Raw genomic sequence first — 114,313 nt, forward strand, 5'->3', positions numbered from 1 at the left:
CCGAGCTTTCCGACTCGATGCTCTATGTCACCAACGAAGACAAGCCAGGCCACATCGGTCGTCTGGGCACACTCCTCGGCACGCTGGGTATCAACATCGCCAACTTCAATCTCGGCCGTGCCGACATTGGCGGCGACGCGATTGCTCTGGTCTCCATCGACGGCACACTGACCGAAGAACAGCTCGCTCAGATCGCCGCTTTGGAAGGCGTCAAGCAGGCCAAGGCCCTTCGCTTCTAATCAAGCCACATTCAACGACAACGAAACGGCGCTCTTCGGAGCGCCGTTTTTGTTTAGGCTCTGGTTTTGCGCGCAGCGACTTCAGCCAGGATAATCCCGCCGACAATAATGAGCGCAGCAATGACATGGTAAAGCTGTAGCGCCTCACCCAAGAGGAGCAGCGAGCCCAAAGCCCCAAAAACTGGAATGAGATTGTGGCTTGGCGCCGCGCGGTTTGCCCCTACCAGTTCCACCCCACGGGCGTAGGCCACCTGCGAGAACATCGATGGGAAAATCGCCACATAAGCGATCACCAGCCACACGGCGCCAGACATGTCGGCAAGCTTGGCGACCTGCCCGAGACCGCCCCCGAAAAGCGCCAACATCACCACGCCAGTGATCGCCGCTCCCGTAAACGTCACAGCCATAAAGCTCATGATGTCCATTTTCGGCCGATATTTTAGCGCGAGGGTGTAGGCGGTGTAGGCGAGGCAAGCGAGGATCACAAAGCCGTCACCGGGGTTCACGTTCAACGTCAGCAAACGACTAATGTCGCCATGTGTGGCGGTATAGACGACGCCGAGAATGGCGAGAACCACACCCAATACCTGTAGGGGCCGGACACGCACCCGGAACACGAAGAAATTTGCCGCCAGAATGAGCATTGGCAGTGCTGCCTGCACAATCGCGGCATTCACCCCTGTCGTGGTTTGAAGACCCAAATACAGCAGCACGTTAAAGAGCGCGTAGCCCACAGCGCCAAAGGCCATGAGCACAGGCCAATACTTCCGGACAACCGACCAATCTCGTTTCAACGCCGTCCATGCAAACGGCAGAATGAACAAGGTCGCCAAAACACACCGACTCGCCAGCAGCAAAAATGGGTCTATTTCATCGGCTACCAATTTGGCTGCGACGACGTTTCCGCCCCAAAAAAGAGGAGCCAATACAAGCAGAAGATAGGGCTGATTGAGAATCTGGGACGATAAGGCGCTGTTTTGGTGTTCTTGCGGCTTTGTCATTGACGCCATGTGATGTAAGGACATTCCGACTTAGAGTTATCCGTCGGTATATGAACTGACAATATCGCGCGGATGGGTAAGTCCTGATCTGGTAGCTCGACACAGCAGCGTCGGGTTTTTGACGTGTCCGACACCCGGACGCGCATTCTAGAGGAAGACTGATTATGGCGAATGTGGTTGTCGTCGGCTCTCAGTGGGGCGACGAGGGCAAGGGCAAGATTGTGGACTGGCTAGCGGACCGCGCCGACGTTGTCGTGCGCTTCCACGGTGGTCACAACGCCGGCCACACGCTGGTCATCGACGGCGTCAGCTATAAGCTGGCTCTGCTGCCGTCTGGCCTCGTGCAGGGCAAGCTTTCGGTTATCGGCAACGGCGTCGTCGTCGACCCTCACCACTTTGTTCAGGAAATGAGCAAGCTGCGTGCCCAGGGCGTTAAAATCACCCCCGAAATCCTGCGTATCGCGGACAATGCTCCGCTGATCCTTTCGGTCCATCGTGAACTCGACGGCATCCGTGAAGACGCCAATTCCGGTCTCAAGATCGGCACGACCCGCCGTGGTATCGGCCCTGCTTATGAAGACAAGGTCGGCCGCCGCGCGATCCGCCTCATCGATCTGAGCGAGCCAGAAACTCTCATGCCAAAGATCGAGCGTCTGCTCGGTCACCACAACGTTCTGCGTCGCGGTCTCGGCCTCACCGAAATCAGCGCTGACGCAATCTACGAAGAATTGACCTCGGTCGCCGCAGAGATCCTGCCGTTCATGGATCGCGTCTGGGAAATCCTCGACACGAAGCGTCGCGCTGGCGCACGCATACTGTTCGAAGGGGCACAGGGCGCTCTGCTCGACAATGACCACGGCACCTATCCGTTCGTGACCTCGTCGAACACTGTTGCTGGTCAGGCTGCTGCCGGTTCGGGCCTTGGCCCAACCGCTATCGACTACGTGCTCGGCATTACCAAGGCCTACACCACTCGCGTGGGTGAAGGTCCATTCCCCTGCGAGCTCAACGACGACGTCGGCCATCACTTGGCCACCGTTGGTCGCGAAGTCGGCGTGAACACCGGCCGTCCACGTCGTTGCGGTTGGTTCGATGCGGTTCTCGTACGCCAGACCGTCAAGACCTCCGGCATCACCGGTATTGCCCTGACCAAGCTCGACGTTCTTGATGGCCTCAAGGAAATCAAGGTTTGCGTCGGCTACGAACTCGACGGCGAACGCATTGATTACTTGCCTGCCTCAATGGGAGCACAAGCGCGCGTTAAGCCGATCTACGAGACCCTCGAAGGTTGGACTGACACGACTGCAGGTGCTCGCAGCTGGGCAGAATTGCCAGCGCAGGCCGTCAAGTATGTTCGCTACATCGAAGAGCTCATTGGTGCACCGGTCGCTTTGTTGTCGACCAGCCCCGAACGTGCCGATACGATCCTTGTAGTAGACCCATTCCAAGACTAAGTTTTTTTGCTACAAGTCTTCGCAGCAATAGTGAGTACCAAGTAACCTATGGCGGATTACAAGGAGCTGCTCCGTCGAGCTATCTCGGCGCTTCCGGAGAACAATGGGGCTGCGCGACGCGCAGTCTATGAGAAGGCACGTTCAGCGCTCGTAGCTCAGCTACGGGCCATCGAGCCCCCATTGCCAGCAAGGGAAATCACCCAGCACCGACTGCAGTTGGAAGACTGCATTCGGCAGGTGGAACAGGAAGCGAGCGAGGCTGTCATCAGCCTTGGTCGCGATACCGTATTCTCTCGCCCGGCCCCCCCGACGCCACGTCCAACTCCTGCCCCCGCCCCCGTGGCGCCGGCTCCCGAGCCGACGCCGCCAAAAACCGAATCAACGCCTCCACCAGCGCCCGAAAAGCTGCCGGAGCCTGAGCCGCAACCCGAGCCACAATTCGTACCGCGCCAGGTTGAAGCCTCTTCTCCAGCGGTGCCGGAAGAACCTCCGTCTGCGCCTGCGCCGACTGTAGTGAGCGAACCTAATCCGCTTGCACCTGCCCCGGCACCCGTTGCCTCCATCGAAGAAATCATCGCTGAAGCGGCCAGCACCACGGGTGTTGCAGTCGTCCAAGATGCGCAGACCGATAAGGCCGACGCTCCAGTGGCGGCGCCAGCCTTCATTGCGCCGATTGAGCGTCCGCAGCCCAAGCCGTTCTTCTTTGCTCCCCGCAAATCTGCTGAGGACACCGCTCCGCCGGTTATGACCAGCACGGCGCTCGGCAATCAGCCTGAGACCGCTCCGGTCATCATCGAGCCGCCGCTCCCTGTTGAGCCTGCTCTGTCGAGCGTGAGCGAAGTCGAGCTTGAGGGCGACACTAAAGAAGCTGAAGGCGCTATCGAACGCGCCATCGAGACTTTGGATCGTGAAGCCCGTGGTGAGACCACCGAGCCGCTGCCGGATCGAGATGCGTCGCTCAAGGCCGCCATTGGCCACACAGAAGACGACCCTAATTTTGTACCAATCCGTACTGAAACGCACTCCGGCACTGGCCTGACAATTTTCCTGATTGTCTTTGCCATGTTGCTTGTTGGCGCTGGCGGGGCTGGTTTCTGGGCGTGGCGCGAAGGCTACGTCAATCTCGACCAGATGTTCGGCCGCACCGAAGTTGCTGCGGTTCAAACCCCAACGCCCGAACCAACTCCGGGGCCAAGCCTCGATACCACCGTGTCGGACCCAGTGGTCAGCGAAGACGAAGCCAATACCGGTCCTGGGAACACCGCGACAACGGCTCCCTCTGAGCCAACGAGTAGTCTCGAAGGCACCGCCGAAGATCGTCTGGCCGCCACTCCATCTGCGCCCACAGCGCTTCCTTCTCTCAACGGCGAAGGAAAAATCGAGGAGCGCCTGACCGGTCTCGACACCCAAATTTCGGGCACGAGCGACCCTTCAGCAACGGTTGATCCTTCGGTACTCGCGGGCAATCAGTCTCTCTTGCTTGAAGCTTCCGCCACTGGTCAATCCGGTGCAGTTCCCTATTCGGGATCGGTGGAATGGACCGAGAGCGTTGATGAACTTGGCATGCCTACTCTGGTCGGCACGGCCAGCATCCCGGCCCGAAACCTTGGTGTGAACCTGATCATCCGCCGCAACACAGACCCTGTGCTGCCAGCGAGTCACTTGATGGAAATCACCTTCAACGTCCCAGACACTTTTGCAGGTGGCAATATAGCGACCCTTGCAGCTGTCCTGCTCAAGGATAGTGAGCTCGTTCCGGGCACCGCTCTGGTCGGCGCTGGCGCACGCGTATTGGGGAACACATTCCTCTTTGCCCTCAGCGCCTCACCAGCTGACGTTGAGTCCAATATCGATCTCCTCCAGAACCGTCGTTGGCTCGACCTTGCCATGGTCTATGGCTCAGGGCGCAATGCCATCCTGACACTGGAAAAAGACGACGAAGCGCAAGCGGTCTTTGATCGCGTCATGGCAGAATGGGCTGAATAAAATTGGAGCGCTAAATGCGCTCCAATTTCTTTTCAACGATCTGATAGTGGCGGCTTGCGAGCGCAGCGATATCATCGCTGTGATGGCTCACCAAAACAGTGTGCCAGCCGTGTTTCTTGGTCAAGGAAGCAACAAGGTCCCGGACGGACGCGCGCGTTGTATCGTCGAGCGCCGAAAACGGCTCATCGAGCAGAAGCACCGGCCGAGCGCGCAGAAGAGTCCGCGCGAGAGCAACGCGCTGCTTTTGCCCGCCTGACAGCGTCGATGTAATTTGCTCATCCATCCCACCAAGGCCAACCTCAGCCAAAGCCTGCGCCACCAGCTGAGTGCGCTCTGCCTTGTCGCGGCCTTTAGGAATGCCCAGAACAGCATTCTCCGCCGCGCTCAGGTGGTCAAAGAGATTATCCGCCTGCAACAGCAGGGATATTGGGCGCGTCTCGGGCGGCAGATGCAAAAGCGGTTCACCATAGACCGTGAGCGAGCCGTATACCGGGGTCAGAAATCCTGACAAGAGATCAAGCAGCGTCGATTTCCCCGACCCGCTTGCCCCCGAAACGGCCGTCACCTCCCCCGCTTCGGCCTCGAGCGAGAAGCGATAGGGCTCGGTCTGACCGGGATAGCTAAAAACCAGATCAGTGGCGATGAGCATGAGCGATTCTTTCCAAGGCGCGCGGAAGCACGATAAAGGCTAGGATTGTCCCAATGAGCAAGAGCGCAGCGATAGCTGCGGCATCATTGGACCGGTAAGCCCCAAGGGCACGGAACATCATTAGGGGCAGAGTTTCAAAGTCCTGCGTGCCAAACAGGGCGATAACGCCGAGGTCGCCCAGCGAAAAGCAGAAGGCGAGCGCGAGCATTAAGCCGATATCCCGACCTAAAAGGGGGTATTCGACCGCAGCAAACTGCCTCCACCCGCCCATTCCGAGCGACCGGATCAGCTTCCCACGATTGCGGACAATGCCGTCGAGTGGCGGCCCTAGTGTCGCCATGGCAAACGGCAGCGCCAAAAGACTGTTGGCGACGACGACAACGATGGGCGCCGCAAAATTGATACCCATCCCCAGCGTCCGCACGATCAAGAAGAACCCCAGCGATAGAACCACCGCAGGCACAGCCAGATAAGCATAGGCTGGTGCGCCCAAGATTGTCCGCCAAATCGGATTGGCGACGGCTGCACGCCCCAAAGCAATGATCAGAGCGAACACCAAGGTGAGCACGGCCGAGGCCGCACCAATAATGAGGCTGGTCGCACTCGCCTGCCAAAACTTTGGCTGTTCCAAAACGCGCGGCAATCCAGTCGCCAAACCGTCCCAAAGCACCGACACCAGCGGCAATGCAAAGCCGATGGCAGCGGTCAACAGTATGGCCCACTGCACCACCCTAACGCAGATACTATCCTGCCAGCGGGGCTGCACGGATAGTCCCAGTGCTGCCGGGACTGGGGCAAATGCCGACGCGAGGAGGATGATCACCGCGCAAACACCAATCTGCGTCATCGCCAGCCATACCGCCCCAACCAGATCAAAATTCAGTCGCACCGCAGAATAGATCGCGACTTCCAACGTCTGATTGGCCGGTCCACCGCCGAGCAACAACACAATCGGAAAGCTGGTAAAGGCGAGCAAGAAAATGATCGCCCCCAAGCCCGGCAAACTCCCCTTGAGCGCTGGCCAGTCGATCAAACGAAACCGCGTCCAGGCCGAAAGACCCAAGGACTGCCCGACTTTAAGCCGTGTAGCAGGCACAGCATCGAGCCGCGCGAGCAGAATACGAGCGGCAAACGCGCCATCAAGAATGACATGGGCGAGCAAAATCCCCGAAAGCCCGTAGGCAGGACTATCAATCGTAAAACCGAAAAGGGATTGAAGCGTCTGGTTGATCCAGCCGTTCCGTCCCCAAATCGAGAGAATACCAAAGGCCACCACCATGCCGGGCGTCACAATGGCCGAGGCAAAAAGCGCCACAACGAGATTCCGCCCGACAAAGCGCAGGCGATTGAGCGACCAGGCCACAGCCACGCCGACCGTTAGCGACAGCACCGTTGTCAGACCGGCCTGCACGCTGGTCATCCGCACCAAATGCCAGATGTCGACACGGCTGGTGCCACCAGCATCATCGGCAGCAGCAGCAATGGCGAGCAGAACGGAAACGATCAGTCCCGCCACTGCCAACGCCAAGAGCGCTGCCCCCGCGATGCGATAAGGGCGAAAGGGAAGAGAATTCACCACCTAATCCTTAGCCAAAGCCCACGCAGGCGCTGCGCCCGCGCGGGTCCAAAGCACAATCGCTATTGCAATGCCCCGAGCATCTCATCGATCCACGCGGGCGAATTGGCGATCACCTCGGCTTCCGGCAGCGTCAGCGTCTTGGTTGGCTGCGGCAGGTCCTTAAAGGAGGCATCGAGCGCGTCACCCAAATCCACCACCGGGAACATCCAATTGGTCGTTGGAATGACAGCCTGCCCCTCAGGCGAGGTCAGATACGCAAGGAACGACTTTGCCAAGTCCTGATGTGGCGACGATTTCAAAACGCCCGCCACTTCGATCTGTGGGAAGTGGCCTTCGTCAAACAAAGCCGCCTTGATGGTGTGATCACCTTCGTCAAAAATATGGTAGGCGGGCGACGTGGTGTAGGAGAGCACCATGTCTGCTTCCCCATCGAGGAACAGCGCATAGGCTTCCGACCAGTCCCGCGTGATGGTCAAAATCTTGGGCTTCAGCCCCTGCCAAATCTCAGCCGCGCGATCCCCATAAGCCGCCTTGACCCAGAGCATAACGCCCATGCCCGGCGTCGACGACCGTGGATCCTGAATGACAATCTTGGTGTCATCGGGCAGTGCGATCATCTCCTCAAACGAGGCGGGAGGCGTTGTGGTTTTGTCGGTGTCGTACATAAACGCGAAGTGCGAATAGTCGAACGGCGCAAATTGCGCATCGACCCAAGGCTCTGGCGTATCGAGGCCGGACAGGTCCAGACCATGGTCGGCAAACAAGCCCGTCGCCCGCGCTTCCCCGGCAATGGCTGTATCAAGCCCGAGGATAATATCGGCTTCCGTACTCGTCCCCTCAAGCTGCGCACGACGGAGCGCGCCAATCGAGCTATCGGCCGCGACAAAATTGATGGTGCAGCCGCAGGTCTTCTCGAAACCCTCTTTAAGAGGCACACCCGGGCCCCATTCACTGGCAAAACCGTCATAGGTATAAACGGTCAAAGAGGGCTTATCTTGAGCGATCACAGTGCCGGAAACTCCGGCAAGTAGGACCGCAAGCGCAATGGAGGTGAACTTGACCATATTGGTCATCCCTTCAATCAGTTGCGGCCATGTGTGAAGGGGTGTCAATGGTGAGGATGTCCGTAGAGGCACCCTTGCCATCTCGAACTTCCTCCGCCAGCATGACCTGGTTCAGGTTCAATGGGTAACTCTCAGCTCCGGCAGCAACCGGAACACCCCAGCGAGACGTCGTGGACCATATTGAGAGTGAGCCAAGAGTGCAATCCCCCGGTTTGACTGAAACGACCACCCCGCTTGTCTTCGATCAACCCATCGCAATAGTTGGTGGCGGCACCACTGATCCTGCTCTTCTGCGCGATCTTGCCAAGCGCGGTGTGCCATTGATTGGCGCCGACGGCGGCGCGGATATCATCGGCGCGGCCGGGATCATTCCCGATGCCATTATCGGAGATCTTGATTCTGTTTCGGACCGCGCGGCTTGGGAGCAAAAGACCCGCGTGATCCACATTCCTGAGCAAATCACCACAGATTTTCAGAAGACGCTGTATTCCACGCAAGCACCCGTCACCTTGGCGCTGGGCATGACCGGCGGCCGTCTCGACCACACGCTCGCGGCCCTTAGCGCCGTGCTTCAAGTCGCGCGCAACCGCCATGTTCTCTTGGTCGACGAGGTCGACGTTGCCTTGGCCGTATCGGGCCCCTTTAGCTTTACGGCAACAAAAGCCGAGCGCGTCTCCATCCACCCCCTGCTGCCCATCACCTTTACCCATTCCGATGGGCTATTTTATCCGCTCAACGGCCTCACGCTTGAACCGACCGGGCTTCTCGGCACGTCCAATGCCGCCCTCGGCGGGCCGGTACAGATCGTTCCTGAAACGCTAACGCCGTGGCTCCTCCTCCTTCCGCGCGAGCGTCTTTGGGACTTGGTTGCCGCCTGCACAGCGGGTCACTAGGCCAAACATAACGGCGCACAAAAAAGCCGCCGAGATTGCTCTCGACGGCTCACATTTGCTTTTGGCTGGAAGTCTTACAGCCCTGCGTCATCGCTCCGGAACTGCAACGCCGCCAGATCGGCATAGCGCCCACCGGCCGCGACCAGCTCGTCATGCGTACCCGCATCGACAACCTTGCCAGCTTCCATAACCAGAATGCGATCCGCATCCCGAATAGTGGCCAAGCGGTGCGCGATCACCAAGGTTGTGCGCCCGTTCATCAGATGCTCAAGAGCCATCTGCACGAAGCGCTCGCTTTGCGCGTCCAGCGCCGAGGTCGCCTCATCGAGAAGCAGAATCGGTGCGTCCTTCAAAATAGCGCGCGCTATCGCCAACCGCTGCTTCTGCCCGCCCGAGAGCATCACCCCGCGTTCGCCGACAATTGTCTGATAGCCCAGCGGCAGGTCGGCAACGAAGTCATCAACCAGAGCGGCCTTAGCCGCTTCAACGACATCAGCATCACTCGCCCCCGGCTTGCCGAAGCGGATATTGTCCGCAATCGTGCCCGCAAAAATGGTCGGCTCCTGCTCGACATAGGCGAAACGCTGACGCAGATCGGACGTCTTCACATCACGAATATCGACGCCATCGACGCTGATCGCGCCGCCGGTCACATCATAGAACCGCTGCAGCAAAGAGAGCGTTGTCGACTTGCCCGAGCCCGAGGGACCCACCAGCGCAACAGTCTGCCCCTTACCCACCTCAAAGCTGAGATTGGAGATCACCGGCTCTTCAGAACCGTAGGTAAAGGTCACATTGTTGAAGGCCACAGTGCCCAGCGACGGCACAGGCAGGGCCTTAGGCGCGACTGGATCGATGATCTGCGGCTCAGTATCGAGAATTTCAATTATCCGCTCGGTCGACCCTGCAACGTTCTGCAGCGATCCCATCACCTCAGCGAAATTGGTCAGAGCCCCCGACGCCATCAAAGCATACACGAGGAATTGCGCCAGCTGGCCTGCTGATACCGAACCTTCAAAGACGGAACGCGCGCCCCACCACACAAGGCCAACAAGAGCCGCAGTGCCGAGGAAAATCACCATACCGACGAGGAAAGCGCGCGCCCCAAGACGGCGCACTTCAGCGTCATAAGACTCAGCATTGCGAGCGCGATAAATCTTGTCCTGAATGCCTTCCTGTGTGAAGGCCTTCACGGTGCGGTTCGAGCCCAACATTTCGGTCGCCATTGCCGAAAGCTCAGCCATCGCATCCTGCGTTGTGCGGCTCATTTTCCGCAGTCGCTTGGAGAAGGCCAGAACAGGCAGCACGATAGCGGGAATCGCTACAACGACAGCCACGGTCAGGACCGGGCTGGTCAGGATCATCATAATCAGCGCGCCGACAATCGTCACCATCGAACGCAGCGCCAGCGAGAAACTCGAGCCAATAGCGCCGCGAATAATCGACGTGTCGGTGTTGAGGCGGCTCGTGAGCTCACCCACACGATTGGTATCGAAATAGCGTGTTTCGAGCTTGAGCAGGTGGTTGAATAAATCACCGCGCAGATCGGCGACGACGCGCTCGCCTATAACGGAGATAAAATAGAAGCGCGCGCCGCTGGCAAAAGCCATAATCGCCGCAACCCCTAGGATCAGCCAGCCATAGCGCCCCACCATATCGAGGTTCTGCGCGATAAAGCCTTCGTCAATGGCGCCACCCAACAGAGCGGGAATCGCCAGAGACGTCACTGCAGACGTAAGCAGAAACAGAACCGTCAGCAGAAGACGCAGCGGATAGCGCAGCAAAAAGGGCAAAAGCCGCTTGAGGGGCTGCAGACGCTTAGGTGCCGAGGTAACCTGGTCAGTAAGCTTCTGCGGATCGGTCTCAGCCGAGACGGCCTGATCTGTCATGGAAAGAATACGCCGTCTATATTGCGGAAGTATATCGTCCATATAGGCGCTGGCCGTTTCGCTCGCAACAACCACTTCTCAGCCCAATTGCCGCGCTTTTGACGCTGAGAACCGCCCTCCATGCCCTTGCAGAAGCTAAGTTCATGTTGTAGGAAGCGGCCCAAGAACCAATTCCTGCTCTCCGGGCGCTTCTGCGCCCGTTTGATTTGAGGCCAACATGAAGACCGATATCCACCCGGATTACCACACCATCAACGTCGTCATGACCGACGGCACGACCTACCAGACCCGCTCGACTTGGGGCAAGGATGGCGACACGATGCAGCTCGACATCGACCCGCTGTCCCATCCAGCTTGGACTGGTACTCAGGGCCAGCTGATGGACCGTGGTGGTCGCGTTTCCCGCTTTAAGGAACGCTTCAAGGGCCTGGGCATCTAAGCTCATTCCTACAGGAATTTTGAAAGCCCGGCCTTGTGTCGGGCTTTTGTTTATCTGGAGCTTGAAATTATGGGCTTTGCCATATTTTTCGGCGCGGCCGTTTTTGAGATTGCTGGCTGCTATCTCGTTTGGCAGGCGCTACGCACAGGCCAGCTCTGGCTCTGGGCCCCAGCTCTTGTCGCACTCGCGCTCTTTGCTTGGATATTGACGCTCACCGGCACAGCCAGCGCCGGTCGGGCCTTTGCGATCTATGGCGGCATCTACATTCTCGCCTCCCTCATCTTCATGGGAAGCGTCGAAGGCGTTCGCCTTGATCATTGGGACATACTGGGAGCCGGTCTCGCCCTTGCAGGCGCCGCCGTCATCTATTTTGCCCCGAGAGGCGCGTGACGGTTAGCGCTTAAAGGCGGACTGCAGGCGCGTCATCTGATCGACAATCCCATTGCTGTGGATTTCGAGAGCGTCCGGCACTGCGCCCCGCTCCAGCAGGTCCAGCTGCATCACGCGATCAAACAGCCGATCACCCTTATCGATAAAGTCACGCAAGGCGGCTGGAAGGTCGTCATAGCCGGGGCCACCGCGCTCTGAAGGGGTGGCCGAAAACTTCACCTTCTCTTTTTCAGAGCGTGCGTTTTCTCGGCTAATTTCACCTTCGTTGACTGCGCGCTGGAGCAAGAGCCACGAGGCCAACTGCATCAAGCGCGTGGTCAGGCGCATCGATTCTGTGGCGTACATAAAGCTCGCTTCCCGTGACAGGATGCGGCTTTCAATGCGCCCATCTGTGTCGAGATAGGCAGCGACCTGTTCGATCAGTGTCATCCCTTCACGATAGAGCACGTCAAATCCAGCGGACGCGACGATACGCGGGCCAATGGAAACGGCAGATCGATCATTAAGGGATTCGGACACGAGGACTCCTAAGCGCTGAGCACTTATTTAATGTCTCACGCGCGCATGTGTCATCACAAGCTGAACGATATGCTTAAAATCCGGTCGATAGCGTTAGGATTTTGGACGCCCGGCAGAAAAAAAGAGCCGTATGAAAACGGCTCTCGAAGTTAACAGGGAGGCGTCAAACAGAGAGAAAATTCGCTCTGCAGAATCCAGAAGAACTCTGAATAACCAGACCTTAACGAGCAAAGATTAATTGCCACTTAACAGGTTGAAATTGCTTAACCTTGCTCGTTGGTAAAGGGTTAAACTTGGCGCCATTAGCCGCCTAAACACCTGCTAGAAATCAAAGTTTGAAGGCCGCTTCTGCAGCCGCGCGACTGTCCCCTTTGGCTAGGATTGCCGCTTTTAGCCGCCCGATCTCACCTTCGAGCAAACGAATGCGCTCCTCCAGCTCGCTCACAGAGAGGCTATCAAGCACCATTCCGAGCTCGTGTGTCTTGGCCTTTTTGGCAAATTCCTCATCCATCATGTCGACACCCTTTCGCCTTGCCTATCGAGCCTAACTCAGCCCATCACGAGAGAAAACCGTTAACCCGCTTGCTCCCGCACGCACTGCGGTCGCTAACTCTATGCACAAGCGCCACTTTCACTCCCAAACGCCCGCACAACAGCTTCGACCAGAACCAGATCATTCCCGACAGAGTAGTTAAGGATTGCGGATTAGCGTCCTGCGCATTATATTGCGCTCCAGTTCCCCCTCAGATTTGTCCGTGAGGCGGAGCGGCCCGGAGGAATACCGGCCGCGCCAACAGGAGAAGTTTATCATGTCCCAGCCCCTTTTGATGCCGAAGGCAACTGCCGTCTGGCTCGTGGACAATACTGCTCTGTCGTTCGAACAGATCGCCGCTTTCTGCACGCTGCACCCGCTTGAAGTGCAAGGCATTGCCGATGGCGACGTCGCCGGCGGCATTATGGGCGTCAACCCAGTTCAGAATGGCCAGCTCGAGCGTTCGGAAATTGAAAAGGCTGAGGCCGATTCGAACTACCGTATGAAGGTAAGCGATCCAAAGGTTCGCGTTGCTGCACCAAAGCGTAAGGGTCCACGTTACACCCCGATCTCGCGTCGTAACGAACGCCCGAACGCCATCAAGTGGCTCGTGCGTAACCACCCTGAGCTCAAGGACGCACAGATCATGCGTCTGGTTGGCACCACCAAGACCACAATTGAATCCGTTCGTGACAACAATCACTGGAACGCAGCGAACCTCACAGCGATGGACCCGGTTACTCTGGGTCTCTGCAGCCAGATCGATCTCGATATGGAAGTGAAGCGCGCCTCCAAGGATGCTCCAACCGAGCGTGAATACAGTGAAGGCACCACCCTTCTCACCGCTGAAGAAGCTCTTGCCCGTGCGCAGAGCCGCGCTCAAATCGGTACTATCGATTTGGGTCTGAGCTTTGGCGCTGAAGACATGGGCGGCGCACCCGCTCCAGTGGTCGAAGACGAAATCGACGCTGATTCTGTTTTCGCTAAGCTCAAGAGCCTCAAGTCGACAGCAGACGACGAAGAATAAGCTTTCAATCCCCGCTCCGGCGGGGATTTTTTTATCCTGCCTTTTCTCCTTCCCGCGCCCTATCGGTTCCCGAGATGATTGACCCCGTGTTCTTCGCTGTGGCGTCGCTCGCCATGCTCATCGTTGGCCTGTCAAAGGCCGGGCTTCTCGGTGGATTGGGCGTTATTGGGGTTCCCCTGCTTACCCTCTACATGCCTGCGCGAGACGCGGCGGGCATGATGTTGCCCATCCTCTTGTGCATGGATGCCGTTGCTGTCTGGATGTACCGCAAGGAGTTCAGCCGCGACCTCCTCAAGATCATGATACCCGGTGCCATGGTCGGGACCCTGCTTGGCTGGGTGCTCTGGGCCTTCGTCAGTGATGCTGTGGTCATCCTCATCGTTGGTGTCGTAACGCTGCTCTTCGTCCTCGACGCCCTTTTGCCCCTACGTAAAAAGCTTGAGGGCCTTCCGCCCTCGACCGGCTGGGGGCGTTTTTGGGGCGTGATCGCTGGCTTTACCAGCTTCATCTCCCACACGGGTGGCCCCCCTTTCCAAATCTACGCGCTGCCACAAAAGCTCACACCGGCGATTTATGCGGGTACCAGCGCGGTGTTCTTCGCCATCGTCAACACCTCCAAGCTGATCCCTTATTTCTTCCTCGGTCAGCTCAATGTGAGCAATCTGCAATTGGCGGCGCTCTTTGCCCCCATTGGCATGCTCGGCGTTCTCATCGGCGTCATTCTGGTGCGCAAGATTTCCGCAAAACTCTTCTACACCATCGCCTATTGGCTGGTGTTCCTGCTGTCCTTCAAACTCATCTGGGATGGTGTGACCGGCATTCTGGCAGGCAGTTAACCGCATCAAAGCTGCTCTTGCTTGGCCTAATCGACTTCACACTTTGCGAGCCGCTGGCTAAGGTCCGCCGCAAAGAAAACGATCAGGAGTCGAATTCGACCATGAGCGCCGCCCCACAATCGAGCCACAACCAGTTTGGTACCCTTCCCGTCTGGGATCTCAATGATCTCTACCCCGGCAAGGACAGCCCAGAGTTCAAGACAGCGCTCGATCAATTGCGCACGCTTTCTGACGCATTCGAAGCCAAATACAAAGGTAAGCTGGTTGAGCTGACCAAGGCCGGCAAGCTCATTGAGGCCATCAAAGACAGCGAGACCCTGTCGGACATCGGCGGTCGCGTTGGCTCCTTCGCGTTTCTGCAATATGCGCAGAATACCGTTGATCAGGATCGCGCCAAGTTCATGGGCGACATCAACGAAGTTCTCACTCAGCTCTCCATCAAAACCCTCTTCTTCGAGCTCGAGCTGAACCGCATCGAAGACGCTGATCTCGACGCCGCCCTCGCGCAAAGCGAAGAGCTGGCACGCTACAAGGTCTGGTTCGCCGAACTGCGCAAAGCCAAGCCACACCAGCTCGATGACAAGCTCGAAGAGCTGTTCAACGAAAAGTCCGTCACCGGCTTTTCCGCATGGAATCGTCTCTATGACGAAACCCTCTCCAGCCTCGAATTCACCGTCGCTGGCGAAACGCTCGGCCTTGAAGCAACGCTAAACCTGCTGTCCGACAAAGACCCAGCCAAGCGCGAAGCAGGCTTTAAGGCACTGGCCGAGACCTTCAAAAAGAACACCCGTCTTTTCACCCACATCACCAATGTGCTGGCGAAAGATAAAGAAATCTCCGATCGCTGGCGCGGCTATGGCGACATTGCCGACAGCCGTCACATGTCCAATTCGGTCGAGCGCGAAGTCGTCGACGCGTTGCAAACCGCTGTTCAGGCCGCCTATCCGCGCCTGTCCCACCGCTACTACAAGCTCAAGGCCAAGTGGTTCGGTCAGGAAAAGCTCAACGCCTGGGATCGTAACGCGCCTCTACCAACCAGCGATGAACGCATTTGGGACTGGGATAGCGCTGTCGACACCGTTCTAGACGCCTATGGCCGTTTCTCGCCAGAACTGGCCGAGTGGGCCAAGCCATTCTTTAATTCGGGTTGGATCGATGCCCCAGCGGGCAATGGCAAGCGTTCGGGCGCCTTTGCGCACCCAACCGTGCCAAGCGCACATCCCTATTTGATGCTCAACTTCCTCGGTCGCACGCGCGATATCATGACCTTGGCGCACGAGCTGGGTCATGGCGTTCACCAGCGCATGGCCGCCGCTCAGGGCCCGATCCTCTCGAACACCCCGCTCACGCTGGCAGAAACGGCTTCCGTCTTTGGCGAAATGCTCACCTTCCGTGCGCTTCTGGCCAAAACCACCGATCCGAAACAGCGTTTTGCGCTTTTGTCTTCCAAGGTCGAAGACATGCTCAACACCGTCGTGCGGCAAATCGCCTTCTACACTTTCGAGCGCAAGGTTCACACTGCCCGCCGTCAGGGCGAGCTGCGCACCGAAGAAATCAACGCTATGTGGCTTGAAGTCCAAGCGGAATCTCTAGGCGACGCCATCATTTCCAACGATGGCTACGAGGTGTTCTGGACCTATATCCCACATTTCATCCACTCCCCCTTCTATGTCTATGCCTATGCCTTCGGCGACTGTCTTGTGAACTCGCTTTACGCGCAGTATGAGAAGTCCAACGAAGGCTTTGCGGAGCGCTACTTTGAGCTCCTTAAGGCCGGGGGAAGTAAGCACCACTCCGAGCTGCTCGCGCCGTTTGGTCTGGATGCCAAAGATCCCCAGTTCTGGTCGCTCGGTCTGTCTATGATCGAAGGCCTGATCGACGAATTGGAGGCGACCTCGCCTTGAGGTCCTTTCATCTATAAGTTTGACGCTCCTAGTTTCAGAGGACACCATGGCCAGCAAGACCGCCGACCATCACCCAGCTCCTGCAAATGGAATGGACTACCCAGAACACAACCGCACCTACAGCGGTTTCATCACCGGCGTTAAGTGGAGCTGCTATGGCGGCGCTGCGCTGATGATCATTCTCTACTTCCTGATTATCCACTAATCAGACCAAAACTACGCAGGCGCATGAAAACGGCCTGCTTCGCGCAGGCGGGGCAGGAGGACCTTCATGAAGATTGCCGTATTGCGTGAACGTATCGGGGGGGAAAGCCGCGTTGCGGCAACCCCCGAGACCGTCAGCAAATTTATTGCCCTAGGGGCAGAAGTTGTTGTCGAACAAGGCGCGGGGGCATTATCCCGCATCAGCGATGAGCACTACGCCCAAGCCGGCGCGACCATCGCCAAAAGCACAAAGGACACCGTTAAGTCCGCCGATATTGTGCTCTGCGTCCGTCGCCCAGCGGCCGACGCTTTAGCCGGTACCAATCCCGGCGTACTGCTTATTGGTGCACTCGACCCCTACGGAAATGAAAAAGACGTTTCAGCGCTCGCCCGGTCCGGTGTGAGCGCTTTTGTTATGGAGTTCATGCCGCGCATTACCCGCGCTCAGGTCATGGATATCCTGTCCTCTCAGGCTAACCTTGCTGGCTATCAGTCCGTTATCGAAGCGGCAGCCGTGTTTGAGCGTGCCTTCCCGATGATGATGACCGCCGCAGGCACCGTCCGCCCCGCCAAGGTCTTCGTCATGGGCGCAGGCGTTGCCGGTCTTCAAGCCATCGCCACCGCGCGTCGCTTGGGTGCTGTTGTGTCGGGCACTGACGTGCGCCCCGCCGCCAAAGAACAAGTCGAATCGCTCGGCGCAAAATTCATCGCTGTTGAGAATGACGAGTTCAAACAGGCTGAAACCGCTGGCGGCTACGCCAAGCAAATGAGCGCGGACTATCAAGCTAGACAGGCCGAACTCACCGCCCAGCACATCGCCAAGCAAGACATTGTCATCACCACAGCGCTCATTCCAGGACGTCCGGCCCCACTGCTTATTACCAAAGCCATGGTCGAGAGCATGGCGCCCGGCTCGGTGATCGTTGACCTCGCCGCAGAACGCGGCGGCAACGTTGAGCTGACGCAGGCCGACAAGATTATCGAGCACAAGGGCGTCACCCTCGTTGGCTACACCAATATGCAGGGCCGCATCCCCACCACATCGAGCCAGCTCTATGCGCGCAATCTGCTCGCCTTCATTGAGACGCTCGTCGACAAAAAGGAACAGCGGATCGCCATCAATTGGGATGACGAACTGGTCAAAGCGACCCTGCTGACCCGCGACGGCGCGATTGTTCATCCCAATTTCGCTGCCCCGGCCGAACAGCCCCAGGGGTCCAAACCCAAAGCCGCAAAGGCTGACCAAGCACCAGCCAAGCCTGCTGCTAAGCCCAAGGCAGCGAAAGCACCAGCGCCCGCCAAAGCGCCCGAGCCCACCAAGCCCAAGCGCGCCGCCAAAGCGGATGTGCCAGCCATGGCCGATACGCCCAAGAAAGCAATGTCTGGTGTGGAACAATCCATCCCGGCAGGGGCAGAACCAGCGCCCTCGCCGCGGAAAACCGCTGCCACCAAAAAAGCTGAAGCTGTCATTGCAGCCGCGGCAGCAGCCGCAAAGCCAGCGCCAAAACGCACCAGAAAGACCACCACTGCGTCCAAGGGGGACAAGTAATGGACGTCTCTGCCATCGACCCGTTTACCTTCCGTCTGGCCATTTTCGTGCTGGCGATTTTTGTCGGCTACTTCGTCGTCTGGAGTGTAACGCCAGCCCTGCACACCCCGCTCATGAGCGTCACCAATGCCATCTCCTCAGTGATCGTGGTTGGCGCGCTCCTCGCCGTCGGGGTGCATTCCGTCAATGACGCCAGTTGGGCCAGCAAGGCCTTCGGTTTTATCGCGCTGATCTTTGCCAGCGTGAACATTTTCGGCGGCTTTCTGGTCACCCAGCGCATGCTGGCGATGTATAAGAAGAAGGGCTGATAGCGATGATCAACGCAAATATCGCTGCCATTCTCTACCTCGTCGCAGGCGTGCTCTTCATTCTCGCGCTGCGCGGGCTCTCTAGCCCTCGCTCGGCCCGTCAGGGCAATCTCTTCGGCATGGTAGGCATGGGCATTGCCATCGTCACCACTCTCGCCGTTGCCGCCCCCAGTGATTGGGTCAGCTGGCTCCTCATCATCGGCGGCCTCGCCATTGGTGGGGGCATAGGGGCTTACGTCGCCAAAGCGGTGAAGATGACCGACATGCCTCAGCTTGTCGCCGCCTTCCACTCGCTGGTCGGCCTTGCTGCGGTCTTTGTGGCCGCCGCCGCGCTTTACGCGCCGGAAGCCTTCAACATCGGCACAGCCGAACACATCCACATGCAGGCGCTCATCGAAATGTCGATTGGCACTGCCATTGGCGCTTTCACCTTCACCGGTTCGGTCATCGCCTTTGCCAAGCTCAACGGCAATATGAGCGGCAAGCCGATCATCCTGCCCTATCGCCACGCCATTCACATCGCCTTTGGCATCGCAATCGTCGCGCTGGTCTGGGTCTTCTCCACCAATGGCGATCCGTGGCTCTTCTGGGCCATCACCATTTTGGCGCTCATCCTCGGTGGCTTGATGATCATCCCCATCGGCGGCGCCGACATGCCGGTGGTGGTATCCATGCTCAACTCCTATTCGGGTTGGGCCGCAGCAGGCATCGGCTTTACCCTCGGCAACACCGCCCTCATCATCACGGGCGCGCTTGTCGGCTCCTCGGGCGCGATCCTCTCCTACATTATGTGCAAGGCGATGAACCGCAGCTTCATCTCCGTCATCCTAGGCGGTTTTGGTGGGGACACTGCGGCATCGGGTACGGGCGCGGAAGATGATCGTCCCGTAAAACAAGGTGCGGCCGACGATGCCGCCTTCCTCATGAAAAACGCGGGCAAAGTTATCATCGTCCCCGGCTACGGCATGGCCGTCGCGCAGGCCCAACACGCGCTGCGTGAAATGGCCGACCAACTCAAGGCTGCAGGGGTTGAGGTCAAATACGCCATTCATCCTGTGGCAGGTCGTATGCCGGGCCACATGAACGTGCTGCTCGCCGAAGCCAATGTGCCTTACGACGAAGTGTTCGAGCTTGAAGACATCAACTCAGAGTTCGCGCAATCCGACGTTGCCTTCGTCATTGGCGCCAACGACGTCACCAATCCAGCGGCCAAGACCGACAAAACATCGCCGATCTATGGCATGCCGGTTTTGAATGTTGAGGACGCAGGCACAGTGCTGTTCATCAAGCGCGGCATGGCAGCGGGCTATGCTGGCGTTCAGAACGAATTGTTCTTCCGTGACAACACCATGATGCTGTTTGGCGACGCCAAAAAAGTCACCGAGGACATCGTCAAAGCGCTCGGTCGCTAGCAAAAATCAAAGGCCCGCTTCGGCGGGCCTTTTCTTTGATCAATAATGCGGCGGCGGACGTTCAGTGGATGGGTCTGCGATAAAGCTGCCCGAACGCACTTGCTCCTCCAGCATGCCGAGTTTTTTGCGCATCAAATCGATCACGCGCCACTGCTCGGTAATTGTTGCGTTCAGCTCTTCGATCGTCTGGTCCTGATAGGCGATCCGCATTTCGAGCGCATCGATCCGCTCATTGGTATCCATGCTGTTCACCTTCATTCCTCATGTCTCCGCCCGACATAGGCTGAGCCACAGCCGTTCACAAGAGATCACGTTAAAGAGCGCAAGTTTACCTATACGGAACCTAGCCACGCCAATCGCTGTTGATACCCGAACCTTCTGGAGCGGTTGCGATGGCTATCTCCCAAGCCTTTGACAAAGTACAGAGCCTGCACCTGACCCCCGCGCAGTGGTTGCGCACCTTTGTGTCCGTCCTCTTTCCGCTCGGGGTCTTTGGCTTGGTCAATTTTTTGGCCGATCCACTGGGCATGCAGCCGCTTTTCTTTTCACCCTTCGGCATGCCGGGCTGGATCGGAGCCATTTTCCACCTCAGCCAGCTCGCCTGCCTTGGCGCAGCCTATGCGGCGATCACACGCGCTGGCAGCTCGCACTCAGCCGGGTTCTGGGTCATGCTCACCACCGCAGGCTTCATCGCCCTGCCCTTTGCCACGTCTGCGCTTGATCCGTTCCAACTCACACTGGCTGGCACAAGCCTATTCCTGCTCTCCGTCGGCACGCTTTTGCGCGTCGCTCCGCACTCCCAGGGCGCGGTCTGGTTCATGACGCCGGCCCTCGTCATGGTCGGGCTGGCGACGGTCATGGGCCTGCTGCTCGCAGCCTCATACCTTCCCCCCTTCGCGCCGATCTATGTGCAGACGCACTCTGCCGCCGTCTGACAGTTACGCAGAAGTTCCCTCTTGCAAGAGCTCCTTTGAAGGCTCATTTGAAACGCTCAAACGCAAGAGGAGCCACCATGGCTAAACAACTCAAAATAGACGTCTTCACTGATGTGGTCTGCCCATGGTGCTTGGTCGGCTCTCTGCGTCTCGACTCAGCCCTTGCAGCGCTTCCGGACGACGTTGAAGTCATCGTCGAAAATCACCCGTTTTACCTCGATCCTACCGTGCCGCCCGAAGGCGTGGACGTGGGCAAAATGCTCGCCGAAAAATACGGCAAGGATCCCAAGGAAATGTGGGAGCGGGTCGAAAGTGAAGCGAAAAAGGCCGGCGTCGATCTCGATTTGAGCAAGCAACCGCGCATGTTTAACACGGCCAAGGCGCACACCATCACGCGTCTGTCCAAGCCCAATGGCAATCAGCACGAATTGGCCAATGCCATCGCTGACGCTTATTTCCTCGAACACCGTCAGATCAATGACGACAATGTCCTAGCCGATATTGCTGTCGAATTTGGCTGGGATCGCGGCGATGTCCTCGACGCCATCAATGACGAGAACGAGCTCGCCATCACCGCTCAACTCGCCACCAGCGCAGCTGAGCAGGGCATTCGCGGCGTGCCATTCTTTGTCTTTGGTGAAAAATACGCGCTCTCCGGCGCACAACCTGCAGAAGTCTTCGCTCAGGCGCTCGAAAAAACCATTTCGGAACTCTGATCGTATTATAGACCAGAGCAGCTCAGCCTAGGACGTCTCCGATGAAGATCATTCGCGTTGCGGCAATTGCTCTGGTCTCCCTTGCGGCTTTGGCCTACCTCAGCGCCACTGCGTATATGTATTTCAACCAGCGCAATTTTCAGTACGACCCTGTCGGCACTCTGATCCCGCTTTCGGACACAGCGTTGGCCGATGCGCAAACCATTTCCATTGGCGATGCCGACACTCTCGTCAACGGCTGGTATCAGCCACCCGCAGAGGGCAAGCCCCTCATCCTGTTCTACAAGGGCAATACCGGCAGCTTCTCGGAAGAATACGAGCGCTACGAAACTTGGGTTGAGGCTGGCTACGGGTTTTTAGCCTTTGACTACCGCGGCTTCCCGGCCTCGCCAGGCGAGATCAACCAGACCAATATTTTGGCGGACTCTCTGGCCGTCTACGATTGGGCTGCCGCCAAGGGCGACCCGATCATGGTGTGGGGGCGCTCCATCGGCACAGGCCCTGCCAATTATGTTTCGAGCTTACGCCAACCCAAAGCCTTGCTCTTAGAGACGCCATTCCTTTCGGCGGTCACCGTCGCCGCTGAATGGTATCCCATCCTGCCTGTCGCCCTAGTCATGCAAGATAAGTATCCCAGCAATGAGTGGATCAGAACTGTTTCCGCTCCGGTGCTTGTGGCACATGGAACCGCAGACAAAACTATCGACGTGAGCAACGGCGAACGCCTTTATGCCCTCGCACCCAATCCGGATGAGCTCTGGATCGTCCCCGGCGCTGACCACAGCGACCTCTGGGCCGCAGGGATTTGGGGGCAAGCCGAACCGTTTTTTGAAAGAGCACTTACCAAGTGAGTGAAACCAAACTGGCGGGCATGTCTGCCCGCCGTACCGCCATTATCGGCGGTCTCATGGTGGCGACCGGCCCCTTAAGTCTAGGCCTATATCAACCGGCTCTGCCCACCATTGTCCAAGAGCTGGCCATCAGCGAAAACGCTGGCAAACTCACTCTAACCGTCTACTTCGCCTCTTTCGCCCTCGCGCAGCTCCTCTGTGGCCCCCTCTCCGACCGGTTCGGTCGCCGCAGTATCGGCATGGTGTTCTTCGGCATCTATGTGCTGGGCAGCCTTCTGTGCACCTTCGCGCCCAATATCGAGATGCTGTTCGTGGGACGGTTCGTCCAGGGGTTCGGCGTCTCAGCCGGCGTAGCGCTATCGCGTGCCATGGTGCGCGATCAATTCGTCGGTGCCGAAGCCATCCGCATTCTGACGATGGTCAATCTCATTCTCACCGTCACGCCCGCCGTCGCGCCCACTTTGGGCAGCGTCATTCTCGCTTTTGGTCCGTGGCACATTATGTTCGTGATCATGGCGGGCTTCGGCTTGGCGATATTGGCACTGCTGGGCTTTTCGAGCCGCGAGACTTTGCCCCACGAGCGTCGCATCCCGTTCAGCCCGTCGATTATTTTCAAAAACTACAAGACCCTGCTGACCTCCAAGGATTTCATGGTCCCTGCGCTGTTGCTCGGGCTCACCTTTGGCGGTTTCCACGGCTTCACAGCACTTTTGCCCTTCGTCCTCATCAACGATCTGGGTCTCACGCCCTTCCAATTCGCTATGGCCATGCTGGTGCAAACCGGGTGTTTCACCATTGGCAATCTGGTCGCCGGAGCCCTCGCCAGCCGCACCACGGCTGATCGGATAGTCACGTTCTCCCTCGTGGCATTTGGTCTGTCGGGCCTGAGCTTTATCATTCTCCCCACCCTGATCCCGACCAGCCTGCTGTCGATTATGGTTCCGGTCGGCATCTGGATGGTTGGCCTATCGCTGATCGGCCCCAGCGTCACAACCGCCGCTATGGCCGGTTTCGGCGCTATCGCGGGCGCAGCCGCCGCCATGAGCGGATTTCTCCAAATGGGCGGAGGCTTCGTCGGCTCGCTCATTGGCAGCACGCTGTTTCCCGACGCCCGTACAGCCATGATGGTCGAACTCCCCATCATCGCCGTGCTCATCATCGCGCTGGCGCTTTACGACAAAAAGCGCCTGAAGGTGGCCGCGTAAGCACAAACGAAAAGGCCGCCTCCCCTTGGAGACGGCCTTTCAAAATTCTCTTGAACGGTCAGGCTTTACCTTGGCGTTGGCGTCGGTGCAGCCACCAGACCTTCGCGCTGTAGACGCTTACGAGCCAGCTTGCGGGCGCGACGAACAGCTTCGGCCTTACGGCGAACCTTCTTTTCCGAAGGCTTCTCGAAGTAGTTGCGCAGCTTCATTTCACGGAAGACGCCTTCGCGCTGCAGCTTTTTCTTGAGCGCGCGCAGCGCCTGATCAACATTGTTATCGCGAACGACTACTTGCAAAGGTAACCAGCCCCTTCAATGCTTGGCTAATGTGTTGAACATGTGCGCGCCGCTCGAAACAACCCACCGCCCGCACGGCCTGAATGGCGGGCTCCATACAACAACACTCCAAATATGTCCATAGTTTCCGAGCGTTGCGACCCGCAACTTGCTACAAACGATCCAGCATTGTTACAGCACCACCTACAAACGAAAGTGCACCCCATGTATCGCCCCCTCGTCTTCTTGCCTGGCCTTATCTGCGATCAGCGCTTGTGGCGTGATGTCATCGATGGGCTGAGCGACACGATTGCACCAATGGTCGCCGACCTTCGTCTCGACGACACCATCAAGGCGATGGCCGCTCGCACACTCTCTGCGGCGCCAGATAAATTCGCCTTGGCGGGCCTCTCCATGGGCGGCTATGTGGCGCTTGAAATTATGCGTCAGGCCCCTGAACGCGTCACCCACCTCGCCCTACTGGACACATCGGCGCGCGCTGATACGCCAGAGCGCCAAGACACGCGCCGCAAGGGCATAGCCATGGTTGGTCAGGGCAAATTCATCGGCGTGTCGCGTGGTCTCTTGGGCAATCTCATCGCGCCCCATCATTTGGGCACGCCCTTGGCAGGCGAGGTTCAAGCCATGTCCGAACGCGTCGGGCAAGATGTCTATATCCGTCAGCAGAACGCCATTCTGAGCCGGATCGGCTCCCTGCCGTCCCTGCCCGCTATCGCCGTCCCGACCTTGGTGGGCGTTGGTGCGCTCGACAAAATGACGCCACTGGACTTGGCCGAGGAAATGGCTTCAGCCATTCCCCACGCCGAATTGTCGGTCTTCCCTGATGCAGCGCACCTGCCGCCTATGGAGAACCCCGCCCCAGTGATTGCGGCGTTTAAGACGTTTCTCGCCCGCTAAACTGAGCTGCGCACGATGCGGTTGATGTGGCCCATCTTGCGACCGGGCCGCGCTTCCGCCTTGCCATAGAGGTGGGGTTGCGTATCGCCATCAAGCCCATTGGGCACCATGTCGACTTCATCGCCGACAAGGTTCTGCATGACAACGTCTGCCATGCGTTGCGGATTGCCCAAAGGCCAGCCTGCAACGGCCCGCACATGCTGCTCAAACTGGTCGGTCAGGCACACAGCCTCGGTCCAATGGCCCGAATTATGCACCCGCGGCGCGATCTCATTGACGATCAGGCTGGTTTTGCCGTCCGTCTCGACCACGAAAAACTCGACCCCCAGCACGCCCACATATTCAAGCGCGATAACAATCGCCTTGGCGATCATGCCCGCCTGCCGCTCGACGATCATCGCCAACTCGGCCGGGACCGTGGACGTGTAGAGAATGTGGTCGCGATGGACGTTTTCCGCCGGGTCAAAACTTTTGACCGACCCGTCCAGCCCACGAGCAACAACGACCGAGATTTCCTTGCTGAACGGCACAAAACCTTCAAGCACCAGCGGGTGCGGCGAGAGCGCATTAAACGCCGCTTCAAGCTCCGAAGCGTCCCGCAACACACGCTGCCCCTTGCCGTCATAGCCCAGACGCGTGGTCTTGAGCACGGCCGGCAGGCCCACCTCAGCCGCCGCCGCCTTCAAATCATCAAGCGAATGAATAGCGCGATAAGGCGCGACCGGAATGTTCTTGGACGCCAAAAAGCCCTTCTCGGCCAGACGATCCTGCGAGATCGCCAGCGCTTTTGCGCCGGGACGCAGCGGCTTCAGCCCCGCAAGAATTTCCGCTGTTTGCGCGGGCACATTCTCAAACTCATAGGTGATGACATCGACTTGGCTGGCAAAAGCCTTGAGCGCAGCCGTATCGTCATAGGCCGCCACCGTCTTAAACGGCGTCACATCAAATGCCGGGCTCTGGGGGTCCGGGCAATAAATATGGCTTTTCAAACCCAGCTTTGCAGCGGCCAAAGCCAACATGCGCCCAAGCTGCCCCCCGCCCAAAATACCAATAGTGGAGCCAGCGGGCAGCGCGGAATCTTGGGTCACGGACGACTACTCAGTATCAGAGGGAAATTGGGGCACAGACGCCGTTTGGCGGGCGCGATGCGCCTCGAGGCGATCGGAAAGTTCATCATCGTTCAGCGCCAAGACAGCTGCCGCCAACAGCGCCGCATTGATAGCGCCCGGCTCGCCAATGGCGAGTGTTCCAACGGGAACTCCGCCCGGCATCTGCACGATGGAATAAAGGCTATCGACGCCCGAAAGCGCCTTGGAGCGAACAGGCACGCCGAACACAGGCAGTGTCGTCATCGCGGCAATCATGCCCGGCAGATGCGCCGCGCCACCAGCACCGGCGATAATCACCTTAACGCCCTCAGCTTTGGCGTTGGTGGCAAAATCGACCATGCGCTCGGGCGTACGATGCGCCGAAACGATGCGCGCCTCATATTCGACTTCGAGACTTTCGAGGGTTTCTGCGGCCAGCCGCATAGTTGGCCAATCAGATTGGCTGCCCATAACAATGGCGACGGGTGGCTTGAGCATGGCGTGTCCCTCAGAGCGCTCCACAAAGCGCGGCATTAGCCCAGATTTGGCCATAACTCAAGCAGCCAAGGCCTCAAGCGATGATGTCAGGCAAGAGTATATTTTCGAGCTGAGCGATACGGTCTTTGAGCGCCAGTTTGCGCTTTTTGAGCCGCTGGATCAGCATTTGATCGGCCATTTGAGACTGCGTTAAAGTCAGGATCGCAGCGTCCAAATCGGCATGTTCCTGGCGTTTTGTTGCCAGTTCAAGACCGAACTGGGCCTCAATTTCCTTAGTCAGGGGCAGCATTCACGCACCAACTTTGTGGGCATATCAGTTACCTCTGGTTAGCCCATGATCATGGAAAATGCATCACATTTTCGAGGACTGCCGCATGGGTGTCGACAAAGCATGAAAGATTTGTGACGATACCCAAGTCCAACACGCTGAAAGGAGTTCTTTAATGACGACTGAAGGCCACATCGCAGCGCTCGAGCGGCGCCACCAGGAACTGGATAAGCAGATCCATTCTGAAATGCAAAATCGCCTCAAAGACGATTTGATGGTTGCTTCGCTCAAACGCAAAAAACTCGAAGTGAAGGACGAACTTTACCGTCTCCAGGGCGCCACGCGGCAATAAATTCTACGAAAGGCAGAGTTTCTCTGGAGGGTCACGGCACAGCCGGGACCCTTTTTCATTTTAGTAAACAAAAGCAAAATCAATAGGATTAACGCCCTCTTAAGGGCAGACCTTCATCGTCTTCCCAAAGTGGCACACAGCGATTCGTGTGTCCTGCGACGGGAAGGCCAATAGGTTCATGACGCGTGTTCTGGTGGTTGATGACGATCCGGTCCAGTTGCGGCTCACCGCCGAGATTGCAAACCGTGCCGGGTTCAAACCGCTGACCGCCACCGGTGGCGAACAGGCGCTCTCCATCCTGCGCGAAGATCGCAAAATCGGCGCGATGATTCTCGATCTGGTCATGCCAGATCTTGATGGCATGGGCGTTATGGAAGTGATGCGCCGCGAGGGCATGACGACCCCCGTTATTGTCCAGACCGCAAGCGCCTCACTTGAAACCGTTATCTCGGCCATGCGTCAGGGTGCGGCGGACTATTTCGTCAAACCCGTAAGCCCCGAGCGTCTGGTCATCTCGCTGCGCAACGCCATGAAACTGGATGCGCTCGAATCGGCGATCCGCGCCGAGCACGCCCGCAAATCTGGCACCTTCAGCCACAAGGATATGATCGCAGCGGCCCCTGCTATGGCGCGCGTCATTACCCTCTGTGGCAAAGCCGCCAAGAGCGCGATCCCGGTCCTCATTGAAGGCGAAACCGGTACGGGCAAAGAACTTGTCGCCCGCATCATCCAAGGCACGTCCGAACGCGCCGGAAAACCTTTCGTCACCGTCAATTGCGGTGCCATTCCCCCGAACTTGGTCGAGTCGGTCCTTTTTGGCCACAAGAAGGGCGCGTTCACAGGCGCTCATGCAGACCAGAGCGGCAAGTTCGCTGAAGCCAATGGCGGCACGATCTTCCTTGATGAAGTGGGCGAGCTGCCACTCGAAACGCAGGTCAAGCTCTTGCGTGTCCTACAAGAAGGCGAAATAGAGCCCATAGGCGCAACGCGCCCTGAGCGCGTCAATGTTCGCTTCATATCGGCGACCAACCGGCGCCTGTTGAATCTCGCCAAATCGGGCGAATTCCGCGAAGATCTCTATTACCGCCTCAACGTCTTCCCCATTTATACTCCGCCGCTACGCGAGCGAATGGAAGACCTCAACGCACTGGTAAGCCACTTCATTGCCCGTTTCTCAGCTGAAGCTGGCAAGCGCATCTTGGGACTCACCGCTGAAGCGCAAGCTCTTCTTATGGGCTATGATTGGCCGGGCAATGTCCGTCAGCTCGAAAACGCGGTTTATCGCGCCATTGTGCTCACCGACGGCGCCTTCCTCGAGCCTGCGGATTTCCCCCAGATCTTGGCCCAGTCTGCCGGGCGCGAAGAAGCATTCCGCAGCGTTGCGCTGGCCCCTGTTCCGCGCAATCCAACCCACATCGACGACGCCCCATCTCGCGTGCGCGTGGATATCCTGAGCACCCCCGCTCCCGACAGGTTCCTGAACGACAGCGGGGCCTTGCTGTCCCTAGCCGCCATCGAGCGTGACGCAATCCAGTTTGCCATCGAGCACCACGGCGGTCGCATGTCTCGTGTCGCCAGAGCCTTGGGCATTGGCCGCTCGACCCTTTATCGCAAGCTCCATGAATATGGCTTGGCCGAAGGTTTGGTTACCGACGCTGCTTAACAAAGCCAGCACGAACGTGATGAACAAACTTCGACGTTAACCACGTTGCTTACCGAGGCGTTAAGAGATTAGCGCGATTTTGCGGGAAGTTTTTAACGTCGAGGCCATCATGAGACTTTCGGGCATCGCTCTTCTCGCACTTCTGGCAGGCACAGCTGCCGCCAACGCTGCTGACCTCAATTGGAACAGCAACACCACTTCGCCAATGTTCGCTGCGACGTCCGTTGCCCAATGGACTGGCTTTTACGCCGGCGTGAACGGGGGCTATGCCTTCGGTCAGACCGAAATCGAAGGCGGCGTCGTCGCCGGTAGCGCAACTGGTGGCAAGCACAACAGCGGCGGCTTCAACCTCGGCGCTCAGGCTGGCTACAACATGGACATGGGCGGCTTCGTCCTCGGCGGTGAAGCTGACGTCCAGTTCGGCGGCCCGGTTTACAAAGAAACCCTGAGCACCGGCGACAAGTTCGAACAGCGCACCGAGTTCTTCTCGACCGTTCGCGCGCGCGCCGGTATCCCGGTTGGTCAGGTTATGCCATTTGCGACCCTTGGCGTTGCCTTTGGTCGTGGCGCTGCAGAAATTAAGAGCGGCGCGTCGACCACCACGACAAACGCAAACCACTTCGGCTGGACTGCTGGTGTTGGTCTGGAAGCTCAGGCAACCCAGAACCTCTCCTTCAAGGCTGAGTACCTCTATGTCGATCTGGGCACCCAGTCCTACGGCATCGGCACTTCGACCCGCGATGTGACCCAGCGTTTCTCGGTTGTCCGCGCTGGCGTAAACTACCGCTTCTAATACGATCAGAAGTCGGCCCGTTGCAGGATCGCAACAGGCCGACTTCACACGTTCGGGAGTGATTGCTCCCGTTAACCTTTACGGAGTATCGACAAGTTTGCGGCTAGGTTTTGGGGCAGAGTCGGCCGTGCCGCGTGCGTCTTGGAGCCAGGTATGAATAAGGTCGTCGTTAGTTTTGTCGCTCTGCTGGCAGCAGCAAGCATCGTCCAGCCTACACTGGCGCAACCCGCCGCTAATCTGACGACCTCCCGTATCGTCATTGCCCCCGCACAAAGTCCACTCGCCCGCACGATCAAGGAAGGTCTCTCGACCGCCTATGCAAGTGCCCGCGCAGGCACTCCGGCCTATGAAGAGGCCCAGCGCCTCTATTTCCTTTATGGCGAACGCAGCTTTGAGCCGATCTGGCTGAGCCAGGATACCTCGGGTCAGCTGACCTTCTCCCCGGTCGCTGAAAAAATCGTCGCCCTGTTTCGCAATGCTGAAGCCGAAGGTCTGCGCCCGCAGGACTACCTGACCGCCGAGATCGACCTCACCCGCGTTGGTGGCGATGCCGTCGCGATGGCAACGCTTGAAACAGCTTTCACCAGCGCCACCACGCGATATGCCCACCACCTTCACAACGGCCGCATCAATCCGCAGTCGATCAGCACCAATCTCGACATCAAAACCAAGTCGATTGATGAAGCGGCGCTGCTCGAACGCTTGGCCCGCAGTGCCGACCCCGCTGCCGTTCTGAACGAATTGAGCCCAACCCATCCTGAGTTTCTCTCGCTCAAGGCGGCGCTCGCGAGCTTTAATACAATTGCGACGGATCGTCCGACGCCGATTGCTGGCGGCCCGACCCTGCGCCCCGGCAACACAGACCCGCGCGTCCACGCCATTCGTGAGCGTTTGCAGGTCGCGAGCCTTGGCTCCGACATCTATGACGACATCACTTTCCAGGCGGTCAAATCCTTCCAGGCCTCGCAAGGCCTAGAGGTCGACGGGGTTATTGGACCTGCGACCATTTCCGCTCTCAACGGTGGCGCTGAAATCCGCCGTGAAGACATCATTGCCAATATGGAACGCTGGCGTTGGATGCCGTCCGACCTCGGCGACTTCAACGTCTTCGTCAACATCCCAGAGTTCCGCCTGTCTGTGCAGCGCAACTTCCAGGAAGAATACACCACACGCGTCGTCGTCGGCACGTTCAAGAACCAAACGCCGGTTTTCTCCGACAGCATCCGCCATCTCGTGGTCAATCCATATTGGAATGTCCCGACCTCCATCATTAAGGGCGAGATCGCTCCTGCAGTCTTGAACAACCCCGGCTACACCGACGCCAAGAACATGGACCTCATCTACAACGGCGATGTTGTGAGCCCGTGGCAGGTCAACTGGTCCGCCGTGTCCGCGAGTAATTTCCCCTTCCGCGTCCGTCAGCGCCCGGGCCCAGGCAATTCGCTCGGCCAGATCAAGTTCTTGTTCCCCAACAAGCACGACGTCTATCTCCACGATACGCCATCGAAGAACCTCTTCTCGCGCGCCTCGCGTGCGTTCAGCCATGGCTGTGTCCGCGTTGAAGATCCGTTTGCTTTCGCCGATGCGCTAATGGCGAACGAGCCCAACATTTCGCGCACGTCACTTGAGGCCATGTTTGGCCCCTCCGAACGCTGGGTTAATCCGACCAAGCAGATTCCGGTGCACTTGGCCTATTTCACCGTCCGCGTTGACGGCACTGGTGCCATGCAAAACTTTTCGGACGTTTATGGTCACCATGCCGCTTTGATTGCTGCCATGGGCTTAGGCGCCACTCCGGTCACACCAAATGTCGTGGCAGACACCAGTATTCCGGGCGAAGTGGCACCGTAGACGGAAAATAAACCCTAACAGCGCGTTCACACTTTTGCCTTGGTTGTGCCTGCTTTTGGGGTCTATAACACTCATGTGAACGGGCGATTTTCTCGTTCACATCTGGTTAGCGTTAAGACATTCGTTTGCTTTTTAACGTTAATCTTCCGTCCTGATCTGTAAAGAACCGGGCAGTGTTTCGCGTGACGGTACTGGGTTTGAAAAATTGGAAGCGCCTTGCGCGCCTTTCGTTGGTAGCTGTTCTCAGCCTGCCTGTCTTGCTGTCGGCATTGCCGGCGCAGGCGGCTAACGAGCGCGCCATTTATCTGCACTACACCCACACAAAAGAGACTCAGCGCATCGTCTTCAAGCGCAACGGTCGCTATGTGCAGGATGGTCTCAATCAGCTCAACGTTATGCTGCGCGATTGGCGCCGCAACGAGCCAGCGAAAATGGACCCGCGCCTGTTCGATTTGGTGTGGGAAGTCTATCAGGACGTCGGCGGCACCCAGCCGATCCACGTTGTCTCGGCTTATCGCTCTCCGCAAACCAACGCCATGCTGGCCAAGAATTCGTCTGGCGTTGCCGACAATTCCCAGCACATGCGCGGCACCGCTATGGATTTCTACATCCCCGGCGTACCCCTCGCGCGCCTTCGCGCCGCAGCTATGCGCAAGCAGGTGGGCGGCGTCGGATATTACCCATCCTCGGGCAGCCCTTTCGTTCACCTTGATACCGGTTCGGTGCGCGCTTGGCCGCGCATGACCCGCGCGCAGCTGAATGAGCTCTTCCCCGACGGTCGCACCATGCACCTTCCAAACGATGGCAAACCGCTGTCGCAACAAGGCTATCAGGTCGCCTTGGCGGAATGGAAAAAGTGCCATGCTTATCCATGCAATGGCTCCTCCTCGAGCGGCACCCAATTTGCCGAAGCGCCAGCCGCCTCCGGTGGCGGTCGCAATCTCATGGACATGCTGTTCGGCGGCAATCAGCAGCAGGCAGCAGCGCCACAGGTGCAAGTCGCCTCCGCGCCTGCCCCTCGCGCAACACCACAGGCTCAGCCTGCAGCGCCTCTCGCCGTCGCATCCATTGCCCCGGTTATGCCGATGATGCGCCCTGCTGACCTCGGAGGCCCAGCGGTCGCCGTCGCAGCACAGCCAGAAGTGCAGCCAGCAGTGCAGCCAGCAGTGCAGGTCGCAGCCGTGACCCCAACATTGCCATTCTCGACCGTGGGCAGCGCACCGCTGACCGAAGACGAGCTGCGCGGCCCTATCACTGTGGCCGTTGCCTTGCCGACAGCGCTCCCGTCTGACCTCCGTGCAGGCAATGCTGAGAACGCGGTAATGGCATTGGCCGCTCTCGCGCCGCCAGCAATGCCGACCCCACGTGTGCATATGAGCGAGGAAGCGCCAGCGCTGCTCACGGCCTATGCTCCGGCTATGCCGCAAACCGAAGGCGCGTCCGCGGCTCAACCTCAGGTCGCTTCCGCGCCAGCGGCTCTGCCAACAGCGCTGCCCCCTCTGGGCCGCCCTGTTGTTGCCTCGACCGGCGCGGTGCAGACAGCAGCGCTCTCGCCAGAAGTCCCGGCTTACGGCGGTCTCTTTGACAAGCCGTTCACGGCCTCTGCTGTGCCAGACACAGTTTTGGCAAAGGCGCTCGAAGCACATGTTGCAGGCTTGGTTCCGACCAATTCTCGTGATTTCGTCGCGCCCGATCTGGAGCACGCGGTCGACATTCTGACCGTTCCAAAAGCGCTCACCTCAGACCACTTTGCCGTGATCTATGATTACGATGAGGCTGGTCTCGACCCTGCTCCGCAGATGGGCAGCCGCAGCTTGGGCCTTCAGAAATCAGACGAAGGTCTGCCAAGCAACCGCTTCTCTTTGGCACGAAACTAATCTTGCCTCCCACCGTTCAACACGGTGGGAGTTGCTATCTGCGGTGCGTGCCGGCTGCGCTTATCCTGCGCTAAGCTTTCCAGACAAGTCATGCCGCATTGCCATTGCTTCTGACGCCGCCTAGAACAGGCGGCGATTTTCTTCCTTTCGACGGGGACCAGCTTGGCCGAAAAGCCCGATACACCGCTGCTCGACAAAGTGACGACACCAGCGGAACTGCGTGCGCTGCCGCGCGAGCAATTGCGCCAGCTGGCCGATGAGCTGCGTCTGGAAATGATCGACGCCGTTTCCGTGACCGGTGGCCACTTGGGCGCTGGCCTTGGCGTGGTCGAGCTGACCGTCGCCCTGCACGCCGTCTTCCAAACCCCGCATGATCGCATCATCTGGGACGTTGGGCACCAGGCTTACCCGCACAAAATCCTCACTGGCCGTCGCGACCGCATCCGCACGCTGCGCCAAAAGGATGGCCTGTCCGGCTTCACCCGTCGCGCCGAAAGCGAATACGACCCCTTTGGCGCAGGCCACTCCTCAACCTCCATTTCTGCCGGTCTCGGCATGGCGGTTGCCTCAGAGCTGCAGTCCACGCCACGCAACGTCATCGCTGTCATTGGTGACGGCTCGATGTCCGCAGGCATGGCCTATGAAGCCATGAACAATGCAGGCGCCATGGATGCGCGCCTCATCGTCATTCTCAACGACAATGACATGTCGATTGCCCCGCCAACCGGGGCTTTGCGCAGCCATCTGGCGCGCCTCGTCTCTGGCCCGGCCTACCGCAACACGCGGGAAGCCGCCAAAGCTGTCGTCTCAAAACTCCCAGAGTTTTTCCACGAGCCAGTTCGGAAAACCGAAGAGTTCGCTCGGTCTTTCTTCACCGGCGGCACGCTGTTTGAAGAGCTGGGCTTTTATTACATCGGCCCAATCGACGGCCATAACCTTGATGACCTCATTGTCATTCTGGAAAATGCCCGCGATTTCCCCAAGGGTCCAATTCTGATCCATGCGGTGACGAAAAAGGGCAAGGGCTACGCTCCGGCTGAGAACGCCGCCGACAAATATCACGGCGTCAATAAGTTCAACGTCGTCACCGGCGCTCAGACCAAGGCCGCGTCCAACGCGCCGTCCTACACCTCGGTCTTTGCCTCTTCACTCATCCAGGAAGCCGAAGCGGATAGTCGCGTTGTCGCTGTCACCGCCGCTATGCCTTCGGGCACCGGGCTCGACAAATTCGCCGAGCTCTTCCCGAGCCGCATTTTCGACGTCGGCATTGCCGAGCAGCACGCCGTAACCTTTGCCGCGGGCATGGCAAGCGAAGGGCTAAAACCCTTCTGCGCCATCTATTCGACGTTCCTGCAACGCGCCTACGACCAAGTCGTGCACGACGTCGCCATTCAGCATCTGCCCGTTCGCTTCGCTATCGACCGCGCTGGCTATGTTGGCGCCGATGGTCCGACCCACGCTGGCAATTACGATAACGCCTATCTCGGCGCGATCCCCGGCATCGTCCAAATGGCCGCTGCTGACGAGGCTGAGCTCCGCCATATGGTTGCGACCGCCGCGGCCTATGACAATGGCCCGATCAGCTTCCGCTATCCGCGTGGCGACGGCATGGGCGTCGACATGCCCGCGCGTGGCGAAATTCTGCAGATCGGCAAGGGCCGCATCGTGCGTCAGGGCGCAACGATTGCGCTGCTGTCCTACGGCACGCGTCTCGGTGAAGTGCTTGCAGCCGCAGATAAATTGGCGGCCCTCGGGCTCAACCCCACTGTGGCCGACGCGCGCTTCCTCAAGCCGCTCGATGAGGAACTCATCGCCAAGCTGGCGCAAACCCACGATGTCCTCATCACCACAGAAGAAGGTGGTCAGGGCGGCTTCGGCGCTCACGTGGCGACCTTCCTCGCCTCCAACGGCCTCTTGGACGGCAAGCTCCGCTTCCGCCCGCTGATGATCCCGGATGAATTCCTCGAGCACTCGACACAGGCTGACATGTATGCCCAGTCCGGTCTCGACCGTGCAGGCATCGTCAAAACCGCTCTGACCACGCTCGGTTACGACCAAGCGGCCATGACAGCAGCACTCGCTCAGGTCTAATCCTAGCGCGCATAATGGGTCGGCACGCCGCTGGCGTGCTTGACCGTCTCCATCGAGATGTAGGCAGACATGTCATACATCTCGATACGCCCGACCAGCTGCTTATAGATCACGTCGTAATGCTCGACATTGGGCAGCACCAATTTCATGATGTAATCGAAATTCCCCGTCAGCCGGTGCACCTCGACGATCTCAGGGATCGTATCCACCGCCGCGTGAAATTTCTCGAGCCAGTCCGCAGCATGGCTCCCCGTACGCACAATCACAAAAATCGTCGACGGTAGCCCGATCTTGCCCCGATCGAGCTCCGCCCTGTTGTGCCGGATAATGCCGTCTTCTTTCAGCTTGGCGATACGGCGAGAACAGGCGCTGGGCGAGAGGGACACCGCCTCGGCGATCTCATTGAGCGGCGTATCCGCATTGGCTTGCAGCAGGCTTAGAATCTGCCGATCACGCTCATCGAGCATCGTAACACTCCATTAATTCGTCGCCAGTTTGCACAAAACGCCTAAATTGCGCAACTAACTTGCGTCATCACCACCAAAGCGGCCTAAAAACTCAATTTTGAGGCGACCACTTGCAGGCACACTAGTCTTTAAGAATTTCGGAGTTGTGTGATGAAAACCATTGGCTTGATCGGCGGTATGAGCTGGGAATCCACCGCTGTGTATTACCGCCGTATCAACGAGGAGATCCGCCGTATGCGTGGCGGGTTGGCCTCAGCAGAGATCGCGATGCGCTCGCTCGATTTCACCACAGTCGTTGCCCTCCAAAAGGCCGACCGTTGGGAAGATGCTGGCAATCTCTTGGGCCACGCCGCCGCAAGCCTCAACCGCGCTGGCGCGGCCTGTGTGCTCATCTGCACCAATACCATGCACCTGGTCTCCAAGCCCGTCGCTGACATGGCTGGCGTTCCGCTGATCTGCATCATCGAAGAAACCGCCAAGGCGCTGAAGGCAGACGGCCGCAAGCGCCCACTCCTCTTGGCAACGCGCTACACCATGGAACACGGCTTTTATGCCGAACGCATGGCCAAGCTCGGCATCGAGATTGTCACCCCGGACGCAGAAGACCGTCAGATCATCCACGACGCCATCTTCGACGAGCTGTGCCAGGGCAAAATCCTCGACACCAGCCGCGAGAAATACCTCGGCATTATTGAAAAGATGAAGTCCCGCGGCATCGACAGCGTCATTCTGGGCTGCACTGAAATCTCGATGCTGGTCGATCCAGACAAGCTCGGTATTGCCGGCTACGATTCCACCATCATTCACGCCGATGCGGCCGTCCGCTTCGCGCTCGCCAACGACCTCGAGATCGCGGCCTAAATTATGTGTCGGTTCCTCGCCTATACCGGAGAGCCGATTTATCTCGACACCCTGCTCATCGAGCCGGAAGCGTCACTCGTCAGTCAGTCGCTTTCGGCGCGTGAAGCCAAAACCGTCGTTAATGGCGACGGATGTGGCATTGGATGGTATGGCGCCCGGCCCGAGCCGGGTGTTTACCGCGGCACCCTCCCTGCTTGGTCCGATGCCAACCTAGCCTCGCTCTGCCGGTCGGTGGAGGCGAGGCTTTTTCTTGCCCATGTGCGTTCGGCCACATCGGGGGAAGTCTCCTTCTCCAATTGCCATCCCTTCTCGGCGGGCAAACATCTCTTCATGCACAATGGCCAGATCGGCGGCTATCCAGCCATTCGCCGCTCGGTCGAAGCCCTCATTCCCGATCCGATCTATGGTCGCCGTCGCGGCAATTCTGACAGCGAGGCGATTTTCCTCTCCGCGCTCGGACAAGGGCTGGATACAGACCCTGCCCGTGCCATCGCCAGAACGCTCGAAGCCTGTCACCGCCTTCAGATCAATGAGGGGATCACCGAAGCGCTGCGTTTCACCGCCATTTTGAGCGACGGCGAAAATCTCCATGCCTTCCGCTGCGCCAGTGACGATAGGCCCCCCAGCCTTTACTGGCGCCACATGTCCGGCGGCATAGCCGTGGCGTCCGAGCCTTTCGTCAGCAATGAGAATGAGTGGCACGCCGTCCCTGCCAATTGTCATATGACCATCGGCAAGGACATCGCTTTCGAAGACTTTATGATTGCCTGGTAATGATCAAAGCCTTTCGATCCAATTAGGACGTTGTTCATCCGGCAGGCGCAGAATTCAGACAGATCAGCTGAGATACGCCATGACAATTTCCGCCCTATCAACCGCCACCCACGGCATGGCGCGTGCGACCAGCCAACTTCAGCACAGTGCCAATCAGATTGCGCGCAGTGGCATTCCCGGCGCCGAGGTCGACATCGGCAATGAACTCATTAGCGCCATGACCGCAGAAACCGACTTCAAGGCCAATGTCAAAGTCGCTAACGCCGCGCAAAACATGACAAAATCGCTGATCGACATCTTGGCCTAGGCGCATAAAAAAACTCCCGCACCAGGGCGGGAGTTTTGTTTAACGGCAGGGCAATTCTTAGTCGTCGGACGGAGCGTCCACCATGCCTAGCGCGCTCATGTAGAGCTCGAGAATCGCTTCCTGCTCCATGCGCTCGTTGTGATCCTGCTTACGGATCGTCACGATCTTGCGCAGGATCTTGGTGTCAAAGCCATTGCCCTTGGCTTCGGCATAAATTTCCTTGATATCAGCGGCAATTGCCGCCTTTTCTTCTTCCATACGCTCGATGCGTTCGATGAACGCACGCAGCTGGTCCTGTGCGACGCTGTCTTCGACGGCCATGATAACCTCTTGTAGATCGCTGCCGAAACTGGCGGCTTGGCGCCTGTTTTGACTCGGAGAAATGAATAAATAGTCTTGTTCCCCATCAACCCCAAGGGCGGTTTGGGTTCAACCCCTTTGTGCGCGGATTCACACAGCGCGCCACCGCTTGTGATAACAACTCCATGTTTCCGTCATATCGAGGCGTTATCAGTTGACCTCACCTTCCGCTTAGGGTCAAAACGGTAGTACATTTTTCAATGAATTCGGGATCGCACGTGCGCCGCATCCGCCTCGGATCTGCAATTTTGCTTGCGAGTTTTGGTGGCTTTTTTGCCCTGGCTGTGCCCGCCAAGGCAGACCTCCGCATTTGTAACGAAACTGGAAACCTCATATCAGTCTCGCTCGGCTATCGTGCAGAGCGTGGCTGGATGAGTGAAGGCTGGTGGCAAGCCCCTCCTGGCGACTGTCGCGTTCTCTACCAAGGCGACCTGCAACAACGCTTTTTCTATCTCTACGCTGTTGACGATGTCGGCGGCGGATCTTGGGATGGCGAAGTGTTCATGTGTACCAGAGACGAGACCTTCACGATATTCGGGGTTGAGGATTGCCTCGCCCGCGGGTATGAGCGCACCGGGTTCTTTGAAATTGACACGCAGAACCGTACCGACTGGACGCTACAATTGACCGAAAGCGATGGTCTACCAAGCGTTGTCGGCCCGGACTTGGGCGAAGATCTTGAAGAGCCAGCTTTTCTGGTAGACCCCGACGCACCTCTAACTTCAGAAGACACGGACACGCAATGAGACGGATCAGACGCGCGAAGATCCTCGCAACCCTCGGGCCAGCAAGTCACGAGGAGACTATGATCGAGGAGCTGGCCAAGGCCGGTGCCGACGTCTTCCGGATCAATATGAGCCATGCGAGCCACGAGGTTCTGCATCAGACCGTCAAGCGGATCCGCAATGTCGAAGCGCGTCTCAAGCACCCAATCGGCATTCTTGCCGATTTGCAGGGCCCCAAACTGCGCGTCTGGAAGTTCGCACAGGGCTCTATCAATCTCGTCGCAGGCCAAAAGTTCACGCTCGATAGTCAAAATGACGATCAGGGCAACGAACAGCGCGTTTACCTGCCGCATCCAGAAATCATCGAAAGCGTCTCGGTCGGCGACCGTCTCCTGCTAGACGATGGCAAGCTGCAGCTCAAGGCTACTAAAGTCGGAGGCGGCGCCATTGAGACTGAAGTCGTCTATGGCGGCAAGCTCTCGGACAAGAAGGGCGTATCCCTTCCGGACACCCTGCTCCCCACCGGCGCACTGACCGAAAAAGATCACGCTGACCTTCTCGAAGCCCTCAAGGCTGAAGTCGATTGGATCGCGCTCTCCTTCGTGCAGCGCCCAGAAGACATTATCGACGTCCGCAAGATCGTTCAGGGTCGCGCTGGCGTTATGGCCAAGATCGAAAAGCCACAGGCAATCGAGCGCCTTGAGGACATCGTCAAGCTGTCTGACGCCATCATGGTTGCCCGTGGCGATCTCGGCGTTGAATTGCCGCTGGAAACGGTCCCTGGCCTTCAGAAGCGCATGATCCGCATGTGCCGTCGCTACGGCAAGCCGGTGGTCGTCGCCACCCAGATGCTGGAATCGATGATCACTGCACCGGTCCCGACCCGTGCAGAAGTTTCGGACGTCTCCATCGCAGTGTTCGAAGGCGCTGACGCTGTCATGCTCTCGGCAGAATCCGCATCGGGCCAGTACCCGATCGAAGCTGTCGCGACCATGAACAAGGTGGCCATCGCCGTTGAAAGCGATGCAAACTACCGTGGCATTATCCGCGCCGCTCAGACCGAGCCAGAAGCAACTGCCGCGGATGCGATTTCCGCGGCAACCCGTCAGGTCGCAGAAACGCTCGATCTGGCCGCAATTCTCACCTACACCGCATCCGGCTCGACCGCGATCCGTGCAGCCCGTGAGCGCCCCTCCAAGCCAATCATTGCACTGTCGCCAAACCTTCGCACCATTCGCCGCCTGTCGGTGGTCTGGGGCATCCATTGCGTTCAAACTGAAGACGCAGTGAACCTCGAAGACATGGTCGATCGCGCTTGCGTCATCGCTTATCAGGAAGGCTTTGCCCGCCCAGGCGACCGCATTGCCATCACTGCAGGTGTGCCACTGGGCACTCCTGGCGCCACCAATATGCTGCGCATCGCCTTCGTCCGTCAGGATGGCGCTGGCTCCAGCTAAACGCTGCAAGCCTAGTATGAATATGAAAAGCCCGCCTTTCGGCGGGCTTTTCTTTGGGACTCAGGAAGGTGCCCGCATTAGAAGTGGTAGTTGATCCCAAGCTTACCGATATGCGCCTTGGCGTGAATGTCATAGGGGTCGTTACCCAGCGCGCCGACTGGCGCGGTCTTTTTGCCGTAATCGACATAATTATATTCGGCCTTGAGCGAAATCGCCTCGGTAACCTTGACCTCGGCGCCAACGCCTGCCGTCCAGCCGACAAAACCGGCCGAATAAATACCATCGGTGCCTGTGAGTGCTGGCGTTGTCTTACCCACGCCCTCAGCGACGGCAAGACCAGCTGTACCAAACAGCAACACCGAGTCTAAGGCGATGCCGGCACGAGCCCGCAGCGTCCCGGACCAGCGAATATCTGCCGAGCAATCGGAAGTCGTCAGGATCACGCATGCGGTTGTGCCGGTAGCACCGGACCAGCCCAGATCGGCTTCAGCACCAAAAACCAGCTGCTCATATTGATAGTTAGTACCAACAGTGACGCCGAGCCCTGCGCCGCGCATTGTAACGTCTGTCACAACACCGCTACTCGTATTTGTCGTACTGGTTATGCCGCCCGTGTAGGAGCCGTACACACCAGCATAAAACCCTGTCCAGTCATGTGCCGGACCTGCATAGGCAATCGCAGAATTGCCAAAATCTGGCAGATACAAGTCGGCAGCAACAACCGGTGTTACTGAAAAAACTAAAACAATTGACCCTAAAAGCTTACGCATAACCCCTCCGGAATTTCCGAGGAGCATGAACATTTATAGTTAATACGCAGTTACGCGCAAATATTCAGCCTCAGCCCACGCGACCGCATCCTGAGAGCGCTAAAACTCACGCTCTGAAGGCGAAAACATTGTTCACTTGATCGGTGGAATAGTAGTCCGCTTCAATCGCATCCTTAAGGCGCGTCAGATCGCGGGTAATACAGGCGATAGTGTCGTGAAAAGAATCAACCGACATGTCGGAGCGCTGAACGAAGGTGAACCGCACCTCCGTCTTTTCGCCATAGCGCATAGCGCGCATTGGCATAAACAACGGTATCTCTCCGGGCCGGAACACCGCATGGTCATAAATGCCGTTTCCGAGGCCGGGAACGAAGCGGATATACCTCACCCCGCCGAAGGTCACTTCGGCCAGCCAGTCCCCACCCTCTTGCTTTCTATACGTCCCGGGAACCACGGCGGCCCATTTGCCGAAGTTCTTTGGGTCAGACATGAACGTATCAACCTGGCGATACGGCCTGTCCACAGTCACCGTAAGCGTGTGCGATAGCGGCATCAGGTCCCCCAACCTTCACCAGCCCAATAAAAAACAAGGCCCGCATGTTTATGCGGGCCTTGTCAAGCAATTCTTGCTGGGAAGCGTATTAGCCCTGACGGGCCTTGAAGCGCTTGTCCACCTTGTTAATGATGTAAACCCGGCCGCGACGGCGGACGAGTTTATTCGCGCGATGGCGCGTCATCAACGCCTTGAGCGAGTTGCGGATCTTCATCTTGGTATCCTCGGTCAAACAAAAGAGGCGCCTAGGCGCCCGGAAACTTGCCCCTTCATAGGGAATACGTCGGAGCCTGTCAACGCGGCAGACGCGCAGAAATCCTAAACTCTAGACTCTTGTCTATTCTGGCCCTGTCCTGTGGAAATCCCGAGCAATTACAGGCCATGAGGCGTGGATTTCGCGCCATTTCGGGCAATCGGGACCCTGTGCGCGGCGTCAACAAGACATCAATTACAAAGGAGCGGGGGCGAGTCTGAGACTCACCCCCGCTCCATTTAAGCCTGCCGGACGCTTTACGCTGCCGACTGCGCAGCCTTGCGGAGGCGACGCCGTTCTTCACGCCGCTCCATCTCAACAACCGGATCTGGAACCGGCACGGCCGCGATCAGCTTCTTGGTGTAGGCATGCTGTGGATCTTCCACCACCTGCGCCACGTCGCCAATTTCCACCACTTCCCCGAGATAGAGCACCATCACGCGCTGCGCGATGTGCCGAACCACGGCGATGTCGTGGGAGATGAAGAGCATGGAGATGCCAAGCTCTTTCTGGAGGTCCATGAGAAGGTTGATCACCTGCGCCCGGATCGACACGTCGAGCGCTGATACGGCCTCGTCACACACCACCAGCTTGGGGTTGGTGATCAAGGCGCGCGCAATACCGATACGCTGACATTGGCCGCCCGAGAACTCGTGCGGGTATTTGTTGATCATCGAGCCCTGCAGCCCAACCTTCTCCATCATATGGATCACGCGTGCTGTGCGTTCGGCCTTAGTCACACGCGGCTCATGGGTCTGCAACGGCTCGGCGATGATCGCCCCTGCCGTCATACGCGGGTTCAGCGACGCCAGTGGGTCCTGAAACACCATCTGAATGTCCTTGCGCAGAGCCAGAAGCTCGTTGCTGGTCATGGTCTGGATGTCTTTACCCAAATAGTGCGATGTGCCCCCGGTTGCCTGCACCAGCCGCGACACGGCTCGCGCGAGCGTCGACTTTCCAGAACCCGACTCGCCGACAATACCCAGTGTCTCGCCCGCATAGAGGTCGAACGAGACATTCTTGACCGCATGCAGGACGCGTTTCTTGCCGAAGAGCGTGCTTGGCGGAAGACTAAAGTCCACGCTGATATCGCGGACTTTCAGAATTGGTTCGCGGTCACTCATGCTTGGCGCGCCCCTGTCATGAAGTCATAGGAGACGGTGGAAAGACGCTCGACTCGCTTGTCCAAGCGCGGCAATGCCGCCAACAGGCCCTTGGTATAGGGATGCTCGGGACTGGCGAAAATATCGGCGGTCTTGCGATATTCCATCACCTTACCCCCAAACATCACCAGCGTGTCCTCACACGTGCCCGCGACAATCCCAAGATCGTGAGTAATCAGGATGATCGACGTCCCGAAATCCTCTTGCAGATCCACGAGAAGATCGATGATTTCAGCCTGAACTGTCACGTCGAGGGCTGTTGTGGGCTCGTCAGCGATGAGCAATTCCGGGCTACACAGCAGCGACATTGCAATCATCACACGCTGACGCATGCCGCCCGAGAACTCATGCGGATAAAGGTGGATGCGATTCTTCGCATCGGTAATCCGCACTGCCTCAAGCAGGCGCACGCTTTCCGCGAGCGCCGCATTGTAGCTCATGCCCTTGTGGAGCTGCAGAACCTCGGTCATCTGCCGCGAGATGCGCAGATAGGGGTTCAGCGACGTCATCGGGTCCTGGAAGATGATACCAATACGCTTGGCGCGATATTCGTTGAGCTGCTTGCGGGGGAGATTGAGAATCTCCTTGCCATCAAACTTCACCGAACCAGAGGCATGACCATTTTTGGGCAAAAGGCCCATAATGGCGAAAGCGCCCTGCGTTTTACCAGATCCCGACTCGCCAACGATGGCCAGTGTTTTGCCCTTCTCGAGCGTATAGGAAAGGTCCCGCACGCCCTCGATGATGCCATCGGGGGTTTCGAACTCGACCTTGAGGTTTTTGACTTCTAGTAGTGCCATGGTCAGCCTCCTATCGGTCCTTGGGGTCGAGCGCGTCACGCAGACCGTCACCGATATAGGTGAGACAGAACAGCAGCGTGATCAGCACAGCGGCTGGCGCAAGCATCAACCAAGGCATCACTTCGGCAACTGGCGCACCAGCCGAGATCAGCGTACCGAGCGAGGTTTGCGGCTCCTGCACACCCAGACCGAGATAGGAGAGGAAGCTCTCCGCGATGATGATTTCTGGAATGGTCAGCGTCGCATAGATCACAACCGGACCGGTCAGGTTCGGTACGATGTGACGCATGATGATGGTGAAAGGCTTGACCCCACCAGCGCGCGCGGCCTCGACAAACTCTTTCTCCTTAATGGAGAGCGTTTGCCCACGCACAATACGCGCCATGGTGAGCCATTCGATCGCACCAATGCCAATAAACAGCAGCACCGGGTTACGACCGAACATCACCACCAAAATGATGACGAAGAGGATGTAAGGCAGCGCATACATAATATCGACAAAGCGCATCATGATGGCGTCAACGCGCCCACCATAATAGCCTGCGACGGCTCCGTAGACGACACCGATGGTTACCGAAACAAGCGTCGCAACAAAGGCCACGACCAAGCTCATCTGCGTGCCTTGCAGCACACGAGCGAGCATGTCGCGCCCGTTCTGGTCTGTGCCAAGATAATGGCCAGCGTCAAAATCAGGCGGCTTGCGAATATTGCTCCAGTCGACCTGGGAATAGCCCCATGGCACAAGATACGGCCCAATGAAGGCGACAAGGATAATTGTTACGAGAATGAAGATGGAGATCACCGCCATCTTATTCTTTTTCAAGCGATTGAACGCGTCCTGCCCCAGCGAGCGACCCTTTGGCGCTTCGGTGGCCAGCTTTTCAGCATAGGCGGTGAGAACGTGGTCTTTACCGGTAAAACCAGCCATCAGCGGTACCTCACCCTTGGGTCAAGCCAAGCGTAGACGAGGTCCACGAGCAGATTGAGCGCGAGAATAATGAACATGTAGAGGATGGTGGTCCCCAGAACGACGCCATAGTCGCGGTTGAGCGCAGCTGTGACGAAATATTTGCCGATACCCGGCAGGCCGAACACCTGCTCAACGGCGAGAGAGCCAGTGAGGAGATAGGAAAGGCCAGGTCCAAGATAGGACACGACGGGCAGCAGTGCCGGCTTGATCGCATGGCGCATCAGCACCAGACGTTCGCCAAGCCCTTTCGCACGTGCCGTGCGGACATAATTGGTACCGAGCGTTTCAATCATTGAGCCGCGCATCAGGCGCGAGATACGCCCAGCGTGTGGCCAAGCCAAAACTGTGACAGGCAGAACCAAGTGGGCCCAGGAGCCGCTGACCCAACCGCCCGCAGGCACCCATTTCAGATAAACGCCGAACCAGAGCTGGAGCAGTGCCGCCATCAGGAAGTTCGGGATCAGCACGCCGATCATCACGCCCAGCACCAACACATAGTCGGGCCACTTATTCTGATAAGCGGCAGCAACCATGCCCGCGATCATGCCGACAATCGTCGCGATCACAAATGCCGACAAAGCCATGGTGAGGGTGAAGGGAAAGCCGATCGAGATGAGTTCGCTAACGTTGAACCCGTCGATCACCATCGATGGGCCAAGGTCGCCCTGCAGCAAACGCCACACGTAGAGGAAATACTGAACGATCAACGGCTGATCGAGATTGTAGTGCGCTCTGAGATTGGCGAGCACTGTTGGCGGGAGCGCGCGCTCACCGTCGAACGGACCACCGGGAGCTAGGCGGAGAATGAAGAAGCAGGCGGTCACAGCGATCAAAGCGATAGGGATCGCCGACAAGACACGCCGAAAGGCATATGCCAGCATTTATAGCGAACTCCTTGGCCGAAGAGGCGAAGCACCTCTCCCGGACAAAAGCGCCGTGGGGGCCTTTTGGCCCCCACGGTCTCAAAAAACTTAACTTCGGTTACTCGGACTTAGACAGCCAGCGGGTACGGAAGATGTTCTTCGGATTTGCTTCAAAGCCCGAAATCTTTGGCGAGACGACGTCCTTAGACACGTACCAGTAGATCGGGATTGCAGCGAACTCATCCATGGCGATCTTTTCAGCTGCAGCGAGCAGTTCGCCACGCTTTACCAGATCAAGTTCGGTCGAAGCCTGGACCATCAGCGCATTGAACTCGTCGTTCGAATAGCGACCGTAGTTATTGCCCCAGTTGATCGTACCGGCCTGATCAACGCCGTCCTTGAGAAGGTCGAGCGTGTTGGATGGATCGTTGTAGTCGAGCAGCCAGCCAGCGCGGCCAATTTGGAAATCGCCTGCGCGCAGAGCGTCGTAGTGCACTGCGGTTTCAGCGTTGAACAGCTCGATCTTAACACCCAGCGGTTCCCACATGGCAGCAAGTGCCACAGCGATACGCTGGTGGTTGTCGTTGGTGTTGTAACGCAGCTGCAAGGTCAGCGGCTTGTCTGGGCCGTAACCGGCTTCAGTCATCAGTGCCTTGGCCTTTTCGACGCGCTCTTCATATGGCGTGTCAGCCCAAGCTGGATGGTAAGCATTTTCAACATAGTTGGAAGTGCCCGGTGGGACCCAACCATAAGCTGGCAGCTCGCCCGTACCCAGAATATCTGGCCCGATCACGTCGCGAACGACGGTGGTCGAGAGCGCTTCACGGATACGAACGTCGGAAAGAACTTCGCCTTCTTCCTGGTTCAGCACGTAGTAATAGATGCCCAGGAATGGCGTGACGTGTGCCTGACCAGGCATGTTGTCCTGCAGCCACTGATACTGGTCAGATGGGAAGTCGGTCAGAATGTCGAATTCGCCAGCGCGGTAGCGGTTAAGCGCTGCAGCCTGATCTTCCAAAACGTGGTAGAAGACTTCGTCGATCTTCACGTTCGAAGCGTCGTAATAGTCAGCGTTCTTTTCAGAGCGAACATACGAACCTGGCAGCCATTCCTTGATCAGGTATGGGCCGTTGCCGATGATGTTTTCGACCTTAGTCCAATCGTCGCCAACCTTCTCAACCAAGTGCTTTGGCACTGGGTAAGCGGTGTAGTGCGTCAGCGCTTCAAGGAAGAATGGGGTCGAAGCTTCCAGCGTGATTTCGAGCGTCTTGTCGTCGATTGCCTTGACGCCAAGTTCGTTCAAATCAGCGATTGTGCCCGAGTTGATCTTTTCAGCGTTCTTGATCGGGAACTGCAGATACGCGTAGTCGGCAGCAGTCTTTGGATCAAACAAGCGCTGGAATGCGAACACGAAGTCGCCAGCGGTCACTGGGGTGCCGTCCGACCAAGCAATACCGTCACGCAGGTGGAAGGTATAGACTGTGCCGTCTTCCGAAATATCCCAGGACTCGGCCTGGCCCGGAATAGCTTCAGCGCTTGGGCTTTCGGTGAGCAGACCTTCGATGTAGTCGCCGATAACGCGGTTTTCCCAGTCGCCCGACGCCTTATGCGGGTCCAGAGTTCCCGGATCACCACCGTTGTGCAACTGCAGTGTCACAGCAGAAGCTGCCGTGCTCATCAACAACGCCATAACGCCGGCGGTCGCGACTGCCTTAAAAGCTGTCGTGAACTTCATATGGTCCCATCTCCTATAATTATCCCTTGGGGGAAGTTGTTCATTGCCCAACTTCAACTCAGCTTGGCAGTTCCTTTGCCAAGATCATTGGACGGTATCGTGCAAATCCGTCTACTGACAAGTGAAACTTGCCAGAACTCAAAACAACTATGAAATATCTGTTCATACGAACAGTTAGGCTTGAACTATGTGGTGCCACAACAGCCTGATTTCGCGCGGCAAACAGGTTTGTGAATACAAAGCGGGGGCACCCTCGAAAATCAAGGCGCGCCCGCTATTGTTCAGCATGTCTAAGCGGACATCACATTTGAAAAAGATAGATCACTACAGCCACAGCAAGGAGCACAGCGAAAGGTAACCAACTCGGCCAAGTCTGTTTAGGCTTGGGCGCTTTTGGTTCTGGCTTCTTCTCAGGGCGACGGAATTTTACGACGTTATCACTCATGCCGCTCCCTCTACCAGAGCAGTCACGCCCATGCCACCGGCAGTGCACACCGAGATCAAGGCTTTCTTACCAGCCTGCCCCGAAACCAGCTTTGCCGTCAGTCCCAAAATACGCGCCCCCGTCGCTGCAAATGGGTGCCCATAGGCAAGGCTCGAGCCCTTCACATTGATCTTTGCGCGATCAATCGGGCCAAGAACGTCGTTACGCCCAAGAACGGTGCGGCAATATTCGGGATCATTCCAAGCCTTAAGCGTACACAAGACCTGCGCTGCGAACGCCTCATGAAGCTCGAAGTAATCGATATCGGCAAAGCTCAGCCCCGCCCGATCGAGCATGTCGCTTGCCGCAATCGTCGGTGCCATCAACAGCCCTTCGCCATGGGCGAAGTCATTTCCCGCCACACGGCCTGTGGTGAGGTAAGCAAGGATCGGCAAACCCCGCGCTTTGGCCCAGTCTTCACTCGCCAAAAGCACGCTGGCCGCGCCATCGGTGAGCGGGGTCGAATTGCCCGCGGTCAACGTGCCGTTGCCAGAGGTTTTGTCAAAGGCCGGTTTGAGCGTCGCCATTTTTTCAAGATTGGCGTCGGCCCGCACGTTATTGTCCCGCACAAGGCCCGCATGCTGCACCACGAGATCGTCGTGGAAGCCCTCTTCATAGGCAGCGCTGGCGTTGCGATGGCTGGCAACAGCCAGCGCATCTTGATCGGCCCGCGCAATGTTCCATTCGCGCGCCATGAGCTCGCAATGTTGACCCATCGATAGGCCCGTGCGCGGTTCGTTGACCGAGGGCGCAACCGGCGTCAGCTCGCCAAACGAAAACCCTTTGAAAGCCTTGAACTTGTCGCCCGGAGTTTTCCCAGCATTCACATTGAGAAGGCGATGCTGAAACTTCGGCCCGAAAACAATTGGACTGTCTGACACGCAGTCTGAGCCCGCCGCAATACCGCTATCGATTTGGCCAGAAGCAATCTTACCGGCCAAAACCAAGGCCGCCTGCAAACTGGTACCGCAGGCAATCTGCATGGTCGTTCCCGGCGTGCGCGGCGACAGCCCGGCGTCGAGCAAGGCTTCTCGCGCGATATTGAAATCGCGCGAATGATTGATCACTGCCCCGGCGATAACTTCATCAATCTTTTCGCCTTTAAGCCCATATTTGTCGGAAAGCCCGCGCAGCGTCCCCGCCAACATCGAGAGGTTGCTTTCCTCGACATATGCCGTACCGCCGCGTGCAAACGGAATGCGGGCCGAACCGACAATGGCAACGCGTTTCACTTCAGTCATTGTCTTTCCCCTCACGCCCGGCCGTCTGCACGGGCCTTCATTGGACCACCCAGAAATGGCGCAAAACCCGTGCCGAAAATCACACCGATATCGGCCAGTTCAGGCGAGGCCACCACGCCTTCACGGACCACAATTTCGGTCATATCAACCAGTGGTTTGACCAGCTCGCGGCCCAGCCCGACGAGATCAGGATGCTCTGGCGCTGCATCTTTGACCGCTTTGCCGTCCTTCCACGAATAGAAGCCCTCGCCGGACTTCCGCCCGAGCTTGCCTTGCGCAATCAGCGTGGCAAAAATGCTGTTTTCCGGCACCGCATGCCCGAGCTCAGTCGCAACCGACTTGCCCACATCCAGCCCAACCGTATCCATCAACTCGATCGGCCCCATCGGCATGCCAAAGGCAACTGCTGCCGCGTCGAGCAATTCCTTGCTTTCGCCCGCTTCAACGCGCTCCACAGCGCCCAGCATGTAAGGCATGAGCACACGGTTCACGAGGAAGCCCGGTGCAGACTTCACCACCACTGGCGATTTTCCGATAGCCAGCGCAAAAGCTGCGCCCTTACCAATGGCTTCATCGTCATTAAAGGTAGAGCGGATCACCTCAACCAATGGCAGTTGCGCCACTGGATTAAAGAAGTGCAAGCCGATCAAGCGGCTGGGGTCCTTGAGCGCTTCGGCGATGCGTTCAAGCTCAATCGACGAAGTGTTCGTCGCGAGGATCGCACCCGGTTTCAACTTGCCTTCGACGCCAGAGAAAATGCTCTGCTTGACCTCAAGCTTTTCCACCACCGCCTCGATGATCACATCGGCGCGCGGCACTCCTGTGCCATGCGGATCAGGGGTGAGGCGCAGCATCGCCGCATCGACCTCGTGTTTTTTCTTATAGCGTTTTTTAAAGAGCTTCTTGGCCCGATCCAGCGCCGGCTGAATGCGCTCTAAATCGAGATCCTGAAGCGTCACACTCATCCCGCGATAAGCGCACCACGCGGCAATATCGCCGCCCATGACGCCTGCCCCGATGACGTGAACACGCGCAAATTTCGCGCCCTTCAATCCCTGCTTTTTGAGCTTTTCAGAGAGAAAGAACACACGACGCAAATTGCTCGCGGTCGGGCCACCCATCAGTGGGGTGATAGCTTCGATTTCGCCGCGTGCCATCGCGCGCCAATCATTGCCATGCTCCTCGAACAAATCGATGAGCGCATAGGGAGCCGGATAATTCGCCTTTGGCGCCTTTTTGGCCGCCTGCTCGCGCATCTTATTGGCGATAAATCCACGAACACCGGGCAGAGCCATGGCCTTCTTATACGGCGCGGCTTGCTCGGATTTGCGCTTTTGCAGCACAGCCTTGCGGCCTTCCCAGGCCAGCATATCGCGATGCCGCACCAGCTTATCGACAAGGTTGAGGCCACGCGCTGCCCCGGCGCGCAGCATTTTTCCCGTGAGCATGATCTGCATGGCATCAACCGGCCCGGCCTGCCGGATAGAGCGTCCAGTCCCGCCAAACCCGGGGAAAATCCCAAGGTTGACCTCAGGGAAGCCAATACGAGTTTTCTCGTCATTGACGGCAATACGGTAGTGGCAGGCCAGTGCTAGCTCTAGCCCCCCGCCCAAGCAGAACCCATGAATACCGGCCACAACCGGAATCTTGAGGCTCTCCAAGCGCTGGAAGATCGTGTGGGTGCGACGCAGCGCGTCGGGCAGAACCGAGAAGTCACTCAGACTATCAAACTCGGCGACATCGGCGCCCGCGATAAAACCGCTGTCTTTGCCGGAGAGCAGAACAACGCCGATCAACTCGCCGGTCGTCTGCATCTCCTCAAAATGGGCAACCAGTGCTTCCAATTCCATCAGCGCCGCACGGCTAAGCGTGTTAACCGGCGCGTCTGGAGTATTGATCGTTAGCCAACCAATCTTTTCGAGATCGATAGTGAAATTCCAGAACTTGGTCTCTGCGATTGCAGTTGCCATTCTTTCCTCCGATCCCTATTCCGCCGCCGACCGTGGCGCGGTCTTATCCAACACGGTCATCGCAAAATCATCAACCTGCACCGCGCGCTCGGTGGCCTCGTCGGCCGCCCGCATGATGCCCGCCTCATTGTCGTTGAGCACGCCAGCGGCCACCGCATCAGCAATCGCGTCACGATCAAGACGACGCTCGATAACACCCTTACGCGATGCCTTGATGAAGCGCGTTTCGATCTCTTCGGCGTCGACGACCTTCTTGAACGCATCCTCCAAGACCCCGGTCACATCATCAGGATCATTGGAGATATAGACGCCCGTTGTCAGGCGATCGCGGAACCCACCCGGCACCAACACAGCCTTAGCCAGGCGATAGTTGGCCCTGTCGGACGCGCGCTTTGCGTGGCGGCCAAAGGGGAAGCAGAGGATACGCATCGCCCAAGCAAAGACGGGGTTCGGGAAATTATCGAACACCTCGCCGAAGGTTTTTTCGATATTGGCAATGCGGTCGGCGATGATGCTGTCGACCAGTGCCTTATCTTCCTCAATGCGCGCTTCCTCGTCAAAACGCTTGAGCGTTGCCGACATCAGATAAAGCTCGCCCAATAGGTCAGCCATGCGGCCCGAAATCTTCTGCTTCTGCTTGAGCGAACCTCCGAGCACCACCGTGGTCCAATCCGCCACCAGCGCAAAGGCCTGCGAATAGCGGTGCAGCTTGCGATAATGCCCCGCCATCGGCCCTTCATTGGGAGACGAGGCGAAAGCGCCATTGCTCACCCCGTGCAGGAAACTCGCCACAATATTGCGCAGCATAAATTTGGTGTGCCCACCAAACGCGAGATCGAACGCGTCGAGGCCCGCCTTGCGGTCCTTGTTCTGAACCGCCTGAATTTCTTTGAGCAAATAAGGGTGCGCCCGCAGCACGCCCTGCGCAAAGGTCATCAGCGTACGGGTGAGAATATTGGCCCCTTCCACGGTGATCGCCACCGGGATCGCCATATACCCGCCAAACAGATAATTCTTCGGACCATCCTGAATGGCGCGCCCGCCTTGAATATCGAAAGCCTCGTCCATGCTGTCGCGCATGGCTTCCGTGGTTGTATATTTGAGCAGCCCCGCGATAACCGCCGGACGCTGCCCTTCATCAACCATCGACGCCGTCAACCGCCGCGCCGCTTCATACATATAGGCGCGCTTAACCATCTCCCCGAGCGGCTCCGCCACGCCTTCCATGATCCCAACGGGGATGCCAAACTGGCGACGGATACGCGCATAAGCCGAAGTGGTGCGCAGCGTTTGTTTGATCGATGTCGTGCCGATCGCAGGCAGTGAAATCGCGCGGCCCGTGGAGAGACACTCCATCAGCATGCGCCAACCCTGGCCGGCATAATCCACACCACCGATCAGATAATCGAGCGGCACGAACATGTCCTTGCCCCGCACCGGACCATTCATAAAGGCCTGGCGCGATGGGAAGTGACGACGACCAATATCAAGGCCCGGATGGTCGCGCGGAACCAGCGCCAACGTGATGCCAACGTCAACACCACGGCCGAGCAGATTGTCCGGATCTTTGAGAAGAAACGCCAAACCAACCAGCGTCGCCACTGGGGCAAGCGTAATATAGCGCTTGTCGAACGACAGCTTGACCCCAAGCACTTCCTGGCCATTCCACATGCCCTTGGTCACAACACCAATATCGCGCATACCGCCGGCGTCAGAGCCGGAGTGAATGCCCGTCAGCGCAAAGCACGGCACATCCTGACCGGTCGCCAGACGATGGAGATATTTTTCCTTTTGTGCCGGTGTGCCGTATTTCTCCAGCAGCTCGCCTGGTCCGAGCGAGTTGGGCACCATAACGGTGATCCCCGCCGCCACCGAACGGCTGGCAATCTTGGACACAATCATCGACTGTGCCTGCGCCGAAAACCCAAGGCCACCGTGTTCCTTGGCAATCAGCATGCCCAGAAATCCCTTGTCGCGCAGGAACTGCCACAACTCAGGCGACAGGTCCGCGCGGTTATGGCGAATATCCCAATCGTCGAGCATCTGGCATGCCTGCTCGGTCGGGCCATCCAAAAAAGCTTGCTCTTCAGCCGAGAGGGTCAGCGGGCGGATTTGGGTCAGTTTGTCCCAGTTCGGACGCCCGGAAAAGAGCTCGGCATCCCAACCGACAGTACCCGCGTCCAGCGCTTCCTGCTCAGTGCGGCTCACCTTGGGGAGAATGGATTTCACAGCGCCATAAACGGGCGTCGTCAGCACCGCGAGGCGCAGTGGCTTTATCGCCAGCAGCAACAGCAGCGCGCCGAAAACAAGCAGGAGCCAGCTCCCGAAGCCCAGAGCATAATTGGCCCCGTCCGCTGTAAAATGGAAACCGGAGGCAAGGCCGATGACCACCACTGCCGCTCCCCATTGCCAAAGCGCACTTTCGCGCACGGCCAAAGCGGCAAAAACGATCAAACTGATCACGATCAGCAACAGGGTCATGCCCCTATCCTCCACAAGCGCGCCACACCCCAGGGGTTGGATCGCCATTGTCTCCTCGCCCGCGAATACTTGCCGCGGCTACTCCTCAGCGCGCACCCAAGGCCTATTCAGAACTCAAGCGCGACGCCCACTTAATTTACTCAAGTTTACGTATACGTCAACTTACACACCAATAGGTTCATCGCCAGTGGTAACGCAAACCTTGATTTGGTGCCCTGAGCAGTCACAAGCGCTCAATTGACGCTAACGTAAACCCGTGGAATAGTTTCCAATACGTGTTGGAAAAATCGACCAAAGAGCCGAACACAAAGTTCATTCAACACGCGAGGGGGACAAGCTGCTCCGCGCAGCGCAGTACTATTGGAGGATTTTCTCTTGGACACTTCTTTGGATACCTCTAAGCAGTCGCGCCCATGGCTCCACAGCTATCCTGAAACGATTGCTTGGGACGCAGAGATCGACACGACCCCAGTCCATGAGCAAATCCTCGCCACTTGCGCGCGCGAACCCAATCGTCTGGCTCTCGACTTCCTAGGCGGAAAAACCAGCTTTGCCTCGCTTGCTGAGCAAATCCGCGCCTTTGCCGGTGCGCTGCAAAAAGAATTCGGGGTCACCAAGGGCACGCGTGTGGCGCTCATGCTCCCCAACACCCCGTTCTACCCCATCGCCTACTACGGTACGCTATTGGCTGGTGGTACGGTGGTGAATTGCAACCCACTCTACACCATCCCTGAGCTGACGCACATCACCCGCAATGCGGGTGCCGACATCATGGTGACGCTCAACCTCGCCAATATCTGCGAAAAGGGCCAAGCCCTTGTCGAAGCGGGTCACATCAAAAAGCTGATTGTCGCGCACTTCCCCAATGCGCTCCCGCTGGTCAAGAAAATCTTGTTCAGTGTTGTTAAGGCCAAAGAGCTGACCAAAATTCCGCGCAGCAACGAGGGCGCGGCGCTGTACTCCTTCGAGGCCCTTCTGGCGAAACGCCACACGCCGACACCGGTACAGATCAATGGCAGTGATATCGCGGTGCAGCAGTACACCGGCGGCACCACTGGCATCCCCAAGGGCGCCCTCCTTACGCACGCCAATATTTCCGCCAACGCCGACCAGGCGCGCCTGTGGTTTTCTCCAGTGTTCAAGACTGGCAACAAGGCCGTGGCGGTACTGCCCTTCTTCCATATCTTTGCCATGACGACTTGCCTCAACATGCCGCTCATTTGCGGCATGTCGGTGTTTATGATGCCGCGTTTTGAGCCCAAGGGCTTCTTGGCCCTGCTTAAACGCGCCAAGCCCGATTTGATGCCCGCAGTGCCGACCCTCATCGCAGCCTTGGTCAACAATTCTAGCTTCACCCGCGAAAACCTCGCCAGCCTCGAGCTCATTGTCTCTGGCGGCGCACCATTGCCAAATGAGTTGCGCGGTCTGTTTGCGCAAAAATCCAGCGGCCGCCTCGTTGAAGGCTATGGCCTCACTGAAGCCTCGCCGGTCGTCTGCTGCGGCCCCTTCTCGGGCGTCAACAAGCCCATGTCCATTGGCCTGCCGCTCCCGGCCACTGACGTTCGCTTCGTCAATATCGACACCAAACAAGTTGTCGGTCTCGGCGAAGATGGCGAGTTGCAGCTCAAGGGCCCGCAGGTCATGGCCGGCTATTTCAACAATGATGAAGCCAATGCCGATGTGTTCATGGACGGCTGGCTGCGCACCGGCGACGTCGGTCACATGGACGAAGACGGCTATGTCTTCCTTGTTGACCGCATCAAAGATCTCATCATTTGTTCAGGCTTTAACGTCTACCCACGCACCATCGAAGAGGCACTCGCGACGCACGAGGCCGTCGAAGAGGTGAACGTCATTGGTGTTCCTGACGAATACCGCGGCGAAGCCCCGGTCGCCTTCATCAAATTGCGCGAAGGCATGTCCACGGACGGCCCCGCGCTAAAGACCTTCTTGGCCGAGAAAATCAACAAACTCGAGATGCCAAAAGAGTTTATCTTTAAGGATAGTTTGCCTAAGACCTTGATCGGAAAGCTCTCCAAGAAAGAGCTCCGTGAAGAATACACACAGCGGAAAGCGCAAAAGTGACCGAAGAGGCCAGCGAGACAAAAGATCTCTTCGCCATTGCCGACCTTGCCAAAGAGTTCGGCATTTCAACGCGTGCAATCCGCTTTTATGAAACCAAGGGTCTACTCAATCCGGAGCGCGTTGGTGCAACCCGCGTCTTTCGGCGTCGCGACCGCGCCCGATTGATCCTAATTTTGCGCGGCAAACGCCTCGGCTTTTCGCTGCGCGATATTTCCGATTACCTCAGCCTTTATGACGCCAACCGCAGTCAACAGGTGAACCTGCTCGCCGAGAAAGTCGATGAGCGCATTGCCCTGTTGGAGCGGCAACGCGATGACCTCGAGACGACGATCCGCGAGCTGCGCGAGATCAAGAACCTGGCGCAAGATCGGCTGGTCAAAACCTAACGCTTCTTTTTATTCGCCCCGATTAAAAAATCCGGCTTCTTGGGTTTCACCCAATTCTTGGGTGGCTCTCGAACAGGCTGATCCGTGCCAAGCCCGATCTGGCCCGGTGGTGCGCGCCCAAAAATGCCATCAGCTTCCCCCTTGAGACGCGCAATTTCATCGCGCAGGGCTGCGGCTTTCTCAAAATCGAAATCGGCCGCCGCTGCGTCCATTTCCTTTTCGAGCGCTTGTAAGCGCTGCAAATTCGCTCGCGATGACATCTTTAGTCCCTCGGTTCGATCTTCATCCCGCTCATAAGAATGCGTCCATATCTTCAAGCTTATTCGCCTCTTGCGCAGGCTTGTCCCATCGAATGCGGCTGATGCGCGGAAAACGTAGGGCGACGCCAGATTTGTGCCGTGTCGAGCGTTGCGCACTGTCAAACGCCACCTCAAACACAAGCTCTTTTTTGACCTCACGCACGGGCCCAAACGCCGCCGTTGTATTGGCGCGGATCCACTTATCAAGCTGTTTCAACTCTTCATCAGTGAAACCAAAATAGGCTTTTCCGATTGGCACAATCTCATTGCCCTTCCACACGCCAAATGTGTAGTCGGAGTAATAGGAGCTCCGCTTGCCATGCCCGCGCTGGGCATACATCAGCACGGCATCGACCACATTAGGGTCGCGCTTCCACTTGAACCAATACCCCTTTGGCCGCCCCGGCACATAGGGCGAGCTTTTGAGTTTGATCATCACTCCTTCGTGCCCATGCTCATCTGCTCCCATGCGGCGGAGCTTGGCCAATTCCTCCCAATCGGCAAAGTCCAGAACCGGCGATAGATCAAGCCGCGTCTGCGGATTGCGCGCGAACCAAGCCTCAAGTCGTGCTCGTCGCTTCCGCCAAGGGAGGGCCCGAATGTCCTCATCGCCATCAAACAGCATGTCGTAGACACGCACAAAGCCCGGCAGCTCCGCCATCTGCTTGCTCGTAGCCACCTTCCGGTTCAGCCGCTGCTGCAGATCGTTAAAGCTTCCCGGCTCAAAACTCTTGCCGACCAGCAACTCCCCATCGAGCACCGCCCGCCCCCGAGCAGCCTCCACCACATCAGGAAAGCTTCCCGCGATATCGTCCCCTGTGCGCGAAAACAGCGAACTGCTGTCGCCGTTCAGCACCAACTGAACTCTGATACCGTCCCATTTCCACTCAGCCGAGTGGTCGCTGGGGTCGAGTTTTTCAAAATCGTTGAGCTCTATCGGCGTCGACAGCATCAACGGATGAAACCGCGCTGTGTGATCAATGTCGGGCCTCTCGGCCTTGCCCTCTAGCCACGCAAAGAGATTGACATAAGGCGGTTTGAGCCCATGCCAGACCTCTTCAATCTCTTGCAGTGGCACTCCGCTCATCTCCGCCAGCGCCGTTTTGGCCAGCCGTGCCGAAACGCCAATCCGCAGCGCGCCCGTCGCCAGCTTCACCAAGGCCCAGCGTTCATGGATTGCAGCATTGGTCAGCAAATCGCCAATCACCTTGGGCAATTCGGCTTTGCTCGTCTGATTGAGAATATCGACCACCGCGCTCACGCTCGGCAGCACACCGGTGCCGTGGTGTGGCCAGATCAGCGCAATGGTCTCGCCCAGATCGCCAACATAATCGTAGGAAAGCGCAAAGAGGGTTTCATCGACCTCCGCCAACACCGTCTGCCGCAGCAATTGCGGCTTCACATTGCGGATGTCCAATTCGCCGGTCAGAACTGCCAACGCCAGCCCCCGGTCTGGGTCGGGTACCTCAGCAAAATACTGTGCCAGTGCCGCAATCTTTCGCGTGCGCGATGGCGTCAGTGCCAAGAGATCGAGCAGATCCGCGAAACGCTTCATTCCGCGCCCTCCCCGCCGTCGTCATCAAGGCCAGGCAGCGCCAGCGGCTCAGCATCAAGCCCCTGCTTCTTGCACCAATAAACCAGCGCATCCTCGCGCCCATGCGTCACCCAAATGGTTGAAGCACCACTATCGTGGATGGACTGGTTCAACTCGCCCCAATCGCAATGGTCAGAGATAATCAGCGGTAGTTCAACCAGGGCCTGTCTCGCCCGCTGTTTGACACTCATCCAACCGGAAGCCTGACACACCACCGGGTCGGGGAAGCGGCGGCTCCACTTATCCCGAATAGCCGAAGGGGGCGCGATGACGATCTGCCCGGCCATTTCTGCCTTGCTCGTCCCGGTCGCCGGAATGAGGTTTCCCAGCGGCACGCCCAACTGCTCATAAAGCTCGCACAGCCTAATCATTGCGCCATGCAAATAGATGGGCTTGTCCCAGCCCGCATCGCGCAACAGCGCGATCACCCGCTGTGCTTTGCCCAATGCATATGACCCCACCAAATGGCAGCGCTCTGGCTGATCCTGCACCGACTTTAAGAGCCGCGCGATCTCGGTCTGCGGCTTGGGATGCTGAAACACAGGCAAGCCAAACGTCGCCTCGGTGACCATCAGATCACAGGCCACCGGCTCAAACGCTTCCGCTGTCCGATCCGGCAAACGCTTATAGTCCCCGGTCACCACTGCCCTTTGGCCTTGGGCTTCAATAAGAACCTGCGCGGAGCCCAAAATGTGCCCCGCCGGATAAAGGCTCACCACCGCGTCGTTGATTGTGAGTTTTTCGCCAAAATCGAGCCCTTGGAAAGTGTCCGCGCAATCCACGCCATACCGCACCTTCATGATCTCGATGGTTTTTGGCGTCGCCAACACCGCCCCATGCCCCGATCGCGCATGGTCGGCATGGCCGTGGGTGATCACCGCACGCGGACGTGGCACGCTCGGATCAATCCAAGCATCGATGGAGGGGACGTAAAGATCTCGGTTTAAGATATGACCCATAGTCCCCTAACGCTCGCCCGCGTGACAGGTTCAACCACTTGCCTTGTCTTCGCGTTGGCCTAAAACCATACCGCAACACAAGGAGCCCGACATGCGTCGCAGCAAGCACCCACAAGGCACAGTCCATCGTCTGATCGTTGAGAGCAAGGCGCTCATCGGCAACCGTTTGGGTGATGACACCGCGCGCATTGTCGACGTCTACGTCCCGCACGGCCATGACGGCAAAGATCTACCGCTTCTGGTCGACCTTGTTGGCTACACGGCCGGAGGTCCTGCCCACACAGCCTGGAAAGCCTTCTCCGAAAACGTCCCCGAACGCCTTGACCGCCTGATCGGCGAAGGCACCCTCGCCCCGGTCGTTGTTGCCTTCCCCGATTGTTACTCACGCCTCGGTGGCAACCAATATGTAAATTCGCCCGTCGTCGGCAATTACGAGGATTTCCTCATCGGTGAAATGTTGCCAGCGGTTGAGCAAAAATTCGGCTGCGGCGGCACCGGACGTCGTGGGGTTTTCGGAAAATCCTCAGGCGGCTTCGGCGCCCATATTCACGCCATGCGTCATCCTGATGTGTGGTCCGCTGCCGCCAGCCATTCTGGCGACGCCGGCTTTGACCTTCTCTATCTCGGTGAATTCCCCAACACCCTGCGCGCGCTCGCCAAGACCGAAAATTCCATTGAGCAGTGGCTCACCGCTTTTGAAAGCAAGGTGAAAATCGACGGCAAGGACACGCTGACGCTCATGATCCTTGCGCAAGCCGCAAGCTTTGATCCCGATCCAAGCGAGGAGACCTTCCTCGGTCTGCGTCTGCCGGTGACGTATGACACCTGCGACATCATCGAAGAACGCTGGGCCAATTGGCTCAAGTGGGACCCTGCAGAAATGGTCAAAACCCACGCGCAGGAGCTCTCAAAGCTCAAAGCCTTCTATTTCGACTGCGGCACCGAGGACCAGTACAACATCCTCTATGGCTCCCGCCGCATCCAGAAGATCCTGAGCGAGCGTGGCATTGAGCACCGCTATGAGGAATTCCCCGACAACCACTCAGGCGTCGACTACCGCATGGACATTAGCCTGCCCTACCTCGTCGACGCTCTGAACAAATAGTCTGGGCCCTGCCCGCCATTGCGAACGCGAAGCCGTCTCCCTCCCATTGCGGGGAGGGATTAAGGGCGGGGTAACGAGCCTCAAACCACCTTCTGGACCGTCAGCAGACCATCGCGCTCTGCATTGGCCGCGGTGATCGCAGCCTCCCCGCCGAGCACAACGATACGGCCCTTTTCGGCCACGGCTTCAACAGCCGCTGCCATGGCCTCAAAATCTGCCGCTGACGTTGCCAGAACTTCGTCTCGGCGCTGCTGACGCACCGCGTCCGTCGTGCCGTTCAGAATCCGCCACATCGCCGAATAGCCCTTCGCATCCGCAAACTCCGGACGATCCAGATCGCCGATCACCCCGATGATCGAGCGTGTCAGATCCTGCTCGCCAATACCCGCGCGCAACGCCTTCGCCGCGCCGTCATAAGCCTCAAGCGTTTTGAGCAAGTTCGGATCGCGATAGGAGAGGAACGAGAAATTGCCGGACGACAGGTCAAACCGGCTCGACCCACCATAGGCCCCGCCCTGCACACGCACCTTATCCCAAAGGTAAGTGGTGTTGAGATGACGCAGAACGACCGACGCCGAAGCCGTCAACTCGATGCCCAGCGCCTTCAAATTTGCGCCCTTACCGACATAATTCACCTGTGCCGGAATGATGAGCCCTTCATGCGCCGCAAAGCTCGACTGCCGCCATGTCGCGCGTTCAAATTTACCGCCCGGCAGTTTGCCGACGAATTGGCCCAACTCGCTCTTGGCGCGATCCAACAGGTCCGCGTCCGCGGTCAGGTTGATCACCATCGCCCCGCGGTTGAAGAGCTTTTCGCGAATGCTCACCAGTACCGCTTCAACACTGGCCCAATCGCTATCGATGCGCTCAATCAGCCCCTTGAGAAACTCGTGATAGCTGACCCCGCTCATCTGCTCGGCCACCCAGCTCGCCTCGGTCAGCGCCGCCTTGATACGGGTGTCGACAATGCCATTGCCACCGGGCACCAGACGCGCCTCAAAGCCCGCCTTTTCTTCCAGCGCCATCTGGCGGAAACGTTCTTTGTTTGACAGGCGTGCGTCGAGCAGGACATCGCCCATAATGTCGAGCATATCGCCAAACTTATCAGCCACCGCCTTGCCCGAAAGGAAGAACCAGGCTGCTGTCTGCCCATCTTCAGAGCGCGTCGCCAATGCGCGATGCTGGGCAACGCCCCCTGTTGTTCTGCCAATCCGCTGCGTCAGCGAGACGAAGTCTTCCTTGCTCGTCCCGGTCTGCAGCAACGCGCGACCAAAAAGCGGCATATAGGGCAGCTGCTCACTGTCGAGCACAGTCACATCAAACCCGACATCGAGATACAAAATCCCGATCGTCGCGAGGTCATGATAAAAGAAGCGTGCGGCGTCGATCGCGCTTTCACCCGTCGGGATGGTGCGGATATCGCGTTCCAGATCATCGCGGCTTAGCGTCGGGATCTTTGCCAAATCCTCGGGTTTGTCGACCGCCTCCTGCAGCGCCTTCAGCCGTTCGGTGCGCGCGACAACACGCTGGATCGCCTCATCGTCCAAACCGGCGCGAACAGCGGCAAGCTTGTCGACTTCTGCCTGCGCTTCGCGTGCGCCCTGCTCTGGATCAGCCTCAAGCGTCGAGGTCACCCGATGCGGGTTATCAAAGAAAAGACGCCGAATTTCATTTTTGAAATGCTCGCCCTTCGCCTTGGCCTTAACCGACGCAAGCGCCTCCTCAAACGAAAGCTGGGCCAGCGGATCGCCACCATGCAGCCAGGGGCCCATAGCGGTGAACATGTAACTCATGCCGCGTGGGGTAGAGCCCGTATTGTTTTCGCGCAGGTTGAACTCGAACATATTGATCGCAGCATCAATCTGCTCATCCGAAAACCCGGTTTCAGCAAGGTCTCGCAAGGTCTCTAGAATAAGCGCTTCGACCTTTTCGGCATTGGATGGGTCAATTCCCTTGAGGCCCACGCCCGCCATTGGTTGGCGCAAGTAGGTCGAAATACCACCGCCCAAAACACCTTCACCAAGGCCAGATTCATTGAGCTTCTTGCGCAGCGGCGCAGCCGAATTGCCAGCGAGCAAATAGCTTAGCATGCCGTGGCTCAGCGTTTCCTCACGCCCCTCGGGCTCATCGAGCATCCAATTGACGGACACCATCCCGTCACGACGCTTTTCGCTGTCGATCGTGCCCGCATAAGTGCCCGAAACCGCGCGCGGCGCATTCCACCGCGGCTGCAGCTTCACCTCCGCATCAACAGCGATACGGTCAAACTGGTCAAAATAGGCATCCAGAATGTCGAGGCGCTTTTCCGGCGCATCATCACCAGAGAACACCACACGTGCATTGGACGGGTGGTAATAGGTTTCGTGGAAGCGCTTAAACTGCGCATAGGTCAAATCAGGAATGACCGTAGGGTCGCCCCCCGAGCTTTTGCCATAAGTGGTGTCCGGATAGAGCGCGTTTTGGCTCTGGGTATGCATCACCGAGTCCGGCGACGAATAAACGCCCTTCATCTCATTGAAGACCACACCCTTATAAACCAGCGGTGCATCAGCACTATCCAGCTCATAGTGCCAGCCTTCCTGCTCGAAAGTGTCTTCCGAAATGATCGGGAACAAAACCGCGTCGAGATACACATCCACGAGGTTGTAAAAATCTTTGAGGTTCTGGCTGGCGACCGGATAAGCGGTCTTATCCGGATAGGTCATGGCATTGAGGAAGGTATGCATGGAGCCCTTGAGCAGCTCCACAAACGGCTTCTTCACCGGGTACTTTCGGCTCCCGCACAGCACCGAATGCTCAAGAATATGAGCAATGCCAGTCGCGTCTTCCGGCGGGGTTTTGAAGGTAATGCCGAAAACCTTGTTTTCGTCGTCATTTATGAGGCTAAGCACCTCTGCGCCGGTTTTTTTATGCCGATAGAGCCGCGCCTGAGAATTGATCTCGGCAATAGCTTCATCACGAACCAGTTCGAACGCAGGATGGGACATAAATCACGCCTTCAGCAAATTTCTGACACTTAACCTAGGTGTCGCAACACTGATCCGCTAGAGGCACAAAGCACTCACTTGAAAAGTGTACACTTTTGGTGTACAAGAAAGTGGTAGGCCACTTCCGGACTACAAAGGAGAGAGACAATGCCCCGCATAATCTGCATTAACTTTCAGATAGGATCCTCCTTTGGAACTCGAGTGGAACGAAGATAAGCGACTTTCGAATCTAGAGAAACATGGCGTCGACTTTCTTGATGCCGCGCTCATTTTTGAGGGCATCACACATTCGACCCCTGACAGAAGAAATGACTACGGAGAAATACGTTTTCGCACCATCGGGTACGCTGACGGGATTTGTTTTGTTGTCATTCACACACAGCGTAACGGTGTAACCAGGCTAATTTCGGCTTGGAAAGGTAGCAAACGTGACAGAACAACTTATGAGGCGAGCGACACTTGAAGAATTAAGAGCGATGAAAGATCGCGGGGAGTTCTACGACTCGTCAAACGCCCCAGAAGGCCCCGAACTTGGCGACGAGTTTTGGAAGAACGCAGTCTTAAACGAACCAGTGACTCCAACATCAGTTCACCTCAAGCTTGACCCGGAAGTGTTTGAGTTCTTCAAACAGCAAGGCAAAGGTCACATAACGCGGATGCAGAATGTGCTGGCCGCTTATGTAAAAGCCCAAAAATCACGCTGAGAAAGTCGGACTATGCGTTTTTGCTTTGCTGTGCTTGCCGCGCTGATTGCACTGCCTGCCTCCGCTCAAGACGTGCCGGACCCAGCCTATCAAGTCGATCGTTCGTCCCCCCAAGCTGTCGTGCAATCACTTTATAACGCCATCAATCGCGAAGAATATCTGCGCGCCTGGTCATACTATGGCGCCAACTCTCACGCTCAGTCGAACGACACTGCCGCGTCAGCAGATTACGAAGCCTTCAAGGCCGGTTACAAAGAGACAAAAGCCGTTACCCTTCTGACAGGCGAACCGACCGACGAGGGGGCAGCGGGCTCGAGCTATTACTATCTGCCCGTCGCCATTGACGCCCAAAATCACGATGGCACGAGGGCGCAGTTCGCAGGCTGTTTCACACTCAAGCTCGCCCTGCCAACCAATCAGGACGCTCCTCCTTACGCTCCAATGCATATCGAAGAGGGTAAGCTGGAGGCGGTCGAGAGCAAGGCGCTCGACGCCGTGCTCCCCACCGATTGTACGCCTGAATAACCGTGGCGGGGTCAGACCCCGCCTCTGATCTCCGGCTTCACTGTTTTCTCATACCATTCCCCCAATTGCTTGGAGAGGGCTGGGAATAGGCTACGCTGCTCGCTGGCGGCAACATTGTCTGCGATTTGTTCTGGCTTGGACACACCCGCAATCACCGTCGACACCTGCGGATGATCCAAAATCCATCGCAGCGCAAATTGGCTCATCGGCATGCCTTCGGGCGCAAGCCCCTTCAATTCCGCAACAAGCTCGACGCCGCGATCAAAGGGGATGCCGGAGAAAGTTTCGCCCACCGAAAAAGCCTCACCATCCCGATTGTAATTGCGATGGTCGCTCGCCTCAAAGACCGAGGTTTTATCAAACTTGCCGGTGAGGAGGCCGCTCGCTAGCGGCAGTCGGACAATTATGCCAACATCCTTTTCGGCCGCTTTGGGCAATAATCGCGTCGCCGCGTCCTGACGCAACAGATTGAAGATGATTTGGAGTGTAGCGCAGCCTGGCTGCTCTAAGCACAGAAGAGCTTCCTCAATCGTCTCAACACTGGCGCCCCAGTGGCGCACAAGCCCCTCATCCCGAAGCTCATCCATCCAGCGGAAGATCGCCCCGTCGCGCAGAACACTGGTCGGCACACAATGAAGCTGCGCCAGATCAAGCGTCGAAACGCCGAGGCGCTGCGCTGACCCGAGAAGACTTTGGCGCACCCCCTCTTTGGTGTAGCGATTGGGAAAGAGTGTGCTGGATCGCCCAACCTTGGTGACGACTTTAACGGCACCGGACTTCGGGAAAGCCCCAATCCGGCTTTCGCTCAGCCCGCCGCCATAAACGTCCGCAGTGTCCAAAAAATTGATACCCGCATTGACCGCAGCATCAAGGATGGCTTTGGCGGTGTCGTCACCAACGGGACCGAAATCGCCCCCCAGCTGCCAGCAGCCGAGACCAATTTCACTCACCTCGTAGCCCGTCCGCCCCAAACGCCGTGTCTTCATGTCCTGCCCCTTATTTTGGGTCAGGCTATCGCCCACCCACAGAAGGGACAAGACAAAGACACGCGCTCAGTTCCCGGAAGAGCTAACGCTTATTCGAAAAATTCTGGATATTCAGAAATCGTCTGGTCGAGCAGAGCTTCTGCACGGCCCAAATGCGCGCGCATCGCTTCTTCGGATGCCGCCGCATCGCCACGCGCTACCGCGTCAACAATGGCCTTATGTTCGGCAATCGCGCGGTCCTTCGAGCTCAGATCGAGCGTCAAATAGCGCACGCGGTCGAGCTGCATCTTGTGGTCATCAACCATCTGCCAAGCGTATTCCACGCCCGCCATGCGCGCCAAACTACGGTGAAACAGCTCGTCGAGAAGGTGGAACTGCAGCGTGTCGTCCTTAGCCGCCGCGGCTTCCTGATCAACGATGATCGCATCAAGAATGGACTTGGCTTCGCCATTGCCTTCCGCCACGACGCGGCGAATGGTTTCGACCTCGATGCTTTCGCGAATGAAGCGGCTCTGACGCACACCATCGGGCGAAATCTTCTTCACCACGGTCGCCCGCTTAGGGCGGATCAGCAGCAGGCCCTGTTGGGACAGTCGGATAAAGGCTTCGCGCACCGGCTGGCGGGACACGCCATACTTGGTGGCAATATCGCTTTCCGAAATGGCATCGCCGGGCTTGAGAACGAGCGTCACGATTTCATCGCGCAGGGCCTGCACAAGGCGCATGGCCATGGTCTGTTCACTGACGCTGTCTATTTCTACACCCATATCTCTGGCCATCCTTTTGCCAACTGGTATCCCAAATCCCCCCGGAAATGAAAAGCACCCCGCGCAGGTCGGAGTGCTGAGTTTTGAGCGCTGTTGCTCATTTCCATCTAAAGGGAAATGCCCGCGTCTCGTAACATCTGGTCGATGTCTATTCTTGCGCCGCTTTCCGCAATGGAGCGGTTTGCCGCAATGCCCGTCAGAATAGACCAAGCGCCAGCCGTATGGTCAGACGCTCTGCCATACTTATCTTCCTCCATCCCATTGGGATTAAACAAGTATCCAAGCATAATCGGGTCCGCGCCGCCGTGACTGCCCTTGCCTGTCCAAACGTCAAGCTTTTTGGGGAGTTCCCCGGCAAGATGCAATTCAGTGGTCATTTGTTCCACTTCATCGCCCCCGCGCTCGCGGTGCCCACCGGCGAAAACACCATGCACTTCGATGTGTCTATGGGTTAGTTCGCCCTTCGTGCCGTGAAATTTCACCTCGAGCCCTTCCCAAGGGGAATAAGCCACAAGCGTATAATTGAGCGAGGTACCGTTCTGATACTGCGCTTGCACCTGCATAGTATCTTCAATGGTGATGTCGTCGGCAAAGACGCATTTATCGCGCCAGTAGCCGTCATCATCCTCCGCATCGAGATAAAGTTCCTTCAGCGGTTCATCGGCCTCAAGGTCCATCTTGAACGCACACTTGTCCGCCACCGGGCAGGTGTGGCAACGCTCGCCATGATCCGCCAATCCGAGCTTTACGGCCATTTCCGGGGTGTAGAAATCACGCTTGCCGATGGCTGAAACGCTCTTAGGCGTCGACGCCGCCCACCAATTGAGCAGGTCAAAGTGGTGCGTGCTTTTATGCACGAGTAGGCCACCCGACTTATCCTTATAGCGGTGCCAGCGCCGGAAATAATCGGCCCCATGCACCCGGTCGAGATACCAACGGAAGTCGATGGCGGTAATATCGCCAATCGTGCCGCTCATCAGAATTTCTTTGAGCTGCGTCCGCGCCGGCGAGTAACGATAGTTAAAGGTCACCGTGACCTTCTTTCCCGTCTCCCGCTGCGCATCCAAAATCCGCTTCAGCCGTGCCATATCAATGGTCATCGGCTTTTCCGTCATCACATTGCGGCCAGCACGCAGCGACCGCACGATGTATTCGTCATGCAGATAATCCGGCACGGTCACAACCACCGTATCTGGGTCCTGTTCGCCCAGCATGCGGTCGAAATCTTCCGCCAGATACGTGGCGATACCATTGCCACCGCGATTGGGAACCTTGGACGCCGATAGCGCTAAACGGCTCTGGTTATTGTCGCACAGCGCCACGAGCTCCGCCGTATCAGCATGTGTTTCGGCAATCGCTTCGCGGAACATCTGGTGTCGGCCACCCGTGCCAACAATTGCATATTTCATCTGAGAACTGTCGATCTTGTAGGAGGGGCCTGAACCAATTGGTTCGCTCTTCCATACAAGATTGAGCAAGACCATCGCGCTGTCAACGCCTTACCGCACCAACACTAAAGAAATTGAGGTACGGCTCCTCATTTCCCCGTTTTTGCGGCGCATCTCATGGCCACAAAAACAAAAAGCGGGACCACCAGGCCCCGCTTCCCACAAACATAAGTTAACCGAAAGGTTACTTCGCGAACGGCACCGACGCCTTCAACACTTCACCTGAATCGTTGAACTCCACCTCGAAATCGACGGTGATCGTTTCCCCGATCAAATTGATTTTCGAGCCAATGCGCACATCGCTCCCGGCGCGGTCCTTCTGCTTTTCTTGCAGATCGAACGAAATCCGATCCCCGCTTTGGCGGCCGATGGCGAGGCCGGTAAAACCAGCATTCGAGCTCATCGCGGCTTCATACTGCTTGCCCGCAGCATTGTAGGCGATGGTACCGCTAATCGAGAGCGTCGCGTTCACCAGCGTGCAACGCCCGGTATAGTTGACTTTCAGCTGTACGCCCTGCGCCACCGACAAGCGGCAACGGAAGGGTTCATTTCTGCCACCTCCGGTCAGCGCCCCCTCGCCGCGCCAATCGCCGAGATAGCTCTGCAGCTTCTCTAATTCCGGCTGCGCCAGCGCAGGAGCCGTAAACGGCGTCAGCATGGTCAGCGCCACAAAGGAAGTCCGCAGCCAAGTCTTAAGCATGAATAGCCTCGTCAAAATCGATCTAAGCTTCGCAGTTAGCTCTTAATTATGTCTGCCAGCCGACGCAAATTCACGCCAGTGGGAAATTTTACGTGTGACTTGCTTTGTTACCGATTGCCAACCTCTCTCGTCTACAAGAGTTCCAAAAGTGTCACAGACACGATTCTGAGTTTATTAGGGGGAAGGCCCGGCATGTCCGAAGCCGCGATCATCGACGCACAAAATGTTGACTACACTCTCGACGTCGCCGGACGTCCACTCAACATCCTGCGCAAGGTTTCCCTGCAAGTAAAACCGGCTGAAGTGGTTGCCATCGTCGGCCCATCGGGCTCGGGCAAAACCTCAATGCTCATGCTTCTGGCGGGCCTCGAAAAGGCCACCGGCGGCAGTGTCACCGTCAATGGCACCGACCTCGGCAAGCTCAACGAAGACGAACTGGCAAAATTCCGCCGCAACACCGTCGGCATTGTCTTCCAGAGCTTCCACCTCATCCCCTCGCTAACCGCGCTCGACAATGTCGGCATGGCGCTCGAAATCGCCGATGAAAAGCTCTCCATGGCTCAGGTGCGCGAGCAGGCCGCCAAGGCTCTCGCCGCCGTCGGCCTACAAGATCGGCTCGACCACCGTCCCTCGGCCATGTCGGGTGGCGAACAACAACGCGTTGGCCTTGCCCGCGCCACTGTCGCCAACCCGCCGCTTCTTCTCGCCGATGAGCCAACCGGCAATCTCGATCAAAAAACCGGCGCCGTTGTCGTCGATTTGATGTTCGATCTGGCCCGCAAGAACCGCACCGCCGTTGTCCTTATCACCCACGACCCTGCCCTCGCTGCCAAGGCTGACCGCGTCTACACCATGACCGCGGGTGAGCTTATCGAAACCACGGCAGCACGCTGATGGGACGGATTTGGCCGGCCATCCGTATTGGCCTTCTCGACATGCGCGGCGATCTGCGCCGCTTCCTATTGCTCGTCGTCTGCCTTGCCGTCGGCACCGCGCTGATCTCCGGCGTAAACTCTGTCGGCACCAGCATCAGCCACGCCATTGATGAAGGCGCTGCCGAGATCATGGGCGGCGACATCGAGCTCTCCCGCGCCGACCGCCCGGCCACGGCGGCAGAAGTGGCGGAAATGGAAAAGCTCGGGCAAGTCGTCTACGTCGTCGACACCAATCTGCGCGCCGAGAGTTTTGACGGCGAAGCCTTCGCCGACGTCACCGCCGTCGATCACGGCTACCCAATGTTTGGCTCTATCGTCAGCCCGCACTTGCCCGCAGGCGAAGACATCAACGAGCTTCTCAAGCGCCAAGACAATGCCTATGGCGCCCTCATTGACCCAGTGCTTCTCGACCAGCTCAATCTCGCCCCCGGCGATATTATGGGCATTGGCGGCACGCAGTTTTCCGTGCGCGGCACCCTCACCCGCATCCCTGATGCAGCGGTCCGCGGCTTCCGCTTGGGCATTCCCGTCCTCATCACTGTCGATGGTTTTAACCGCATCTCCGACCGCACCTCCCCCCTCCCGGGCCTTGGCTCTTGGTATCGCTATAAGGTCAAGCTGACCTCGGGCGACATCGACGCCGGTCTTGCCACCGCCACTGAGCAGTTTTCCGATTTCGGCTGGACTGTCCGCTCTGCCCGCGATGGGCTGGGTCAAATGGTGCGCTACTATGATCTCTTCATGCGCTTCCTTGTCATCGTCGGCCTTGGCTCCCTCCTTATTGGTGGGGTCAGCGTCTGGACCGGCATGCGCTCATATATTTCCGAGCGCTCGAGCGTAATTGCTGTCATGCGTTCCATTGGTGCTGGCCGCTCGCGCGTGTTCCTGCACTTTTTCTCTCAGGTCGCAGCGCTTGCCATTGTCGGGGTGCTGATCGGGCTCGTCGTTGGTGGCGGCATCGCTTGGTTGCTCCTGCCCTCCATTTCGGGCGCGGTCGGCATATCGCTGACGCCAGCCATCTACCCCCAGCCCCTGCTGGTTGCCGCCGGGGCTGGTCTCGTCACAGCCTTCGCCTTTGCCTATCTGCCGCTGCAGCAAGCCCAGGCGATCCGCCCGGTGCTTCTGTTCCGCTCGAAGGGCCTTGATGCACCACCGGTTGATTGGAAAGCCTTGCTGCTCTCGCCGCAGGTGGTGCCACTGCTGCTCGCCATACTCGCCTTCTTTTTCCTGGCGTGGCTGATGACCAATGACATTGCGCTCGTGCTCGCCTTTGGCGCTGCCAGCGCCATCGCGGCAATCCTGTTCCAGGGCTTCATCCGCCTAGTGCAATGGGGCCTCTCAAAGCTTCCAGAACGCGGGCCGCGCATCATCCGCCATGCCCTGCGGTCGATCTCCGCCGCCGGTCAAAATGCCGCCGCGGTCGCCGTTTCTGCCGGCATGGCCCTCGCCATGCTCATCGTCGTCCTCGTCATGCAGGCGAACCTACAGCGCGAGTTCTTGGGCGCATCGGCCTTCGATGCTCCAACGCTTGTTGGCTCAGACCTCTTCCCCGACGAAATCGAAGATCTCGAAGCCCTTGCCGAGGAACGCGGCATCGGCCGCTTCGTCGCCACGCCAATGCTGCGCGGCGCGCTCACCCAGATCAAGGGAACGGCCGCCGATCAGATCCGCACGCGCGGTCCTGAGGCCAGCTTCCTGCTGTCCGGCGAAGTCCCTCTCACCTATCGCGAGGAGATGCCGTCGAGCTCTCGCCTCGTCGCTGGCAATTGGTGGCCCGAAGACTATGCAGGCGAACCGCTCGTTAGCCTCCACCAAAGCCTGCGCAATGGTTTGGGCGTCGACATTGGCGACACCCTCACCTTCGAAATCTTTGGCGAGCCCGTCACGGCCACCATTGCCAACTTCCGTGACTACTCTTGGCAAGGCGGCATCGACTTCCTCGCCTCCTTCGCACCCGGCGTTCTGGAAGCCTATCCAACCACGCTCTTTGCCTCGGTCACGGCTAACCCCGGCCAAGAGGAAGCCATCACGCGCCTCCTCGCCGCTGAGCTTCCCGACATTCGCTTCATCTCCGTGGGCGATACGCTCAAGCAGGTGACCGACGCGCTTGGTCAGCTGTCTTTTGCTGCGACACTTGTCGGGGGTCTTGCCGTCGGCAATGGCCTGCTGGTGCTTGTGGGCTCCCTCTCCACGGGTCGCCGTCAGCGCGAAGCCGATACGGTGATCACCAAGGTTCTGGGCGCGACGCGCTTCGACCTTTTGGCAACCGCATTCCTCCAATACTTCCTGCTGGCCCTCCTTGCGGCAATCCCAGCCGTGATCTTGGGCTTGCTGGTTGGTCGCGTCGTTTCTGGCCTGATGTTGGAGGTAGAGTTCACCTATCGTCCCGACGTCATTGCCATCGTCATCGGCCTCGCCATTTCCATCACCGCGCTCTTGGGCGCGATGACAATATTGCGCGCAGCCACAGCGCGTCCCGCCCGCCTTCTCCGCGACCTTTAAACAGGTCGCGGGCCCTGCGGTAACATTGCGCGTCTGGGCGAGACGAATCGGACTAGTGATGTGCTAACAGTCACCTCACCTAAGCCGTCACAATGCGTTCGCCCGTTCCGCTGGAGTGCGAGCGCATTCCGCTGGAGAAGCAATGCAGGTCGCAATCGACATGGGACAGGCGCGGGGCCAAGGCTCCGCCGCAATGGATCTGGAAGAGCTGCTCGCCACCCGTCTACTGGTGCAGGGCAATTCTGGCTCGGGCAAATCGCATCTTTTGCGCCGTTTGCTCGAACAATCCGCCCCGTGGGTTCAACAATGCATCATTGATCCGGAAGGGGACTTCGTCACCCTTTCGGACAAGTTCGGCCATTTGGTTGTCGATGCCACCCGCACCGAAGCGGAACTGACCCGTATCGCCAACCGCGTGCGCCAGCACCGCGTCTCCGTCGTGCTCAATCTCGAAGGTCTCGACGCAGAGCAGCAAATGCGCGCTGCCGCTGCCTTCCTTGGCGGCATGTTCGATGCCGACCGTGACTACTGGTATCCTGTGCTCGTCGTTGTTGACGAAGCCCAGCTCTTTGCGCCCGCAGCCGCTGGCGAAGTCTCCGACGAAGCGCGCAAACTCTCCCTTGGCGCCATGACCAACCTTATGTGCCGTGGCCGTAAGCGCGGCCTCGCAGGCGTCATCGCCACCCAGCGTCTGGCTAAGCTGGCCAAGAACGTGGCTGCGGAAGCGTCCAACTTCCTCATGGGCCGTACCTTCCTCGACATCGACATGGCGCGCGCCGCCGACCTTTTGGGCATGGATCGCCGTCAGGCCGAGCAGTTCCGCGATCTTCAGCGCGGCCACTTCGTCGCCCTCGGCCCAGCCATTTCGCGCCGCCCGCTGCCGATCGTTATTGGCGCGGTCGAAACCTCGGCCCGTTCCACATCGCCTAAGCTGACCCCACTCCCAGATGCGCCGGTCGATGCAGCGGACCTGATCTTCACCCACGATCCAGACGAGATCACCCGTCCAATCGTGCGCCGTCCGCCTCCGCCACCACCGCCATCAACCAACGAATTGCTGGCGCAGGTCGCTGAAAAGCGCGCGAAGGCAAAGGCGGAAGCAGAAGCCGATCAACCACCACCAACGCTCTTCCCTGAAATCGATCAGGCCGAGCGAGATGAATTGATCAAGGCCGTCATGGAAGAACTGATGGGCGATCCGGATGCGGGTTTCCGCACCAATGCTCAACTCTATCAGGACTTTTTGGTTCGCTGCCGCATTCGTCGCGTTCCCGGCGAGCCTCCGGCCCTGCCGCAATTCAAGCGCATGCTCAACGTCGCTCGCGTTGCCCCCGAAGAAGATGTGGCCAAGTCCGAGGGCTGGCAGCAAGCTCTTGATCTCTCGGAAACCCTTACCGACGACGTACAGGGCGTTTTCCTCGTACTCGCACAAGCGGCTTTGACCAGCCAACCTTGCCCGTCCGACGCAACCCTCGCGCGCCTATACGGCACACACTCGGCCTCACGCGCGCGCCGTCTGCTCACATGGTTTGAAGAACGCGGATTGATCGTCCTGCGCACGGATTTCCGCAATCAGCGCATTGTCGCCTTCCCAGACCTCGGCGCAGAAACCCTGCCCGGCGATCCCGCAGGCCCCGACGCCCTCGCTGACCACCGCCCGGCTGCCGAGTAAAACTCAACACGCGGCGCTCAGGTCAGCCCCCGAGAGCTCTATACCGAGCACCAAAACTATAGCCCCGGCGCCCCTCCCCCTATCTGGGGGAGGCCGGGTGGGGGCTAACTTACCCCCTTACCTCAGCTTCAAACGCAAAACTCGCGCTGTCGCCCGCTTCGAGACAATACGTATACGGCCGATCCGCCAACTCGTCGCTCATCCCCTGAGCCGCTGCCGTCCCGTGCCAGGGCTCGAGGCAGACAAACCCAGCGCCAGGCTTGGTCCACAGCGCAAAATTCGGCAGATTGGTCCACGAGAACCGCAAGCTCGGACCTTCGTCAGGACCATAAACAAGGGCCTCTCCCGCCCCTTCCATGAAGACCATGGCATCGTCAACAAACTGGCTATGATCGAGGGTCAACTCCCCGTCCACGAACGGAGACGGCAAAACCTCTTCATTGAACACACCGCCCGACAAGCGCTTCATCCCCGGCGCGTTCTGGTTCTCCAGACGGATCTTGTGCGCGCCACTTGCGCCCGGCAGCGGCCAGGCAAATGCGGGGTGGAAACCGACACCAAACGGCATGGGCTTATCACCAAGGTTGACCACCGTTGCCGTCACAATCACTGAGCGTCCCACAAGGCGATGCTCAATATCGAGTTGGAAATCGAACGGATACATTTGCAGCGTCGCATCTGACGCGCTCAGGCGATAGGTGCACCGGCTCGCCTCTTCCAGCACCAGCTCGAACGCACATCGCCGCGCGAAGCCGTGCTGTCCCATCTGAAAGCGCTCGCCATCTATCTGCAGACTATCGTTGATCGCCTTGCCGACAATGGGAAACAGAATGGGCGAACGACCCGTCCAGAAATTGGCATCGCCCTGCCACATCCAGTTCCGCCCATCCCGCGTTTGCAGCGACTGCATCTCTGCCCCAAGCGCAGCCACATCGACGGTGAGCTCATCATTGGCGATACGGGTGAGCTGCATAGCGATCTCCGGCAGTTTTGTGTCGGACCGGAACTTATCTCTCATGGTTCCGCCCCTGTAGACGCTTCGACCCAAATTCGTTCGATCCGACATAATAATCGGTAAAAATCCGGAGTACTTGCTCCAAAGCCACGGCACGGTTATCCCGTGGGCATGAATTGGCCCCATCTGCCCATCGACGCCATACTTCCGGCCCTCTCTGAGGCCCTTAAATGCCAGCAAGGTGCCATAGTTGTGGCCCAACCCGGCGCGGGTAAAACCACGCGCGTACCACTGGCCCTCCTCGATGCCGATTGGCGCAAAGATGGCAAGATCATCCTCCTTGAACCCCGCCGCCTCGCAGCTCGCGCAGCCGCCCGGCAAATGGCCAAGCTCTTGGGAGAAGACGTTGGCCAAACAGTGGGTTATCGCGTCCGCATGGAATCCAAGGTCTCTGCCAAGACCCGAATTGAAGTGGTCACCGAGGGTGTTTTCACCCGCATGATCTTGGACGATCCAGAACTGTCCGGCGTCGCTGCCGTGCTGTTCGACGAGTTCCACGAACGCAGCCTTGATGCCGACCTCGGCCTTGCCCTAGCGCTCGACGCCCGCGCCCTTCGCGATGATCTAAAAATCGTCGTCATGTCCGCGACCATCGACAGCGCCGGCATTTCAGTTCTGCTCGACAATGCGCAAGTCCTTGATAGTCCCGGCAGAACCTTCCCGGTCGAAACATTTTATGCGGAGCCCGATCCGCTGCAACGGCTTGAAGATCAGGTCACCTCCGCCGTCCTCAAAGCCATGCGCGAGCATGAAGGCTCAGCCTTGGTTTTCTTGCCCGGGCAAGGCGAGATCACCCGCACCGCCGAGCGTCTCGCGCAGCGCCTTCCGGCCAATGTCGATCTCGCGCCGCTCTATGGCCAGCTCACGCCTGCCGAACAAGATCGCGCCATCCAGCCCGCCCCGGAAGGCCGCCGCAAGATCGTTCTTGCCACCTCTATCGCCGAGACTTCCCTGACAATTGAAGGGATTAGGATTGTCGTCGACAGCGGCTTCCGCCGTGTTCCCGTCTACGAACCCTCGACCGGGCTGACGACACTTGCAACCAAACGCGTCTCTCGCGCTGGCGCTGACCAGCGCCGTGGCCGCGCTGGTCGTACCAGCCCCGGCGTTTGCATCCGCCTTTGGAACGAAGGCCAGACAGCAGCGCTCGAAGCCTTTGACACACCTGAGATTTTGGCGGCAGATCTGTCTAATCTGCTGCTCGACTTGGCCGCTTGGGGTGTTACCGATCCGAAGGCATTGGCCTTCCTCGATCCGCCCCCTGCCCCCGCATGGGCGGAAGCCAAGGCTCTGCTCACGCGCCTTGACGCTATCGACCAAACAGGACAATTGACGAGCGCAGGCAAAGCCCTAGCCAAACTTACTCTCCACCCTCGGCTTGCGCATATGATTGTCGCCGGAGCAGAAGCGGGCGACGCCAAAACTGCAGCCGAACTCGCCGTTCTCATTGGTGAGCGTGGCCTTGGTGGCGACGATACCGATCTCGCCCGCCGTCTCGAGCGCTTCCGCTCCGAACGCGGCAAACGCGCTGATGACGCGCGAGCGCTCGCTCAACGCTGGGCCAAGCAGACTGGCAGTGCCCGATCCGGCGAGCCTCTAGCCGCTGGCTATCATCTCGCCAACGCCTTCCCTGACAGGGTCGCGCAGCCCGCTGGCGCGCGCGGACGCTTCCGCCTCGCCAATGGCCGCCAAGCCCAACTCGACGAAGCCCATGCCCTTGCAGGGGCGCCCTTTCTCGTCGTCGCCGACATCACCGGCAGTGCCACCCAAGGCCGCATTCGCTCAGCCGCCGCGCTCAGCGCAGATGAGCTCGACCAACTCTTTGGCGCGCATATAAAATCTGAAACCACTCTGACATTTGACACGCAAACCGGCTCCGTCCGCGCCCGCCGCCAGCGCCGCCTCGACGCCCTAATACTTGCCGATGACACCGCGCCAGTCACTGACCATGAAGCCGCCGCGCAGCTTCTGGCCGAAGCGGCGCTAAAGCGCCCAGAAAACCTTCCCTGGTCCAGAGACCAAAAGGCCATCCGAGCCCGCGCAACCTATTTGCATCAAACACTTGGCGGCGATTGGCCTGATCTGTCTGACACCGCTTTAACGCAAGATCCTGCTTGGCTCGCCCCCCATCTTTTCGGCGAAACCAAACTAGCTGCAATCACTGCCGAACACATGGGCGCAGCCCTTGATGGCCTGCTCCCGTGGTCAGCGCGGCAAGACATTGACCGCCTTCTGCCCAGCCACTACTCAGCGCCTTCAGGCAGTAACTTACCGATTGACTATGCTGCGGAAAATGGCCCAGCCCTCGAAGTACGCGTGCAGGAACTCTTCGGACTTGACCGCCACCCCTCTGTCGCCAATGGCAAAATCCCGCTGCTGCTGATCCTGCTGTCCCCGGCTCATCGCCCGATCCAAACGACGCGCGATCTGCCCGGCTTCTGGCGAGGCTCATGGAAAGACGTGGCAAAAGACTTAAAGGGCCGCTATCCGCGTCACCCTTGGCCCGAAGACCCCATTGCAGCCCCAGCAACCAGCCGCGCCAAGCCCCGCGGCACTTAGGGCAGATCTGCCCGCACAGAGGTTCATTCTTTCAGGGTAGACGCAAATCAGCTAGCTAAGATGGACAACGCATTTGGGGGGCAATACATTGGCTTGGCGCGATAAACCAAAAACGCAACGTTTCAGCGATATCGGAGCGATAGTGGGCGTCGTAATTGCCGTGATCGCCACGCAATTCGTGTTCCATATCCCCGAGTTCTGGATGCGTGTGGCCCTCTATGTCGTCGGCCTGGGGCTCGGTCGCTTTATCGGCACGAAGATCGCCGAACGCAGCTAACACCCACTCGTATCAGCTCTAAAGCGTGAGCCGGGGGCATGGCCTGCCCCCGGGTAGACTTAGTAGTTGAACGAAAAGCGACGTGAAATACCGACGCCCGCAGTAAAGGCAGAGTCGCTGCCCGACTGGACGATTGGCGAGTTTTCGGCGCCGCCCACGATACGTGAATAGGACCCTTCAAGATTAAGGAAGGTGTCGGCGACGAACTCATACTTCACAGCAGCTTTTACGCCGACCGACCTGATCCCACCTTGCGGATCGAACGCGGCCAAACGCCCGCCCGTCGACGCAGATTCTGCAGCGCTGACGCCGTAATATCGGTCCATATAGTTTTCGCTGGCGAAGTTCACGACAGGCCCAGCAACAAGGGTCAGCTCGGGCGTCAGCCGCGCCGTCATATCGAGACCCACTTCCCCGACAAAGCCTTGCGCGCCGCCGAAAGCATAGCGAGCAGCCACATAAGGCTGGACGCTGACAGCTTCGTTCAAGCCGATTTCATAGCCAATTCGACCACCGAGGGCGTAGGTCGTGTCGACATTGTTTAGGCCAGCCAATGGTGCGAAATCGACGCTTTTGCGTTCACGCACGACGCTAATGGACGGAGCGATCTTCAGTCCATCGGTCGCGCCAGCACCACCAATGTCGATCACGCCGGGAATATTGAGGCGTTCGAGATTGATGAGGGGAATGATCGTACCGGTGTAGGTGGAAGCACCCTCATAGGCTGGCACCGCACCCGCACCGAGGCCGAGTTCAACGATAAGATCTGGCCGGGTTTCCGCTTGGGAGTAACTCAGCTGAGCTTGATCGAGCTGGCCAAAATTCTGGGCAAGGGCGACACTCGGAAGCAGCGTGCTAACAGCAACTGCACCGAGAATATATTTGGGATGACGCAATACAAACTCCGTAACATGACGAAACGCGAAACCGCCCGCGCCTTCGTTAAGAGCAGAGCGTCGAAGTCTGGCCAACGCCTTCCTTCAGCATGTGTTGCCTACACTGCTGTATGACACACCCTGCGCTCATCCCTTGTAGCGATCGAACCTTTCAACTCACTTACGCATGCCTGTGTGCGTTAGATCTCTCGGCAGAGCAAAACTCTGCCGAGAACATGTTCAAAGGGCTTATTCCGCACTCGGCTCGAAGTTCAGCGCGATCCCATTGATGCAGTAGCGCAGGCCCGTTGGAGGCGGTCCATCAGGGAAAACATGCCCGAGATGGCTCCCGCAAGTCGCGCAATGCACCTCGGTACGAACCATGCCATGCGAGCGGTCAACTGTACTCGCTACAGCTCCGGGTAGAGGGTCGTTAAAACTTGGCCAACCCGTGCCACTTTCAAACTTCAGCGTCGCGCCAAACAGCGGCGTGTCACAGCCTGCACAGGAAAAAACACCCTGACGCTTCTCATGCAACAAGGCGCAAGAGCCCGGACGCTCGGTACCGTGCTGGCGCATAATATAATATTGCTCGGGTGTCAGGCGCTCCTGCCATTCCTGATCAGTACGCGTCACCTTGTAAGTATGGCCATTCATGGCTTTACTCCTTCAATCACCCTTGTTCGCCTCAAGGATATAGTTAGTCTAAGCGCCTATTCCCACCACCTTGTTCCATCAAGTCTGGCCGAGAACGCGGAGGCGCTATGACTGTGATTTCCTCAATCGCTGAACTCGAGGCGCTCTATCAACCAGCGCCAGCCCCAGCCTCCCTGGTGAAGGTCAGCCCCACCGTCACACCGGAATACGCCCGCCTCATCGAAGCCAGCCCCTTTGTGGCACTCGCGACGTCTGGCCCCGAAGGCCTCGACTGCTCGCCCCGTGGCGACAAACCGGGTTTCATTCGGATTCATGACAGCAGCACGCTGATGATGCCGGATCGCCGGGGCAATAACCGTATCGACAGCCTGCGAAATATCGTGCGGGATCCCCGCTGTGCGCTTCTTTTTCTCATTCCGGGCTCCGGCACCACATTGCGGGCCAATGGCCGGGCGCATCTTTCGGCAGACCCCGCCTTACTCGCAAGCTTCGCCATCGAGGAAAAAGCACCGCGGACCGTCGTCGTGTTGCAGATTGAGGAAATTTACTTCCAGTGCGCCCGCGCCATCATGCGCTCGGAGCTATGGAACCCGGATCATCACGTCGATCCCAAAGATCTTCCCTCTGCGGGACAAATGTTAGCCGCGATCACAGCCAATGCCGTCGGCGGCGAGAGCTATGATAAATCTTGGCCTCAACGGGCCAAAGAGACGCTCTGGTGAAATCAGGCTGCGGGAGCCTCTGTTAGGGTCGAAATCAGCTTCTGGAGCTCGCCTTGTGTAAATGGCTTGGCCAAGCGCGGCAGGTTCATCCGTCGCGCCTGCTCAATATCGGCATAGCCACTGGCTAAAGCGACGGGAAGCTCTGGGTACTGCTTGATAATTTCTTCAGCCAGCGCCACCCCAGTCATGCGCGGCATGGCGTGATCCGTGATAACGAGATCAATGTCTTGGTTCGCTTCGAGCAAGGCCAGAGCCTCCGCACCAGAATGCGCCTCAACGACCTTATGACCCAGTTCCTCGAGCATGAGAGAGGTGTTGAGCAAAACCAGCGCATCATCATCAACCGCTAGGACTTTGAGCTGGGTTTTAGCAATGCGCGGTGTCAGGGCATCAGGTTTGATCACTTCAGCCACCGGCTCAGTCTCGGCGGCGAGTGCTTCAAGCCAAAGCTCGACCCTCGTCCCTTCCCCTTTTACGCTGTAGATCGACATCATGCCGCCGGACTGCTCAGCGATCCCCTGAACCATCGGCAGTCCCAAGCCAGTGCCTTTTCCGACCCCTTTAGTGGTGAAGAACGGTTCACGAGCATGTGCGAGCGTTTCTTCGTCCATGCCTTCGCCAGTGTCCTCAACCGACAGGCAAACATACTTGCCGGGCTTGAGTTTCACATGGCCGGGAGCGATGTCGTGCTCCGCTGCCGAAAACCGAAGCGTGCCCCCGTTGGGCATTGCATCGCGCGCATTGACGGCTAGGTTCAGCAGCGCGGCATCCAAATGATTGGGATCTGTGCTGACCTTGGGCAGGCTAATCGGAAAGCGCGTTTCCACCATCACCGAGTGCCCGAGCGTGCGGCTCAAGAGTTCACCCATTCCCCGCACCACTTCAGCAAGGTCAACAGGACGATTCTCCAAGTCCTGTTTGCGGGCAAAAGCCAACATGCGTTTGGTCAATTGGGCGCCACGTTGGGCGGCTTGATAGGCGTTGTCGATGAGGCGACTATTGCGGTCATCAGCGGGCAATCGCCTCTTCAGCACTTCAAGGCTGCCCATCACCACCATCAATAGGTTATTGAAGTCATGTGCGACGCCACCCGTCAGCTGGCCAATAGCCTCCAACTTTTGGGTTTGGAACAATTCTTCACGGGCTTGCTCGAGACTTTCCTGCTGCTTGATCCGATCGGTGATATCACGAACGATCTTAGCAAAACCAACCAGCAGGCCATTGCTGTCGCGGATAGCATCAATCGCAATGCTGGCCCAAAAAACCGTCCCATCCTTGCGAACGCGTTGCGCTTCATCGTGGAAGTGGCCTTTGGTGGCGGCAATCTCAAGCGCTCTCTGAGGCAAGCCCGCAGCTCGAGCCTCGCTCGGGAAAAACGCAGAAAAATGCGTGCCGATTATCTCTTCGGCCGTATAGCCGTTGATCCGCTCCGCACCCTTGTTCCAGCTTTCAACACGACCCTCCAAGCTCAGCATGGAAATCGCATAGTCTGAAACATTCATAACCAGAGTGCGAAATCCGTCTTCGGTGCCGAGTGGATGCACGTCAGAGCTGTCAAATTCGTCTATCGCACGGATCGTCACCCCATAGGCGGAATCGCTCTTATCTCGCCCCAGAAGTGCTTCAGCTGTGACGTGAACGGGCACCGGCGACGAGGTTCCACGACACAAAAACTCGGTGCTCTCAAATCGACCAGCTTCGCCTATGGCCTGCTGAATGCACATCATCAGACCAAGGGAATGAGAACTACTTTTAAACAAGCTATCGAGATGCCGACCAATGGCGTCGGTCGCCGACAAACCGCTGAGTAACGTAGCGCCACGATTCCACGAGGTTATCCGCCCCTCGTCATCAAGAGCGAAAATCGCATACTCGCTTATCGTGTCGACCAGAAACTTGAAGCGTTCGGTCTCACCCGGGCTTAGCAGCCGAGATGGATCATTGTGCATAGGCGAACGCTCTCCATCAATTCAGCAGATGAACTCATGCTCAGCGACTTGGTTCCGCGTTTGCATCGCTACTTTTGCGCCAGAGACAAGCAACGGTCGGACCGAGATCGACACACGCACTTTAGCCAACGCTTATTAATTAAAAATATGGACTGACAGTTGTATAGAGCGTTTCTATCCTTACTGAAAGCAAGTGACAAGCACTCCAATTTCATCAAATCAATAAATCACGAAACCAGCAAGCAATTCCGAAGTGTACATCCCACCCCGAGCCTCCTAAAGTTAACTTTCTGCAACAACACCCAACAAAAACAACACCAACTCCGAACCCCTCGGGGAAAATGCTAAAGGCGAACGATCATCGCCTTCGCGTTTAAGATGAACTTATCGGAGTTATCCCCGGACCGCTGGCTCGGCATACGCTCTCTACAGCGCAAAAAGAGAGTTGAAATGACAGATCGATATTCCGGCCACGCCAAGAGCTTGAGTTCCCCTGCGGACCACGGCTTCTCCATAAGCCCTTCTGACTCGCTAGACCTAACCGAGCCGACCCGCGCCATTTATATTGGGACCGGCGGCAATCTTGCTGTGACACTGCTGTCCGGCGCCGAGTTAACATTGGCCAACATCCCTACAGGCAGCATAATGCCAATCCGTATTCGGCGCATCAAAGCGACAAACACCACGGCCACCAATCTGGTGGGCTTGGTTTAGGCGACTTTATTTTTGATGAAAAAGAGATGGTGGGCGTAACAAGGATCGAACTTGTGACCCCTACGATGTCAACGTAGTGCTCTCCCGCTGAGCTATACGCCCATCTCTCGGGTGAACTGTCTTACAACGTCGTTTATCCGGTTTCCCGCATGAACTGAGCTGAAAGCCTGTTCTGTATCATGGTGGGTGCGACAGGGATTGAACCTGTGACCCCTGCCGTGTGAAGGCAGTGCTCTCCCGCTGAGCTACGCACCCCCTGCAATGTGCAGAGGAGAAAGAGATGGTGGGCGTAACAAGGATCGAACTTGTGACCCCTACGATGTCAACGTAGTGCTCTCCCGCTGAGCTATACGCCCATCTCTCTCGGGTCAGAAGCGTTGCCGCTTCCGATGTTGGCGATAGACCATATTTCGGTTCCGCCGGTCAAGAGGCCGTTTGCCCCCTGTGGATTACTTTCGCAAATTCTTTTGCAGTTTCCGCAGATTACCGCGAAACGCCTAGCATTTTGCGCGCTCGCCCCGCTTACGCGGCGAGTAGGCGTTCCACTTCACTCACCAAATCGCGCAAGTGGAATGGCTTTGACAAAACAGAGGCATCCTTGGGCGCGTCGCTGTCTGGGTTCAATGCGACAGCGGCAAAGCCAGTGATGAACATGACCTTGAGATCTGGATCGAGTTCGGTGGCGCGACGTGCCAACTCGATCCCGTCCATTTCGGGCATCACAATATCACTGAGCAGCAGCGAGAAAGGCTCCTCGCGCAGACGCTCATAGGCGGACAGCCCATTGTCGAATGAGACAACGTCATAGCCTGCGTTCTTGAGCGCGCGCGTCAGGAACTGGCGCATATCGTTGTCGTCTTCAGCAAGCAGAATTCGCTTCATCAGCATCCCTGATGTCGTCTTTAAGAGTGAGTCGGAGTTCTGGCGATAATTATGCCAGTTCTGCAGTTTCGCAACCACTCTCGACCATAGGCAGTTCTTTCGAGGAACGCCACAAGGCAATTGCGCGACAAACTGGACAAGTCGGTCGCGAAGGGCGAAACTGGTATGAGCAGAATCACGGCGGCGCTCTGAGCGCAATGGGGGAAACGCGTGCGATCCGATTATTGGGATCAACCTGCATTCGAAACCATCCGCCCGCGGCGGCCGGTATCGCCCCTTGTTTTCAATTCACCTCATTCTGGCAAAGTCTATCCAGAACGATTTCTGGCAATGGCACGGCTCGATCATCTGTCGATCCGCCAATCGGAAGACGCTTATGTGGACGAACTCTTCGCCCGAGCACCACATCTTGGCGCCCCCTTACTGAGAGCGCATTTTCCGCGCGCGTATCTGGACGTCAATCGTGAACCGTGGGAGCTGGATCCCACGATGTTCGTCGACTCCTTATCAGATCGCTTTAACACCACCTCGCCGCGCGTTGCCGCTGGCTTGGGCACCATTGCCCGCGTAGTCGCTGAGAATAAGCCTATCTACCGCGAACGCCTGACCATGGACGATGCTCGCATGCGTATTGAGGGGATTTATCACCCCTACCACGCTGCGCTTCAAAAGCTCTTGAGTGAGGCTATTGCCCATTCGGGAATTGCGATCCTCATTGATTGTCATTCTATGCCGCGTATTGGTCGCAACGGTGAACGCGCTACGCCGGACGTCGTATTGGGCGACCGCTACGGCACGACCTGCGCCGCCCCCCTCATCGATCTGGTCGAAACCGCATTCACCACTGCAGGGTTAAAGGTCGCCAGAAACCGCCCCTATGCGGGGGGATTTTGCACGCGGTCCTATGGCCGCCCCCAGCATGGTGTCCACGCGCTCCAGATCGAAATCAGCCGCCACCTCTATATGAACGAGGTCACCCTCGAAAAACACTCGGGCTTCGCCACCATGAAAACGGTGATCGACAGCCTGATCCAGACCCTGATCGGTCTTGACCTCGTCGCCTTAGCGACAAATCGGGTTGGACTGTCTAAGGCGGCAGAATAGAAAACCAATCATCCCCTCTGCTTAGAACCAACATGGCCCGAACTGCGCCGATCAGAAATGCTTTAGGGGTTTAACCCTGCTGCATTGCAAGCTATCTGCTTTGGTCAGAAAACCCGCTGGCATTGGTGAGCGATAATGGCCGACCTCCCCTCAGAAATTGACTTTGCCCGCATTCAGGCGACGCTACTTGCGGCCGCCGACGCAGCGGCGGCAAAAACACTTCCCCTTTTCCGCACACCGATCGCCGTTGACAACAAGCTGGCCAAGGGCTTTGATCCTGTGACGGAAGCGGACAAAGGTGCTGAAACCGCCATCCGCGCCGTGATCGAACAAGCATTCCCGGACCATGCGATCATCGGCGAAGAATGGGGCCGCACAGGGGACAGTCGCTATAGCTGGATCATCGACCCGGTCGATGGCACACGGGCGTTCATATCCGGCGCACCCGTTTGGGGCACACTCATCGCTTTTGCTGTAGACGGTGTTGCGGTCGCGGGCCTGATGAGCCAACCGTTCATTGGCGAAAATTACCTAGCGGTGCCAGGGGCCTCCACCTATCGACGCGGCGAGCTTGCTCAATCGAACAGAACTTCCGGCTTAAGCGAATTGGAGTCAGCACGGGTATTTACGACGACACCCAAGCTGTTTGACACAGAAGACCTCCAGGCGAAATGGCAAGCTATTGAAGGCGCCACGCGTCTCCAACGCTTCGGCATGGACTGCTATGGATATGCCCTACTCGCCTCAGGCCATGCAGATCTCGTCATTGAGCCATACCTGAACACATACGACATTGCCGCCCTGGTGCCGATCATCCGAGAAGCTGGCGGCGCCATATCTTGTTGGGATGGATCAGAGCCCACAGGTGGCGGAAATGTAGTCGCGGCCGCGAGCCAAGAACTGCTCGAAAAAGCTCTAGAACTCATTGTTAAAGCCAAATAGTGTCCGAACGTTTTATTAACTGACAACATGTTAGATGCCTCTACGCGCTTTCGCTGGGGGCATCGAAACATTGCGTAACCTTAGAAAACTTCTCACCGACAATTCGGGTGGGGTCGCCATAATATTTGGCATTCTCCTGCCATCGCTGCTTGGGGTTTCCGCACTCGCGATTGAAGTGGGCTCTTGGTACGCGGATAAAAACCGTCTGCAAATCGCGGCGGACGCAGCCGCCTATAGCGCGCTTGTCGCCTATCAGAAGAACAAGTCACTCACTGATGCCGTCACCATCGGTATCGCCGAGGCACGTGCATCTGGATATTCGGGACCAGACGATCAGATCGTGATTTTGATCCCGTCGCCAGACGGGACTTTGGGCGCTAATTCCTCACGCGCCATCCTCCAAGAACCCTCGCGTCTGTTCCTATCGCAACTCTTTCTCGAACAGAGCTGGCTCGATATCTCCACCGTTTCGTATGCTACGGCAAACACCGCTGCGCCAAACGTGCCGTGCATGTTGGCGTTAAAGCAGAAGCAGTCTCGCTCGATCCTCATTGCCGCCTCTGTCCAAGTGAACATGAGCTGCACGGTCGCGACCAATTCCAACAGCGCGGACGCTATTTGGGGTGAAGGGTCAACCCGACTGGCCGCCGAATGCGCAACCACGCCAGGGAATTACGCCACAAACGGCAGCGCAAAAATCACCTTTAGCAATTGCCCCAATGGCACCTATACGCGTGCCGAAACCAGCAACCATCTCGCTGGCACCCAGTTTTGGGGCACAAGCCAAATTCCAGACACCAACACCTTGGCCGATCAGAATGTTGCCCAAGGCCGGTATGGCGCAGGCATGCCCGGCGGCGCCAGCCTGCATCCGGGAAAATATGGCAAACAAGTTGAGATTGCCGGCACAGTGACGCTGGCTCCGGGCATTTATTATTTTACGGCCGGCTTCCGCGCCACGAATGGTGCGAAAATTATCGGCGAGGGCGTCACGATCTATGTCGATCAAACGCACGTCCTAGACATTGCCCAAGATGTTCAATGGCAGTTGAGTGCGCCAAAAACCGGCCCAACGGCGGGTATAGCTATCATGGGGAACCCCAATCTCGCCGGTAGAGATGTCCGTCTCATCGGCATTTTGGGCAATGTGCAAGGCGCAGTCTATTTCCCCAATGATAGACTACTCACCGAGGCAGGACCCAACCTCGCCACGGCCCGCTGCACGCAGATTGTTGCGTCAATGATCGACATTCGCGGTGCGGGCACCATCAACAATAATTGCTCAGGCGGCACTGGTGTGAGTGCAAATGCTGGCCATGTCCGTCTCGCCAAAGGTCCTGCAGCATGATGGCCCTCTTGCGCATTCTCCGTCGGTTTTGGCGCACGGCGGCCGGAAATGCCGCGATTGAGTTCGCCCTCATCGTCCCGATCGTTCTCCTTCTGCTTGTCGCTGTGTACGATCTCGGAACGGGGTTCACCGAAAAGATCAAAGTGCAGTCGGCGCTCAATTCTGGAATGCAGCACGTTATGCAGACTGAGGGCGCCGATCTCGCCATGACCAGCACCGTCATCAATCATCAATTGAATGACAAAGCGGGTGCAGCCAGCGTTTCCGTCGAGAAAATCTGCCGCTGCAACAGCCAAGCTATTGTCTGCAGCCAGAGTTGTTCAAAGGGCGTTGCGCACTACGTTCTGGCAAGTGCCAGCCTGCCTTATGCGAGCCCGCTCATGGGCGTCGACATGTCCATAGCCGCTAATTTTGAACTCTTTGTGGGGTACAAATAATGCGGCGGCTGAGAAATTCAAAAAGCGCACTGCGCGACGACCGCGGCGGATCAGCAGTGGAATTTGCGCTCGTTGCTCCGATCTTCATTCTGACTCTGGTCGGACTGACAGAGGTGGGCTTCGCGATTCATGCGCACGCCACGCTGACCCAGATCGCCGAAGGGGGCGCACGTCACCTGCTGTTCGCCCCAGAGGATAGAAGTGGCGCTACCACCCAGATCTTTGCTGACACCAAGGGCACCACGATCACGGCTGAGGACCTAACAGTCGCGCTGACTGAAAAGTCCGCGCCCTATCATCACTTGGAGGTCACGCTGAATTATATCTTCCGACCCGTTGGCCCATTTCCACTTCCGAGTGGCATCCCTATGGTCGCCCGCGCCTCGGTTCTGCTGGGCGGCACCTAAACCGTCTGATTGGTTACAAACGCGTCGAACGCCGCAAAAACCTGAGCACGAACGCGGTTGTTTTCCATGAACAACTCGTGCTGGGCACCCGGCACAACAGTGTGGTGTCCTGTGCGCAGTCGCAAGCCCAACTCCTCAATCGCGGGCGTTGAGACGATACGGTCTCCGCCAGCCGCCAGCATCAGGACAGGAATTTGTATCTCGCTGGGGAAGCGATCCCGCTTCGTGGCCATCATCGCCCCCATGGCCGCGGCAAGCCAACGAAATGTCGGCGACCCAATGTATAGGCTCTCATCGGCGCGGAGTGTCTCAATCATGCGCTGATATCGCCCCGCGTCGGATGTGAGCGGGTTGTTGGGGAACATGGCTTCATCGGGCCGACGATCCCCTCGACGCGCCATTGGCAGGCGTCCAAGTCCCAGAAAGCTTAGCGTCTCAGCGACTATCCGCACTTTTGGCAAGCTATCTTCCATGCCATGGAGCCCAACCATAGGCGCTGACAGGAACACACGATCAAAGATCATCCGATCCTGTGTTGCCGCGTAAAGGCTGGCCATACCACCCATAGAATGCCCGACGAGATAGAATGGCCCCGGACAATCGGGCAGCAAAATATCGCGATGGAAACAGCGCAGATCGGTCCAGTAATCCTCAAAGCGATCGACATAACCTAGGGTCTTATTGCCAATCAGCCGATCTGAGCCGCCCTGCCCGCGCCAATCAAATGTCGCCACAGCAAATCCACGCTTTTGAAAATCAGCGACTGTCTCAAAATATTTTTCAATATATTCGGTGCGCCCTTGCACAAGGCAGACCGTTCCACGCGCGACATCGCCTTTCCGTGGCCACAGCGCATAGCGCAGGCGCACCCTATCCGAGGTCCGAAAATACCCCACCCGCGCCCCTTCCGGTGCTGGATTATTGGGAATTGAGAGGAGTTTTGCTCCATTCGGATCAACGAGTACTGTCACGACGTCCTCATGCTTACGGCTGTGAACCTTACTGCCTTGAGGGTAAAAGAAAAGCCAGCAACCTGATGGCCACTGGCTTTTCCTTTTGATTGCGGCCCAAGCGGGGTGCGGGGGACTTTGAACCGCCCCCCATAACTACGCACCCAGGTCTGAACCCGATCCGAGAAAGGCATTCATTCTGCGTTCACTGCGCAGAACAAAGGGCGCCGCAGCGCCCTAAATTCTATTCGTCGTCGGTGAAACGCACCTTACCGATATAGCCAAGGTTACGGTTGCGCTGGCCGTAGTCGATGCCATAACCAACCACGAACTCGTCTGGAATATCAAAGCCAATCCACTTGGCGTTCACTTCCGCTTCACGACGCGACGGCTTGTTGAGTAGCGCGCAAATTTCGATCCGGCGCGGGTGACGCGTGTTGAGGATTTCGAGCACATGGGTCAGCGTGTGACCGGTGTCGATAATATCTTCCACCACCAGCACGTCGCGACCACCGATTTCGCCACGCAGATCCTTCAAGATGCGCACTTCACGGCTCGATTCCATGCCGTCGCCATAGGATGAGGCTTCGATGAAATCGACTTCCACTGGCAGATTAATTTCACGCACGAGATCCGCGATGAAAATAAACGAGCCGCGCAGCAGCCCAACAACCACCAGCTTGTCGGTATCCGAGTAGTGAGCCGAAATTTCCTTCGCCAGCGCCTCAACGCGTGCAGCGATGGCTTTGGCGGAGATCAATTCATCAATGACGTAAGGTGTGTGGCTCATGTGAGTCCTCGGCAGCGCAGAGAGTGCGGTCTTAGAGCGGGGCGGGTTTGGGGTCAACAGAAGGCTTACTTACTCCCTAGATTGCATGCCCCAACCTAGCCTCCCCCATAAATGAGGGAGGAACCGCTCGGATCTTGCGGCGGCATCAAGCGGTGCACTTTCGCTCCCCTCCCCCGCCTGCGGGGGAGCCGGGTGGGGGAAGCGCTTAAAACAAAAAAGCCCCGCCGGAGCGGGGCTTTCTATTCACTTCAACCCTAGCCGCTTAGCGCGGCAGTGCAGTCTTGCCCATCAAATCAAGGTCAATGGCACGGGCGGCCTGACGGCCCTCACGGATCGCCCAAACAACGAGGGACTGGCCACGGCGCATATCGCCTGCTGCGTAAACCTTATCGACCGAGGTCTTGTAGGTAAACGTGTCAGCAAACAGATTGCCACGCTTGTCGAGATCAGCACCCAGCTCGGTCAGCATGCCTTCGGCAACTGGACCAGCAAAGCCGATGGCGAAGAGCACGAGGTCGGCCTTGATGATGAATTCCGAACCCGGAATTGGCTTACGCGAACGATCAACACGCGCGCATTCAACGCCCGTGACATGCCCCTTGGCATTGCTGATGATCTTCATCGTGCCTGCAGAAAACTCACGGATCGCGCCTTCTGCCTGCGAAGACGAGGTACGCATCTTAACTGCCCAATTTGGCCAGTTGGTCAGCTTGTCTTCCATTTCCGGCGGCATTGGACGCACGTCGAGCTGGGTCACGGCAATCGCGCCCTGACGGAACGAAGTACCAACGCAGTCCGAAGCCGTATCACCACCACCGACAACCACAACATGCTTGCCCGCAGCCGACAGCTGGAACTGTTCGGAGACGTCTTCGCCACCGACGCGACGGTTCTGCTGGACGAGGAACGGCATAGCGAAATGAACGCCGTCAAAGTCCTTGCCTTCAACATCCACATCGCGCGGACGTTCTGCACCACCGGTCAGCAGCACAGCATCATAACCCGCCTGCAATTCTGAGAGCGGACGCGTGACGCCAATGTTTTCGCCATAATGGAAAGTGACGCCTTCGGCTTCCATCTGCGAAACGCGGAAGTCGATGTGTTCTTTTTCCATCTTAAAGTCTGGAATGCCGTAGCGCAGCAGACCGCCAGCCTTGGGCTCACGCTCATAGAGGTGAACATCATGGCCTGCGCGCGCCAGCTGCTGGGCCGCAGCCATGCCTGCAGGACCACCGCCAACGATGGCGACCTTCTTGCCGGTCTTGGCTTCAGCGATAACGGGCTTGACCCAACCGCCACGGATTGCCTTGTCGGCAATCGCCTGCTCAACAGTTTTGATCGCGACCGGGCTATCTTCCAAATTCAGCGTACACGCTTCCTCGCACGGAGCGGGGCATATGCGGCCGGTGAATTCGGGGAAGTTATTGGTCGAGTGGAGGTTGCGCGCAGCCTCTTCCCAGTCGTTGTTGTAAACGAGGTCGTTCCAATCCGGGATCTGATTGTGAACCGGGCAGCCCGTATCGCCGTGGCAGAAGGGGATGCCGCAGTCCATGCAACGCGCCGCCTGATCGGTGACGCGCGCTTCTGACAGTGGAATAGTGAACTCACCAAAGTGACGAATGCGGTCCGAAGCCGGCTGATAGCGGGATTCTTCACGTTCGATTTCGAGAAAGCCAGTAACCTTACCCATTGCTCGCTCTCCCCTTACTCAGCAGCCACATTGACGCCAAAGGCGCGCTTCTTTTCCATCTCAAGGATGGCGCGACGGTATTCGACCGGCATGACCTTAACGAATTTCGGACGCATCTCGGTCCAGTTCTCAAGGATATACTTGGCGCGGGTCGAGCCGGTGTAGTGCAGGTGGTTGGAGATGAGCTGGTGCAGACGTTCATCGTCGTGCTTGGTCATGTCGCCAGAGATGTCGACACGGCCATGCCATTCGAGATCCCCACCGTGGTGGTGGAGTTTCTGCATCAGATCTTCTTCTTCCTGCACCGGTTCGAGATCGACCATGGCCAGGTTACAGCGATCGCGGAAGGTACCTTCCTCATCGAGAACATAAGCCACGCCGCCGGACATCCCTGCAGCAAAGTTTCGACCGGTCTTGCCCATGACGACAACCAGACCACCGGTCATGTATTCGCAACCGTGGTCGCCGGTACCTTCGACAACTGCAATAGCGCCGGAGTTACGAACGGCGAAACGCTCGCCCGCAACACCGCGGAAGTAGCATTCACCTGAGGTCGCACCGTAAAGCACGGTGTTACCGACGATGATCGACTTTTCCGGAACAATGCCGATCTTGTCGGATGGACGCACCACAATGCGACCACCAGCTAGGCCCTTGCCGACATAGTCATTGGCATCGCCGATCATATCGATGGAAATGCCCTTCGAGAGGAAGGCACCAAATGCCTGACCAGCCGTGCCACGCAGGGTGATCGAAATGGTGTCTTCCGGCAGGCCGTCATTGCCGTACTTCTTGGCGAGAGCGCCCGAGAGCATTGCCCCAGCCGAACGGTCACGGCTGCGGATCGGCAGATCGATCTGCACCGGAGTGCCGTTTTCGAGTGCCGGAGCGGCCAGCTCAACCAGCTGACGGTCAAGCACAGCTTCAAGGTGGTGGTTCTGAACTTCCGAGTGGAAGATCGTGTCTTCACCCAGAGGCTCCGGCTTGTAGATCAGCTTGGCGAGATCAACCCCTCCGGTCTTCCAGTGGGTATCAACGCCCTTCTGTGCCAGCAGGTCCGAGCGGCCAACCAGCTCATTGAGCGTGCGTGCGCCCAGCGAAGCCATGATGCCACGCAGCTCTTCTGCCACAAAGAAGAAGTAGTTGATGACGTGTTCTGGCGTGCCCTTGAAGCGCTTGCGCAGCACCGGATCCTGGGTAGCAACGCCAACCGGGCAGGTGTTGAGGTGACACTTACGCATCATGATGCAGCCAGCCGCGATCAATGGCGCAGTCGAGAAGCCGAATTCATCAGCCCCCAGCAGCGCGCCGATCAGCACGTCGCGGCCGGTCTTGAGACCACCGTCAACCTGCAGGCGAACACGTGAGCGTAGGCGGTTGAGCACCAGCGTTTGATGGGTTTCTGCCAGACCGATTTCCCACGGACCACCAGCGTGCTTGAGCGAGGTCAGTGGCGAAGCGCCAGTGCCACCGTCAAAGCCGGAGATGGTGATGTGGTCAGCACGTGCCTTGGCAACGCCAGCGGCAACCGTACCAACACCGCCTTCTGACACGAGCTTGACCGAAATGTCGGCCTGTTCATTGACGTTCTTGAGATCGTAAATGAGCTGCGCGAGATCTTCGATCGAGTAGATGTCGTGGTGCGGCGGCGGGGAGATAAGGCCCACGCCTGGGGTCGAGTGACGGGTCTTGGCCACAATCCAGTCGACCTTATGGCCCGGCAGCTGACCGCCTTCACCTGGCTTTGCGCCCTGTGCAACCTTGATCTGGATCTGGTCCGAGTTGACCAGATATTCAGCCGTCACACCAAAGCGACCCGAAGCAACCTGCTTAATGGCCGAACGCAGTGGGTTCTGCGAACCATCTGCCAGTGGCTTATAGCGATCAGGCTCTTCGCCACCTTCACCGGTGTTGGACTTGCCGCCGATCTTGTTCATGGCCTGAGCAAGCGTCGTATGCGCTTCACGGCTGATCGAGCCAAAGCTCATCGCGCCGGTAACGAAACGCTTGACGATGTCCGCAGCAGGCTCAACGTCGTCCAATGCGACAGCCTCGCCAATTGGCTTCACGTCCAAGAGGTGACGAATGGCGAGATAGCCGTTTTCAGCTTCATTCACGCGCGTGGCAAAGCTGTTGTAGCGATCCTGAGCATTCTCAGGCGCTTCATCAGCCGTACGCACAGCATGCTGCAGGTCAGCGACAACGTCAGGGGACCAAGCGTGCTTTTCGCCGCGGATACGGTAGGCATATTCGCCACCGACTTCGAGCGACTTGCGCAGCACAGTATCATCGCCAAAGGCGAGGTCGTGGCGACGAACGGTTTCTTCCGAAACTTCACCAAGGCCCACGCCCTCGATCGAGGTCGAGGTGCCAAAGAAGTACTTGTTGACGAAATCGGAGTTGAGACCAACCGCATCAAAGATCTGCGCGCCGCAATAGGACTGGTAGGTCGAAATGCCCATCTTGGACATGACTTTGAGCAGGCCCTTACCGACGGACTTGATGTAGCGGTAGACCACTTCATCCGCCGACACTTCCTCAGGGAATTTGCTTTCAGCGTGCAAGGACTGCAGCGCTTCGAAGGCGAGGTATGGGTTGATCGCTTCTGCGCCATAGCCCGCGAGCATAGCGAAGTGGTGGATTTCGCGGGCTTCACCCGTTTCAACCACGAGGCCGGTCGAGGTACGCAGACCCTTGCGGATCAGGTGGTGGTGAACAGCCGCGAGCGCCAGCAGGGTCGGGATATCCAGACGATCTGCGGCAACCAAACGGTCGCTCAGAATGATGATGTTGTATTCACCGCGCACGGCATCTTCTGCGGACTGGCAGAGGCGTTCAATCGCCGCTTCCATGCCTTCAGCACCTTCCGACTTAGGATAGGTAATGTCGAGCGTCTTGGTCTTGAACTGGTTGCTGTCGATCTCGCCAATGCCACGGATCTTTTCGAGATCTTCATTGGTCAGGATTGGCTGGCGCACTTCAAGGCGCTTCACCTTCGAAAGACCTTCTAGGTCAAACAGGTTCGGACGCGGACCAATGAACGAGACAAGGCTCATCACCGATTCTTCGCGGATCGGATCAATTGGCGGGTTGGTGACCTGCGCAAAGTTCTGCTTGAAGTAGGTGTAAAGCAGCTTGGACTGGTTCGACAGCGCCGACAGCGGTGTGTCCGTCCCCATCGAGCCAACGGCTTCCTGCCCAGTGGTCGCCATTGGCGCCATCAGCAGTTTTACGTCTTCCTGCGTATAGCCAAACGCTTGCAAGCGATCGAGCAGCGCTTCGGTCGACTCCGGAGCTTTTGGTGCAACGGCGGGAAGATCTTCCAGAACGATCTGGGTGCGCGCGAGCCAATCAGCATATGGATTGGAGGTAGCGAGCGTCGACTTGATCTCGTCATCCGAGATAATGCGCCCTTGCTCCAGATCGATGAGCAACATACGACCCGGCTGCAAGCGCCAGCGTTCAACAATGTCTTCATCCGGAATATCGAGCACGCCCGATTCCGAAGCCAGAATGACGTGATCTTCCTTGGTCACAAGGTAGCGTGCCGGGCGCAGACCGTTACGATCGAGCGTTGCCACAACATAGCGGCCGTCCGAGATCGACATCGCTGCCGGACCGTCCCATGGCTCCATCAAGGAGGCGTGGTACTGGTAAAAAGCGCGACGCTTTTCATCCATCAGCGGGTTACCAGCCCATGCTTCTGGCACGAGCATCATCGCTGCGTGCGGCAGCGGATAGCCACCCCGCACGAGGAATTCGAGCGCGTTGTCAAAGCATGCCGTATCGGACTGACCTTCGTAGGAGATCGGCCAAAGCTTGCCGATATCCTCGGCATAATACTTGGAGTGCACCGAAGCCTGACGGGCAGCCATCCAGTTGACGTTGCCACGGATGGTGTTGATTTCACCATTGTGGGTGGTCATGCGATAGGGGTGTGCCAGCTTCCAGGACGGGAAGGTATTGGTCGAGAAACGCTGGTGCACAAGGGCAATCGCGCTTTCGAAATCTTCGTCGTGAAGGTCGGTATAGAATGCGCCCAGCTGGTCCGCGAGGAACATGCCCTTATAGACGAGCGTACGGGCCGACATCGACACGACATAGAAGCCGTTGTCCGACTGGCTCTCGGAGACCTCGCCATAAACGGTGTTGGAAATGACTTTGCGCACGATGAGGAGCTTGCGCTCGAACTCATCGAGGGTCAGGCCGTCCGGACGCGCCACAACCATCTGTTCGATGATCGGCTGCGTGGCGATAACGCCTTCGGAAAGCTTGGAGTTATCCCAAGGCACAGTGCGCTCGCCGAGAACCGTGAGGCCTTCTTGGGCGATGCAGCGACGAACCACTTCGGCGCAACGGACTTTGAGCTCTTCCCCATTCGGGTAGAAGATCATTGCGACTGCGTAGTGGTGCTTTTCGGGAAGTGCGAAGGGCAGCACCTTCTTGAAGAAGGCGTGCGGTGTCTGCACGAGAATGCCAGCGCCATCGCCCATCAAGGGGTCTGCGCCAACGGCGCCGCGATGTTCCAGATTCTCGAGGATTTCGAGACCCTTCTGGACCACTTCGTGGCTAGGCTTATTCTTAATGTTCGCGATCATGCCGATGCCACAGGCATCGCGCTCGCGTTTGGGGTCATACAGGCCTTGTGCCGCCGGGCGTCCCTGAACCGCGCCGGCGGCGGACTGGCGTGTTGGCGTCTGGTTCGATCCTGGGCTCATGACCATCAAACTTATCCCTTAACTGAATTGCCCCTTCACAGGGGGACGAATGCACAGGCGGCAAGCCGCAAGTTAATAACAGACACAGCGAAGTTGCGGGTCGTACAGCGTACGGCTCGAACGGCGTATCCGTCGATAATATAGGGTAGCGGCGCTGCATCCAAATGGCCGCTCAACTTCGGGCTTCCTCTCGCCCCGCCTATCCGTTTCCGCTCACGATAAGCGGGCCAGCCGAACCAGCGTGTGCGCTTGACCGCGGAGAGCGGGACGCACGGAGATAGGACAGAGATACTGCCCTAACACTCCCACATTTGCATAATTCCAAACTGGCAGCAAGCAGTTTCGACGCAGCACGAGAAGAAAAAATAGGAGTTCTGTGGAATTACCTATAGGAAATGATAGGAGAATGCCCGTTTAAGGATAACATCTCTCGCAAAACTGCCAGAATTTCAGGGATGGAGCGCGAAACTCCTATTTGATGCAAACACTCTGACTGCACAAGAAAAAGGCGCAGGGAACGAGCCTGCGCCTTTGCCTATCCGATGGACGTCGGAGGGAGATAGGGCCCGCAGGAGGAAGAGCGGGCCCAGAGAAGGTTAGTTAACCGACTTGTCTTCGATGGTGGCAGTCGGGGCTGCCGAGTTGATTGCGATGGTGCGCGGCTTCTTGCTTTCCGGCAGCTCGCGCTTCAACTCGAGATGCAGCAGGCCATTTTCGAGGCTCGCGCCTTGCACTTCAACATAGTCAGCCAGCTGGAAGCGCAGCTCGAAGGAGCGCTCAGCAATGCCGCGATGCAGGAACTCGCGCTTGGTGTCACCAGCTTCAACAGCCTTGGCACCCTTCACCACGAGGCTGTTTTCCTTGGTTTCGACTGCGATGTCGCCATTGGAGAAACCTGCAACTGCGATGGAGATGCGATAAGCATCATCACCGGTGCGCTCAATGTTGTAAGGAGGGTAGCTCTTCGTTTCCTGAGCCGAAAGCGTGTCCAAACGGTTGAACAGGCGATCAAAGCCAACAGTGGAACGGTAGAATGGGGAGAAATCGACGGTCTGCATTTTCACATTCTTTCATTAAGCAACGTGGATGTTTGCTCCGGCCATAAAAGATGCACCCCCATCTGTGGCGAGCGCTGTATTTTCTGAACCGGCGTTCCCGGATACCGGCGAACGCTTCAGATGTAGGGTTCAAAAATGCCCCTTCAAGACCCTAATTTCATTTTTCGGTTTCTTGGAGATTTTCTGATTTGCACGTCAAAAAAACAAAGGGCAGCACCTAAGTGCCGCCCATTTTTTGTCCGGCCAAATGGCAGCGATTACATCACCGCGCCAACTTGCCAAGGCACGAATTCATTGTCGCCATAGCCCAGCGCTTCAGACTTGGTTTCTTCGCCTGAAGCCACGCGCAGCATCAGATCAAAAATCTCCTGCCCCTTGGCCTCGATCGACACGCCCTCAACAATGTCCCCACAGTTGATGTCCATGTCGTCCATCATGCGCGCATACATGTCCGAATTTGTCGCGAGCTTAATCGACGGTACGGGTTTGCAGCCATAGGCGGAGCCACGGCCGGTTGTGAACGCCAAAATATTGGCCCCACCCGCCACCTGCCCAGTAGCAGACACCGGATCAAAGCCGGGCGTGTCCATAAACACAAAGCCCTTTTCGGTGACCTTTTCGGCATATTCATAAACAGCGGTAAGCGGCGTCGTGCCGCCCTTGGCCGCAGCACCGAGCGACTTTTCCAAAATCGTCGTCAACCCACCAAGCTTATTGCCCGGCGATGGATTGTTGTTCATCTCCCCACCATTGCGCGCGGTGTATTCCTCCCACCACTTTATGCGCGCTATGAGCTTTTCACCCACGTCCTGGTTCACTGCGCGGCGCGTAAGCAAGTGCTCCGCACCATAAATTTCCGGCGTTTCCGAGAGGATGGCCGTGCCGCCCTGCTTCACCAGTAAGTCCGCGGCAACGCCCAGAGCCGGGTTCGCGGTAATGCCCGAATAGCCATCCGACCCACCGCATTGAAGTGCCAGCGACAGATGCGAAGCGTCGACAGTCTCGCGTCGCGCCCGCGCTGCTACCGGCAGCATTTCCTTTATTCGCTCGACACCCCAATCAATGATCTTCCTCGTCCCACCGATCTCTTGGATCGTCATGGTCTGGAAGGTGTCGGTTTCCTTGAGGTTATAGGCTTCCTTCATCTTGTCGATCTGGAAGCCTTCGCAACCGAGGCCGACCAGAAGCGCCGCCCCCAGATTGGGGTTGGACGTATACCCCCACTGGGTCCGGCGGAAGATTTGATACCCCTCCCCCGAGAGGTCCATGGCGCAGCCCGTGCCATGGACAAAGGGGATAACACCATCGATTTCGGGATAATCATCAAGCACGCCGGAGCGGTTAATCGCCTCCGCCATGAATTTCGCGACGGTTGCCGAACAATTCACCGACGTCAAAATACCGATGTAGTTGCGCGTCCCCACCGAGCCATTCGCCCGTTTAAAGCCTTGGAACGTGGCCCGATTTTCGGCGGGCACAAAATCTACCGGCAACGCGCCCTGCGCAAAAGCATAATCATGGCTCAGCGACCCATCGGGCCCACCCATGCCGCAGTTGTGCTCATGCACCCAATCGCCCGGCACGATGTTCTCTTTGGCGAAACCAATGATTTGACCAAATTTTACGACCGCCTCACCGGCCAAAATCGGCTGCGTGGCAAATTTATGCCCGCGCGGCACCCGCCGAATAATCGCCACGCCCTGCGGCGTCTGCGTGCCCACATCCAAGTTTGCCAGTGCCACCGCAATATTATCGGCAGCGTTCAAAACTAGCGTTTTGCCTTCGGGGCGGATCATAGCTTCGGTCATCGTGGGCCTTCACACATTCTGACAATGACTGTGACGCCAGCTCACTTGTGCCATAGGCATTGGAACTCTAAGCACGGCAGCGCATTGTCAAACACTCGAACCCTAACTAACATGTTAGCATGAGGACGCAAACTGGTATGTATGATTTTCTTGGCGCTCCCGGGTCTCTGGCCCGCGGCACTGTCACCGTAGATGTGACGAACGCTCTGCGTCAGGGAATTGTCACGCTCGAACTCGAACCCGGCGTCATGCTCGACAAGAACGCCATTTGCGCCCAGCTCGGTGTCTCGCGGTTCCCGGTTAGTGAGGCCATAGCCCGCCTTGCCGAAGAGGGCTTGGTGGATATCGCCCCTCAGCGCGGCTCCACCGTCTCCCTCATTCGCATTGCCGATGTGCGAGAATATATGCTGATCCGCAAAGGCATTGAGAGCGAAGCATTGCGCGTTCTCATCGGCAAGCACGACGCGAGCGTTATCTCCGCGCTCCATGCCAATATGGCGGCCCAACGCGATGCAGCGCAGCGCGACGACGAAGAAGCTTTCCATCAGATCGACGTTGAGTTTCACGACATCATCTTTACCTCGATGCGCCTTAATAAGGTGAAGTCAGTGATCGATAAGACGCGCGCCAATCTTGATCGCGCGCGCCGCCTGATCATCACCCCACGACGCCTTAACGACACCATTGCCGAACATCAGGCCATTTTCGACGGCATTCTCGCCAAGAACGAACGCCAGGCCATCACCGCCATTCGCGCTCACATTGATGCTGTGATGATCGAGCTTTTCGCTTTCGCCACAGAGCATCCACTCATGTTCGCCGACGGCGCCGAATTTACCGCCAATAAGGACGATTTCCCCTTCGGCTAAACCTTTGTTTCAGGGAGGAAACATTGCTCAAGAATATTCCGGCCATTCTCAGCCCAGATCTGCTTTACGCCTTGCGCGCCATGGGCCACGGCGACGAGATCGCCATTGTCGACGCCAATTTCCCGGCAGAATATCTGGGTCCCGAAGTGATCCGCGCCGATGGCAGCTCCGCCACCGATGTCCTAAACGCCGTGCTGGCGCTGCTTCCGCTCGATGATTTTGTCGATCATGCCGCTATCGCCATGGCTGTCGTCGGCGATCCGAACGCCAAGCCCCCGATTTTTGGCGAATTCGAACAGATCATCGCCAAGCACGAACCCGCCGCAAAATTCTCGACCATTGAACGCTTCGCCTTCTATGACCGTGCGCGCGGCGCCTCCGCCGTGGTGCAGACCGGCGAGGGCCGCCTCTATGGCAACATCCTTCTCAAGAAAGGCGTGATCCGTCAGTCTTAAGTCGAACCGAACGGATTTTCCGTCTAGCGGCCTCGACACGCTAACATGTTAGTTTGTAAGACAGAGCCAAGTTCAAGGGAGACCTCAAATGAAACTTCTGCGCGTAGGTGCTAAGGGCGCCGAAAAGCCAGCGATCCTCGCATCTGACGGGTCGATCCGTGATCTATCCTCTGTTGTCGATGACATCGCCGGTGATGTTCTCACGCCTGCCGGTCTGGCCAAGATTGAAAAGGCCGACCTCGCGTCGCTTCCGACACTTTCGGCGAGTGAGCGCATCGGCCCCTGCGTTGGCCGCGTTGGTAAGTTCATCTGCATTGGCCTCAACTACGCCGATCACGCCGCTGAAACGGGCGCGCCGATCCCAGCTGAGCCGATCATTTTCATGAAGGCCACCAGCGCCATCATCGGCCCCAATGACGACGTCATCATTCCAAAGAATTCGATCAAGCCGGATTGGGAAGTCGAACTCGGCATCGTCATCGGCACTGAAGCGCGCTATGTCGAGCTTGAAGACGCTATGGATCACGTTGCAGGCTATTGCCTGATCAATGACGTGTCCGAGCGCCACTTCCAGACCGAACGTGGCGGCACTTGGGATAAGGGCAAAGGCTCCGACACCTTCGGCCCGATTGGCCCATGGGTCGTCACCAAGGACGAAGTCGCAGATCCGCAGAACCTTGGAATGTGGCTTGAAGTCGACGGCAAGCGCTACCAGAACGGCTCCACCAAGACCATGATCTTCGACGTGAAGACCATTGTCTCCTACGTCAGCCAGTTCATGAGCCTACAGCCAGGCGACGTGATTTCCACCGGCACCCCTCCAGGCGTCGGCATGGGCATCAAGCCAGAACCTGTGTGGCTCAAGCCGGGCAATGTCATGCATTTGGGCATCGACGGTCTTGGCGAACAACGCCAAAACGTCAAAGCGTACACCGCCTAAGGCCAAAGCTGACACGGCAAATATAAAGGGCCCCATCGGGCCCTTTTCTTTTCAAGGCGCTTTCCAACCTTCCTTTTACGGAGAGGTTAGGTGAAGGGGCCCTTCGGCGAGCCCCCAAAACCTAAAGCCCCGACATTACCTGCTCAACTTCTGCACGGGTTGGCGGCTGGCATCCCTTACGACCGCAATTGATCCCGGCAACCACTGCACCGAATTCCAGCATGTCTTCCAGCTGCTCATCATTGAGCGACAGCAGACTATGCGCCTTGAGCACGTCGGCTTCGTAGAGCCAGGTCAGAATACCTGCCATCAGACTATCCCCTGCCCCAACCGTGTCCCCAAACACCGGCGGCGAATAAATCGGTGCTTTCGCATGACCAGCATGGGAGAAAGCAATTGAGCCCCCCTCGCCCACCGTCACCACCACCAGTTCGCTATTGGGGCGCGAGAGCAGTTCCTTTGCATGCTCTTCGATGGAGAGCCCCGGGGAGAGCCAATCATGGTCCTCTTCGGAAAGCTTGATAATGTGCGCCAGATCGAGGAAACGCGACAGGCGCTGGCGGTAGCCGGCCTCATCATCGACCAGCTTTTCACGCACATTGATGTCGATAGAAATGGTTGCGCCTCGACCGATTGCCGACTTCACCACCTCGTCCCAAACCACAGCGTCTTCGGCCAAAATGGGGCAGAACCCACCGATCTGGAACAGCTCAAGCGTGCTGGGGAGCGCCTTCAGCAGACTGTCGCGCGTAAAGGCCCGATCTGCCCCACGCTCAAACACATATGAGGCCTGCATCTTTTCATTGAAGGAAACGATCGCCTTGGTCGTCGGCGCAGCAACGCGCTCCTTAACCAAAACCTCCACCCCCGCCGCCGCCAAAGGCTTGAGCAGCATGTCGCCATATTCATCTTGGCTGATGGGGCACATGAAGCCGGACTTATTGCCCAGCTTGGCGATAGCAATCGCACAGTTCATTGGCGACCCGCCGGGTAGAGCCTGCCGCTCTGCATCCGGCGCGTTTGAGACGGGAACGAGGTCTACGAGGCTCTCTCCACCCACAACGAACATGCATATCTCCCAAAACACAGTCTCGTTTCGGGAGATACCACTTTGTCTCTTGCCTCACCAGTAAGAGCGACGCTGAATTAGCTGCGCAGACCAGGCGCTTCCTGACCGGTCGCCGTCACATATTCGGTATAGCCACCGCCATAGGTGTGCACGCCATCTGGCGTCAGTTCCAAGACACGGTTCGACAGCGCGGCGAGGAAGTGGCGATCGTGGCTGACGAACAGCATAGTGCCTTCAAAATTCGACAGCGCCTCAATCAGCATCTGCTTGGTCTGAATATCCAAGTGGTTTGTCGGTTCGTCGAGCACGAGGAAGTTTGGTGGATCGAACAGGATCAGCGCCATCGCCAGACGCGCCTTCTCGCCACCGGAAAGCACCCGACATTTCTTTTCAATGTCGTCGCCCGAGAAGCCAAAGCAACCGGCCAGCGCGCGCAGTGGCGCCTGGCCCGCCTGAGGGAAATGATATTCTAACGTCTGGAAAATCGTGCTGTCGCCATCGATGGAATCCATCGCATGCTGGGCGAAATAGCCCATCTTCGTGCTCGGCCCACGACCCACCGTGCCCGCATCAGGCTCGGTCGCACCGGCAACCAGTTTCAACAGCGTGGACTTACCAGCGCCATTGACGCCCAGAATGCACCAGCGTTCCTTGCGGCGCACATGGAAGTCGAGGTTCTCGTAAATTACCTTAGAGCCATAGGCTTTGTTCACGCCCTTCACGAGCACAATGTCTTCGCCCGAACGTGGCGCAGGACGGAACTCGAAGGCGACAACCTGCTGACGCTTTGGCGGCTCGACTCGGTCAATCTTATCAAGCTTTTTCACGCGGCTCTGCACCTGCGCAGCGTGGCTCGCACGCGCCTTGAAGCGATCGATAAATGCGATTTCCTTAGCCAGCATCGCCTGCTGACGCTCAAACTGCGCCTGCTGATTGCGGTTCGCGATCTCGCGCTGGCTTTGGTAAAATTCGTAGTCACCGGTGTAGGTGGTCAGAGTACCCGCGTCGATCTCGAGGATCTTGTTGACGATGCGGTTCATGAACTCGCGGTCGTGCGATGTCATGAGCAGCGCGCCGGCATACCCCTTGAGGAAGGTTTCGAGCCAGATCAGGCTTTCAAGGTCCAAGTGGTTGCTCGGTTCGTCGAGGAGCAGCACGTCTGGGCGCATGAGGAGGATACGGGCGAGAGCCACGCGCATCTTCCAACCACCTGACAGCTTACCCACATCGCCGTCCATCATCTCCTGGCTAAAACCAAGACCGTCGAGCACTTCGCGTGCACGACCGTCGAGCGAATAACCATCGAGTTCTTGGAAGCGCCCCTGCACATCGCCATAGCGCTCGATGATAATGTCCATTTCGTCGGCTTTGTCCGGATCAGCCATAGCCGCTTCCAGCTCAGCCATTTCCGCCATCAGCTCGCTAACCGGGCCCGCGCCATTCATCACTTCGGCCACCGCCGAACGACCCGACATTTCGCCCACGTCCTGATTGAAGTAACCAATCGAGGTGCCGCGATCGACCGAAACCTGACCTTCGTCAGGGCTTTCTTCGCCGGTAATCATCCGGAAGAGCGTGGTCTTCCCCGCGCCGTTGGGACCGACGAGACCGATCTTTTCGCCCTTCTGCAGCGCCGCCGACGCTTCGATGAAGACAATCTGCTTGCCGTTCTGCTTGCCGATACTTTCGAGGCGGATCATGGGGAGGCCTTAGGGGAGAAAACTGGAACCGCCCCTAAATCATCCGCGTCCTCATCAAGCAAGCCCCCTCAACCAATTGTTGCGCCACGGCAAGACTATGCCGCATGCGGAACGGATTTTATCTAAACCGTTCACTTATCAAGTTGACCACACACAAGCATCAATGCTCAATCAAGTTGAGGAGATTGTCTGCACACTAAATGCGGACAAAATGGTTAGAGGGGGGAACGGAATTGCAGGCTTTGGCCGCACTGGTCCGGTTGATCAGTTCTATTAACTGGCTGGTAGGCCAGATTTTATCCTGGCTCGCACTGGCTTGCGTGCTGGTTTGCTTCACCGTGGTAGTTCAGCGCTATTTCTTCCATGTCTCCATCCTATGGATGCAGGATCTTTACGTCTGGCTCGCTGGCGCCATGTTCACCGGTGTCGCTGGTTTCGCGCTTCTGCGCGACGATCACGTCCGCGTTGATATTTTCTATCGCCCGGCGACTTTGCGCAGCAAAGCTTGGCGTGATCTGTTCGGCGTGGTTTTCTTCCTGCTACCCTTCATGTGGATCGTCATCCAGTATTGTTGGCCAGCTGTTCGCCGCTCGTGGAGCTATTATGAGGGCTCCGCCAATATCGGTGGCATGCCCGGCCTTTTCATTCTCAAAAGCTTCATCATCGTCTTCGCCATACTGGTCATCCTGCAAGGCATTGGAATGGCCGCGCGCGCCATTCTCGTCTTACGCGGCAGCGAAGCGCTGCTGCCTGAGAACCTGCGGTACAAGCTTGATGACGTGAAGGAAGCCCACTGATGGATCCCGTACTTCTTGGAGAAATCCTCGCCGGGACGATGTTCCTCGGCGTCATCGGCGTGCTGATGCTCGGCTTCCCCGTAGCGTTCTCGCTCGCTGGCACTGCTCTCATTTTCGGCCTCGTTGGTTGGTGGTTCGGTGTTTACGACCCCTCCAACTATGGCTCTCTGGCCGGGCGCTATATCGGCTTGATGACCAACGAGGTCCTCGTTGCCGTGCCGCTCTTTGTCTTCATGGGCGTGGTTCTGGAAAGATCCGGTATTGCCGAGCAATTGCTGCTCACCATGGGCAAGCTTTTCGGCAACCTTCGCGGCGGCCTGGCACTGTCGGTGATTTTGGTTGGCGCATTGCTCGCCGCGTCTACTGGCGTTGTCGGCGCAACCGTCGTCACTATGGGCCTGATCTCGCTGCCCGCCATGACGCGCGCTGGCTATGATCCAAAGCTGGCAACCGGCGTGATCTGCGCCTCCGGCACTTTGGGCCAGATCATTCCACCATCGACCGTGCTGATCTTCATGGGCGACATGCTCTCGGGCATTAACGCTCAGGTGCAGATGTCCAAGGGCAATTTCGCTCCAGAACCCGTATCGGTGGGCGCACTGTTTGCCGGCGCTATTATCCCCGGCCTACTCTTGGTGGCGCTATACGCGCTTTATGTGATCTTCGTTGCCATTACCAATCCGCAAGCCGCTCCGGCAACCCCGGTTCCAGCGAGCGAAAAAGATGGGCTCATGCGTGAAGTTGTGGTGGCACTGGTTCCACCGCTGCTGCTGATCATTGCCGTGCTTGGGTCCATTCTCGCTGGCGTCGCGACGCCCACTGAGGCGGCGTCGGTTGGATCGGTTGGCGCAATGCTCTTAGCGTTGATCCGTCGTCGGCTCGACTTTGGCGTCTTAAAACAGGTTGTCATCTCCACCGCCTCGATCACCTCTATGGTGTTCATTATCCTCTTCGGCGCAGCGGTGTTCTCCATCGTGTTCCGTATGATGGGTGGCGAAAACCTCGTTCATGAATTCCTGTCTTCCATGCCCGGCGGCACGATGGGGGCGATTGTCGTGGTGATGCTCGTGATGTTCCTCTTGGGGTTCATCTTGGACACCTTCGAAATCATCTTTATCGTCATCCCGATCACCGCCCCCGTGCTGCTCACGCTCGGCGTCGATCCTATCTGGCTAGGGGTAATGGTGGGTGTGAATCTGCAAACCAGCTTCCTCACGCCGCCTTTCGGCTTTGCCCTCTTCTATCTGCGCGGCGTAGCCCCGCCGTCCGTCACCACGGGCACGATCTACCGAGGCATCATCCCTTTTGTATGCCTCCAGATTCTTGCCCTTGTGATCCTCTACATGTTCCCAGACATGATCACTTGGTTGCCCAAAATGCTCTACAACTAAGATCTGGCATAAATGGCGGCGTCTCTAGACGCCGCCATATCTCCGCGCGGAGGTTGAATGGTCGACACGTCACTAGACCATTTGGTCAAGCACCTGACCGGTCGAGCCCAGACGCACTCGCAACCCCTCGTTTTGGCCATCGATGGCAGAAGCGGCGTTGGCAAATCAACGCTCGCAACAGGCCTCGCCACTCGCACCAACGCGCTGCTGATCTCAGGAGACGACTTTTACCGCGGCGGCGTCACGCTGCGCCATGACAGTGCCAAAGAGCTCGCAGAGGATTGCATTGATTGGCGGGCACAGCGGCACATCGTAACGACACTGCGAAATCGCGAAGACGCGCACTACCACTGCTTTGATTGGGACGCTTTCGATGGCTCCCTGGCCGCCACACCAGTGCATCTCTCGCCGCGCCCTCTCATTATTCTTGAAGGCGTTTATTCGGCCCGGGCCGAACTGGCCGACCTCATCGACTTAGCCCTTTTAGTTGAAGCGACACCCACGCTACGGACCAAGCGCCTCATCGCCCGCGAGGGCACTATCGGCCCATGGGAGCGCCAGTGGCACCGCGCCGAGGATTGGTATTTTGGGCAAGCGGCGCCAAAGAACCGTTTTGACTGCATCGTCGCGTCACGCCCCAAATCCTGGCGCGTTCTGCGCCCCTTCCCCATCGACGTACCCTGAGCGCCCAGCGCATCGCTCAGAATCTGCGTTTACTTCGCACCGCGATGACGTCATGCTCTCTTGGTTCACTAATGCGATCAACGATCATGGCCACGATAATTTCGACCGCCTTCATGTCTCTCGATGGTGTGGTAGAAGCCCCCGGCGGCGAACCGGGTTACCGCAATTCGGGCTGGACCTTCCAAGACATCGACTTTGTCGAAGACGCCTATGCCATGAAGGGCGAAGAGCAATCTGCATCTGACGCCATGCTGCTCGGCCGCCACAGCTACCAAAGCTTTGCTCCTATTTGGCCGGGCATGACGGAAGAGTTCCCGCGCTACAATGCGCTGCCCAAATTTGTCGTCTCCACGACGCTTGATGAGAGCGATCTGGTCAATAATTGGGGCGCCACGACCATCCTGTGCTCGATCGAGGACGTCGCCACTCTCAAATCCCATTTTAACGGCACGCTGATCATCCACGGCAGCGCCACCCTCACCCGCGCGCTCACGGATGCTGGCCTTATCGACCGCTACCACTTGCTGGTCTTCCCGGTCCTACTGGGTGCGGGCAAGCGCCTGTTCAGCGCCACTGACAAGCCCAAGAAGAACCTCAAGCTGCTCAGCGCTGAGACCTATTCCAACGGCATTCAAAAGCTAGTCTACGAAGCCTAGCTCTATCGCCGCACCCGCATCGGCTTGCGCTGGTTTTTCGTCGCATACATCTGGCTATCTGCCCGGCGGAAAAAGCTCATCAGGTCTTCACCGTCTTCTAGCCGAACGACGCCCATCGACACGCCCACTTCCATGGATTGACCGGCAATGGCCATAGGCGCGGAAACCGCCTCAATAATCTGCTCCAACCGGTCCTCGGGCACAGCTTGCGGCGTCACCCGAAACAGAATGGCAAATTCATCGCCGCCAATGCGGAAGACATAGTCCTCGGCCCGCAAGGTCTGCGCGATCCGGTCGGCCACGGTCTGCAACACTTCGTCGCCCGCCGCATGACCGTGGAGATCGTTGATAGCCTTGAAGCCATCAAGGTCGAGGAGAGCCAGCGTCGGCCTCCCATGCTCGCAGCCTCGCTCCACCGCCTCTCGCAGCTTCTCGTCAAATGCCAGCCGATTGGGCAGTTTGGAAATGACATCAGTCCGCGCCAGCTTCGCAAGCGCCTGCTCATGTGCCCTTTGCTCGGCCATACGCGCCGATATATCGACGATGATCTCAACGTCATATTGCACACCATCGATAATGCTGCGCTGGGCCGAGATCAGCGTCGGAACAATCACGCCGTCAGCCCGGTGAATTTCGACATATTCCCCGACATAGCCTCCCTCAGTCGCCAGCCGTCGATGCCGCCGTATCCGCGCCTCATCTTCGCGCACTGCACTTTCGGCCACCTTCACACCCTTGAGATCCGCCCACTGCCGCCCAACCAGCCGCAAATAGGCTTCGTTGACGCGCAGATACTGAGAATCCCTTCCGCTGCTCGTAGAGATCGACATCGCGATAGGTGAGATTTCAAACATGCTCGACAACAGCGCATTCAAAATTTCTGAGGGAATATTGTCTTCGCTATTCATTCTGAAAACCCACGTCGAAATTTCAATATTTGTACTCTGCGGGATGAAAGTAAATCTTTGACTGCTCAACAATTGCCACCCAGCGCACTATCGCGAGGGAAGCAAGACGACATCTGAACTCAAACAAGATCGAGGCCTCGCGATCTCCCTTAGTACGGGGTCAGGTACCGCTTAAACTGCTTGTCAAAGTTCTGGAGTTTTCCTGACCAGTTCCATCCTCCAATTTTAAGACCGCTGGTTCATGCTTTTGACGAAGCCTCCTGAGCAGCCAGTCCTTCTTCGTTGCTTGGAGACTAAAAACATACTTGTCAGAGAGGGATGCACTCCAACCATTCACTAGCTTCACAAACCGGCTTGGTGAGATAGAGGTTGCTTGCCGAAACGCCCCATTCGACATCGCACAATACCACGCCACATGAGGACTTAACGGCAACACCCAGAGGTTGTTCTTTGGGGAATAATCTTTGGCAATCGTTAGCGGACGATCTCCAAGGACAAAACGCTCTGCGTCATTGGGGAGACGCACGACACCCCAAGGTGCGTTGAGCAATGCTGTGCCAACGCGGGCGTTTGTAGTTAAGCTCTGAACCGTTTCCATCGCCTGATCCTCCGACGAAAAACCAATCCAGTCCTCCCACACCTCCTTGGCAGGGCGGTACTCGCCTTGCTCATCGAGAAATTTCCTGATTTCTGGATCGTCGTTCATAGCCAAATCCGAAGCAACACGCCTCTGCTTCACGTAGCTCACTAGGGCTGGAGAGCGGGCAACTATGGACAGTACCAAGCGAACGAAGTGAACGCGCTGCTCGCTCGTGAGGTCCGCCCCCTGTAGAATGAGTTGGTGAGCGATCGCAGCATCATCGTCTAAGGACTTAAAGAATATGCGCTCGATTGCATCGTCCCCAGATGGCAGCCCCCTGACCGTGAATAAATCTGGCACGTTGCAGAAAAAGTTCTCCCCACGCAGACGCTCTCTCAACCGCCGTGAATAGGGATCATAGTAATTCCCCCTCAGAACGCGCTGTTTACTGTGGTCGATGAGCCACTCTCTCAGTAGAAATCGCGGAACATAGTGATGCCCCACAGTACCCTCCCCAAAAACATCGGGGCCCTCACGAGCCCCGATGCTACCGGTCAAAAATCCGCCCGACTTAGGCGTCGAACTTGATGTATTTTTCGCGTGCCGCCAGATACGGCATGTCGGTGCCTTCGGTACGTTCGCGTAGCAAGTTGAACGCCGAAACAAAGCTTTCCGCTGTTTCCTTGGTGAGTGCATCACCACCGGAACGGATTTCCGCGATCAGTTCCATCGACGCCTTAGCGCCAGCTTCAATGATCTCTTCTGGGAAGCGCTTGACCTGCACGCCATGCTCCTCGACGAGCGCACGCAGCGCGCGCGGATCGTTAGCATACATGTCCGAAGACACGTCGTCGTAGGCTGCCTGAATGCACGCCTTGACGATTTCCTGAATGTCTTCTGGCAGGGCGAGGAACTTGGCCTTGTCGACCGCAACTTCGGTGGCCAAACCGGGCTCGACGAAGCTTGGGAAGTAGTAGTTCTTGGCGATCTGATAAAAGCCCAGTGCCAGATCGTTATAGGGGCCAACGAATTCGGCCGCATCCAAAGTACCCGACTGAAGCGCGGCGAAAATTTCGCCAGCAGCAAGGTTGGTCACAGAAGCGCCGAGCTTACCCCACACCTGACCACCAAGGCCCGGCGTACGGAAGCGCAGCCCCTGCAGATCGGCAACCCCGGTCAGCTCATTGCGGAACCAACCGCCAGCCTGGGTGCCAGTGTCGCCCGAGAGGAAGCCCATTAGACCGAACTGGTCATAGACCTTATCCCAAATCTCCTGCCCACCGAGATAGCGCACCCAAGCTGTCAGTTCGCGGTTGGTCATGCCGAACGGCACGCCGGTAAAGAAGCTCAGAGCTTGGCTCTTGTTCTGCCAATAATATGGTGTGCCATGGCTCATTTCGGCCGAACCATCGATCACCGCATCGAGCGACTGCAGACCGGGGACCAATTCGCCCGCCGAGAATACTTGCACGGTCAGGCGACCACCGGTTGCTTTGGTAATACGGTCAGCAACGTTCTGCGCACCAATGCCCAGGCCGGGAAAATTCTTCGGCCAAGTGGTTGTCATGCGCCATGTAATATTGCCCTGAGCAATCGCCGGAGCGGCCAGAGTGGTCGCTGCTGCAGCGCCGATGGTTGCAACAGAAGCTGATTTAAAAAACTCACGTCTCTTCATAAATATCCTCCCTGCAAATATTCTGCCCACGTGTTTCCTGTGATGCAGCTATCAATCACTAGAAAATCAATAGTCTTGAATTCTGTCCAGTGACTTGTGCGCAGCGATTATTTTTTCAGAGAGCCATAGCAACTTACTGTTTTTGTTAAATTCTTTGACGCTTTTTTGCGCCGTCAACGTTGTCCTTGTGCAGGCAGAGAGCCTGCTCACGCGGAGGACTGACCTATGCGTATGCCTAAAACTCTCGTTATTGCTTCGATTCTGGCGCTTATCGCCTCTCCCAGCTTAGCCACAGACTATCTTGGTGGCGCGGTCAAATCCGTCGATATCGGCGGCAAATCCGTGCTGACAGGCGCGGCCGGGCTCACGCTCTATACCTTCGACAAGGATACTTCGGGCGTGTCCAATTGCTACGATGACTGTGCGGAAAAATGGCCACCGCTTTTCGCCAATGATGGCGACGCCGCAGAAGGTGATTTCACCATCGTCGACCGCACCGACGGCACCAAAATCTGGGCCTATAAGGGCGCACCACTTTACTATTGGGTAGATGACAAAGCCGCAGGCGACATCACCGGCGACGGTGTCGGCGGCGTTTGGCATCTGGCCATCGAGTAAAGCAAACCGCGTAGCGACCCAGTGGCCGCTACGCTTCCCGCCTCAGTTCTGGCCGGGTAGCCGACGCGGCGGCAGATCGACTGAATAGAGGTTATGCGCGCCGATATTGCGCACATCCCGCTCGCCACACAGCGCCATGGTAATATCCATCTCGCGACGGAGAATTTCGAGCGCGCGGGTCACCCCGGCCTCACCACCGGCCCCAAGGCCATAGAGGAACGCACGACCAATGAAAGTTCCCTTGGCGCCCAGCGCCATGGCCTTGAGAACATCTTGCCCAGAGCGAATCCCACTATCGAGATAGACCTCTGTGTCTTTGCCCACTGCATCGACGATTTCTGGCAAAACCCGGATCGAGCTGGGTGCACCATCGAGCTGGCGCCCACCGTGGTTTGAGACGATAACCCCGTCTGCGCCATGCGCCACCGCCGCCTTGGCGTCCTCCGTGTCCAACACGCCCTTAACAATCACCTCGCCGCCAAAGCGCTCCTTCACCCAAGCCACTTCTTTCCAGCTCAACGACGGGTCAAATTGGCTCGCAGTCCATTGCGACAGGCTTGAAAGGTCGCCCCCGCCCTCGACATGACCCACAATATTGCGGAACGAGTGGCGCTTGGTGCCCAGCATTTGCATGGCCCAACGCGGCTTGCGCGCCATTTCAAATATGAACTTTGGCGTGAACTTTGGCGGTGCCGACATGCCATTGCGCAAATCCTTGTGGCGCTGCCCCAGAATTTGCAGATCCATGGTCAGCACCAGCTTCGAGCACTTCGCGGCCTTCGCCCGATCAATCAGCCGTTCAATGAAGGCACGGTCGCGCATCATATAGAGCTGAAACCAGAACGGCTTAGAAGTGTTTTCGGCCACATCTTCAATCGAGCAAATGCTCATGGTCGAGAGCGTAAACGGCACGCCGAACTTTTCCGCTGCACGCGCCGCTTTGATCTCGCCGTCAGCACATTGCATCCCGGTCAGCCCCGTTGGGGCCAGTGCCACCGGCATCGCCGCAGCCTGACCGCCAAACGTCGTGGCCAGCGAGCGGCCCTCCATGTTCACGGCGACCTTCTGCTTAAGGAAGATCTTTTTGAAATCCTCTGTGTTCTGGCGATAGGTGCTTTCCGTCCAAGCACCGCTGTCGGCATAGTCGAAAAACTGCTTAGGCACACGACGGCGCGCTTCCGCCATCAGTTCATCAATGGTGAGCAGTTTATCGAGCTTGGTCATAAAATTTCTCCGGCCAAGACATTCGCCTAGCAACTAACATGTTAGTCGTCAATGTCTGTTCGCACAAAGCAAAACTCAGCGCTCACCTTGTGTCAGCACAGGCCCTGCACCGGCGCGTTTGGCCTTAGGAATTGGCAGAAAAACCACGAGAAAAACGCAAGGTCGCCAGCACCACTATAAAGCCGAACACGACCATGCCCCCAGCCAGAATATGGGCTTTATCCCATTCTAATCGCTCAACGAAATCATAGAGAGCGATGGAAAGAACCTTGGTCTGACCCGGAATATTGCCCCCTATCATCAGCACCACACCAAATTCACCAATCGTATGAGCAAAGCTCATAATCGCACCGACCACATAGCCCGGCTTGGCCAGGGGCACTGCCACCCGCCAGAACCTCTGCATCCGCCGCGCGCCTAACGTATCCGCCGCCTCAAGCACCTCTTGTTCAATCGCTGCAAAACTATTGCGCAGCGGCTGCACCATAAACGGCAGCGAGCCAAGCGCCGCGCCGATGACAAGGCCTTGGAATGAAAAGGCTAAAGTCCTCGCCCCCCAAAGCCCGGCTAGTGCGCCCCCTGGTCCATATGGCCCCAGCGCCAATAGCAAATAAAACCCCAGAACTGTGGGCGGCAACACCAGCGGCAGCGTCACAATCGCCCCAACGACCTCTCGCCCCCGCCCGTTCCCATGCGCCAGCCACCACGCCAAAGGTGTCGACACCACGAGCAAGATCAACGTGACACACAGCGCCAGCGTCAGCGTTAAAACGATTGGCGAAATCAGCTCACCCATTCATCTGCCATTCTATATCTGCGCCTCAGCACATCGCTTTCTTTACCTCGCCCCTACGGGGAGATGTCGGCGCGCAGCGCCGGGTGAGGGGGCCTTTGTTCAGGGTTAAGGCAAGCACAAAAAACTACTCCACCGAATAGCCCGCTGCCTCAATCACTGCCACCGCTGCAGCCCCGCGCAAATAGGCGAGAAACGCCTCTGCCGCATCCTTATCCTTAGCTCCACTTAGCAAGACTGCCCCCTGCGCAATCGGGCTATAGAGCTCGGACGGCACCACCCAAACATCGTCTTTGCCGATCACTTGGCTCAAGGCAACGAACCCGAGTTCCGCGCTTCCCGTCTCAACAAACTGCAGGGTTTGCGTGATGTTTTCGCCCTGCACCAGCCGGTCGGCCACCACCTCGTATAATTCCAGCGCTTCAAGAGTTTCGACCGCGGCCGCCCCATACGGAGCCGATTTCGGATCGGCAATTGCAAGTTTTTGGAAGTCGCCTTTAAGCGGCGCTTCACCCGTTTCGAGACCGGGCGCATAGAGGGCCAATCGACCTAAGGCATAAACGAAATTCGTCCCCGCCACACCATGACCCTCTGCAATCGCCTTCTCGACCCGAGCAGTATCGGCCGAAAGGAACACATCAAACGGAGCCGCTTGGCTAATCTGCGCATAAAGCTGTCCGGTCGCCCCAAAGCTCAGCATCACCTCGTGGCCCGAATTTTTGGCAAAATCGTCGGCCAATTGCTCAGCCACTTTCGTGAAATTGGCAGCAACGGCCACATGCACTTGGTCCGCAGCGCAGGGCAAAACACCGACCAAAAGCGCCGCAACCGCAACCATCAGTTTGAACATTTCACCCTCGATATGTTTCTTCAAACATATCGATGACCGAACACCATCCCACTGGCAAGCGGATTTTCAGGCTGTTGGCTTTGCCATGGCCTCGCGCAGCGCCGTCACCTCATGGGCAATACTGCGCTGCGCACTGGCTTCCATCCGGCGATAGGCCGCCAACACTTCGCTTCCAAAGGGAGTAAGTGTGGCCCCACCCTGAGTAGGCCCACCGCGGTTGGACACCACCAAGGGCTGCCCAAAACCATCATTGAGGTCCTGCACCAGGCTCCACGCCCGTTTATAGCTCATGCCCATCGCCTTACCGGCGGCTGCAATTGAGCCCGTCAGCTCGATATTTTCGAGGAGATCGGCTCTCCCGGGGCCGACATAGGCGGTTTCCGAGAGAACAATGCGCAAATGGCCAAGCCCGTGGTCCGGAACAGGTTTTGCCGATCCGGCCACGCGACGAGGTCCTTAGCCCTTGAGCGCGCTAGCTTCGCGCGCCAGCGCTTCAATCTTGGCAAAATCGCCCGATGCCAGTGCATCCGCTGGCATGATCCAGCTGCCACCAACGCAGATAACGTTGGGCAGCGACAGGTAGGTCTTGGCCTTGACGATATCAATGCCACCGGTCGGGCAGAAGGTGATGTCTGGCAGTGGCGAGGCAAAAGCCTTGAGCACTGGCGCACCGCCAAGAGCTTCCGCCGGGAAGAATTTAAGGAAGGAATAGCCGCGCTCAGCGGCGGCCATAGCCTCGGTCGGGGTGCCAATACCCGGCAGGAGCGGGATGGACACGTCTTCTGCCGCATCAAGCAGGCGCGGCGACGCCCCTGGCGAGACCATGAAGCGGCAACCTGCGTCGACCGAACTCTTCAGATGCGCGGCATTGCGCACCGTGCCAGAGCCAACGATCGCGCCTGACACCTTGGCCATTTCTTCCATGACCTTGAGCGCGTTTGGCGTGCGCAGGGTCACTTCCAATATGGGCAGACCACCGGCGACCAGCGCCTCGGCCAGCGGACGGGCCTGCGCCACATCATCAAGAATAATCACAGGCACCACCGGTGCCAGTGACAG

General features: G+C 57.7%; 108 protein-coding genes, 3 tRNA genes, 1 pseudogene and 1 riboswitch (2 of these 113 only partly in view). Of the genes and pseudogenes, 55 read left to right on the top strand and 57 right to left on the bottom strand.

Annotation, left to right across the window (positions count from 1 at the left end):
• Positions 1-239, top strand: the 3' portion of a protein-coding gene (gene serA / locus JHC09_RS10420; protein ID WP_169195341.1) for a phosphoglycerate dehydrogenase. Its footprint begins 1,345 nt before the window's first position; 239 of the gene's 1,584 nt are visible here — the last part of the coding sequence; its start codon lies off the left edge, out of view; the stop codon is at positions 237-239.
• A gap of 53 nt (positions 240-292) precedes the next feature.
• Here the strand turns inward: serA and JHC09_RS10425 are convergent, their stop codons facing one another.
• Positions 293-1,264, bottom strand: coding sequence for a DMT family transporter (locus JHC09_RS10425; protein ID WP_349236538.1), 972 nt, complete (start codon positions 1,262-1,264; stop codon positions 293-295).
• Positions 1,265-1,404: 140 nt separating this feature from the next.
• Between JHC09_RS10425 and JHC09_RS10430 the strand changes: the two genes are divergently transcribed.
• On the top strand, positions 1,405-2,694 hold the full coding sequence (locus JHC09_RS10430; RefSeq protein WP_169195339.1) for an adenylosuccinate synthase: 1,290 nt from the start codon (positions 1,405-1,407) through the stop codon (positions 2,692-2,694).
• Between the two features lie 180 nt (positions 2,695-2,874).
• Positions 2,875-4,680, top strand: coding sequence for a hypothetical protein (locus JHC09_RS10435; protein WP_199531896.1), 1,806 nt, complete (start codon positions 2,875-2,877; stop codon positions 4,678-4,680).
• Positions 4,681-4,690: 10 nt separating this feature from the next.
• On the opposite strand, the gene JHC09_RS10440 is transcribed toward JHC09_RS10435, so the two are convergent.
• The 3 genes from JHC09_RS10440 to thiB form a co-directional block, all read right to left on the bottom strand.
• Positions 4,691-5,329, bottom strand: coding sequence for an ATP-binding cassette domain-containing protein (locus JHC09_RS10440; RefSeq protein ID WP_169195337.1), 639 nt, complete (start codon positions 5,327-5,329; stop codon positions 4,691-4,693).
• Complete coding sequence (locus JHC09_RS10445; protein ID WP_199531897.1) at positions 5,313-6,905, bottom strand: hypothetical protein; 1,593 nt, start codon at positions 6,903-6,905, stop codon at positions 5,313-5,315. Before JHC09_RS10445 ends, JHC09_RS10440 begins: the two co-directional genes overlap by 17 nt.
• 62 nt (positions 6,906-6,967) lie before the next feature.
• Positions 6,968-7,972, bottom strand: a complete 1,005-nt coding sequence (thiB, locus tag JHC09_RS10450; RefSeq protein ID WP_199531898.1) for a thiamine ABC transporter substrate binding subunit — start codon at positions 7,970-7,972, stop codon at positions 6,968-6,970.
• A gap of 69 nt (positions 7,973-8,041) precedes the next feature.
• A riboswitch (TPP riboswitch) is annotated at positions 8,042-8,142 on the bottom strand.
• A 42-nt stretch (positions 8,143-8,184) separates the two neighbouring features.
• Between thiB and JHC09_RS10455 the strand changes: the two genes are divergently transcribed.
• The gene (locus tag JHC09_RS10455) at positions 8,185-8,865 is read left to right on the top strand and encodes a thiamine diphosphokinase (RefSeq protein ID WP_199531899.1); all 681 of its coding nucleotides are present in this window, start codon (positions 8,185-8,187) and stop codon (positions 8,863-8,865) included.
• 74 nt (positions 8,866-8,939) lie between these two features.
• Here the strand turns inward: JHC09_RS10455 and JHC09_RS10460 are convergent, their stop codons facing one another.
• Complete coding sequence (locus tag JHC09_RS10460) at positions 8,940-10,754, bottom strand: ABC transporter transmembrane domain-containing protein (RefSeq protein ID WP_199531900.1); 1,815 nt, start codon at positions 10,752-10,754, stop codon at positions 8,940-8,942.
• A 217-nt stretch (positions 10,755-10,971) separates the two neighbouring features.
• Here JHC09_RS10460 and rpmE point away from each other — a divergent pair, with 217 nt between their 5' ends.
• A complete protein-coding gene (rpmE, locus tag JHC09_RS10465; protein WP_169195332.1) occupies positions 10,972-11,193 on the top strand; it encodes a 50S ribosomal protein L31 in 222 nt (73 codons plus the stop codon).
• A 66-nt stretch (positions 11,194-11,259) separates the two neighbouring features.
• Positions 11,260-11,583 (top strand): hypothetical protein, encoded by a 324-nt coding sequence (locus JHC09_RS10470; protein WP_199531972.1) that lies wholly within the window; start codon positions 11,260-11,262, stop codon positions 11,581-11,583.
• A 3-nt stretch (positions 11,584-11,586) separates the two neighbouring features.
• Here JHC09_RS10470 and JHC09_RS10475 read toward each other — a convergent pair whose 3' ends face one another.
• On the bottom strand, positions 11,587-12,102 hold the full coding sequence (locus tag JHC09_RS10475; RefSeq protein WP_349236539.1) for a DUF1465 family protein: 516 nt from the start codon (positions 12,100-12,102) through the stop codon (positions 11,587-11,589).
• A 328-nt stretch (positions 12,103-12,430) separates the two neighbouring features.
• A complete protein-coding gene (locus JHC09_RS10480) occupies positions 12,431-12,616 on the bottom strand; it encodes a DUF1192 domain-containing protein (protein ID WP_199531901.1) in 186 nt (61 codons plus the stop codon).
• Positions 12,617-12,911: 295 nt separating this feature from the next.
• Between JHC09_RS10480 and JHC09_RS10485 the strand changes: the two genes are divergently transcribed.
• From JHC09_RS10485 to JHC09_RS10515, 7 genes and pseudogenes are all read left to right on the top strand, one after another.
• On the top strand, positions 12,912-13,661 hold the full coding sequence (locus JHC09_RS10485) for a cell cycle transcriptional regulator TrcR (protein ID WP_169195329.1): 750 nt from the start codon (positions 12,912-12,914) through the stop codon (positions 13,659-13,661).
• Between the two features lie 74 nt (positions 13,662-13,735).
• The gene (locus tag JHC09_RS10490) at positions 13,736-14,497 is read left to right on the top strand and encodes a sulfite exporter TauE/SafE family protein (protein ID WP_199531902.1); all 762 of its coding nucleotides are present in this window, start codon (positions 13,736-13,738) and stop codon (positions 14,495-14,497) included.
• A 101-nt stretch (positions 14,498-14,598) separates the two neighbouring features.
• A complete protein-coding gene (locus tag JHC09_RS10495; RefSeq protein WP_199531903.1) occupies positions 14,599-16,401 on the top strand; it encodes a M3 family oligoendopeptidase in 1,803 nt (600 codons plus the stop codon).
• Positions 16,402-16,447: 46 nt separating this feature from the next.
• Positions 16,448-16,606, top strand: coding sequence for an aa3-type cytochrome c oxidase subunit IV (locus tag JHC09_RS10500; protein WP_169195326.1), 159 nt, complete (start codon positions 16,448-16,450; stop codon positions 16,604-16,606).
• Between the two features lie 66 nt (positions 16,607-16,672).
• Positions 16,673-17,932, top strand: a pseudogene (locus tag JHC09_RS10505) (Re/Si-specific NAD(P)(+) transhydrogenase subunit alpha); the annotation flags it as partial.
• A gap of 221 nt (positions 17,933-18,153) precedes the next feature.
• Positions 18,154-18,462 (top strand): proton-translocating transhydrogenase family protein, encoded by a 309-nt coding sequence (locus JHC09_RS10510; protein ID WP_169195324.1) that lies wholly within the window; start codon positions 18,154-18,156, stop codon positions 18,460-18,462.
• An 8-nt stretch (positions 18,463-18,470) separates the two neighbouring features.
• A complete protein-coding gene (locus tag JHC09_RS10515) occupies positions 18,471-19,874 on the top strand; it encodes an NAD(P)(+) transhydrogenase (Re/Si-specific) subunit beta (RefSeq protein WP_199531974.1) in 1,404 nt (467 codons plus the stop codon).
• A gap of 39 nt (positions 19,875-19,913) precedes the next feature.
• On the opposite strand, the gene JHC09_RS10520 is transcribed toward JHC09_RS10515, so the two are convergent.
• Positions 19,914-20,132: a SlyX family protein gene (locus JHC09_RS10520; RefSeq protein ID WP_248305978.1), complete on the bottom strand. Its 219-nt coding sequence runs from the start codon at positions 20,130-20,132 to the stop codon at positions 19,914-19,916.
• 134 nt (positions 20,133-20,266) lie between these two features.
• On the opposite strand from JHC09_RS10520, the gene JHC09_RS10525 reads away from it, so the two are divergent.
• The 4 genes from JHC09_RS10525 to JHC09_RS10540 all read left to right on the top strand — a co-directional run bounded on the left by JHC09_RS10525 (position 20,267) and on the right by JHC09_RS10540 (position 23,581).
• Entirely contained in the window at positions 20,267-20,809 is a 543-nt protein-coding gene (locus JHC09_RS10525) for a hypothetical protein (protein WP_199531905.1), read from the top strand.
• Between the two features lie 77 nt (positions 20,810-20,886).
• Positions 20,887-21,525, top strand: a complete 639-nt coding sequence (locus JHC09_RS10530; RefSeq protein WP_169195322.1) for a DsbA family oxidoreductase — start codon at positions 20,887-20,889, stop codon at positions 21,523-21,525.
• A 41-nt stretch (positions 21,526-21,566) separates the two neighbouring features.
• On the top strand, positions 21,567-22,376 hold the full coding sequence (locus tag JHC09_RS10535; protein WP_199531906.1) for an alpha/beta hydrolase: 810 nt from the start codon (positions 21,567-21,569) through the stop codon (positions 22,374-22,376).
• Positions 22,373-23,581, top strand: a complete 1,209-nt coding sequence (locus JHC09_RS10540) for a multidrug effflux MFS transporter (RefSeq protein ID WP_199531907.1) — start codon at positions 22,373-22,375, stop codon at positions 23,579-23,581. Before JHC09_RS10535 ends, JHC09_RS10540 begins: the two co-directional genes overlap by 4 nt.
• Before the next feature lie 65 nt (positions 23,582-23,646).
• On the opposite strand, the gene rpsU is transcribed toward JHC09_RS10540, so the two are convergent.
• Positions 23,647-23,877, bottom strand: coding sequence for a 30S ribosomal protein S21 (rpsU, locus tag JHC09_RS10545; protein WP_169195319.1), 231 nt, complete (start codon positions 23,875-23,877; stop codon positions 23,647-23,649).
• A gap of 204 nt (positions 23,878-24,081) precedes the next feature.
• Between rpsU and JHC09_RS10550 the strand changes: the two genes are divergently transcribed.
• Complete coding sequence (locus JHC09_RS10550) at positions 24,082-24,774, top strand: alpha/beta fold hydrolase (protein WP_199531908.1); 693 nt, start codon at positions 24,082-24,084, stop codon at positions 24,772-24,774.
• On the opposite strand, the gene JHC09_RS10555 is transcribed toward JHC09_RS10550, so the two are convergent.
• The 3 genes from JHC09_RS10555 to JHC09_RS10565 all read right to left on the bottom strand — a co-directional run bounded on the left by JHC09_RS10555 (position 24,771) and on the right by JHC09_RS10565 (position 26,649).
• A complete protein-coding gene (locus JHC09_RS10555; RefSeq protein ID WP_199531909.1) occupies positions 24,771-25,862 on the bottom strand; it encodes a 5-(carboxyamino)imidazole ribonucleotide synthase in 1,092 nt (363 codons plus the stop codon). The genes JHC09_RS10550 and JHC09_RS10555 overlap by 4 nt on opposite strands.
• 6 nt (positions 25,863-25,868) lie before the next feature.
• Positions 25,869-26,360, bottom strand: coding sequence for a 5-(carboxyamino)imidazole ribonucleotide mutase (purE, locus tag JHC09_RS10560; protein ID WP_199531910.1), 492 nt, complete (start codon positions 26,358-26,360; stop codon positions 25,869-25,871).
• Between the two features lie 73 nt (positions 26,361-26,433).
• A complete protein-coding gene (locus JHC09_RS10565; RefSeq protein WP_182394365.1) occupies positions 26,434-26,649 on the bottom strand; it encodes a DUF465 domain-containing protein in 216 nt (71 codons plus the stop codon).
• Positions 26,650-26,803: 154 nt separating this feature from the next.
• On the opposite strand from JHC09_RS10565, the gene JHC09_RS10570 reads away from it, so the two are divergent.
• The 6 genes from JHC09_RS10570 to dxs all read left to right on the top strand — a co-directional run bounded on the left by JHC09_RS10570 (position 26,804) and on the right by dxs (position 35,255).
• The gene (locus JHC09_RS10570) at positions 26,804-26,980 is read left to right on the top strand and encodes a YdcH family protein (protein WP_182394366.1); all 177 of its coding nucleotides are present in this window, start codon (positions 26,804-26,806) and stop codon (positions 26,978-26,980) included.
• 178 nt (positions 26,981-27,158) lie between these two features.
• Positions 27,159-28,643 carry a sigma-54 dependent transcriptional regulator gene (locus tag JHC09_RS10575; protein WP_169195314.1) on the top strand — a complete coding sequence of 495 codons (1,485 nt, stop codon included), beginning with the start codon at positions 27,159-27,161 and terminating at the stop codon, positions 28,641-28,643.
• A 109-nt stretch (positions 28,644-28,752) separates the two neighbouring features.
• Entirely contained in the window at positions 28,753-29,436 is a 684-nt protein-coding gene (locus tag JHC09_RS10580) for an outer membrane protein (protein WP_199531911.1), read from the top strand.
• 153 nt (positions 29,437-29,589) lie between these two features.
• Positions 29,590-31,287: a L,D-transpeptidase family protein gene (locus JHC09_RS10585; protein ID WP_199531912.1), complete on the top strand. Its 1,698-nt coding sequence runs from the start codon at positions 29,590-29,592 to the stop codon at positions 31,285-31,287.
• Positions 31,288-31,469: 182 nt separating this feature from the next.
• On the top strand, positions 31,470-33,164 hold the full coding sequence (locus JHC09_RS10590) for a DUF882 domain-containing protein (RefSeq protein ID WP_349236540.1): 1,695 nt from the start codon (positions 31,470-31,472) through the stop codon (positions 33,162-33,164).
• Positions 33,165-33,326: 162 nt separating this feature from the next.
• Entirely contained in the window at positions 33,327-35,255 is a 1,929-nt protein-coding gene (gene dxs / locus JHC09_RS10595; RefSeq protein WP_199531913.1) for a 1-deoxy-D-xylulose-5-phosphate synthase, read from the top strand.
• Between the two features lie 2 nt (positions 35,256-35,257).
• Here dxs and JHC09_RS10600 read toward each other — a convergent pair whose 3' ends face one another.
• Complete coding sequence (locus JHC09_RS10600; protein ID WP_169195310.1) at positions 35,258-35,722, bottom strand: Lrp/AsnC family transcriptional regulator; 465 nt, start codon at positions 35,720-35,722, stop codon at positions 35,258-35,260.
• A gap of 150 nt (positions 35,723-35,872) precedes the next feature.
• On the opposite strand from JHC09_RS10600, the gene JHC09_RS10605 reads away from it, so the two are divergent.
• From JHC09_RS10605 to JHC09_RS10615, 3 genes are all read left to right on the top strand, one after another.
• Positions 35,873-36,583 carry an aspartate/glutamate racemase family protein gene (locus JHC09_RS10605; RefSeq protein WP_199531914.1) on the top strand — a complete coding sequence of 237 codons (711 nt, stop codon included), beginning with the start codon at positions 35,873-35,875 and terminating at the stop codon, positions 36,581-36,583.
• 3 nt (positions 36,584-36,586) lie between these two features.
• Entirely contained in the window at positions 36,587-37,357 is a 771-nt protein-coding gene (locus tag JHC09_RS10610) for a class II glutamine amidotransferase (protein ID WP_182394369.1), read from the top strand.
• 79 nt (positions 37,358-37,436) lie between these two features.
• Positions 37,437-37,664: a flagellar basal body rod C-terminal domain-containing protein gene (locus JHC09_RS10615; protein WP_169195307.1), complete on the top strand. Its 228-nt coding sequence runs from the start codon at positions 37,437-37,439 to the stop codon at positions 37,662-37,664.
• 57 nt (positions 37,665-37,721) lie between these two features.
• On the opposite strand, the gene JHC09_RS10620 is transcribed toward JHC09_RS10615, so the two are convergent.
• Positions 37,722-37,985 (bottom strand): DUF2312 domain-containing protein, encoded by a 264-nt coding sequence (locus tag JHC09_RS10620; RefSeq protein ID WP_169195306.1) that lies wholly within the window; start codon positions 37,983-37,985, stop codon positions 37,722-37,724.
• Between the two features lie 239 nt (positions 37,986-38,224).
• On the opposite strand from JHC09_RS10620, the gene JHC09_RS10625 reads away from it, so the two are divergent.
• A complete protein-coding gene (locus tag JHC09_RS10625) occupies positions 38,225-38,770 on the top strand; it encodes a DUF1036 domain-containing protein (protein ID WP_169195305.1) in 546 nt (181 codons plus the stop codon).
• Complete coding sequence (pyk, locus tag JHC09_RS10630) at positions 38,767-40,206, top strand: pyruvate kinase (protein WP_199531915.1); 1,440 nt, start codon at positions 38,767-38,769, stop codon at positions 40,204-40,206. Before JHC09_RS10625 ends, pyk begins: the two co-directional genes overlap by 4 nt.
• Before the next feature lie 77 nt (positions 40,207-40,283).
• On the opposite strand, the gene JHC09_RS10635 is transcribed toward pyk, so the two are convergent.
• The 11 genes from JHC09_RS10635 to JHC09_RS10685 all read right to left on the bottom strand — a co-directional run bounded on the left by JHC09_RS10635 (position 40,284) and on the right by JHC09_RS10685 (position 53,489).
• Positions 40,284-40,976, bottom strand: a complete 693-nt coding sequence (locus tag JHC09_RS10635; protein ID WP_199531916.1) for an outer membrane beta-barrel protein — start codon at positions 40,974-40,976, stop codon at positions 40,284-40,286.
• A 106-nt stretch (positions 40,977-41,082) separates the two neighbouring features.
• The gene (locus JHC09_RS10640) at positions 41,083-41,466 is read right to left on the bottom strand and encodes a hypothetical protein (RefSeq protein ID WP_199531917.1); all 384 of its coding nucleotides are present in this window, start codon (positions 41,464-41,466) and stop codon (positions 41,083-41,085) included.
• A 151-nt stretch (positions 41,467-41,617) separates the two neighbouring features.
• Positions 41,618-41,743, bottom strand: coding sequence for a type B 50S ribosomal protein L36 (gene ykgO, locus JHC09_RS10645; protein ID WP_046105532.1), 126 nt, complete (start codon positions 41,741-41,743; stop codon positions 41,618-41,620).
• Positions 41,744-42,039: 296 nt separating this feature from the next.
• A complete protein-coding gene (locus tag JHC09_RS10650) occupies positions 42,040-42,906 on the bottom strand; it encodes an ATP-binding cassette domain-containing protein (RefSeq protein WP_182394376.1) in 867 nt (288 codons plus the stop codon).
• Positions 42,903-43,745 carry an ATP-binding cassette domain-containing protein gene (locus tag JHC09_RS10655; RefSeq protein WP_169195300.1) on the bottom strand — a complete coding sequence of 281 codons (843 nt, stop codon included), beginning with the start codon at positions 43,743-43,745 and terminating at the stop codon, positions 42,903-42,905. Before JHC09_RS10655 ends, JHC09_RS10650 begins: the two co-directional genes overlap by 4 nt.
• A 10-nt stretch (positions 43,746-43,755) precedes the next feature.
• Positions 43,756-44,673, bottom strand: coding sequence for an ABC transporter permease subunit (locus JHC09_RS10660; protein WP_169195299.1), 918 nt, complete (start codon positions 44,671-44,673; stop codon positions 43,756-43,758).
• On the bottom strand, positions 44,673-45,596 hold the full coding sequence (locus JHC09_RS10665; protein WP_199531918.1) for an ABC transporter permease subunit: 924 nt from the start codon (positions 45,594-45,596) through the stop codon (positions 44,673-44,675). The genes JHC09_RS10660 and JHC09_RS10665 overlap by 1 nt, the downstream gene beginning before the upstream one ends.
• A gap of 100 nt (positions 45,597-45,696) precedes the next feature.
• Positions 45,697-47,313 carry a peptide ABC transporter substrate-binding protein gene (locus JHC09_RS10670; protein WP_248308969.1) on the bottom strand — a complete coding sequence of 539 codons (1,617 nt, stop codon included), beginning with the start codon at positions 47,311-47,313 and terminating at the stop codon, positions 45,697-45,699.
• A gap of 441 nt (positions 47,314-47,754) precedes the next feature.
• Positions 47,755-49,038, bottom strand: a complete 1,284-nt coding sequence (locus tag JHC09_RS10675) for an acetyl-CoA C-acetyltransferase (protein ID WP_199531919.1) — start codon at positions 49,036-49,038, stop codon at positions 47,755-47,757.
• A gap of 11 nt (positions 49,039-49,049) precedes the next feature.
• A complete protein-coding gene (locus JHC09_RS10680) occupies positions 49,050-51,008 on the bottom strand; it encodes a 3-hydroxyacyl-CoA dehydrogenase NAD-binding domain-containing protein (RefSeq protein WP_199531920.1) in 1,959 nt (652 codons plus the stop codon).
• A 15-nt stretch (positions 51,009-51,023) separates the two neighbouring features.
• Complete coding sequence (locus tag JHC09_RS10685) at positions 51,024-53,489, bottom strand: acyl-CoA dehydrogenase (RefSeq protein ID WP_199531921.1); 2,466 nt, start codon at positions 53,487-53,489, stop codon at positions 51,024-51,026.
• A 375-nt stretch (positions 53,490-53,864) separates the two neighbouring features.
• On the opposite strand from JHC09_RS10685, the gene JHC09_RS10690 reads away from it, so the two are divergent.
• On the top strand, positions 53,865-55,574 hold the full coding sequence (locus JHC09_RS10690; protein WP_199531922.1) for a long-chain fatty acid--CoA ligase: 1,710 nt from the start codon (positions 53,865-53,867) through the stop codon (positions 55,572-55,574).
• Positions 55,571-55,960, top strand: coding sequence for a MerR family DNA-binding protein (locus JHC09_RS17065; protein WP_169195292.1), 390 nt, complete (start codon positions 55,571-55,573; stop codon positions 55,958-55,960). Before JHC09_RS10690 ends, JHC09_RS17065 begins: the two co-directional genes overlap by 4 nt.
• Here JHC09_RS17065 and JHC09_RS10700 read toward each other — a convergent pair.
• From JHC09_RS10700 to JHC09_RS10710, 3 genes are read right to left on the bottom strand one after another with little or no spacing between them, the layout of a single operon-like run.
• Positions 55,957-56,220 (bottom strand): UvrB/UvrC motif-containing protein, encoded by a 264-nt coding sequence (locus JHC09_RS10700; RefSeq protein ID WP_199531923.1) that lies wholly within the window; start codon positions 56,218-56,220, stop codon positions 55,957-55,959. The genes JHC09_RS17065 and JHC09_RS10700 overlap by 4 nt on opposite strands.
• Before the next feature lie 31 nt (positions 56,221-56,251).
• Positions 56,252-57,814 (bottom strand): cisplatin damage response ATP-dependent DNA ligase, encoded by a 1,563-nt coding sequence (locus tag JHC09_RS10705; protein WP_199531924.1) that lies wholly within the window; start codon positions 57,812-57,814, stop codon positions 56,252-56,254.
• Entirely contained in the window at positions 57,811-58,812 is a 1,002-nt protein-coding gene (locus tag JHC09_RS10710; protein ID WP_199531925.1) for a ligase-associated DNA damage response exonuclease, read from the bottom strand. Before JHC09_RS10710 ends, JHC09_RS10705 begins: the two co-directional genes overlap by 4 nt.
• A 91-nt stretch (positions 58,813-58,903) precedes the next feature.
• On the opposite strand from JHC09_RS10710, the gene JHC09_RS10715 reads away from it, so the two are divergent.
• Positions 58,904-59,917 carry an alpha/beta hydrolase-fold protein gene (locus JHC09_RS10715; protein WP_199531926.1) on the top strand — a complete coding sequence of 338 codons (1,014 nt, stop codon included), beginning with the start codon at positions 58,904-58,906 and terminating at the stop codon, positions 59,915-59,917.
• 80 nt (positions 59,918-59,997) lie between these two features.
• On the opposite strand, the gene JHC09_RS10720 is transcribed toward JHC09_RS10715, so the two are convergent.
• Positions 59,998-62,904: an insulinase family protein gene (locus tag JHC09_RS10720; protein ID WP_199531927.1), complete on the bottom strand. Its 2,907-nt coding sequence runs from the start codon at positions 62,902-62,904 to the stop codon at positions 59,998-60,000.
• Positions 62,905-63,094: 190 nt separating this feature from the next.
• On the opposite strand from JHC09_RS10720, the gene JHC09_RS10725 reads away from it, so the two are divergent.
• Genes JHC09_RS10725 through JHC09_RS10735 form a run of 3 tightly spaced genes read left to right on the top strand, consistent with a single transcriptional unit; the run spans position 63,095 to position 64,133 of the window.
• Complete coding sequence (locus tag JHC09_RS10725) at positions 63,095-63,367, top strand: BrnT family toxin (RefSeq protein WP_169195286.1); 273 nt, start codon at positions 63,095-63,097, stop codon at positions 63,365-63,367.
• A complete protein-coding gene (locus tag JHC09_RS10730) occupies positions 63,333-63,608 on the top strand; it encodes a BrnA antitoxin family protein (protein WP_199531928.1) in 276 nt (91 codons plus the stop codon). Before JHC09_RS10725 ends, JHC09_RS10730 begins: the two co-directional genes overlap by 35 nt.
• A 12-nt stretch (positions 63,609-63,620) precedes the next feature.
• A complete protein-coding gene (locus tag JHC09_RS10735; protein WP_199531929.1) occupies positions 63,621-64,133 on the top strand; it encodes a hypothetical protein in 513 nt (170 codons plus the stop codon).
• 11 nt (positions 64,134-64,144) lie between these two features.
• Here the strand turns inward: JHC09_RS10735 and JHC09_RS10740 are convergent, their stop codons facing one another.
• The 4 genes from JHC09_RS10740 to JHC09_RS10755 all read right to left on the bottom strand — a co-directional run bounded on the left by JHC09_RS10740 (position 64,145) and on the right by JHC09_RS10755 (position 68,034).
• The gene (locus tag JHC09_RS10740) at positions 64,145-65,119 is read right to left on the bottom strand and encodes an aldo/keto reductase (RefSeq protein ID WP_199531930.1); all 975 of its coding nucleotides are present in this window, start codon (positions 65,117-65,119) and stop codon (positions 64,145-64,147) included.
• Between the two features lie 89 nt (positions 65,120-65,208).
• Positions 65,209-65,886, bottom strand: coding sequence for a GntR family transcriptional regulator (locus JHC09_RS10745; protein WP_199531931.1), 678 nt, complete (start codon positions 65,884-65,886; stop codon positions 65,209-65,211).
• 107 nt (positions 65,887-65,993) lie between these two features.
• Positions 65,994-67,295 carry a Gfo/Idh/MocA family oxidoreductase gene (locus JHC09_RS10750; protein WP_169195282.1) on the bottom strand — a complete coding sequence of 434 codons (1,302 nt, stop codon included), beginning with the start codon at positions 67,293-67,295 and terminating at the stop codon, positions 65,994-65,996.
• A 223-nt stretch (positions 67,296-67,518) separates the two neighbouring features.
• Entirely contained in the window at positions 67,519-68,034 is a 516-nt protein-coding gene (locus JHC09_RS10755; RefSeq protein WP_182394393.1) for a heme-binding beta-barrel domain-containing protein, read from the bottom strand.
• Positions 68,035-68,226: 192 nt separating this feature from the next.
• On the opposite strand from JHC09_RS10755, the gene JHC09_RS10760 reads away from it, so the two are divergent.
• From JHC09_RS10760 to JHC09_RS10770, 3 genes are all read left to right on the top strand, one after another.
• Positions 68,227-68,928: an ABC transporter ATP-binding protein gene (locus JHC09_RS10760; protein ID WP_199531932.1), complete on the top strand. Its 702-nt coding sequence runs from the start codon at positions 68,227-68,229 to the stop codon at positions 68,926-68,928.
• Positions 68,928-71,471 carry an FtsX-like permease family protein gene (locus JHC09_RS10765; RefSeq protein WP_199531933.1) on the top strand — a complete coding sequence of 848 codons (2,544 nt, stop codon included), beginning with the start codon at positions 68,928-68,930 and terminating at the stop codon, positions 71,469-71,471. The genes JHC09_RS10760 and JHC09_RS10765 overlap by 1 nt, the downstream gene beginning before the upstream one ends.
• A 142-nt stretch (positions 71,472-71,613) precedes the next feature.
• Entirely contained in the window at positions 71,614-73,143 is a 1,530-nt protein-coding gene (locus JHC09_RS10770) for an ATP-binding protein (RefSeq protein ID WP_182394396.1), read from the top strand.
• A 109-nt stretch (positions 73,144-73,252) separates the two neighbouring features.
• Here the strand turns inward: JHC09_RS10770 and JHC09_RS10775 are convergent, their stop codons facing one another.
• Positions 73,253-74,116, bottom strand: a complete 864-nt coding sequence (locus tag JHC09_RS10775) for an aldose 1-epimerase family protein (RefSeq protein WP_199531977.1) — start codon at positions 74,114-74,116, stop codon at positions 73,253-73,255.
• Between the two features lie 153 nt (positions 74,117-74,269).
• Here JHC09_RS10775 and hrpB point away from each other — a divergent pair, with 153 nt between their 5' ends.
• Both hrpB and JHC09_RS17070 read left to right on the top strand, forming a co-directional pair.
• Positions 74,270-76,717 (top strand): ATP-dependent helicase HrpB, encoded by a 2,448-nt coding sequence (gene hrpB, locus JHC09_RS10780; RefSeq protein WP_199531978.1) that lies wholly within the window; start codon positions 74,270-74,272, stop codon positions 76,715-76,717.
• Between the two features lie 142 nt (positions 76,718-76,859).
• The gene (locus JHC09_RS17070; protein WP_282567601.1) at positions 76,860-76,994 is read left to right on the top strand and encodes a hypothetical protein; all 135 of its coding nucleotides are present in this window, start codon (positions 76,860-76,862) and stop codon (positions 76,992-76,994) included.
• 59 nt (positions 76,995-77,053) lie between these two features.
• On the opposite strand, the gene JHC09_RS10785 is transcribed toward JHC09_RS17070, so the two are convergent.
• Both JHC09_RS10785 and msrB read right to left on the bottom strand, forming a co-directional pair.
• Positions 77,054-77,890 (bottom strand): MipA/OmpV family protein, encoded by an 837-nt coding sequence (locus JHC09_RS10785; RefSeq protein WP_199531934.1) that lies wholly within the window; start codon positions 77,888-77,890, stop codon positions 77,054-77,056.
• A 228-nt stretch (positions 77,891-78,118) separates the two neighbouring features.
• The gene (msrB, locus tag JHC09_RS10790) at positions 78,119-78,526 is read right to left on the bottom strand and encodes a peptide-methionine (R)-S-oxide reductase MsrB (protein WP_199531935.1); all 408 of its coding nucleotides are present in this window, start codon (positions 78,524-78,526) and stop codon (positions 78,119-78,121) included.
• 107 nt (positions 78,527-78,633) lie between these two features.
• On the opposite strand from msrB, the gene JHC09_RS10795 reads away from it, so the two are divergent.
• Positions 78,634-79,248 carry a pyridoxamine 5'-phosphate oxidase family protein gene (locus JHC09_RS10795; protein WP_199531936.1) on the top strand — a complete coding sequence of 205 codons (615 nt, stop codon included), beginning with the start codon at positions 78,634-78,636 and terminating at the stop codon, positions 79,246-79,248.
• A 2-nt stretch (positions 79,249-79,250) separates the two neighbouring features.
• On the opposite strand, the gene JHC09_RS10800 is transcribed toward JHC09_RS10795, so the two are convergent.
• Positions 79,251-81,197: a PAS domain-containing sensor histidine kinase gene (locus JHC09_RS10800; protein ID WP_199531937.1), complete on the bottom strand. Its 1,947-nt coding sequence runs from the start codon at positions 81,195-81,197 to the stop codon at positions 79,251-79,253.
• 450 nt (positions 81,198-81,647) lie between these two features.
• Here JHC09_RS10800 and JHC09_RS10805 point away from each other — a divergent pair, with 450 nt between their 5' ends.
• Positions 81,648-81,911 carry a hypothetical protein gene (locus tag JHC09_RS10805; RefSeq protein ID WP_199531938.1) on the top strand — a complete coding sequence of 88 codons (264 nt, stop codon included), beginning with the start codon at positions 81,648-81,650 and terminating at the stop codon, positions 81,909-81,911.
• A gap of 27 nt (positions 81,912-81,938) precedes the next feature.
• Here JHC09_RS10805 and JHC09_RS10810 read toward each other — a convergent pair.
• The 4 genes from JHC09_RS10810 to JHC09_RS10825 all read right to left on the bottom strand — a co-directional run bounded on the left by JHC09_RS10810 (position 81,939) and on the right by JHC09_RS10825 (position 82,793).
• Positions 81,939-82,013, bottom strand: a tRNA-Val gene (locus JHC09_RS10810).
• Between the two features lie 78 nt (positions 82,014-82,091).
• Positions 82,092-82,166, bottom strand: a tRNA-Val gene (locus JHC09_RS10815).
• A 26-nt stretch (positions 82,167-82,192) separates the two neighbouring features.
• Positions 82,193-82,267, bottom strand: a tRNA-Val gene (locus tag JHC09_RS10820).
• 166 nt (positions 82,268-82,433) lie between these two features.
• Positions 82,434-82,793 carry a cell cycle two-component system response regulator CpdR gene (locus JHC09_RS10825; RefSeq protein ID WP_169196787.1) on the bottom strand — a complete coding sequence of 120 codons (360 nt, stop codon included), beginning with the start codon at positions 82,791-82,793 and terminating at the stop codon, positions 82,434-82,436.
• Between the two features lie 210 nt (positions 82,794-83,003).
• Here JHC09_RS10825 and JHC09_RS10830 point away from each other — a divergent pair, with 210 nt between their 5' ends.
• The 5 genes from JHC09_RS10830 to JHC09_RS10850 all read left to right on the top strand — a co-directional run bounded on the left by JHC09_RS10830 (position 83,004) and on the right by JHC09_RS10850 (position 87,031).
• Complete coding sequence (locus tag JHC09_RS10830; RefSeq protein WP_169196788.1) at positions 83,004-83,897, top strand: N-formylglutamate amidohydrolase; 894 nt, start codon at positions 83,004-83,006, stop codon at positions 83,895-83,897.
• 135 nt (positions 83,898-84,032) lie between these two features.
• The gene (hisN, locus tag JHC09_RS10835; RefSeq protein ID WP_199531939.1) at positions 84,033-84,839 is read left to right on the top strand and encodes a histidinol-phosphatase; all 807 of its coding nucleotides are present in this window, start codon (positions 84,033-84,035) and stop codon (positions 84,837-84,839) included.
• A gap of 34 nt (positions 84,840-84,873) precedes the next feature.
• A complete protein-coding gene (locus JHC09_RS10840; protein ID WP_199531940.1) occupies positions 84,874-86,187 on the top strand; it encodes a pilus assembly protein TadG-related protein in 1,314 nt (437 codons plus the stop codon).
• Positions 86,184-86,624 carry a TadE/TadG family type IV pilus assembly protein gene (locus JHC09_RS10845; protein ID WP_199531941.1) on the top strand — a complete coding sequence of 147 codons (441 nt, stop codon included), beginning with the start codon at positions 86,184-86,186 and terminating at the stop codon, positions 86,622-86,624. Before JHC09_RS10840 ends, JHC09_RS10845 begins: the two co-directional genes overlap by 4 nt.
• The gene (locus JHC09_RS10850; protein WP_199531942.1) at positions 86,624-87,031 is read left to right on the top strand and encodes a TadE/TadG family type IV pilus assembly protein; all 408 of its coding nucleotides are present in this window, start codon (positions 86,624-86,626) and stop codon (positions 87,029-87,031) included. The genes JHC09_RS10845 and JHC09_RS10850 overlap by 1 nt, the downstream gene beginning before the upstream one ends.
• On the opposite strand, the gene JHC09_RS10855 is transcribed toward JHC09_RS10850, so the two are convergent.
• From JHC09_RS10855 to JHC09_RS10880, 6 genes are all read right to left on the bottom strand, one after another.
• On the bottom strand, positions 87,028-88,002 hold the full coding sequence (locus JHC09_RS10855; protein WP_199531943.1) for an alpha/beta hydrolase: 975 nt from the start codon (positions 88,000-88,002) through the stop codon (positions 87,028-87,030). The two genes, JHC09_RS10850 and JHC09_RS10855, sit on opposite strands and share 4 nt — an antisense overlap.
• Positions 88,003-88,225: 223 nt before the next feature.
• Entirely contained in the window at positions 88,226-88,771 is a 546-nt protein-coding gene (gene hpt, locus JHC09_RS10860) for a hypoxanthine phosphoribosyltransferase (RefSeq protein WP_169196794.1), read from the bottom strand.
• 262 nt (positions 88,772-89,033) lie between these two features.
• Positions 89,034-90,461: a glutamate synthase subunit beta gene (locus JHC09_RS10865; RefSeq protein WP_199531944.1), complete on the bottom strand. Its 1,428-nt coding sequence runs from the start codon at positions 90,459-90,461 to the stop codon at positions 89,034-89,036.
• Between the two features lie 14 nt (positions 90,462-90,475).
• Entirely contained in the window at positions 90,476-95,179 is a 4,704-nt protein-coding gene (gene gltB / locus JHC09_RS10870; RefSeq protein WP_248308981.1) for a glutamate synthase large subunit, read from the bottom strand.
• A gap of 596 nt (positions 95,180-95,775) precedes the next feature.
• Entirely contained in the window at positions 95,776-96,237 is a 462-nt protein-coding gene (locus JHC09_RS10875; protein WP_169196797.1) for an Hsp20 family protein, read from the bottom strand.
• 257 nt (positions 96,238-96,494) lie between these two features.
• A complete protein-coding gene (locus JHC09_RS10880) occupies positions 96,495-98,045 on the bottom strand; it encodes an altronate dehydratase family protein (RefSeq protein WP_248308970.1) in 1,551 nt (516 codons plus the stop codon).
• Positions 98,046-98,182: 137 nt separating this feature from the next.
• On the opposite strand from JHC09_RS10880, the gene JHC09_RS10885 reads away from it, so the two are divergent.
• The 3 genes from JHC09_RS10885 to JHC09_RS10895 all read left to right on the top strand — a co-directional run bounded on the left by JHC09_RS10885 (position 98,183) and on the right by JHC09_RS10895 (position 100,309).
• Positions 98,183-98,914, top strand: coding sequence for a GntR family transcriptional regulator (locus JHC09_RS10885; protein WP_199531946.1), 732 nt, complete (start codon positions 98,183-98,185; stop codon positions 98,912-98,914).
• 23 nt (positions 98,915-98,937) lie between these two features.
• Complete coding sequence (locus tag JHC09_RS10890; protein ID WP_169196799.1) at positions 98,938-99,369, top strand: RbsD/FucU domain-containing protein; 432 nt, start codon at positions 98,938-98,940, stop codon at positions 99,367-99,369.
• 88 nt (positions 99,370-99,457) lie between these two features.
• Positions 99,458-100,309 carry a fumarylacetoacetate hydrolase family protein gene (locus JHC09_RS10895; protein ID WP_199531947.1) on the top strand — a complete coding sequence of 284 codons (852 nt, stop codon included), beginning with the start codon at positions 99,458-99,460 and terminating at the stop codon, positions 100,307-100,309.
• A 121-nt stretch (positions 100,310-100,430) separates the two neighbouring features.
• On the opposite strand, the gene JHC09_RS10900 is transcribed toward JHC09_RS10895, so the two are convergent.
• The gene (locus tag JHC09_RS10900) at positions 100,431-101,378 is read right to left on the bottom strand and encodes a carbohydrate kinase (protein WP_199531948.1); all 948 of its coding nucleotides are present in this window, start codon (positions 101,376-101,378) and stop codon (positions 100,431-100,433) included.
• 77 nt (positions 101,379-101,455) lie between these two features.
• Positions 101,456-103,078 (bottom strand): ABC-F family ATP-binding cassette domain-containing protein, encoded by a 1,623-nt coding sequence (locus JHC09_RS10905; protein ID WP_199531949.1) that lies wholly within the window; start codon positions 103,076-103,078, stop codon positions 101,456-101,458.
• A gap of 260 nt (positions 103,079-103,338) precedes the next feature.
• Between JHC09_RS10905 and JHC09_RS10910 the strand changes: the two genes are divergently transcribed.
• The 4 genes from JHC09_RS10910 (at position 103,339) to JHC09_RS10925 (ending at position 106,606) form a co-directional block, all read left to right on the top strand.
• Entirely contained in the window at positions 103,339-103,875 is a 537-nt protein-coding gene (locus JHC09_RS10910; protein WP_248306107.1) for a TRAP transporter small permease subunit, read from the top strand.
• Entirely contained in the window at positions 103,875-105,266 is a 1,392-nt protein-coding gene (locus JHC09_RS10915) for a TRAP transporter large permease subunit (protein ID WP_182394404.1), read from the top strand. The genes JHC09_RS10910 and JHC09_RS10915 overlap by 1 nt, the downstream gene beginning before the upstream one ends.
• A 57-nt stretch (positions 105,267-105,323) precedes the next feature.
• Positions 105,324-105,950 (top strand): (d)CMP kinase, encoded by a 627-nt coding sequence (locus JHC09_RS10920; protein ID WP_199531950.1) that lies wholly within the window; start codon positions 105,324-105,326, stop codon positions 105,948-105,950.
• 86 nt (positions 105,951-106,036) lie between these two features.
• On the top strand, positions 106,037-106,606 hold the full coding sequence (locus tag JHC09_RS10925; protein WP_199531951.1) for a dihydrofolate reductase family protein: 570 nt from the start codon (positions 106,037-106,039) through the stop codon (positions 106,604-106,606).
• Between the two features lie 2 nt (positions 106,607-106,608).
• On the opposite strand, the gene JHC09_RS17075 is transcribed toward JHC09_RS10925, so the two are convergent.
• From JHC09_RS17075 to JHC09_RS10940, 3 genes are all read right to left on the bottom strand, one after another.
• Positions 106,609-107,514 (bottom strand): sensor domain-containing diguanylate cyclase, encoded by a 906-nt coding sequence (locus JHC09_RS17075; RefSeq protein WP_199531952.1) that lies wholly within the window; start codon positions 107,512-107,514, stop codon positions 106,609-106,611.
• Between the two features lie 160 nt (positions 107,515-107,674).
• Positions 107,675-108,598: a DUF4238 domain-containing protein gene (locus tag JHC09_RS10935; RefSeq protein WP_199531953.1), complete on the bottom strand. Its 924-nt coding sequence runs from the start codon at positions 108,596-108,598 to the stop codon at positions 107,675-107,677.
• A 67-nt stretch (positions 108,599-108,665) separates the two neighbouring features.
• Positions 108,666-109,769, bottom strand: coding sequence for a TRAP transporter substrate-binding protein (locus JHC09_RS10940; protein ID WP_199531954.1), 1,104 nt, complete (start codon positions 109,767-109,769; stop codon positions 108,666-108,668).
• A gap of 225 nt (positions 109,770-109,994) precedes the next feature.
• Between JHC09_RS10940 and JHC09_RS10945 the strand changes: the two genes are divergently transcribed.
• Entirely contained in the window at positions 109,995-110,387 is a 393-nt protein-coding gene (locus JHC09_RS10945) for a hypothetical protein (RefSeq protein WP_199531955.1), read from the top strand.
• A 42-nt stretch (positions 110,388-110,429) separates the two neighbouring features.
• On the opposite strand, the gene JHC09_RS10950 is transcribed toward JHC09_RS10945, so the two are convergent.
• The 5 genes from JHC09_RS10950 to eda form a co-directional block, all read right to left on the bottom strand.
• Entirely contained in the window at positions 110,430-111,611 is a 1,182-nt protein-coding gene (locus tag JHC09_RS10950) for an alpha-hydroxy acid oxidase (protein ID WP_199531956.1), read from the bottom strand.
• A 124-nt stretch (positions 111,612-111,735) separates the two neighbouring features.
• Positions 111,736-112,407 (bottom strand): molybdate ABC transporter permease subunit, encoded by a 672-nt coding sequence (gene modB, locus JHC09_RS10955; RefSeq protein ID WP_199531957.1) that lies wholly within the window; start codon positions 112,405-112,407, stop codon positions 111,736-111,738.
• Positions 112,408-112,531: 124 nt separating this feature from the next.
• The gene (gene modA, locus JHC09_RS10960) at positions 112,532-113,254 is read right to left on the bottom strand and encodes a molybdate ABC transporter substrate-binding protein (protein ID WP_199531958.1); all 723 of its coding nucleotides are present in this window, start codon (positions 113,252-113,254) and stop codon (positions 112,532-112,534) included.
• Positions 113,255-113,320: 66 nt separating this feature from the next.
• Positions 113,321-113,698, bottom strand: a complete 378-nt coding sequence (locus JHC09_RS10965; RefSeq protein ID WP_169196813.1) for a winged helix-turn-helix domain-containing protein — start codon at positions 113,696-113,698, stop codon at positions 113,321-113,323.
• Between the two features lie 12 nt (positions 113,699-113,710).
• Positions 113,711-114,313, bottom strand: partial view of a bifunctional 4-hydroxy-2-oxoglutarate aldolase/2-dehydro-3-deoxy-phosphogluconate aldolase gene (gene eda, locus JHC09_RS10970; protein WP_199531959.1) — the 3' portion only. It continues 33 nt past the right edge of the window; only the last 603 of its 636 coding nucleotides appear in the window; the start codon falls outside the window, past its right edge; its stop codon occupies positions 113,711-113,713.

It is taken from the genome of Devosia sp. MC532, assembly GCF_016461625.1.
GTDB lineage: Bacteria > Pseudomonadota > Alphaproteobacteria > Rhizobiales > Devosiaceae > Devosia.

Excerpts from the sequence above, each read along its gene's own strand:
- JHC09_RS10425 (WP_349236538.1), bottom strand. The coding sequence starts at position 1,264 with ATGTCCTTACATCACATGGCGTCAATGACAAAGCCGCAAGAACACCAA.
- JHC09_RS10430 (WP_169195339.1), top strand. The coding sequence starts at position 1,405 with ATGGCGAATGTGGTTGTCGTCGGCTCTCAGTGGGGCGACGAGGGCAAG.
- JHC09_RS10440 (WP_169195337.1), bottom strand. The coding sequence starts at position 5,329 with ATGCTCATCGCCACTGATCTGGTTTTTAGCTATCCCGGTCAGACCGAG.
- thiB (WP_199531898.1), bottom strand. The coding sequence starts at position 7,972 with ATGGTCAAGTTCACCTCCATTGCGCTTGCGGTCCTACTTGCCGGAGTT.
- JHC09_RS10460 (WP_199531900.1), bottom strand. The coding sequence starts at position 10,754 with ATGACAGATCAGGCCGTCTCGGCTGAGACCGATCCGCAGAAGCTTACT.
- rpmE (WP_169195332.1), top strand. The coding sequence starts at position 10,972 with ATGAAGACCGATATCCACCCGGATTACCACACCATCAACGTCGTCATG.
- JHC09_RS10480 (WP_199531901.1), bottom strand. The coding sequence starts at position 12,616 with ATGATGGATGAGGAATTTGCCAAAAAGGCCAAGACACACGAGCTCGGA.
- JHC09_RS10485 (WP_169195329.1), top strand. The coding sequence starts at position 12,912 with ATGTCCCAGCCCCTTTTGATGCCGAAGGCAACTGCCGTCTGGCTCGTG.
- JHC09_RS10490 (WP_199531902.1), top strand. The coding sequence starts at position 13,736 with ATGATTGACCCCGTGTTCTTCGCTGTGGCGTCGCTCGCCATGCTCATC.
- JHC09_RS10495 (WP_199531903.1), top strand. The coding sequence starts at position 14,599 with ATGAGCGCCGCCCCACAATCGAGCCACAACCAGTTTGGTACCCTTCCC.
- JHC09_RS10500 (WP_169195326.1), top strand. The coding sequence starts at position 16,448 with ATGGCCAGCAAGACCGCCGACCATCACCCAGCTCCTGCAAATGGAATG.
- JHC09_RS10510 (WP_169195324.1), top strand. The coding sequence starts at position 18,154 with ATGGACGTCTCTGCCATCGACCCGTTTACCTTCCGTCTGGCCATTTTC.
- JHC09_RS10520 (WP_248305978.1), bottom strand. The coding sequence starts at position 20,132 with ATGAAGGTGAACAGCATGGATACCAATGAGCGGATCGATGCGCTCGAA.
- JHC09_RS10525 (WP_199531905.1), top strand. The coding sequence starts at position 20,267 with ATGGCTATCTCCCAAGCCTTTGACAAAGTACAGAGCCTGCACCTGACC.
- JHC09_RS10530 (WP_169195322.1), top strand. The coding sequence starts at position 20,887 with ATGGCTAAACAACTCAAAATAGACGTCTTCACTGATGTGGTCTGCCCA.
- JHC09_RS10535 (WP_199531906.1), top strand. The coding sequence starts at position 21,567 with ATGAAGATCATTCGCGTTGCGGCAATTGCTCTGGTCTCCCTTGCGGCT.
- JHC09_RS10550 (WP_199531908.1), top strand. The coding sequence starts at position 24,082 with ATGTATCGCCCCCTCGTCTTCTTGCCTGGCCTTATCTGCGATCAGCGC.
- purE (WP_199531910.1), bottom strand. The coding sequence starts at position 26,360 with ATGCTCAAGCCACCCGTCGCCATTGTTATGGGCAGCCAATCTGATTGG.
- JHC09_RS10565 (WP_182394365.1), bottom strand. The coding sequence starts at position 26,649 with ATGCTGCCCCTGACTAAGGAAATTGAGGCCCAGTTCGGTCTTGAACTG.
- JHC09_RS10570 (WP_182394366.1), top strand. The coding sequence starts at position 26,804 with ATGACGACTGAAGGCCACATCGCAGCGCTCGAGCGGCGCCACCAGGAA.
- JHC09_RS10575 (WP_169195314.1), top strand. The coding sequence starts at position 27,159 with ATGACGCGTGTTCTGGTGGTTGATGACGATCCGGTCCAGTTGCGGCTC.
- JHC09_RS10580 (WP_199531911.1), top strand. The coding sequence starts at position 28,753 with ATGAGACTTTCGGGCATCGCTCTTCTCGCACTTCTGGCAGGCACAGCT.
- JHC09_RS10585 (WP_199531912.1), top strand. The coding sequence starts at position 29,590 with ATGAATAAGGTCGTCGTTAGTTTTGTCGCTCTGCTGGCAGCAGCAAGC.
- JHC09_RS10600 (WP_169195310.1), bottom strand. The coding sequence starts at position 35,722 with ATGCTCGATGAGCGTGATCGGCAGATTCTAAGCCTGCTGCAAGCCAAT.
- JHC09_RS10605 (WP_199531914.1), top strand. The coding sequence starts at position 35,873 with ATGAAAACCATTGGCTTGATCGGCGGTATGAGCTGGGAATCCACCGCT.
- JHC09_RS10610 (WP_182394369.1), top strand. The coding sequence starts at position 36,587 with ATGTGTCGGTTCCTCGCCTATACCGGAGAGCCGATTTATCTCGACACC.
- JHC09_RS10615 (WP_169195307.1), top strand. The coding sequence starts at position 37,437 with ATGACAATTTCCGCCCTATCAACCGCCACCCACGGCATGGCGCGTGCG.
- JHC09_RS10620 (WP_169195306.1), bottom strand. The coding sequence starts at position 37,985 with ATGGCCGTCGAAGACAGCGTCGCACAGGACCAGCTGCGTGCGTTCATC.
- JHC09_RS10625 (WP_169195305.1), top strand. The coding sequence starts at position 38,225 with ATGAATTCGGGATCGCACGTGCGCCGCATCCGCCTCGGATCTGCAATT.
- pyk (WP_199531915.1), top strand. The coding sequence starts at position 38,767 with ATGAGACGGATCAGACGCGCGAAGATCCTCGCAACCCTCGGGCCAGCA.
- JHC09_RS10635 (WP_199531916.1), bottom strand. The coding sequence starts at position 40,976 with ATGCGTAAGCTTTTAGGGTCAATTGTTTTAGTTTTTTCAGTAACACCG.
- JHC09_RS10640 (WP_199531917.1), bottom strand. The coding sequence starts at position 41,466 with ATGTCTGACCCAAAGAACTTCGGCAAATGGGCCGCCGTGGTTCCCGGG.
- ykgO (WP_046105532.1), bottom strand. The coding sequence starts at position 41,743 with ATGAAGATCCGCAACTCGCTCAAGGCGTTGATGACGCGCCATCGCGCG.
- JHC09_RS10650 (WP_182394376.1), bottom strand. The coding sequence starts at position 42,906 with ATGAGTGACCGCGAACCAATTCTGAAAGTCCGCGATATCAGCGTGGAC.
- JHC09_RS10655 (WP_169195300.1), bottom strand. The coding sequence starts at position 43,745 with ATGGCACTACTAGAAGTCAAAAACCTCAAGGTCGAGTTCGAAACCCCC.
- JHC09_RS10660 (WP_169195299.1), bottom strand. The coding sequence starts at position 44,673 with ATGGCTGGTTTTACCGGTAAAGACCACGTTCTCACCGCCTATGCTGAA.
- JHC09_RS10665 (WP_199531918.1), bottom strand. The coding sequence starts at position 45,596 with ATGCTGGCATATGCCTTTCGGCGTGTCTTGTCGGCGATCCCTATCGCT.
- JHC09_RS10670 (WP_248308969.1), bottom strand. The coding sequence starts at position 47,313 with ATGAAGTTCACGACAGCTTTTAAGGCAGTCGCGACCGCCGGCGTTATG.
- JHC09_RS10675 (WP_199531919.1), bottom strand. The coding sequence starts at position 49,038 with ATGACTGAAGTGAAACGCGTTGCCATTGTCGGTTCGGCCCGCATTCCG.
- JHC09_RS10680 (WP_199531920.1), bottom strand. The coding sequence starts at position 51,008 with ATGGCAACTGCAATCGCAGAGACCAAGTTCTGGAATTTCACTATCGAT.
- JHC09_RS10685 (WP_199531921.1), bottom strand. The coding sequence starts at position 53,489 with ATGACCCTGTTGCTGATCGTGATCAGTTTGATCGTTTTTGCCGCTTTG.
- JHC09_RS10700 (WP_199531923.1), bottom strand. The coding sequence starts at position 56,220 with ATGTCATCGCGAGCGAATTTGCAGCGCTTACAAGCGCTCGAAAAGGAA.
- JHC09_RS10705 (WP_199531924.1), bottom strand. The coding sequence starts at position 57,814 with ATGAAGCGTTTCGCGGATCTGCTCGATCTCTTGGCACTGACGCCATCG.
- JHC09_RS10710 (WP_199531925.1), bottom strand. The coding sequence starts at position 58,812 with ATGGGTCATATCTTAAACCGAGATCTTTACGTCCCCTCCATCGATGCT.
- JHC09_RS10715 (WP_199531926.1), top strand. The coding sequence starts at position 58,904 with ATGCGTCGCAGCAAGCACCCACAAGGCACAGTCCATCGTCTGATCGTT.
- JHC09_RS10720 (WP_199531927.1), bottom strand. The coding sequence starts at position 62,904 with ATGTCCCATCCTGCGTTCGAACTGGTTCGTGATGAAGCTATTGCCGAG.
- JHC09_RS10735 (WP_199531929.1), top strand. The coding sequence starts at position 63,621 with ATGCGTTTTTGCTTTGCTGTGCTTGCCGCGCTGATTGCACTGCCTGCC.
- JHC09_RS10740 (WP_199531930.1), bottom strand. The coding sequence starts at position 65,119 with ATGAAGACACGGCGTTTGGGGCGGACGGGCTACGAGGTGAGTGAAATT.
- JHC09_RS10745 (WP_199531931.1), bottom strand. The coding sequence starts at position 65,886 with ATGGGTGTAGAAATAGACAGCGTCAGTGAACAGACCATGGCCATGCGC.
- JHC09_RS10750 (WP_169195282.1), bottom strand. The coding sequence starts at position 67,295 with ATGAAATATGCAATTGTTGGCACGGGTGGCCGACACCAGATGTTCCGC.
- JHC09_RS10755 (WP_182394393.1), bottom strand. The coding sequence starts at position 68,034 with ATGCTTAAGACTTGGCTGCGGACTTCCTTTGTGGCGCTGACCATGCTG.
- JHC09_RS10760 (WP_199531932.1), top strand. The coding sequence starts at position 68,227 with ATGTCCGAAGCCGCGATCATCGACGCACAAAATGTTGACTACACTCTC.
- JHC09_RS10765 (WP_199531933.1), top strand. The coding sequence starts at position 68,928 with ATGGGACGGATTTGGCCGGCCATCCGTATTGGCCTTCTCGACATGCGC.
- JHC09_RS10770 (WP_182394396.1), top strand. The coding sequence starts at position 71,614 with ATGCAGGTCGCAATCGACATGGGACAGGCGCGGGGCCAAGGCTCCGCC.
- JHC09_RS10775 (WP_199531977.1), bottom strand. The coding sequence starts at position 74,116 with ATGCAGCTCACCCGTATCGCCAATGATGAGCTCACCGTCGATGTGGCT.
- hrpB (WP_199531978.1), top strand. The coding sequence starts at position 74,270 with ATGAATTGGCCCCATCTGCCCATCGACGCCATACTTCCGGCCCTCTCT.
- msrB (WP_199531935.1), bottom strand. The coding sequence starts at position 78,526 with ATGAATGGCCATACTTACAAGGTGACGCGTACTGATCAGGAATGGCAG.
- JHC09_RS10795 (WP_199531936.1), top strand. The coding sequence starts at position 78,634 with ATGACTGTGATTTCCTCAATCGCTGAACTCGAGGCGCTCTATCAACCA.
- JHC09_RS10800 (WP_199531937.1), bottom strand. The coding sequence starts at position 81,197 with ATGCACAATGATCCATCTCGGCTGCTAAGCCCGGGTGAGACCGAACGC.
- JHC09_RS10805 (WP_199531938.1), top strand. The coding sequence starts at position 81,648 with ATGACAGATCGATATTCCGGCCACGCCAAGAGCTTGAGTTCCCCTGCG.
- JHC09_RS10825 (WP_169196787.1), bottom strand. The coding sequence starts at position 82,793 with ATGAAGCGAATTCTGCTTGCTGAAGACGACAACGATATGCGCCAGTTC.
- hisN (WP_199531939.1), top strand. The coding sequence starts at position 84,033 with ATGGCCGACCTCCCCTCAGAAATTGACTTTGCCCGCATTCAGGCGACG.
- JHC09_RS10840 (WP_199531940.1), top strand. The coding sequence starts at position 84,874 with ATGCCTCTACGCGCTTTCGCTGGGGGCATCGAAACATTGCGTAACCTT.
- JHC09_RS10845 (WP_199531941.1), top strand. The coding sequence starts at position 86,184 with ATGATGGCCCTCTTGCGCATTCTCCGTCGGTTTTGGCGCACGGCGGCC.
- JHC09_RS10850 (WP_199531942.1), top strand. The coding sequence starts at position 86,624 with ATGCGGCGGCTGAGAAATTCAAAAAGCGCACTGCGCGACGACCGCGGC.
- hpt (WP_169196794.1), bottom strand. The coding sequence starts at position 88,771 with ATGAGCCACACACCTTACGTCATTGATGAATTGATCTCCGCCAAAGCC.
- JHC09_RS10865 (WP_199531944.1), bottom strand. The coding sequence starts at position 90,461 with ATGGGTAAGGTTACTGGCTTTCTCGAAATCGAACGTGAAGAATCCCGC.
- gltB (WP_248308981.1), bottom strand. The coding sequence starts at position 95,179 with ATGAGCCCAGGATCGAACCAGACGCCAACACGCCAGTCCGCCGCCGGC.
- JHC09_RS10875 (WP_169196797.1), bottom strand. The coding sequence starts at position 96,237 with ATGCAGACCGTCGATTTCTCCCCATTCTACCGTTCCACTGTTGGCTTT.
- JHC09_RS10880 (WP_248308970.1), bottom strand. The coding sequence starts at position 98,045 with ATGACCGAAGCTATGATCCGCCCCGAAGGCAAAACGCTAGTTTTGAAC.
- JHC09_RS10885 (WP_199531946.1), top strand. The coding sequence starts at position 98,183 with ATGTATGATTTTCTTGGCGCTCCCGGGTCTCTGGCCCGCGGCACTGTC.
- JHC09_RS10895 (WP_199531947.1), top strand. The coding sequence starts at position 99,458 with ATGAAACTTCTGCGCGTAGGTGCTAAGGGCGCCGAAAAGCCAGCGATC.
- JHC09_RS10900 (WP_199531948.1), bottom strand. The coding sequence starts at position 101,378 with ATGTTCGTTGTGGGTGGAGAGAGCCTCGTAGACCTCGTTCCCGTCTCA.
- JHC09_RS10905 (WP_199531949.1), bottom strand. The coding sequence starts at position 103,078 with ATGATCCGCCTCGAAAGTATCGGCAAGCAGAACGGCAAGCAGATTGTC.
- JHC09_RS10915 (WP_182394404.1), top strand. The coding sequence starts at position 103,875 with ATGGATCCCGTACTTCTTGGAGAAATCCTCGCCGGGACGATGTTCCTC.
- JHC09_RS10920 (WP_199531950.1), top strand. The coding sequence starts at position 105,324 with ATGGTCGACACGTCACTAGACCATTTGGTCAAGCACCTGACCGGTCGA.
- JHC09_RS10925 (WP_199531951.1), top strand. The coding sequence starts at position 106,037 with ATGGCCACGATAATTTCGACCGCCTTCATGTCTCTCGATGGTGTGGTA.
- JHC09_RS17075 (WP_199531952.1), bottom strand. The coding sequence starts at position 107,514 with ATGAATAGCGAAGACAATATTCCCTCAGAAATTTTGAATGCGCTGTTG.
- JHC09_RS10940 (WP_199531954.1), bottom strand. The coding sequence starts at position 109,769 with ATGAAGAGACGTGAGTTTTTTAAATCAGCTTCTGTTGCAACCATCGGC.
- JHC09_RS10945 (WP_199531955.1), top strand. The coding sequence starts at position 109,995 with ATGCGTATGCCTAAAACTCTCGTTATTGCTTCGATTCTGGCGCTTATC.
- JHC09_RS10950 (WP_199531956.1), bottom strand. The coding sequence starts at position 111,611 with ATGACCAAGCTCGATAAACTGCTCACCATTGATGAACTGATGGCGGAA.
- modB (WP_199531957.1), bottom strand. The coding sequence starts at position 112,407 with ATGGGTGAGCTGATTTCGCCAATCGTTTTAACGCTGACGCTGGCGCTG.
- modA (WP_199531958.1), bottom strand. The coding sequence starts at position 113,254 with ATGTTCAAACTGATGGTTGCGGTTGCGGCGCTTTTGGTCGGTGTTTTG.